The organism is Sulfitobacter sp. AS92 (genome assembly GCF_038900015.1).
Lineage (GTDB): Bacteria > Pseudomonadota > Alphaproteobacteria > Rhodobacterales > Rhodobacteraceae > Sulfitobacter.
Genome location: NZ_JBBMQL010000007.1, coordinates 57,672 through 173,014, shown reverse-complemented (window position 1 = coordinate 173,014; position 115,343 = coordinate 57,672). Strand labels below are relative to the sequence as shown.

Sequence of the window (115,343 nt, the reverse complement as noted above, 5' to 3'; positions counted from 1 at the left end):
TTTAGGCCGCAGCTAGTCCTTGGGTGCAGACTGTACAGGATGAATATCCTGACTGTCCTGCGGAGCCTCGGCGCGGTCGAACATGCCATAGTCACGGATCACATGGGCAATGCGGAGGTGGTAGTCGGTAAAGATCCCCTCACGCCCCGCTGCCTGCGCGCCGCGATGCGCGGTCAGCTTACGCCAATTCTGCACCGCCTCTTCATCGCGAAAGAAGGAGAGCGACAGCAGCTTTTCAGGGTTGGTCAGGCTTTGGAAGCGCTCGACTGAAATGAAGCCGTCGATTTCATCCAGAAGCGGGCGCATCTTGGCTGCGATGTCGAGGTATTCCTCGCGGCGGTCGGGGTGGGGGAAGACTTCGAAGATGACAGCGATCATGGTGGCTCCGCGCGGTTGCTGCCCTATGCTAGCCCGAGTTTTCGGATAAAGAAAAGGCCCGGAGATCACCCTCCGGGCCTTTCATTGTCAAATCTATCGCGGCTTAGCGCACAACGTCGACGATCAGGTTTGTCTCATTGTCGACCAGCACAGTTGCGCCGTTAATGTTGACATAACGGTAGTCCGATTCCGGCACTTCGAATGTTGTTACGGTCTTTGGGATGCCTGCGCCGACCACAACTTCGCCGTCAAGGTAGACGGTCTCAACTGGGTTCTCGCGGACATAAGTGATGGTTTTCTCTTCCGGCTCGGCTGCGGCGGAACCCGCTGCGCCACCGATAATGCCACCGGCAATGATGCCACCGATCGGGCCGCCAACGGCATAGGCTGTCAGGGCACCCAGTGTGGCGCCAGCAGTCGCGCCTGCGGTCTCATTTTCAGCGGTACCTTCGGGGTTTTCGTAGGTCACGGTGCCGACTTCGACACTTGCAGGGCGGGTGGTCAAGGCCACGGCCTGCTCTTCGACGCCAACGGCGAGGTAATCAGAAGAGGACCAGCCCATTGCGTCGCCGAATTTCACCTGGCACCAAGATTGGCCGTCAAGGCAGCCTTCGACCATTGCGGCTTCGCCACCGGGGATGACACCGACAATGTCGAACTGCGGGCCGGGGCCCGAACGGATGTTAAGATCGGTTGCGGCATAGGCCTCGGCCGATTGTGCATAGACAGGTGCAGCAGCACTCAAAGCGATGGCAGATACCATTCCAAGTTTAACGATATTCATCTCATAACCCTTTCTGTTCGGCGGGGAGTGCCCTGCGGGAAATCCGGCGCCGTTGTTGGTCGTGTCTGGACAACTGTGGAGGGACGAGTTCGTTCCGGGCTATTTGTATGGTGCGCAGATTTTTTAACATAACTTCAACTGTTTAGGCAACACTCCGCCTGCAGGTGGCGGAGAGGCGCTCGCTCGTACGACCCGTGTAAGTAGTCGGAAACCCAAGTGATAGGTTGTGAGTTATGAGGCATCGCGCCAGCGGGCGGCTGTGGGGTAAGGAGCGCGCATGGAGGTAAGTTGCGGGCCGGGAGCGGATCGGTGATTTTGAGGTTGGCTGACCGAGATCTGTTCCGCTACCTCTCGTGCGGTCCGCTGGTCATAGCCAGCCGCGACACAATCCCCGACGGTGCCATTCTCGTCGAGCAGGATACGCAGGATGCCGTCCAAAGCGCTATCTTCTGGAGAATATTTCGCCGGGGCAGGCGTCACATCTCCAGGCCCCAGCATCCAATTCCGGCGGGCATCGTTTCGCCAGCGGCAGAGATCACCAACCTCAGTCTGATAAAGGTCTTTAATGGGATTGAAGTCACCCGGTATCGCCGCCTGCCCAACCGCAGCGGCGGATTTGTTCTGCGCAGTAAGCAACATCTCTCCCGCGGCATCTGCTGAGACGCGCAGCATCAGGCCGCGCAGATGGGGGGCAAGGCTATCGTCACTCACCCGTGTGCCCAGCTCCGCCAGACTGTCGCGCAGTGCGGAATGTGCCGCGCCTTTCGCAGGGGGCGCAATCTGACGGACATTCTCAGGCCCCAAGGCATCCAGCGCAAGCGCCGCTGTCAGGGCGGTATCATTTCCCTCGGCTTGTTCGATAAGCACCTGAGTGAACCCCATCTTGGTCACATAGTCCCGCAGCCCCACGACCATGGCGCGGTAGTCCCGCTCAAGGGCGTCTGGTTGTGGCGCGAGGTCTCCGGCCACGATCTGCCAGCCCTCAGCCCCACGCGCCAGATCCATATGGGCGATGGCATCGTCGAAGGCAGGCAGATGCAGCGCCAGCTTGCCTCCGGGGTTCAGCGCGAAAGAGCCGCCGTCGTATACCCTTTCGTCCTGCCCACCGGTCATGTTGAGGTAAATCAGCGGCAGTTCCGTCTCAATCACCCGCGCGACCATATGGTTTAGCCGCCGATCCATCGCCCCTCGCTGGTGCGCCGCGGCATTGGGTACGAGCAGAAGTTCAGCCCCAGTCTCGGCCTGTGTTTCGGCGACATCGCCTGTCCAACCATCGGCACCGATAGGCGCGCCGATGCGCAGCCCTGCGACCGCAAAGGGGCCGCTGATTGGGGCAGCATCAAAGTCAGAGCCCCGTTCGAGGCTGTGTTGGAGCACCCGATGGGCGATCTTTCCCTCGATAAGGACCAGATAGGCGTTATAGACCTGCGTGCCTTCGACCCACGGTGCGCCAAGCGCCAGTGCGGGGCCATCGGCACAATGGGCGGCGAGCGCCTCCAGATGGGTCAAGACATCGCGTTGGAACGCAGGCTTTCGCAGCAACGCTTTCGCATCATGACCGGTAAGAAACATCTCAGGTAGGGCGACCATCTGCGCCCCGGCGTCGCGGCCAGCTTCCCATGCCTTGCGCGCCTGTGCGGCATTGCCGGGCAGATCGCCGACCGTGGGGTTCAACTGCCCGAGGGTGAGGCGAAAGCGGTCTGACATGGCAAGGCTCCGGGCTGGCTGGCGTTTGTTCGATGTAGCAGATCAAAGCCATAGCGAAACCCCACAGGCCTGCGGTCCGAAGTGCCGCGCTGCGCTGCATCGGCCGAAACCGGCGTGCGTTACCTGCAAACACGTTGCCTCTGCTGTCTATCGCCCTTAACCTCAGGCCGAATGACACTTAACGAGATCGGGAATTTCCGCCCATGTTGCACCGCAGCCTGCCCCTCTGTCTGATTGCCCTTCTTGCCACCCCGCTCGCGGCGCAAGACGGACAGGTGCTGACCAAGGAATACGACGACGGCGGCATCTATGAAGGCACCTTTCAGGGCGGTCTTCAGCATGGCACCGGCACCTATAAGTTGCCCAATGGCTATGAGTATTCCGGTGAATGGGTCGAGGGTGAGATCAAGGGCGAGGGTGTCGCGCGTTTCCCCAATGGTTCGGTCTATGAGGGCAATTTCGCCAAGGGCAAGCCCGAAGGTTTGGGCAAGATCACCTTTGCTGATGGCGGCACCTATGAGGGTGAATGGGAAGCTGGCGCGATCATGGGCCAAGGCGTCGCGATCTATGCCAATGGCGTGCGGTATGAGGGCGCGTTTCGCAATGCCAAGCACCACGGCAAGGGCGTGATGCAAAGCCCCGGCGGTTATGAGTACAAAGGCGACTGGGTCGATGGCGTCAAACAGGGCGTCGGCACGATCACCTACCCCGATGGGGCCGTCTATGAAGGCGAGATCCAAGGCGGCAAGCGCAGCGGCCAAGGCACGCTGACCATGCCCGATGGGTTGGTCTATGTGGGGCTGTGGAAAGACGGCCAGATCGACGGGACCGGCACGCTGACCCAGCCCAACGGCGATGTCTACGAAGGCACGCTGGTGGCGGGCCGTCGCGAGGGCAAGGGCACGGTCACCTACGAGAATGGCGATACCTATGAGGGTGACTTCAAAGATGACCGCCGCGACGGGCAGGGGACGTTCACTGGCACCGATGGCTATGTCTATACCGGGTCATGGGTCGCAGGGCAGATTGAGGGCGAAGGTCAGGTGACCTACCCCGACGGGTCGGTCTATGTCGGCACGTTCCGCAGCGATCTGGCTGACGGCACGGGCAAGATCACCTACCCCGATGGATCGACCTATGAGGGCGCATGGGCCGCAGGCGTCATCGAAGGTGAAGGTGTTGCCACCTATACCAATGGCGTCGTTTATGAGGGCGAATTCAAGGACGCCCGCAACCACGGCCAGGGCGTGATGACCTATGCTGATGGCTACCGCTATGAAGGCGGCTGGCAAGACGGTCAGCGGGACGGGCAGGGCAAAGCGACCTATCCCGACGGCACGGTTTACGAGGGCGCATTCGCTGACGGCCAGCGCCACGGTCAGGGCAAGATCACCATGGCCAGCGGATTTGTCTATGAGGGCGACTGGACCGATGGCGAGATTGAGGGCCAAGGCGTGGCAACCTACGCCAATGGCGATGTCTATGAGGGCACCTTCAAAGCGGGCAAACGTCAGGGCAACGGTACGATGCGCTATGCCAGTGGCGAAGAAGCCACGGGCGATTGGGCGAATGGCGCTTTGAACGACGGCACCACTGCGGCGACACCCGAAGCCGAAGCCGAAGCCGAAGCGCCTGAGGGCGAGGCACTGCCTGCGGATCAGGCACCGCCAGCGGATGACGCAGAAGAGAATGCCGCCGAAGATGGCCCTGAAGAACAAAGCGTTGAAGAGGACACTTCAGAGGTTGTCCCAGCCCCGAGTGGCGCCACAGCAGACGGCGGCTGACCCCCGCCATTACTGGACAACGCCCGCGCCCTGTGGCAAGCCCGCGCGCAACAGGAGTACGCCAGATGTCCAACCCTACGATCACCCGTTTCGCCCCGTCCCCCACTGGCTATATCCACGTGGGCAACCTGCGCACCGCGCTGATGAACTACCTCATCGCGCGCAAGGCAGGCGGCACGTTCATTCTGCGCATCGACGACACTGACCCCGAGCGCAGCCGCGAAGAATATGTCGACGGCATCAAGCAAGACCTCGAATGGTTGGGCTTGGAATGGGACCGGGTTGAGCGCCAGTCCGAACGGTTGGACCGCTACCACGCCGCGGCCGAAGACCTGCGCGCCAAGGACCGTTTCTATGAAGCGTTCGAGACGCCGACGGAGCTGGACCTCAAGCGCAAGAAGCAGCTTAACATGGGCAAGCCGCCGGTCTATGACCGCGCCGCGCTGAACCTCAGCGACGACGAGAAAGCCGCCCTGCGCGCGGAGCGCGGCGAGGGTGTCTGGCGTTTCAAGCTGGATCAGCAGCGGATCGAATGGGACGACGGTATTCTGGGCGACATCTCTATCGACGCGGCATCGGTCAGTGACCCGGTGTTGATCCGCGGCGATGGGCAGATTTTGTATACGCTGGCGAGTGTTGTCGACGACACCGACATGGGCGTGACCCATGTGGTGCGCGGCTCGGACCATGTGACCAATACCGCGACGCAGATCCAGATCATGCAGGCGCTGGGCAACGGCGCTGTTCCGTCCTTTGCGCATCACTCGCTGTTGACCGGCCCGCAGGGCGAAGCACTGAGCAAACGCTTGGGCACATTGGCCCTACGTGATCTGCGTGAGCAGGGGGTTCAGCCTTTTGCGCTGCTAAGCCTCATGGCGCGGTTGGGATCGTCCGATCCGGTGGAGCTGCGTACGGAGATGGCGCAGTTGATCGACGGGTTCGACATCAACCGCTTTGGGTCGGCCCCTACGAAGTTTGACGTTCAAGATCTTTTCCCACTGACAGGGCGCTATTTGCAGCAGCTGCCCCTTGAGGCCGTGAAGGACGACATCACAGCCATTGGCGTGCCTGAAGATCAGGCGGGGCAGTTCTGGGCCGTCACGCGAGAAAATATCTCGACGTTGAAAGATTTGGGTCCTTGGTGGACCATGTTCCGCGACGGTGCCGAGCCGGTCATCGCCGAGGAAGACCGCGAGTTTGTGGCCCAGGCCATGCTGCTGCTGCCCGACATGCCCTTTGACGAGAGCACATGGTCAAGCTGGACCGCGCAGGTCAAGGAAGCCACGGGCCGCAAAGGGCGCGGGTTGTTCCGGCCTTTGCGTTTGGCGCTGACGGGGCAAGAACACGGGCCGGAGATGGCGCAGGTTATGCCGCTCTTGCAGACCGTCAAAGCACGCGGCTGAGGCGGGCCGAGTGCAGGCGGGGGCGCTGCCCCCGGACCCCCGCGGGTATTTGAAAAAGGATGAATGAAGCGGTTAGAAGTTCTTCTTTGTGAAGGGGACTTCGTCGCGTGATTTCACCTGTAGCGACAAGCGGTCTATGTGGTGATCGACCACCCCTGTTTCTTCTGGCGTTAGGGTCTGGTGGCGCGGATAAAGGGGCGCTGCGCGGTCGTCCAAAATGGGCGTGTCCCAGCCTTCGGTAGTGTCAAAGAAGCGTGTGGCGCCATCGGTGCCGAACTCGCGCAAGAAGCCTTGGACCACGACATCGAGATAGCTGAGCAGGATCACGTGATCGCCGTGGTCGACCGCGATTTCAAGCGGGATCGCGTAATGGGCGATGTCGGGCGCGGGGACGATATCATGGACCACGGCACCGCCTGAGGCATGGCGTTCGTAGCTATACTCACGCCGGTCCAGCGCCGCCCAATCCGCGCCCGGCACGGCGGCGATAAGCCCGTCGATGCGGGTGCTTTGATCCTGAACAACGCTGAGATATACGATGTCGCGCCCTTCGGCGCGGACCCATTTGCGCCGCCATCCGTCGAGGCGCGCGGGCCGGGCGTCGGGGTAGGTGTGGGTATTGCGGTTCACAAGGCTGCCGTAGCCGAAAAAATAGGGTGTCATGCGCGAAGGGTCCTGTATTTGTCGCGCGCACCAAAACATGTGTCGTATCCGGCTACAAGCATGCTTGACGCAGAGGTATGCCGCAGCATACGAAAGGCGCAATCGTCACGGGAGAATCGGTTAATACCGATGCCGAAGGAGCAACCGCCCCGGAAACTCTCAGGCCCCAGGACCGTGACGTGACCAAAAACTCTGGAGAGATGCGCGGATGCGCACGCCGAAGGGATAACGATCTCAGGCGGAAGGACAGAGGGGGCATCATGCGCGGCAGACGCTGCGCAGAGGTGCCGGCATGGTCAAAAGGTCATCCGGAAGCGACAGGAAAGGCGAACCGGATGAGCGATCTCAAGCAGACGGCATTGCATGATTTGCATGTGGAACTGGGGGCCAAGATGGTGCCCTTTGCGGGCTATGCGATGCCCGTGCAATATCCCCTCGGCGTGATGAAAGAACATCTGCACACCCGCGCCGCCGCCGGGTTGTTTGATGTGAGCCACATGGGGCAGGTCGTCGTGCGTGCGACGTCGGGCAGCTATGAGGATGCAGCCTTGGCGATGGAGACGCTGGTGCCGGTTGATGTGCTGGGTCTGGGTGAAATGCGCCAGCGCTATGCGATGTTCACCGATCCCAACGGTGGTATTTTGGATGATTTGATGCTGGCCAATCTGGGCGATCATCTGTTTGTCGTCGTGAATGCTGGTTGTAAGGATGATGACATCGCTCTGATGAAAGAGGCGCTGTCGGATCGTTGTGAGATCGAAGTCTTGGATGACCGTGCGCTGCTGGCCCTTCAGGGACCGAAAGCCGAAGCGGCGCTGGCGCGGTTGCAGCCCTCGGTTGCGGATATGAAGTTTATGGACGTGGCCAAAGATATCGACATCGACGGGATCACCGTCACCCTGTCGCGCTCGGGTTATACCGGCGAAGACGGCTATGAGATTTCGGTCGCCAATGCCGACGCCGAAGCGCTGGCGCGCAAGTTTCTGGCGTTGGAGGAGGTCGAACCGATTGGTCTTGGCGCGCGCGACAGCTTGCGGCTTGAGGGCGGGCTTTGTCTGTATGGCCATGACATCGACACCACCACTACGCCTGTTGAGGCGGCGCTGAACTGGGCGATCCAGAAGGTACGCCGCAACGATGGTGAGCGGGCGGGCGGTTTTCCCGGAGCCGGGGTGATCTTGCAACAACTGGCCGATGGTGCGCCGCGCAAACGCGTGGGGCTGCTGCCCGAAGGCCGTGCGCCGATGCGCGAAGGCGTGGCGATCTTTGATGCCGCTGAGGCGGGCAATGAAGTCGGCACCGTGACCTCTGGCGGCTTTGGTCCGACGGTTGGCGGCCCGGTTGCCATGGGCTATGTCACTGCCGAGCATGCGAAGGTCGATACGCCGCTTTGGGGCGAGGTACGCGGCAAGCGCTTGCCACTGACTGTCACGAAAATGCCGTTCGTCGCGGCGAACTTCAAACGCTGAATCTATACAGGGATATCCAAAATGAAATTTACCGAAGAGCATGAATGGCTGCGCGTCGAGGGTGACGAAGTGGTTGTGGGCATTACCAGTCACGCGGCTGAGCAGCTGGGCGACGTGGTCTTTGTCGAACTGCCCGATGAAGGCACCACCGTCAGCAAGGATGACGAAGTCGTCGTGATCGAATCTGTCAAGGCGGCGTCGGACATCCTTGCGCCCATCGACGGAGAAATCACCGAGGTGAACAGCACGCTGACCGACAACCCCAGCATGGTCAACGACGACCCGCAGGGCGAGGCGTGGTTCTTTAAGATAAAGTTCACTGACGCTAGCCAGATGGACGACTTCATGGACGAAGCCGCTTACCAGAAATTCATCGGCTAAACCGCCGCGCGTGCCGGGGGACCGGCATGATGCTGATCATCTGCGTCGCCCGCTTTGGGCGGCGCGCCACAAACAGGGGGCGCCGCCGCCGCGCCGTGACGAGGAACCTGACATGAGCTTTAAGCCCACCGACTATTTGCCTTATGATTTCGCCAACCGGCGTCACATTGGCCCGTCCCCTTCCGAGATGTCGCAGATGCTTAAAACAGTGGGGGCCGGAAGCCTCGACGCGTTGATTGACGACACGATGCCGAAGGCGATCCGCGCCAAAGAGCCGCTCGATTTCGGCAAAGCGATGAGCGAGCGCGAAGTTCTGGAGCACATGCGCACCATCGCGGGCAAGAACAAGGTGCTTACCAGCCTGATCGGGCAGGGCTACCACGGAACGGTGACGCCCCCGGCGATCCAACGCAACATTCTTGAAAACCCGGCGTGGTACACGGCCTATACGCCCTACCAGCCTGAGATTTCGCAGGGCCGTTTGGAAGCGCTGTTGAACTTCCAGACAATGGTGAGCGACCTGACCGGGTTGGAGATTGCCAACGCCTCGCTGCTCGATGAAGCGACGGCTTGTGCGGAAGCGATGACCATGGCGCTGCGCGGCTCAAAGTCCAAGGCGATGGCCTTCTTCGTGGACCGCGACTGTCATCCGCAGAACATCGCCGTGATGAAGACCCGCGCCGAGCCACTGGGCATTGAGGTGATCGTTGGTGACCCCGATAAGATGGAGGCCGACAAGGTCTTTGGCGCGATCTTCCAATACCCCGGCACCTATGGCCATGTGCGCGACTTCACCGACCACATGACCGCGCTGCATGAGGCCAAGGCCATCGGCATTGTTACTGCCGACCCGCTGGCGCTGACGCTGTTGAAAGAGCCGGGCGCGATGGGCGCTGACATTGCTGTCGGTTCGACCCAGCGGTTCGGCGTGCCCGAAGGCTACGGTGGCCCGCATGCCGCTTATATGGCCTGCCGCGACGCGATGAAACGCACCATGCCGGGTCGGATTGTCGGCGTGTCGATCGACACGCACGGCAACCGCGCCTACCGCCTGTCCCTGCAAACCCGCGAGCAGCACATCCGCCGCGAGAAGGCCACGTCGAACGTTTGCACCGCGCAGGCTTTGCTGGCGGTTATGGCGTCGATGTATGCCGTGTTCCACGGTCCCGAAGGGCTGAAGGCCATCGCGCAGCGCATCCACCGTAAAACCGTGCGTCTTGCTAAGGGGTTGGAAGCGGCGGGTTTTAAGGTAGATCCCAAAGCCTATTTCGACACGATCACCGTTGACGTTGGCCCGTTGCAGGCTGCGGTGATGAAATCTGCCGTAGACGAGGGGATCAACCTGCGCCGCGTCGGTGAAACCCGCGTCGGCATCTCGCTGGACGAGCGCACGCGCCCCGATACCATCGAAGCCGTTTGGCGCGCATTCGGCATCCGTCAGGCCGATGACAATTTCGAGCCGGAGTACCGCTTGCCCGACGCCATGGTCCGCACCAGCGCGTACCTGACCCACCCGATCTTCCACATGAACCGGGCCGAGACTGAAATGATGCGCTACATGCGCCGCCTTGCGGACCGTGATCTGGCGCTTGACCGGGCGATGATCCCGCTCGGCTCCTGTACCATGAAGCTGAACTCGGCGGCGGAAATGATGCCGGTGACGTGGCGGGAGTTTTCGCTCATTCACCCCTTCGTCCCCGCCGATCAGGCGCTTGGGTATCAGGAAATGATCGACGATCTAAGCGTCAAGCTCTGCGATATCACCGGCTATGACGCGATCTCAATGCAGCCGAACTCTGGCGCGCAGGGGGAATATGCGGGGCTGCTGACCATCGCCGCGTACCACCGCGAGCAGGGGCAGGGGCATCGCAACATCTGCCTCATCCCGATGAGCGCGCATGGCACCAACCCGGCCTCGGCGCAGATGGTGGGATGGAAGGTTGTGGTCATCAAGACCGCCTCCAACGGTGACATCGACCTCGACGATTTCCGCGCCAAGGCGGAGCAGCACAGCGAGAACCTCGCCGGTTGTATGATCACCTATCCCTCGACGCACGGGGTGTTTGAGGAAACCGTGCATGAGGTCACCAAAATCACCCATGATCACGGCGGTCAGGTCTATATCGACGGCGCAAACATGAACGCCATGGTGGGCCTGTCGCGCCCCGGTGATCTGGGCGGCGACGTGAGCCACCTGAACCTGCACAAGACCTTCTGCATCCCGCATGGCGGGGGTGGCCCCGGCATGGGCCCCATCGGCGTCAAGTCGCACTTGATCCCGCATCTGCCGGGGCACCCGAATGAGGAAGGCACAGCAGTGTCGGCGGCGCCCTATGGCTCGCCCTCCTTGCTGCCGATCTCTTGGTCCTACTGCCTAATGATGGGTGGCGACGGGCTGACACAGGCCACACGGGTTGCGATCCTGAATGCCAATTACATCGCCAAGCGCCTCGAGGGGGCTTACGACGTGCTCTACAAAGGCCCCACAGGCCGGGTGGCGCATGAGTGCATCATCGACGTGCGCCCCTATGAGGAGACCGCAGGCGTGACCAACGAAGATGTGGCCAAACGTCTGGTCGATTGCGGCTTCCACGCGCCGACGATGTCATGGCCGGTGGCGGGTACGCTGATGGTTGAGCCGACTGAGTCTGAGACCAAGGCTGAGTTGGACCGCTTCTGTGACGCGATGCTGGCGATCCGCGAAGAGATCCGCGAGATCGAGGAAGGCCGGATGGACCGCGCCAACAACCCGCTCAAGAACGCGCCGCATACAGTGGAAGACCTGGTCGTGGAATGGGGCGACCGCCCCTACAGCCGCGAGCAGGGCTGCTTCCCTCCGGGTGCTTTCCGCGTCGACAAATACTGGCCGCCGGTCAACCGCGTCGACAACGTGCATGGCGATCGTAACCTGATCTGCACCTGCCCACCGCTGGAAGACTACGCCGAAGCGGCTGAGTAATCAGGACCGAGCATAGACGGCCAAAGGGCGCGGGATTATTCCTGCGCCCTTAGCATATCCGCAGGCCGTGCGTTTAGCGCTTTAACGGCAAAGGCCAAACCCGCCATAACCGTGGCCACCACCCCGCCCGCGATAATCATCAGCGCATTCGTCCAGACCACGGCGAAATCGGTTTCCATGACATAATGACTGACCGCCCAGCCCCCAGTGATCCCCGCAAGCAGCGCCACGGCTCCGGCAAAGAGGCCGAGCAAGGCGGCGCGCAGAACAAAGCTGGTGGCGATGGCCCGGCGCGAGGCGCCCATGGTTTTCAGCAGCGCCGCCTCATAGCTGCGCGCCCCGGTGCCTGCCGCTGCCGCGCCGATCAGCACCATGAAGCCGGTTGCCAGCGTGGCCAATGCGCCGAACGAAATCGCCGACGCCAGCCCCGCCAGCACCGCCGCCACACGGTCGATGGCGTCCCGCACGCGGATTGCGGTGATGTTGGGGTACTCTCCGGCAAGGTCGCGCAGGATCGCGGATTCGGCTTCGGGCTCGGCATAGACGGTTGAGATGAAACTATGCGGCGCGCCCGACAGGGCGGCGGGGTTCATCGTGAGGACAAAGCCGATCCCGGCGGTGGAAAAATCAACTTCCCGGAAGCTGGTGATCGTACCAGTGATGTCACGCCCCAAGATGTTGACGCTGAGCGTATCGCCTAGTTCGAGCCCGATCTCTTCGGCCTCTTCGGCGGCAAAGCTGATTTGTGGATCGCCGCTGTAGTTTTCGGGCCACCATTCGCCTGCGGTGATCCGGGTGTCTTCGCCCGGCGAGGCGGCATAGGTGACGCCCCTGTCCCCGCGTACCACCCAATGATCGCCTGCAACTTCACGGGCGGGGCGGCCATTGATCTCGGTAATCACGCCGCGCAGCATCGGCGCGCTTTCGATGCGAGACACAGCCGGATCGCTTTCCAGCCGCGCGGTATAGCCCGGCATCTGATCCTTTTGGATATCGACGAAAAAGTAAGATGGCGCGACATCTGGCAGGTTGCCCGAAATCGCGCGGCGCAGGTTGCCGTCGATCTGGCCTACGGCGGCGAGCACTGACAGCCCCAGCCCAAGCGCCAGCACCACTGCCGTAGCGCCTTCGCCCGGTCCGCCGATGGCGGCAAGTGCCCACCTTAGACGCGGATGTCCCCGCGCGCGCCGTGCCGCCGCGCGAGCGATTAAGCGCAGAAAGGTCGCTGCCAACGCCAGAACGCCCAAAGTCGCGGCCAGCCCGCCCAGCGTCCAGAGGGTGAGCGACCACGAACCGTTGAACCAGCCCGCAAGCGCCAGCAAGACTGCCAACAACAGCGCCATCGCGACGACATAGGGCGCAGCAGGCCAAGGGGATTGGCGCTGCCAGTCATCGCGAAACAGGGTCGCCGCACGCACATCGGCGCAACGCGCCAGCGGCCAAAGAGTGAAGAGCGCGGCGGTTAGCAGACCGTAAAGCGCGGCCTCGAACAGGGGCATAGGGTAGACGGCAAAGCGGGCGGGCAGGGGCAAGCTGGCCTCGATCAACGGCGACAGCAGCAGCGGCAGTCCTGCGCCGATAAGCAAGCCAAGCGCCACGCCCATGACGGCCAGTATGCCCACTTGGATAAAATAGGTTTGAAAGATCGTCGCCCGCGAAGCTCCCATCGCGCGGAAAGTGGCGATCACGGCGGTTTTCCGTTGCAGATAGGCGCGCACGGCAGCCGCCACACCGACTCCGCCAACCGCCAGCCCCGAAAGCCCCACAAGTACCAAAAACGCGCTGAGCCGTTCGACGAAACGCGCCACACCGGGCGCGCCGTTGCGGGCATCGGTCCAGCGCATCCCGGCATCGGAAAAACGCTCTTTCGCCTCGGCTTCAAGCGGATCAAGGGCGGTGCCCTCGGGCAATTCTAGCCGGTATTTGCTGTTGAACAGCGTGCCAGAGGCCAGCAGGCCTGAGCCTTCTAGCGCTTCGCGCAAAACCAGCGTGCGCGGACCGAGAGAAAAGCCGCTCGCGGCGGAATCCGGTTCGCGTTGGATCAGGGCAGAGAGGGTGAATTCAGCCTCACCAAGGGCAAAGGTATCACCGGGGGTGAGCGCGAGACGATCCGCCAAAGCACGCTCCATCACCGCGCCGGGCTGGCCTGTGGTGTCAGGCACAAGGGCGTCGGCCAGCGGCATGGCGGGGTCCAGTACCATCTGCCCGATCAGCGGATAGAGATCATCAACCGCTTTGACCTGCGTCAGCGCGCGCTCGGATGTATCGCCTTGGCCTGTCACAGCCATAGAGCGGAATTCGACGATCTCTGAGACCCGCGTCGCGCGGGCGGTCATCCAATCACGTTCATCCGCGTTTGCGAAACGATAGGTGAAATCAAGCTCGGCATCGCCGCCCAAAAGCGCTGCACCTTCGGATTCCAACCCTGCTTCAATCGCCGCGCGGACAGAGCCGACAGCGGCCAAGGCCGCGACGCCAAGCGAGAGGCAGGCCAGCAGCAGGCGGAAACTACGCAGGCCACCGCGCATTTCGCGGCGGGCGAAGCGGGCCGCGAGGGTCAAGCTCATGCGAGACGTCCGTCGCGAAGTTCGACTACCCGGTCGCAGCGTTGGGCCAGCTCATCGGCATGGGTGACCAGCACCAGCGTCGCACCATGGCGGTCGCGCAACTCAAACAGCAGATCCATGATCGCGGCCCCGTTGCGGCTGTCGAGGCTCCCTGTCGGCTCATCCGCCAGCAGGATCGCCGGACGCGGTGCAGCGGCGCGGGCGAGGGCCACACGCTGCTGTTCTCCACCCGACATTTGCGCAGGATATTGGTTAATGCGATGGCCAAGGCCCACGGCCTCCAGCTCGGCCCGCGCGCGGTCAAAGGCGTCATCGGCCCCCGAAAGTTCCAACGGCGTGGCGACATTTTCGAGCGCGGTCATCGTGGGGATGAGGTGGAAGGATTGAAAGACGATGCCCATGCGCCCCTGCCGAAACTGTGCCAGCCCGTCTTCGCGCAGCGCACTTAGATCATGGCCAAGCGCCATCACCGTGCCGCCTGTCGCACGCTCTAGCCCGCCCATGACCATCAGGAGAGACGATTTGCCCGATCCTGACGCCCCGGTCAGCGCGATGCTCTCCCCCTGCTGGACCTGCAGCGAAATGCCGCGCAGAATATCGACGGTTCCGGCATTGCCCTTGAGGCTTAGCGTGACATCTTGAAGGTCATAGACAGGGTCGCTCATCGGGCCGCCTTTGTTCAGGGTATCAGTTGGATATGGAGGTCCGTGAAGGATGCGCAAGGTATTGATCTGTTTTGCCTTTATTTTAGGCAGCACCGCACAGGCCGAAGAGGTGGTGATCGCGGCTTTGGGCGACAGCCTGACCCAAGGCTACGGCTTGCCCGCTGAAGAAGGTTTCGTACCGCAGTTGCAGGCATGGCTGGACGCCGAAGGTGTCGAAGCAACGGTCGTGAACGCGGGTGTTTCGGGTGACACGACTGCGGGTGGTCTCGCGCGGGTCGATTGGACGCTGACGCCTGAGGTGGACGCGATGATCGTAACGCTGGGCGGCAATGACATGCTGCGCGGGCTGGACCCGGCGCAGGCGCGGGGCAACATTGATGGTATTTTGGCGGCGTCAAAGCAGGCCAAGGTGGATGTACTGCTGGTCGGCATGTCGGCACCGGGCAATTACGGAGCCAGCTACAAGGCTGATTTTGAAGGGCTCTATCCTGCTTTGGCAGAGCAATATGAAACGCTTTTCTACCCCGACTTCTTCACCGGTCTGCTGGCCGAGGAAGAGGGCGCGGCCACGGCGCGGAGCGAGACGATACAGCGCTATTTTCAGGGCGATGGCATTCATCCGAATGCGGAAGGAGTGTCGTTGATTGTTGGGGATATCGGCCCCTCGGTGGCCGCATTGGCGGCGCAGGTCAAAGACCAAGGCCGCTAAACGAAAACGGACGCCGCAGCGTCCGTTTCAAACCTATGAATTGGCCAGATCAGGCTAGCGCGATGTTGCTCGCGCTTTCGCGGCCATCGCGGCCCGCTTCGACATCGAACGTCACTTTCTGATTATCGGCCAGCCCGGTCAGGCCGGCGCGCTCTACCGCAGAAATATGAACAAAGATGTCCTTGCCGCCGGTGTCCGGCGCGATGAACCCGAAGCCTTTAGTCGTGTTGAACCATTTTACAGTGCCAGTAGCCATGACCCCTGTCTCCCTTTTGTCAGATCTGCCCGCAACATGCGGCAGCGTGGCTCGGTCGAATTCGTGATCGCTGGAGCCTTGGGGCAGCCGGGTCGAAAAGTATTCGCGTCGCAGTTGCGATATTGGAATCTCTAATCTTAAAATCAAGGATTTTTCCTGCTGCAAGGCCAGCAGGCAAGGATACGCCCATGATTATAACCTCCCTGTTACAAAACTGGCAGGTGCCACGGGTTTTTCCAGCATTGAGGTATTTCAAAAATTTACCAGTTGATAAAAAAATGATTCCGTGTGAGCATTTTCAAAACACCAAGAAAACGACAGGGATTTTGATATGGCACGTGATGTCTTTGAGCCGGGGATCGTACCGGGGCGGCTGGCGCCGCAGAACTACGATGAGGGGTTTTCGGATTTGCATCCGCCCTTGGATGAGCATGAGGCATTGGTTGCGGCGGACCGCTGTTACTTCTGCCACGATGCGCCTTGCATGACGGCCTGTCCGACCGACATCGACATTCCGCTGTTCATCCGCCAGATCGCCACCGGCACGCCGGATGCTGCGGCCAAGACGATCCTAAGCCAGAACATTCTGGGCGGCATGTGCGCCCGTGTTTGTCCGACAGAGACGCTTTGCGAAGAGGTCTGCGTGCGGGAGGTTGCCGAGGGCAAGCCAGTGCTGATCGGTCAGTTGCAGCGTTATGCGACGGACCACTTGCAGGCGAAGGGTGTGCATCCATTTGAGCGTGCTGCCGTGACCGGCAAACGTGTTGCTGTCGTTGGCGCGGGCCCGGCGGGTCTGTCCTGTGCGCACCGTTTGGCGATGCTGGGCCATGACGTTGAAATCCTCGATGCGCGGCCCAAGCCCGGCGGGCTGAACGAATATGGCATTGCTGCCTATAAGACACCCAACGGTTTTGCGCAGGCTGAAGTGGATTGGCTGATGCAGATCGGCGGCATCACGTTCCGCCATGAAACAGCCGTGGGTCGCGATGTCACTTTGGCCGAGCTGAAGGACGACTATGACGCGGTCTTCCTCGGCATGGGGCTGGTGGGCGTGAACGCTCTGGGTGCCGATGGCGAGGACAAGGCAGGGATCGCCAATGCGGTCGATTTCATCTCGGAACTGCGCCAGTCGGGGGACATGTCCAGCGTGCCGATTGGCCGCGACGTAGTGGTGATCGGTGGTGGCATGACGGCGGTGGATGCTGCGGTTCAGGCTAAGCTTTTGGGCGCGCTGAACGTGACGCTGGTTTATCGCCGTGGACGGGATCGGATGAACGCGAGTGTGTTTGAGCAGGATCTTGCGGCCTCCAAGGGCGTGCGGATCGTGACCCATGCGGTGCCGATTGCGGTGCATGGCAACGGGTCGGTGCGGGAGATTGAGTTTGAATATGTCGATGAGGCCATGAAAGGCACCGGGCAGACCCTGCGTTTGCAGGCCGACCAAGTGTTTAAGGCCATCGGTCAGACGCTATTAGGCGACGGGCTACCGGAACTCGACGGGCGCAAGATCAAGGTGGATGGCACAGGACGCACCAGCCTTGACCGGGTCTGGGCCGGGGGCGATTGCGCCAGCGGCGGCGATGACCTGACCGTGACTGCCGTGGCCGAGGGCCGCGATGCGGCGATCGACATTCACACCACATTGATGGGGGCGGCGGGCTAAGGCTGCGCTGAGAGGGAGACACAACATGGCTGATCTGAGAAGCGAATTCATCGGGATCAAATCCCCCAACCCGTTCTGGCTGGCCTCCGCACCGCCGACGGACAAGGAATACAATGTGCGCCGCGCCTATGAAGCGGGCTGGGGCGGAGTGGTCTGGAAGACCCTCGGCATGGAAGGCCCGCCGGTGGTGAACGTAAACGGCCCGCGGTATGGCGCGATCTATGGCGCGGACCGACGGTTGCTGGGGCTTAACAACATCGAGTTGATCACAGACCGCCCGCTGGAGGTGAACCTGCGCGAGATGAAGGCGGTCAAACGTGATTACCCTGACCGCGCGCTGATCGCGTCGATCATGGTGCCCTGTGAGGAGGAAGCTTGGAAAGCGATCCTGCCGCATGTGGAGGAAACTGGTGCCGACGGGATCGAGCTGAACTTCGGCTGCCCGCATGGGATGGCCGAGCGTGGCATGGGCTCTGCCGTGGGGCAGGTGCCGGAATATATCGAAATGGTCACCCGCTGGTGCAAGATGTACACCCGCATGCCGGTGATCGTGAAACTGACGCCGAACATCACGAATGTGCTCTACCCCGCAGAGGCCGCCAAACGCGGTGGCGCGGATGCGGTGAGCCTGATCAACACAATCAACTCCATCACCTCGGTCGATCTGGACCTTTTTGCGCCCGAGCCGATGATCGACGGCAAAGGCACCCACGGCGGCTATTGCGGCCCTGCGGTGAAGCCGATTGCGCTGAACATGGTGGCCGAGATTGCCCGCAATCCTGAAACCCACGGCCTGCCAATCAGTGGCATTGGCGGCGTCACCACATGGCGCGACGCGGCGGAGTTTCTGGCCCTTGGCGCGGGCAATGTGCAGGTCTGCACGGCGGCCATGACCTATGGCTTCAAGGTTGTCCAAGAGATGATCTCGGGCCTGTCGGAGTATATGGACGAGAAGGGCATGACCTCGGTCGAAGAGCTTGTGGGGCGCGCGGTGCCGAATGTTACCGACTGGAACCAGCTGAACCTGAACTACGTCGCCAAGGCGAAGATCGATCAGGATCTTTGCATCTCTTGTGGCCGCTGTTTTGCCGCCTGCGAAGACACCAGCCACCAAGCGATTGCCATGTCCGAAGACCGCACATTCACGGTGATCGACGAAGAATGCGTGGCTTGTAACCTCTGCGTCAATGTCTGCCCGGTCGAGGATTGTATCTCGATGGAGCCACTGGCCGCGGGCGCGACTGACCTGCGCACTGGCAAGACAGTCACGCCCGACTACGCCAACTGGACCACGCACCCCAATAACCCTTCTGCCAAAACAGTTGAGCCAGCGGAGTAAGGCGAGAGCCGTCGCCCCGCGTTCAGGATTTCCTGAGCGTCGGGGCGGTGGTGTGCGTGGCCGGTGGCAGGCTTATCTCTCCCACATTACGCCGCGCGGCAAGCAGTGCCATGGCCGCATCGAGTGCCATCTGGTCGTGCTTTCTGGTTCTGTCAATAGCCGCCTCATCAGACCCCTTAGTTTGTTGCGCAGCCTTTGCGCCGTTCAAAAAACCTACATTCATCACTGCCCCTTTTCATCTTAAGGAGCCCACACCCACGGGCAGACTGCGCGAAACGCGCTAACAAGCCGTTAAGCGGCGCCCGTTTCGGAGGTTAAGGTTAACGGCCCGTTTACTGCGCCGGAAGGTCCAAAAGCGCGCCAAACATCGCTTGAAGATGCGCCTGCGCGCGGGGGCGGGGATCGGTCTCAGGCCCGAGCAGGACTTGCGCCTGCGCCTCGAAATCCGCGTAGTGCTGCGTCGTGGCCCAGATCGAGAAAATCAGATGTTGCGGGTCCAGCGGGGGCAGCTTCCCCTCGCTCACCCAGCCCGCGATCACGGCGCATTTTTCGTCGAATAGGGGTTTGAGGTGGCGGTGCAGCTCTGGCTCAATCCGCGGGGCGCCCTGCAGAATTTCGTTGGCGAACAGCCGACTTTCGCGCGGCAATTCGCGCGACATGGTTAGCTTGCGTTCGACATAGTCCAAAATCTCGCGCCGCGGATCGCCGTCGGGGTCGAGTTCCACCAAGGGGTCGAGCCATGTCTCCATAAGCTGCGACAACAAAGTGACGTGAATGTCTTCTTTGCCATTGAAGTAATAAAGAATATTCGGTTTGCTCAGCCCAGCTTCGGCCGCGATTTGATCCAACGTGGCGCCGCGGTAGCCGTGCTTTGAGAAGACTTCGAGCGCGGCATCTAGAATCACCCGGCGGTTGCGCTGCTGGATGCGGCTGGGTTTTTTGGCGGTACTTTCGGGCAAGGCAATGATCCTTGGTGCTGCTTAAAAAGGCGTTTGCCGGATCGGCGGCGGGTTGTTTCAAACCAGTTCTTGACAGAGCCTAACCTAATCGCAATCGTGGATTTACCAAATGGTAAAAAAACAACACGGCCAAAGCCGATGACAGAGGAGTGACCTATGCCCGCGCCCGGAGAGAACCTCAAGATTGATCCTGACCGTCTGTGGGATTCCTTGATGGAAATGGCCAAGATCGGCCCCGGCGTCGCGGGGGGGAATAACCGTCAGACGCTGACCGACGAAGATGCCGAAGGCCGCGCGCTGTTCCAGAAGTGGTGCGAAGAGGCGGGCTGCACCATGGGTCTTGATCAGATGGGCAATATGTTTGCCCACCGCGAGGGCACCGACCCTGAGGCGCTGCCGGTCTATGTGGGCAGCCACCTCGACACTCAGCCGACGGGCGGGAAATACGATGGCATCCTTGGCGTGCTGGGAGGGCTTGAGATCCTGCGCACCATGAATGATCTCGGCATCAAGACCAAACACCCGATTGTTGTGACCAACTTCACCAACGAAGAAGGCACCCGTTACGCCCCCGCGATGCTGTCGTCGGGGGTTTTTGCTGGCATCCACACGCAAGAATGGGCTTACGAGCGCACCGATGCGGAAGGCAAAAGCTTTGGCGATGAGCTAAAGCGGATCGGCTGGCGCGGCGAAGAAGAGGTCGGCGCACGCAAGATGCATGCCTTCTTTGAATTGCACATCGAACAGGGGCCGATTCTGGAGGCCGAGGGCAAGGACATCGGCGTGGTTACCCACGGGCAGGGCCTCAGCTGGACGCAAGTAACGATCACCGGCAAGGACAGCCACACCGGCTCAACCCCCATGCCAATGCGCCGCGATGCGGGGCTGGGCATGGCTCGGGTGCTGGAAAAAGTTAGCGAGATCGCCTGGTGCCATGCGCCGCATGCGGTGGGTGCTGCGGGCCATATCGAAGTCTATCCGAACAGCCGCAACGTGATTCCGGGCAAGACGGTCTTTACCGTTGATTTCCGTTCGCCCGACTTGTCGGTGATCGAGGGTATGGAAAAGCGTCTGCGCGATGAGGGCCAGAAGATCGCCGATGATATGGAGTTGCAGATCGAGTTTGAAAAGGTCGGCGGCTTTGACCCCGTGGCCTTCGACGAGGGCTGTGTCACGGCAGTGCGCAACGCAGCCGAACGGCTCGGCTATAGCCATATGAACCTGATCTCTGGTGCCGGACATGACGCCTGTTGGATTAACGCCGTGGCGCCGACTGCAATGGTGATGTGCCCCTGTGTCGATGGGCTAAGCCATAACGAGGCGGAAGAGATCACCAAAGATTGGGCCAAAGCCGGGGCTGATGTGCTGCTGCATGCGGTGCTGGAAACGGCAGAAATCGAAAGCTGAGCGTTCGGGCGGCGGTGTGGGGCTAAGCCCCAGACCCCCGGATATGATCAGCCAAAGAAGGATGGGGAGAATAAGATGAGCAAGGTAATCAAAGGCGGTACAGTCTGCACGGCGGATCGCACATGGAAAGCCGATGTGTTGATCGAGGGAGAGAAGATCAAGCAGATCGGCGAAAACCTGAAAGGCGACGAGTATATCGACGCGGAAGGCGCCTATGTGATCCCCGGCGGGATCGATCCGCATACGCATCTTGAGATGCCTTTCATGGGCACCACGGCGGCGGAGACATTTGAGACGGGCACCTGGGCGGCGGCCTGTGGCGGCACCACGATGGTGGTGGATTTCTGTCTGCCGGGTGCGGATGGCTCGATCAAGAACGCGATCAACGAGTGGCACCGCAAGTCCGCGCCGCAGATTTGCAGTGACATCGGCTATCACATGGCGATCACCGGCTGGGATGAGACCGTCTTTAACGAGATGAAAGACGCCGTCGACATGGGGGTGAACAGCTTCAAGCACTTCATGGCCTACAAGGGCGCGTTAATGATTGAAGACGACGAGATGTTCGCGTCGTTCAAACGCTGTGCCGAGTTGGGCGCGCTGCCGATGGTCCATGCCGAGAATGGCGATCTGGTTGCCGAGTTGCAGCAGAAGTATTTCGATCAGGGGATCACCGGGCCTGAGGGCCACGCCTATTCGCGCCCGCCGGAGTTGGAAGGTGAGGCGGCAAACCGTGCGATCACCATCGCTGATACCGCCGGCGTGCCCCTGTATATCGTGCATGTCTCCTGCGAGCAGACCCATGAGGCGATCCGCCGGGCGCGGCAAAAGGGGATGCGGATTTACGGCGAGCCGCTGATCCAATTCCTGACGCTGGATGAGTCCGAGTATTTCAACAAGGATTGGGACCATGCCGCCCGCCGCGTGATGTCGCCGCCCTTCCGCAGTAAAGACCATCAGGACAGCCTCTGGGCTGGGTTGCAGGCGGGCAGCTTGCAGGTGGTGGCGACGGACCACGCGGCCTTCAGCACTGAGCAGAAGCGCGCGGGGCGCGATGATTTCCGGATCATTCCCAACGGCTCGAACGGGTTGGAGGAACGGCTTGCCGTGCTTTGGACCGAAGGGGTGGAGACGGGGCGGCTTACGCCCAATGAGTTCGTCGCCGCGACCTCGACCAATATCGCTAAAATCCTCAACATCTACCCACAGAAGGGCGCGATAGTCGAAGGGGCGGACGCCGACATCGTGGTTTGGGATCCCAAGATCACCAAGACGATCAGTACGGCGAACCACCATTCGATCCTTGATTACAACGTCTTTGAAGGGTTCGAGGTCACGGCGCAAAGCCGCTATACGCTCAGCCGCGGTGAGGTAATCTGGGCCTGGGGTCAGAACAGCCAGCCGCAACCGGGACGCGGGCGTTTCGTGCCGCGCCCAGCCTTCCCCAGTGGCAATGTCGCGCTCAGCAAGTGGAAGGAGCTCAACAGCCCCAAGATGATCAAGCGCGATCCGCTGAACATTCCGGCAGGGATCTGAAGGATGTAGAACGACGCCGACAATCAGGTAAAGCGCCGCGCTAAAAGCGGCCGACCAACAGGGAAGTTAAATTAGTGAATGACAGCCAGAGCGTGATCAGCGCCAGCAATCTAGATCTGACCTTTCAAACCAACGACGGGCCGGTTCATGCGTTGAAAGACGTGAACCTTGATATCCATAAAGGGGATTTCGTCAGCTTTATCGGCCCGTCGGGCTGTGGCAAGACGACCTTTCTGCGGGTGATGGCCGACCTTGAACAGCCCACCGGCGGGCGGGTCACTATCAACGGTGTCTCGCCGGAAGAAGCGCGCAAATCGCGGGCTTACGGCTATGTGTTTCAAGCCGCAGGTCTGTACCCGTGGCGCACCATCGGCGGCAACATCCGTCTGCCGCTTGAGATCATGGGCATCCCCCGCGCTGAGCAGGCCGAACGGGTGCAGCGGGTACTGGAACTGGTTGAGCTCAGCGGGTTTGAAAAGAAATTCCCTTGGCAGCTTTCGGGCGGGATGCAGCAGCGCGCATCTATCGCCCGGGCGCTGTCTTTTGATGCCGATATCCTGCTGATGGACGAACCCTTTGGCGCGCTGGACGAAATCGTGCGCGACCACTTGAATGAGCAGCTTTTGAAGCTTTGGGCGCGGACGGAAAAGACCATCGCTTTCGTCACGCACTCGATCCCTGAGGCGGTGTATCTGTCGACCAAGATCGTTGTGATGAGCCCGCGCCCCGGCAGGATCGCCGATGTGATCGAAAGCCCGCTGCCACGCGAACGGCCTTTGGAAATACGCGAAAGCCCGGAGTTTCTTGAGATCGCGCATCGCGTCCGTGAAGGGCTCCGCGCCGGGCATGGGGACGATTAATGCGTAACATTCTCCCCATTCTAACGGTCGTGGGTCTGTTGATTGTCGTTTGGTATGGCGCAGCCGTCGGGCTGAACGCGCAATGGGCGCGGGATGTGGCGGCGCGGGCGGACAAAACGCTGACATTCTCGGAACTGGTGGCCGACACCTGGTCGCAAGATAAACCCAAATTGCCCGCACCGCATCAGGTGGGGGCCGAACTGTGGGAGACCACGGTGATGAAGAAGGTCACGTCGAAACGTTCGCTGGTCTATCACACCTGGGTCACCTTCAGCGCGACCTTCCTTGGCTTTGTCATGGGCACTGCGCTTGGCACGCTGCTGGCGGTGGGGATCGTGTTCAACCGCACAATGGACATGTCCGTGATGCCTTGGGTGATCGCCAGCCAGACCATCCCAATCTTGGCCATCGCGCCGATGATCATCGTGGTTTTGAATGCTGTGGGCCTGTCGGGCCTGCTGCCCAAGGCGATCATCAGCATGTATCTGTCGTTTTTCCCGGTGGTCGTGGGCATGGTAAAAGGGCTGCGCAGCCCGGATCAGATGCAGCTAGACCAGATGCGCACGTGGCACGCGAGCGGGTGGCAGACGTTTTGGAAACTGCGGTTGCCCTCGTCGATGCCGTATTTCTTTACCTCGCTAAAGGTCGGGGTCGCGGCCTCGCTGGTGGGGGCCATTGTGGGTGAAATGCCGACCGGAGCGGTTGCGGGCCTTGGCGCGCGTCTGTTGGCGGGAAGCTACTATGGGCAAACGGTCCAGATTTGGAGCGCGCTTCTCATGGCGGCGGCATTGGCAGCAGCAATGGTGGGGCTGATCGGGTTGATCCAACGGGTCACGCTGAAACGGATGGGGATGGCATGATGGGCTGGGTAGTTTTCGCCATCGTCGCTTGGCTGGTCGGGCTGTCGATTAACGTCTGGCTGGCGCGGCAAAAGCCGTCCGGCTGGGCGTCGCTCGCTTCGCCGATTGTCTTCGGTCTGACGCTCATCGCCGTTTGGGAAGGGGTGGTGCGCGGTTTCGACATCAACCAAGTGCTGCTGCCCGCGCCATCGGTGATTGCTGCGCGGTTTGCGACCTCGCTGGACATTCTCTGGGTCGACTTTGTGCAGACCGTCATCAAGGGCGCGCTGAGCGGGTATATCATCGGCTGTGGCGCAGCGTTCCTGACGGCGCTGGCGATTGACCGTTTTCCGTTTCTGCAACGGGGGCTGCTGCCGGTGGGCAACTTCGTGGCCGCGCTGCCGATCATCGGCATGGCGCCGATCATGGTGATGTGGTTCGGCTTTGGCTGGCAGTCCAAGGCGGCGATTGTGGTGGTGATGGTGTTTTTCCCGATGCTGGTGAACACGGTGCAGGGGTTGCAAGCCAGCGATTCCATGCAACGCGACCTTATGCGGACCTATGCGGCGGGCTATTGGCGGACGTTGCTGAAACTGCGTCTGCCTGCAGCAATGCCATTTGTCTTCAACGGGTTGAAGATTGGCACCACCTTGGCCCTCATTGGCGCCATCGTTGCTGAATTCTTTGGCTCTCCGGTGCTTGGCATGGGGTTCCGCATCTCTACTTCGGTGGGACAGCTTGCCCTAGACCTCGTCTGGGCCGAGATTGTCGTGGCGGCGATCGCCGGATCGGCGTTCTATGGTATTATGGCCCTGGTCGAGGGCCGGGTGACCTTCTGGCACCCCAGTCAACGAAACTGAACAACGACCAACCAACAGGGAGAACAATAATGAAAAATATCACGAAGATCACCGCAGGGGTCGCCTTGGGCCTTTGGGGCGGCATGGCGCAGGCGGCAGATGACCTGACCTTGCAGCTTAAATGGGTGACCCAAGCCCAGTTCGGCGGCTATTACGTCGCCAAGGATAAAGGGTTTTACGAAGAAGAAGGGCTGAACGTCACAATCAAGCCAGGCGGGCCCGATATCGCGCCGGTGCAGGTGCTGCTCGGCGGCGGTGCTGACGTAATGGTCGATTGGCTGCCCTCGGCGCTGGCTGCGCGGGAAAAGGGCGCGGCGATTGTGAACATCGCGCAGCCTTTCGCGAAATCCGGGCTGATGCTGACCTGCCTTAAAGAGCACGGTATCGAGAGCCCCGAAGACTTCCCCGGCAACACGCTGGGCACATGGTTCTTTGGTAATGAAATTCCGCTGCTAAGCTGGATGGGCAAGTTGGGCTATGCCACGGACGGCTCAGAAGGCGGCGTGACGATCCAAAAGATCAACTTCAACGTTGATCCGCTGCTGCAAAAGCAGGTCGAATGCGCCACCACCATGACCTACAATGAATACTGGCAGGTAATCGACGCCGGGCTGACGCCTGAGAACCTGGTGGTCTTCAAATATGAGGACGAGGGCATCTCGACGCTAGAAGATGGTCTTTATACCACCGAAGAGAACCTTGAAGACCCAGAGATGGTCGACAAGCTGGCACGTTTCGTGCGGGCCTCGATGAAGGGCTGGAAATACGCCGAGGAAAACGTCGAGGAAGCCGCTGAGATCGTGCTGGAGAATGACCAGACCGGTGCGCAGACAGAAAAGCACCAGACCCGGATGATGGGCGAGATTGCCAAACTGACGATGGGCAGCGATGGCCGTTTGGATGAGGCCGCGTTTGACCGTAGCGCGGAAATCACCATGGAAGGTGGGATGATCACCAAAGCGCCCGAGGGCGCGTGGACCCACGACATCACGGATAAAGCGCTTCAGTAAGGTTTGAGGACGATGAAAGGGGAGGGGCCGGTGCTTTGCGCTGGCCCCTTTTTATTTGTGCTAGGTCGAGATAGTCGCTTGGCCCGGAATCAAGCCGCAGGCGCCGGGCCATCGCCTGCCCGTCCCGGTGGGGAGGCGATTTGGTGAGGCTGGCTTTGCTTTTGCTAGCGCACAACAAAGCTGCGCCATAAAGTGGCAATGCACTCTGTTGTAATCGCCACCCCACGGGCAGGCGCTGCCCCTCTCATCTGGAGCTGATGTAGACGCTTAGTGGGTTGATCAAAGAAGGCCGGGTTTAAACCTCGCTTTTGCTCACCCTTAGATGGGTGCTTAAAGCACCGTAACCTTTGTCCCAATCGGCACGCGTTGGTACAGATCGACGACATGTTCGTTCAGCATGCGGATGCACCCGTTAGAGACCGAGCGCCCGATGGAGTTCGGCTGGGTCGTGCCATGAATGCGGAAATACGTGTCGCGCCCGTTTTGGAACAGGTAAAGCGCCCGCGCGCCAAGGGGATTGCCGGGACCGCCGGGCTGGGCGTCGGTATTGCCGATGAAGCGTTGGTACGCCTGCGGCTCACGTTCAATCATCTCATTGGTCGGGCGCCATGTGGGCCATTCTTTTTTGACGTCGATGGTCGCGGTGCCGGTGAACTCCAGCCCCGCTTTGCCGACGCCGACGCCGTAGCGCATCGCTTGGCCCGGGGCGGTCACCAGATAGAGGTAGTGACTGCGCGGCAGGATGAGCAATTGACCGGGCGCATATTGTGCTTTCACCGGCACGGCCTGCGGTTTGGGGTCATAAGCAGCGGTGCGGGCTTGCGCCATTAGGGGGAGGGCGGCGGCTGCCACGGTGCTGGTCAGAAAGGTACGGCGGCGCATGGCGAGCTCCATCTTGATGTCGGTGTTCTGCCGCGCATTGTGCCACGGCGGCACATTTTAGCAAGGCTGGACATAAAAAAACCGACCTGCCGTTGCCAGCAGGTCGGTTAAAATTCTTGGGTCAGGGCCGAAGCCCCCGGCCATTAGGCCAGCGCGATGTTGGTCGCGGACTCGCGGCCGTCACGGCCTGCTTCGATGTCGAAGGTCACTTTCTGGTTGTCGGCCAGGCCGGTCAGGCCAGCGCGCTCAACAGCGGAAATGTGAACGAAAACGTCTTTGCTGCCGCCATCGGGAGCAATGAAGCCGAAGCCTTTAGTTGTGTTGAACCATTTTACGGTGCCAGTGGCCATATCCGTAGTCTCCATATTTATGCCATCCGCTTAAGTGCGATGGCCCGGCGTTGTTGGTCTGGATCGATAGACTGAGCGCCGTATGAGGGAGACAGTGGGTCGAAAAAGATAACGTCTGCAGCGCCTATATTGCATTGGGAGGGGATTCGTTCAAGGGGCAACGCATATTAGGCCGCAACGACCGTGCCGCTACTCTGATTATCGGCAAATTACTGCCATAAAATTCTCAAAAACCTCTGATTCATAGGGAATACCATCAAATTGGCTGTCTCAAGTTTGTCTAAAACCTGTCTCATTGCTGCCCGGCATAGGTGGTTTCTTGCCAGAAAGCCCCAAGTGCGCCTGCCAGCGCGCCCCTCATGCGGAGAAATGAGACATGATGCGTATCCTTGCTGTAGACGATGACCCGGTCATCCTCGACCTTCTTACCGGCTGTCTGACCGAAAATGACAATTACGAGCTGACCTGCTGTGAAAGTTCGGAGGAGGCGCTTGATATCATGCAAGAGTCGAACCAGCCTTTTGATTCATTCCTACTGGATATCATGATGCCGGGCATCAACGGGATCAGCCTATGTGAGATGATCCGTGATGTGCCTTACTACCGGGCGGTGCCGATCATTATGATCACCGCCAGCAAAGAGCCTGCAATGATGCAGCGGGCCTTTGATGCGGGGGCGACTGATTTCTTGTGCAAGCCTTTGGACGGCGTCGAGCTCAGCGCGCGGATCAATGCCGCTAGCATGCTCAACGCCTCCCTCCTGCGGGAACGTGAGGCGCAGCATACGCTGGCTGAGATGACGCAGATGATGCAAATCCGCTTTGATGAGGATTTCGACCTCGATGTGTCGGCCTGTAGCGACGTGTCAGCGTTGGAGAATTACCTGCTGCGCTTGCCGAGCGGTTGTTTCTCGATGAGCCTTTTTTCGATCTCGGTCGACGGTGCCCGCGGCATCTATCGCGCGGTCAAGGCGCCAGCCTTCCGCCGTCAGATGGAACAAGTGGCCCGTGCTTCCGTGCATTCGCTGGAGGGGATGCGCTTTCATCTGGCCTATGCAGGCAGTGGCCGTTTTATCGGTGTGGTCATGAGCCGCGCGCGGCTGAACACGGCGTCGATGGCCGAGCGAATGCGCGCGCATCTGCAAGAGAACTGGGACGGAAAAGGCATGAACGGCGGGCTGGCGCCGTCTTTGCAGGTCCATTCGGTGACCGAGCAGCGCCTCTGGTCGGGGCTTTCTGCCAGCAATAAGCTGCGCGAATATCTGCAGGGCTGGGATCCGCTGCACGGTTTGGCCCGGCATGACGAAGACAACCTGTTTGCCCAATTAGAGACCGCAATCGACGAAGAACGCTGAGGGCTCTGCTCGTTCTCAGGGGGTGCGAGGCGTCCGTCCTACCGAAAGGTAGGCGGACGTTTTGTTTTGCGGATTGCGATTGGCCGGAAGGGCTACAAAAAAAGGGCGACGGAAATCCGCCGCCCTCTATTTGCTGGGTACTAAGAAAGCTTACCGTGCGAATTTCTTGTGCTTCAGGCGCTTTGGTTCCAGCGCATCGGCACCCAGACGGCGCTTCTTGTCTTCTTCGTAGTCTTCAAAGTTGCCCTCGAACCACTCCACATGCGCTTCGCCTTCAAAGGCCATGATGTGCGTACAGATACGGTCGAGGAAGAAACGGTCGTGCGAGATGACCACGGCGCAGCCTGCGAAATCGACCAGCGCGTCTTCGAGCGCGCGGAGGGTTTCGACGTCGAGATCGTTGGTCGGTTCATCGAGCAGCAGCACGTTGCCGCCTTCTTTGAGCAGACGCGCCATGTGTACGCGGTTGCGTTCACCGCCCGACAGCAGGCCGACTTTCTTCTGCTGGTCGCCGCCCTTGAAGTTAAACGATGAGCAATAGGCGCGGCTGTTCACCTCGGCATCACCCAGCTTGATGATCTCGGCCCCGCCGGTGATCGCCTGCCAGACAGTGTCGTCATGGTTCAGATCATCGCGGGACTGATCGACATAGGACAAATCAACCGTGTCGCCGTATTCGATGGTGCCTTCATCGGGCGTTTCATGTCCGGTGAGCATCTTGAACAGCGTCGATTTACCCGCGCCGTTGGGGCCGATCACACCGACGATACCACCGGGTGGCAGGCTGAAATTCAGCCCATCAATCAGCTGCTTGTCGCCCATGTGCTTTTTCAGGCCTTCGACCTCGATCACCTTGTTGCCAAGGCGCGGGCCGTTGGGGATGACGATCTGGGCGCGGGCAAGTTTTTCGCGCTCGGAGGTTTCGGCCATCTCGTTATAGGCCGCAATACGCGCCTTGGATTTGGCCTGACGTGCCTTGGCACCCTGACGCATCCACTCAAGTTCGCGCTCAAGCGTCTTTTGCTTGGATTTGTCCTCGCGGGCCTCTTGGCTCAGGCGCTTGGCTTTTTGCTCCAGCCAATCCGAGTAGTTGCCCTCGTAAGGGATGCCGCGACCACGGTCCAACTCAAGAATCCAGCTGGTGATGTCATCAAGGAAATAACGGTCGTGGGTGACGGCAAGGATCGTGCCTTTGTAGTCGATCAAGTGCTGTTGCAGCCAAGCGATGGTTTCCGCGTCGAGGTGGTTGGTCGGTTCATCGAGCAGCAGCATATCGGGCGCTTCGAGCAGCAGTTTGCACAGCGCCACGCGGCGCGCTTCACCGCCCGAGAGGTTTTCCGGCATCGCGTCATCGGGCGGGCAGCGCAGCGCTTCCATCGATACGTCGATCTGGCTGTCGAGATCCCAAAGGTCTTGGGCGTCGATGTCGTCTTGCAGCTTGGCCATCTCATCGGCGGTCTCGTCGGAGTAGTTCATCGCCAGTTCGTTATAGCGATCAAGGATAGCCTTTTTCCCGGCCACGCCTTCCATGACGTTTTCGCGCACTGTCTTGGTCGGGTCGAGTTTGGGCTCCTGCGGCAGGTAGCCGACTTTGGCCCCCTCAGCGGCCCATGCTTCGCCGGTGAAATCCTTGTCGAGCCCGGCCATGATCTTGAGCAGGGTGGATTTACCCGCGCCGTTGACGCCGACGACACCGATCTTCACGCCGGGCAGGAAGTTCAGGTGGATGTTTTCGAATGTCTTCTTGCCCCCGGGGTAGGTCTTGGAGACGCCGGACATGTGATAGACGTATTGATAGGCAGCCATTTGGAGAATCCTCGAAACGCGATTTGGGGTTTGCAGTGCCATATCGCCCGGGCGGGGCAATATCAAACACTCTGTATATCTTGGGCCAGTCGCCCGGCGGAGCCTTGCGGAATCTGCCCAGTGGGTGCGCCCATGAAGCAGGACAGCGGGCGATTGTGCGGTTTTACAATGGTTTGGCAGGCGATCTGCACAGCCAGCAAGTTAAATTCAGTCGACTTTTCTGCGGTTTTCGCGCTAGGATTCTTTCAATCTACGATTGGGCGGCGATTTTCGGCCATCGTGGAGTAGGCAGGCTGAAAGCGGTGCTCACCCTTAGCGGTGCATCGACTGGCAGTCATAAAAACAGGGAAATACTCATGTCAAAATCCACAATCGTTGTGGGTCTGGACGGATCGGAGGCCGGCGCGCGTGCTTTGGCCTTCGCTCAGGCTCAGGCCAAACAGATCGGGGATTGTTCGATCACGGTTTGCTTTGTGATCGAATGGTCGCCTTTCACCTTTCAGACCAAGGAAGAGAACGAGCAGCGCCATATGCGGCGCGAGCAGGAGTTGCAGCGCGCCCATGACGTGGTGCTTGATCCGGCGGTGGCAGAGGCCAAAGCCTCGGGCGTGGAGGTCGAGGGGATCGTGCGGCACGGTGATGTGGCTGATATCCTTGAAGGTGTCGCCAAAAAGCGCGGTGCGATCCAGATCGTTGTCGGTCGGGTCGGTGAGCGCGGGCTTAAGCGGCTTTTTGGTGGGGTGACGGGCCGGTTGGTCGCAGGCTCCAGCGTGCCGGTCACGATTATTCCCTGAAAGGATAAGCCATGAATAAGTTATTTACCTTTGCGATGGCCATTTTTGCGTCATTGCTGCCGGGTCTTGCCGCTGCGCAAGAGGCTGTCGGCGTCGACCAGCGTATCAACCAGATTTTTGCCGATTACACCGGTTGGTATGTTTCCTTCATTTTCGCGCCGCTGCCCGGCACGGATTTCTCATGGATCGCGCTGTGGCTGGTCGTGGGGGCGGTGGTCTTTACCGTCTATTTCGGTGCCATTCAGGTCAAAGGGTTTTGGCATTCGATCCAACTGGTGCGAGGCGATTATTCTGACCCGGACGATGCGGGCGAAGTGAGCCACTTTCAGGCGCTGGCGACGGCGCTGTCGGGCACCGTGGGTCTGGGCAACATCGCGGGCGTGGCCGTGGCCGTCAGCATCGGCGGGCCGGGTGCGACATTCTGGATGGTGGTCGCAGGTCTGTTCGGCATGGCGACCAAGTTCACCGAATGTACGCTGGGCGTGAAATACCGCAATGAGTTCCCCGACGGCCACGTCTCAGGCGGGCCGATGTATTACATCGTTAAGGGCTTTGCCGAACGCGGACTGCCGCTGGGCGGGTTCATGGCGGTGCTGTTTTCGATCTTCACCATTCTGGGCGCACTTGGCGGCGGCAACATGTTCCAAGCCAACCAAGCGCATGCGCAGCTTGCGGGCGTGCTGGGGGATTATCCGGGCTGGATCACAGGCGTCGTTCTTGCGGGTGTTACCTTTGCGGTGATCGCGGGTGGCCTGAAATCCATTGCGCGGGTGACTGAAAAGGTCGTGCCGTTCATGGGTGTTTTCTATGTGCTCGTGTCGCTGCTGATCCTGATCATTAACTGGGATATGATCGGCTGGGCCTTTGGGCAGATCTTCATGGGGGCCTTCACCGGTCTGGGTGTCGTTGGCGGCTTTACCGGGGCGTTGATCCAAGGCTTCCGCCGGGCGGCATTCTCCAACGAGGCGGGCATCGGTTCGGCTGCGATTGCCCACTCTGCGGTGCGGACAAAAGAGCCGGTGACCGAAGGCTATGTCGCACTTCTGGAGCCGTTCATCGATACGGTGGTGATCTGCACGATGACCGCGCTTGTGATCGTCATCAGCGGTGTGTTGAACCAAGATCCAGAAACCGGTCTGTATATCTGGAACGCCGAAGCGGGCCGGATCGCGACCGAAGGTGGTGTGAGCGGCGTGGCACTGACCTCGGCGGCCTACGCGCGGGCTTTCTCTTGGTTCCCGATCTTGCTGATGATCGCAGTGGTGCTCTTTGCCTTCTCGACGATGATCAGCTGGTCCTACTACGGCCTGAAGGCTTGGACCTACCTGTTCGGCGAAGGGGCGGTGAAGGAGTTGATCTTTAAGATCATCTTCTGCGTCTTCATCGTGATTGGTGCGGCAGCAAGCCTTGGTCCGGTGATCGACTTCAGCGATGCGATGCTGTTCTCGATGGCGATTGTGAACATCATCGCGCTCTACTTCTTGATGCCGATCGTGAAACGCGAGCTGAACAGCTATGTTGCACGGCTGCGTTCGGGCGAGATCGTGAAGCACAAGTAAGCGCCTTGCATTGACAAAGGGCTGCAATGCCCCTCCTTTGGCCCCTGATTTCGGATCGGGGGCCATTTTTTTGCGTAATACCATGCCATTCGCCACAAGTGGGCAGGTTATCGGCCTGCTGGGCGGGTCGTTTGACCCGGCGCATGAGGGGCATGCGCATATCACCCGCGAGGCGTTGAAACGGTTCGGGCTGGATCGCGTCTGGTGGCTGCTGAGCCCCGGCAACCCGCTTAAAGAGCACGGACCAGCCCCGATGGCGCAGCGCAAAGCGCGGGCGCGGGCGGTGATGGATCACCCGCGGGTTGAGATCACCGACATCGAGGCGCAGCTTGGCACGCGCTATACGGCAGAGACGCTTGCGGCCCTGCGGCGGCATTATCCTGGTGTGCGGTTTGTCTGGCTGATGGGGGCCGATAACCTTGCGCAGTTTCATCTGTGGCAAGACTGGCGGCAGATCATGGAGACGGTGCCGGTGGGGGTGCTCGCGCGGCCCGGGCAGCGTATCTCGGCCCGGATGAGCCGGGCGGCGGCGCTGTATGCGCCCTACCGGATTGCGGGGCGGAACAGTCAACTACTGTCCCATGCCACAGCGCCTGCGTGGTGTTTTGTTAATGTGCCGATGGTCGATGTGTCGTCAACCGCGCTTCGAGCGGCGGGGGGCTGGCGCTCAGCGTAGCCGGGCTGAGGTGATGCCAGCGGCGATGATCACCGCAAGCCCCGCCCATGTCAGCGCATCGGGCAGGGTGCTGAAGAGGAAGAGCCCCAGCAGCACCGCCGCGATCAGTTGGAAGTAGACCAGCGGCGCCAGTCGTGTGGCGGGCGCACGGCGATAGGCGTAGAGTAGCAGCAGATTGCCCAGCATGGAAAACAGCGCGCTGGCGGTGGCAAGCCCGGCCACGGCCAGAGTTGCGTCTGGCAGGTTCATTAGGCCCAAGGGCAGCAGCATCACCGCGCTCATCGCCAGTTGGGTGAAGGTCAGCGCCAAGGGGGCAGCCAAATCCGACAGCCAGCGGGACATGGTAAGAAAAACCCCATAGAAGAGACCCGCCGCTACAGCAAAGAGCAGACCCGGCCCGCCTGTGCCACCGCCCATGCCAGGACGCACGACCAGCAACACGCCGCAGAACCCCAGCAGGATCAGCGCGCTGCGCAGCAGGGTGATCCGCTCTCGTAGGAAAAGCGCGGCCAACAGGTAGCTGATCATCGGCCCGATAAAGAAGGCGGCAAAGACGTTAGCGATGGCTTCTGTCTGGAGCGCGGTTTGAATGCAGGTGATCCCCGACGCCAGCGTGGCCGCGCGCAGCCAAAGCCGCCAGTCGCGCATCAATGCCCATGTTCCGCGCGGCAGGAACGGCAGGACCATCAGCGCGCCGATGGCAAATCGCGACCACGCAACGAAGACTGGTGCCACGCCCATTCCGGTGGTCAAAATCTTGCCCGCGCTGTCCCCGGCGGGGATCAGTGACATGGCAATAAACATGATGGGAATAGCGCGTTGCATGACGACGGGTTAGCAGGTCGGCGGTTTTGTGCAACTGCGAAAGGGGGGAGGGCGTCAGACAGGTTGTGGCCGAACGCCGCATGCGGTTTATATCAGCCCTATGAGCCAGAGATTTACACGACGCATATTCCTTGGAACGGCTGCTGCTGCGATGGCAGCGGTCTCCGCTTGGGCCGAGGCACCGACAACTTCGTTGCGCCCGATTGGGCGCGATGCCGATTTATATAAACAGGCCATTCCGAATGTGTCCGAGATCATCGCGGATAGCGGGATCACCGGCACGGTCGCCTTTGCCGTGATCGATGTCGAAAGCGGCATCTGGCTGGAGGCGTCCAACGCCACCGATGGCATTCCCCCTGCGAGCAGTATCAAGGCGATCACCGCGCTTTATGCGTTGGATCAACTTGGGCCGGATCATGTGTTTAAAACGCGGCTGCTGGCGACCGGCGGCGTGGTCAATGGAGAAGTGCAGGGCGATCTGATCCTTGTCGGTGGGGGCGATCCGACGCTCGACAGTGATGATCTAGGCCAGATGGCCGAAGACCTCAAAGCGGCGGGCATCATTGGGGTGAAGGGCAAATTCAAAGTCTATGAAGGGTCTTTGCCTTCGACCTTTGCGATTGATCCTGAACAGCCAGATCATGTGGGATATAACCCCGGCGTTTCGGGGATCGCGCTGAACTACAACCGGGTGCATTTCGAATGGAAGCGCGACGGTAACGGCTATGACGTGACAATGGAGGGCCGCGCGGGGCGGTATGCGCCAGCGGTGCGCGCCGCCACGATGGAAGTGGTGGACCGCAGCGGGCCAGTCTACACGTATGAAAACCAATCGGACCGTGATGTATGGACCGTGGCCAAGGGTGCCTTGGGCACCGGTGGCGCGCGTTGGTTGCCAATCCGGCGGCCCGGCGTTTACGCGGGCGACCTTTTCGCGACGATTGCCCGCAGCCACGGCATTAAACTGGGCGATGCAGAGTTGGCCGAAGCGCTGCCCGAGGGCGAGACCCTCGTTACCCATCGCAGCGCGAAACTGCAGCCGATCCTGAAAGATATGCTGGAATATTCTACGAACCTTACGGCAGAGATGGTCGGTATGGCGGCCAGCTCTAAGCGGCTAGGGACGGTGGCAAGTCTACGCGCGTCGGCGGCCGAAATGAACAAATGGGCAGTCGAAGAACTGGGCATGGAAAACCCGGCGATGGTTGACCACTCTGGCCTTGGCGATGACAGCAAGATGACCGTTCATGACATGGCCGGGGGGCTGGCGCGCATCCACGGCACGGGGCTGCGGCCAATCTTAAAGCCTGTGTATCTGCGTGATGACCGTGGCCGACCTCAGACCAACGGTCCGATAAAGATTGACGCAAAAACCGGGACGCTGAACTTTGTTTCTGCGCTGGCGGGATTCCTCACCACGCCTGAAAACCGTGTGCTGGCCTTTGCGATTTTGACTGCAAATATGGACCAGCGGGCCAAGATCCCCCGTGCGGAGCGTGAGCGTCCGCCGGGTGCCCGGACGTGGAATGGGCGGGCCAAACGTGTGCAGCGTGGCCTGCTGGAGCGTTGGGGGCTGCTTTATAATGCGGCGGTCGAACCAGAGCCAGAAGCTGCGGCAGCGCCTGAGGCTGACACCACGCCCGAAGCCCAGCCGGAAGCGGAAGCTGTTATGGAAGAATCCTAAAGCCGGTTTAGGTCAGATGCCGCGCCCGCGCGCCGCGCTCGATCGCGGCGGCGTGGAGCCGGTCGATGTTAAGCTCATAGCGGATTTCTTCGAGCAGGCGCAGTTCGGCTTCGTCGAGCGTGCCATCGGCGGCGGCCACGTCACAGGCCAGCGCGTAGGCCGTTTCATTCAAACGCTCGGGCAGGGCTTCGCGGATCAGGCCAAAGAGGGCATCAAGCCCGTCTTCTTGTTCGAACAGGTCGAAGACCGTTTTGCTGATCGTCGCGACGCGGTCGTTGTCGTAGCCTGAAAATACTGGAAGCAGGTTCAGCGCGGATTCGATTTTCACCAGTTCGGCGGTGCGAATGTCTTCGTCCGAGGCCGAGACCGCGATCATAAGCGCGACAAGGCTGTCTTGGGCGCTGAGCGAGAGAGAAGATGTGTCGGGCATCGGGAAATCCTTTGAACAGGTATGTTGCGGCGCAGAATATTGACCCTCAGGGTCCGAAGCAATAGGAACGGACGACCCCGTGCGCATTGGGCGCAGGGGCGCCAAAAGATGGATGATCCGACATGTCCGAGACCCGAGACGCGGCACTTAGCAGCAAAGCATGGCCCTTTGAAGAAGCGCGCCGGGTGCTCAAACGTTATGCCAAGAAACCGCCAGAGAAGGGCTATGTGCTGTTTGAGACGGGCTATGGCCCCTCTGGATTGCCGCATATTGGCACCTTTGGCGAGGTGCTGCGCACCACGATGATCAAGCGCGCCTTTGAGGAGATCAGTGACATTCCCACTAAGCTGGTCTGTTTCTCGGACGATCTTGATGGCATGCGCAAAGTGCCGGGCAATGTGCCGCAGCAGGAGATGCTGGCTGAGCATATGCACCGCCCGCTGACTTCGGTGCCGGACCCGTTCGGCACGCATGAAAGCTTTGGTCACCACAACAACGCCATGCTGCGCCGCTTCCTTGATACCTTTGGCTTTGAGTATGAATTCTACTCGGCCCGCGAGTTCTACCGCTCGGGCCAGTTCGACGAGGTGCTGCTGCGCGCCTGCGAAAAGTATGATGAGATCATGGCGGTGATGCTGAAGTCTCTGCGCGAAGAGCGGGCGCAGACCTATTCGATCTTCCTGCCGATCCACCCTGAAACCGGTCGCGTGATGTATGTGCCGATGAAGGAGGTCAACGCCAAAGACGGCACGATCACCTTTGACGATAAAGACGGCACAGAGATGACGCTCCCGGTGACTGGCGGCAATGTAAAGCTACAGTGGAAGCCTGACTTTGGCGCGCGTTGGGCCGCGTTGGATGTCGATTTCGAGATGTACGGCAAGGAGCACGCGACGAACACGGCGATCTATGATCGTATTTGTGAGATTCTTGGCGGCAAGAAGCCCGAGCATTTCAGCTATGAACTGTTCCTCGACGAAAACGGGCAGAAGATTTCGAAATCCAGCGGCAACGGTATCTCGATCGATCAGTGGTTGACCTATGCCAGCACCGAGAGCCTGTCGTATTTCATGTTCCTTAAGCCCAAGACGGCCAAGCGCATGCATTTTGACGTGATCCCCAAGGCGGTTGATGAGTACCACCAGCAGTTGCGGGCCTATGAGACGCAGGACGCTAAGGGGCGACTGAACAACCCGGTTTGGCATATTCACGGTGGCGATGTGCCCAAATCGGATATGGTTGTGCCGTTCTCGATGCTGCTGAACCTCGCGAGCGTGTCGAGCGCCGAAGATAAATCGCAGCTTTGGGGCTTTATCCAGCGCTATGCCCCTGAGGCCACGCCAGAGACCAACCCCGGGATGGATCAAGCCGCAGGCCATGCGGTGCATTATTTCAATGACTTCGTGAAACCGCAAAAGGTGTTCCGCGCGCCGACTGAGTTGGAGCGTGAAGCACTGGAAGACCTGCGCGATCGGTTGAAGGTTTGGGATGGAGGCTTGGATGCCGAAGCCTTGCAAAGCATGGTTTTTGCGGTCGGCAAAGAGCGTTTCGATCCGCTGCGCGACTGGTTTACTGCGCTTTACGAAGTGCTGCTGGGTGCCAGCCAAGGGCCGCGTTTCGGCGGGTTCATCGCGCTTTACGGCGTGGATGAGACCGTGGCGCTGATTGATGATGCGCTTGCGGGCAAGCTGACCGCCGCGTGAAACTTTTGCCTCTTGCCCTGCGTGACTTAGATCATTCAGCAAGGGTAAGGGGGAAAGGTGATGCGCAACGCGGTACTTACATTTTTCGGAGGGCTGGTGCTTTCGGCCCTCCTGAGTTTTGGCGCAGCGGCGCAGCAGGCTGAGATCGAAGAGACGATCAACAGCCAGTTTGACGCCTTTCGCGCGGATGATTTCGCCGCTGCTTTGGAGTTCGCCACGCCGAACTTGCAGCGCTTTTTCCAGACCCCCGAAAATTTTCGCAGCATGGTCAGCAATGGCTACCCAATGGTGCAGAACCCCGCCGAGGTGCGGTTTCTGGATCGCCGCGCGGATGGCACGCGGTTTTTCCAAGTGGTGCAGGTCGTTGATCCCAAGGGCTTCACGCATCTGCTGGGGTATCTGATGGAGCAGACCGAGGACGGCTGGCGCATTGGCGCGGTGCAAATCCTCGATGCGCCGGGGGCGAATGTGTGACGTCTGTTGCAGCCCATACGCGCGGTGATCACAGTCGCGATTAACACATCGTTGATATTTCCCTGACCTCGCGGTTCGGCATCTCCGAGCCAGAGCAGTTGAGCGGCGCGCCTTGGTGAGAGGTGCGGGCCGGGGAAAGGAAATGCGATGAACAAGGCGATTACCGACGGTTTGGTGCTTATGCCGACGCCCTTTGCGGCGGGGCTGGATGTCTGGTCTAGCGGCGATGGCACGCCGGGGTCCGATACCTACGAAAACGCGGCCAATGCGGCCTTTGTCCCGGCGGATCAAGATTTCGGCGGGGCGCTGGAGTTGCTCAAGACACAGTCCACGCAGCAGCTGCGCTATATGGGGCAGACCACGCTGTTGCCGGGGTGTTACCTGCGCGTTACGGCGCGAGTGAAGGCCATCAGCGGCAATCTACCAACGGTGCGCATCGCGGGGTATCCGGCGCAATCAGGCGGGGGCAGGGTAGGCGGCGTGACTGAGTTCGGTCCAGCCACAACCCTTACCGCTTATGGCGACGTGGTCGAGGTCAGCGCGATCATCGGCAGTGGCGCCCGCGGCGGGGTCGATATGGTTTGGGGCGCGGGGGCGGCTTACGGGCATCTGGGGCTTGATCTGACTGGGCCGACGGGCGGCATGGTGCGGATTGACGATATTGAGGTCGAAGATGTCACGGCGGTGTTCCTGCGGGACATGTTGGCGCAGGTTGATGTGCGCGACTTTGGCGCGGTGGGCAATGGCGTGACCGACGACACCGCCGCGTTCGAGGCTGCAAATACTGCCGCCGATGGGCGCACGGTACTGGTGCCTGCGGGGAACTACCTGTTGAACGGTGATGTCACTTTTGACACGCCGGTTAAGTTTGAGGGCCATGTGACCATGCCTGTGGCGGCGGTCCTGCTGCTGCGCCGTAATTTCGACCTGCCCAGCTATATTGAGGCGTTTGAAAATGAAGAGACTGCTTTCCTTAAGGCCTTTCAGGCGCTGCTGAACAACGCGGACCACGACTCGCTTGATATGGGTGGGCGCAAGGTGAATGTGACCGAACCACTGGATATGCAGGCGGCGGTGCCGGATAAATCCAGCTATGCCACGCGCCGGGTGATCCGCAATGGCCAGCTTGAAGCGGCATCGAGCAGTAGCTGGGACACGGTGGTGGTGACTTCACAGGCGAGCTATGCCACCTCGGATAGTCGCAAGCTGACCAATGTGACCAATATCGCCAATGTGCCCGTGGGCGCGCTGGTTGAAGGCACTGGGGTGGGGCGCGAGATTTATGTGCGCTCCAAGAACGTGGCCACGCAAGAGATTACCCTGAATGCACCGCTATATGACGCGGCGGGGACGCAGAATTTTACCTTCCGTAAGTTTCAGTACATGGTGGACTTCAGCGGTTTCGCCTCGCTGTCAAAATTCGTAATGGCGGACGTCGAATTTCAGTGCAACGACCGGTGCAGCGCGATCAATCTTGCGCCTGCGGGGCTGATCTTTCACCTACGCGATTGTTTTGTCAGCCGCCCCAAGGACCGAGGCATTACCTCAATCGGTGGGGGCTGTCAGGGCATGTTGATTGACCGCTGTCAGTTCCTGTCGGCTGAAGATGCGCTGACCGTGCCGAACCGCAGCAGTATCGCGCTGAACACCAACGCCAACGACGTGAAGCTGCGCGATTGCCGTGCGACGAAGTTCCGCCATTTCGCGCTGCTGGCGGGCGGCAATAGCATCGTGACGGGCAATCACTTCTTCCAAGGGGATGAGGTCGACAACGGCGTGCGTTCGGCGGGTCTGATCCTCGCCTCGGCCCATACCAGCGCGGTGGTGACGGGCAATTACGTCGACAATTGCTTTATCGAATGGACGAATGAGCAAGACCCGACACCGGCTTTCACCTCGGGCTATTCGTTCAGCGCGCTCAGCATTAGCGACAATATCTTCCTATCAGGAGAGGTTGCGCCATGGTTCAGTTATATCGTGGTGAAGCCGCATGGGGCGGGGCATTTCCTGAGCGGGGTAAGCATTACCAGCAACCGTTTCCGCAGTTTGAACGGCAGTATCGACCGGGCAGAGCGGGTGGACACGACTTTTGCTGACCTCGATATGTCGCGCTGCAAGAACGTGGTGATGAAAGGCAATTCTTTTCACGCTGTTACGACGCAAGTGGAAAATATGGCCGAGATTGAGTTCAATCAGTCCACGCCTTCAGAGACTTGGGTCATTGATACTTCCGGGCACCTACCGTTTGAGGGGCAGGCGCTGAATACCGATGCCGTGGTGGCCCACGGCGCGATCCGCAACAGCAACAATGTGGCGCAGTTTGACATGCCTTACGTGACACATGCTGAAGGGGCTGCTCGGGATCAGATCCATTTGGTTTGGCCCACGCCGGTGAAGGGGAAAGTCTCGGTCATGGTGCGGATGGACAGCCGGTAGTCCCTCCACTCATTGATGTGGCAATGAACGGCCCCGCCGATGATCCGGTGGGGCTGTTTGCATTAGAACTCCCGCCAAAGGCTGAGGGTAAGGGCAGTGTTTTCAGGCGCGTCGAAGGGAACTTCGCTGCCGAGCTGCACACGGTATTTACTGAAGCGGGGCGAGAGAACGATGGAGGGCGCAAAATTAGCGTAGGTTTCGCCCTCGGTGTAGGTGATGAAAATCTGCGCCATGCCGGTGGCAGCTTCGGTAAAGTCGAATCCGGCAGTGGCATCAAGCTTGATAACCTCCTGCGACAATCCAAACTCCCATCGCGCAGCGGCATCGACGGTCAGCCACCCGTTCCGCGCGCCAAGGGTAAAGCCACGGCCCCATGACAGCCCGGCCCTGACATGGGGGGAGATGAACGCATCTGTCCAGCTTGCCCCGGCACCAAGATCATAGGCCCAGCGGCCCCAATCGGTTGGGTCTCCCAACGGGAAACGCAGAAACGCGGTTGCGCTGCCGCTTTGCAGGCCAAACCGGCTTTGCGCTGTGTTGAGGTCAACTCCTAAGGTGAGCTTCTCGCGCAGGCCATACTCAATGTACGTGCTTTGAGTGAGGTCGTAAAAGTAGGTGGCAGAGAAGGACGAGGAGACGAAGCTGGTCCCTTTGTCACGTAGCCACGGCCCGGCTTGGCCAGTTGTTGCGCAGAGCTGGCAGGCTAGTAGGGTAAGAAAAAATGCAGATCGCATGGCAGGCTCCTGCCGCGATCTTGGTTAATTTGGGTTAACAAATCGTTTCGTCGGAAGGATGGTAAATAAAAACCCGGCACCAAGGGCACCGGGTTTTTGTCTTCGTCTAGGTCAGTCTGTTTATACGTGAGCTTTGTTGCCACGCGGGCCCGCGATCAGCCAGACGATGAAGCCCAAGACCGGCAGGATGATAATGCCCAAAATCCAAGCAATCTTGGCCGCGCCAGAGGCGCTGGAGGTGAAAACCTGATAGATGGCATAGATGTCGGCGATGAGGACGATAAGCCCGAAAAGTCCATATTCCATTGTGTGTCTCCTTTAAGGTGCGTGCATTTCCTATTGGATGCTCAACCCCACGACGATCCGTTTGGTTCCCCGTGGCTGTGTCGCGATATGGATAAGCCAGAACTTGCCATCCTGCCCGTCATACGGGAACCGGCAACCCTTGCTTCGGGTTCTACCGTCACAGCACTTACAAGAGGAACAGGCCATGACAGACCAAACAACACCCGCATCGCTGGTTTCTTCTGACAATGTGAACGGCACTGCCGTTTTCAGCGCGGATGGGACCGAAATCGGCCATATCGACCACCTGATGATCGACAAGAAATCCGGCAAAGTTGCCTATGCCGTTATGGGTTTCGGAGGTTTTTTAGGCATAGGTGAGGAACACTACCCCGTGCCGTGGAACGCGCTCGACTATGATCCGGCCCGCGATGGTTTCATGACAAACATTGATGAAGCCACGGTGAAAGGTGCACCGGAGCGGACCGACCGCTGGGACAGCGACCGCGCGTGGCAAGAGCGTACCTTTGACCACTACGGGGTGCCTTACTACTGGCTGTGACGGATATTCTAAGAATTCGCGAGGGGAGGCGGCAGCGCCTCCCCTTTTTGACGGGCGATATCCTGCGCAGCCCATTGTTTTTGCGGCGCGGATCGGGTCTCTTAGAAGGCGCGGCGATTGGGCCGTGACTGGAAAGGAAACTTCCGATGTACCGTTTGATCGCTTTTGGCCTGCTGCTTACCCTTGCGGGTTGTGACGTGCCGTTTGTGCCATTCATCTGATTAATCTAGGAGACCCGTTTGATGGAAGCCTTTCTCGATACGCTTGGAGCAGTGGCGCTGATTGCGCTTGTGGTGGTCGGGCTTGTTGCCGGGGCAATTGCCGGGGCCGTAGCAGGCCGAAACAAGCTGCTCTACCTCATTCTGGGGGTGGTCGGCGCTGTGGCCCTGCCGTTTATCCTCGCCGCGCTTGGTGTTACGGTTGTAGCCGCCGGAGGGTTGCTTTTGCTGCTGGTTGTGGCCGCCATTGGTGCGGGGCTGGTACTGGCCCTTGTCGCCGCGCTGCGACGATAGTTTGGGTTAGTTCCCTATACCGAATGCAAGGGCCACCCCCTAAGGGGCGGCCCTTTCTCATTCAGCGCTTGCGGCGCTTCACATTGCCGCCGCGCATCCCGCCACGACCAGAGGTGCTGCGCCCCGACGCTTTCTGCGCCGCATCGACCGCCCGATCCACAGCCTGCTGCCGGGCCATCGGGTCATCGGCCACCGCCAAGTCAACAGCTTCCAACCGCTTAACCTCATCTCGCAGCCTCGCGGCCTCCTCAAACTCGAGGTTTTCCGCCGCTTTGCGCATGTCCGTGCGAAGTCCGTCCAACACGGTTTGAAGGTTGCCCCCGGCCAGCGGATTATCGACCTTGGCAGTCACGCGGTTCATATCGACATCGCCTTTATAAAGCCCGGCCAGAATGTCATCGACGTTCTTCTTGACCGTTGCAGGCGTGATACCGTGTTCCTCGTTATAGGCCATCTGCTTGACGCGGCGGCGGTCGGTTTCGCCCATCGCCCGTTCCATGCTGCCGGTGATGCGGTCGGCATACATGATGACGCGCCCATCGGCGTTACGCGCCGCACGACCAATGGTCTGGATCAGCGAAGTTTCCGAGCGCAGGAAGCCTTCTTTATCCGCATCCAGAATGGCGACCAGCCCGCATTCGGGGATGTCGAGCCCCTCGCGCAGGAGGTTAATCCCGATCAGCACGTCGAATGCACCCAGCCGGAGATCGCGCAGAATTTCGATCCGCTCGATCGTGTCAATGTCCGAGTGCATGTAGCGCACGCGGATGCCCTGTTCGTGCATGTATTCGGTGAGGTCTTCGGCCATGCGCTTGGTCAGCACGGTGCAAAGGGTGCGGTAGCCGTCAGCGGCGACTTTGCGCACCTCATCAAGCAGGTCGTCGACCTGCATTTCCACGGGGCGAATTTCTATATGAGGGTCGATCAGACCGGTCGGGCGAATGATCTGTTCGGTGAACACACCCCCCGTCTGTTCGATTTCCCACGCCGCGGGCGTGGCCGAAACAAAGACCGATTGCGGGCGCATGGCGTCCCATTCCTCGAACTTCAGCGGGCGGTTGTCCATGCAGGACGGCAGGCGGAAGCCGTGTTCGGCCAGCGTGAACTTGCGCCGATAGTCGCCCTTGTACATGCCGCCGATCTGCGGGACCGAAACGTGGGATTCATCCGCGAAAACGATGGCGTTGTCCGGGATGAATTCGAACAGGGTGGGGGGCGGCTCACCGGGTGCGCGGCCCGTGAGGTAGCGCGAATAGTTCTCGATCCCGTTGCAGACGCCGGTGGCCTCCAACATCTCGATATCGAAGTTGGTACGCTGTTCCAGCCGCTGCGCTTCCAGCAGTTTGCCGTCTGCAACCAGTTGATCAAGCCGCGTGCGCAGCTCTTTCTTGATGCCGATGATCGCCTGAGACATCGTCGGCTTGGGCGTCACATAGTGGCTGTTCGCATAGACGCGGATTTGGTCGAAAGTGTCGGTCTTTTCGCCCGTGAGCGGGTCGAACTCGGTGATGCTCTCCAACTCTTCGCCAAAGAAGGACAGCCGCCACGCGCGGTCATCAAGGTGGGCGGGGAAGATTTCGAGACTGTCGCCGCGTACCCGGAAGGAGCCGCGCTGGAAGGCGGCATCGTTGCGCTTGTACTGCTGTGCGACAAGATCGGCGATGACTTTGCGCTGGTCGTAGCTCTCGCCGGCTTTCAGATCTTGGGTCATCGCGCCGTAGGTCTCGACGCTACCGATACCATAGATACACGACACCGAGGCCACGATGATCACGTCGTCACGCTCCAAAAGCGCGCGTGTGGCGGAGTGGCGCATCCGGTCGATCTGTTCGTTGATCTGCGATTCCTTCTCGATAAAGGTATCGGACCGCGCCACATAGGCCTCGGGCTGGTAGTAGTCGTAGTAGGAGACGAAATATTCCACGGCGTTGTCGGGGAAGAAGCCTTTGAACTCACCGTAAAGCTGGGCCGCGAGCGTCTTGTTCGGCGCAAGGATGATCGCCGGGCGCTGCGTCTCTTCGATGACCTTGGCCATGGTAAAGGTCTTACCTGTCCCGGTCGCGCCCAAAAGCACCTGATCGCGTTCGCCCGAGTTCACGCCCTCGGTCAGTTCCTTGATCGCTGTCGGCTGATCGCCTGCCGGGGCAAACTCAGTGACCAATTTAAAGCTATGCCCGCCCTCCAGCTTGGGGCGGGTGCGGACATCGGGGGCGGGGTTTGCCAAAAGCGGCATACCTTCCGATTTATCGGTCTGGGCATAGGGCATCGCAGGTATCCTTCGTCGGGCTCCCCATAGGTGCCCTCTTTCACGCTCGGTTCAAGGGGCAGGGGGCCGCGAAGGTCGCTTTTGCCTCTACTTCATCAGCCGTTTGCGGTTCTGGCGTACTTTTCGGGCCAAGGGCGCGAGCGAGGCGTTCATGATTTGGTCAGGGCTTTTGCCCGACATCGCCGCCTGCGTACCAGCGTGGAAAGCCTTGGCCATGGCGGGGCCTTTTTCGGCGACCATGCGGTTATTCTCGCCGGGGCGTGCGGGGAGCGCACCGGCCATGGCCAGAATGCGCAATGACATGACGATCTGGGTTTCAACTGCCAGCGAGGTAAGCTGGCTTTGCATGGCGAATAGGGCGAAGGGGTTCATGTGGAGTGCTCCAATGGGGTTATCCTCATGTAGTCTCTGCACTGCAGCATGGTAGAGTTTATTTGCATTATCTTGCATTCCCTTGCCCCTTGGCGCGGAATATTAGATAAAGCGCGAGGTTCCTGAAGTGAGAGTCCCGAAATGCGCGCACGTATCTTCCAACCCGCCCGTACAGCGATGTCCTCCGGCACGGCCAAGACCCGTGTCTGGCTGCTTGAGTTTTCGCCAGCGGAAGCGCGCAGCGTTGATCCTCTCATGGGTTGGACCTCGTCGGACGATACGCAAAGCCAAGTGCGCTTGGAGTTCGACACCCGTGAAGCCGCCGAAGAATACGCCCGCGATCATGGCATCGATGCGCAGGTGCAGTTGCCGAACAAGCGCAAGCCAAACATCCGCGCCGGCGGCTATGGTGAGAATTTTGCGACCGGGCGACGTGGGGCTTGGACGCACTGAGGGTGTAAGGCATACCTAAGTTTTTCCAGTGGAAGGCTAAGTTTTCCAGCACGTCCCGGGTAACCTCGACGCTTCGAATAATTGAAGCGCCTCCCCAGAGCGCCGTAAACGCGGCTGACCGTTATGCGCCCGCGCCTTCCAAAAAATTGAACTCCTGCCAGGGCGCACTTTCCGCTATGCCCTGACGCATACGGATATTGATGCTGTCGGTCATGCTGTAAAGGACGGTGGCAAAGGTACTGGACCCCCCATGGGTTTTCGCACGCATACAGATCGGCGCGTCCGCGTCGTCAAATAGTGTCCTAACCTCCTCTGCGGTTGACAGCCCGTCTTGCCGGGTCTTCAACCAACTCAGGCGATTGGCCGAGCTTTTTGTAAAGCCGGTCGCACCTAGGCGCGCCAGTGCGGTTGTGTCGATGTCCGAACTGATCAGGGGGTGATTGGTATGCAATAGCCTGCCGTTGTCCGGTATGGGCAGCGCCGAACAGGTTCTTGCGGAACATTCGAGCGATGTGATCCCCTCCCGAGTGGCGATCGCGTAATGCTGTCCGCTGGCGTGGCCCACCTCGGCCAAGCGTCTTTGTGCCGTTGCCCTGTTGCGTGCGCCGAGAGCATGTCGGACGGCGAAGGCCACCGGCAGGCCGTCAGGGGCATGTTCCAACATCAGCAGGGTGTTCACGCCAATCGCCAACCCGGCGGAATTAACACCTGTCAGCCCGATCATCCCGGCGGCGCTTAACATCACGGTCTCCGGCATGTCCGGCCCGCCAAGGCGCAGGGCCACCTGTGAGCCCTCCATATGCGCGGGGAGGTCCATATTTTGAGCCAGCACATGCCCACCCGGCACGCGCTGCGCGATGAGGCTGCAGCCCGGCGGCGGTGCCTTCGGTGCCGCGTCATACCACCATTGCTCATCCATTAGGTTATAGACCGCCATCCGAGCAAAGCTTTGGCCAGCGCCGATCGCGATGCCGCGCAACTCAGCCATCAAATCGGGTGTCACCGCCTCAGCGCGTTGCAGCAAGGCGGTGCCGGAGAGGAAGTCGTCGCAGTAGCCATCAAAATCCGCAGGCGCGCGCGGCCCCAGCCCCGCCATTGTCGCAGCCTCCCAATTCTCCAGCGCCGAGGCGATCCGTTTGCGCAACGCCTCGCCGTGGACTTCGCCGCGGGTTCGCGGACTGCCGATGCAATCGATGATCTCCATGGAAGTTCCTTTCAAATGCCCCGCGCGGCGACCATGACAGCGCGCAGCCTCTCATGGTCGATAGCGCGCACAAGTTTGCCCGCAGGCTTCACCGCCACACGGTCCTCGGCGGCGACCATCGCGTTCAGCACGGCTTCCTCAGTCGCCTGCACTGCGGCGGTATAGAAGTAATCAAGATGACTGTCCTTCAACGCCGCCAACGTCATTACATCCGGCGTGTGCCAAGGGTTTTCTTGGGGATTGGCAGTGCTGAAGGCGAGAAAGATATCGCCCGAGTTATGCCCGCCCGCGGTCCCGTTGCGTCCAATCCCGATGCCACCGCGCCGGGCGAGCCGGTTCAGTTGATGCGGGAGCAACGGCGCGTCGGTGGCAATTACCACGATGATCGAGCCCATCTCGGACGGGTAGACCAAATCTTCGGTCATCTCCCGTCCCACTGGCACGCCTGCCACCTCAAAGGCCGCGCGCGTGCCGTGATTGGCTTGCACCATTACACCAAGCGTATACGCCGCCCCGGCCACTGTGATGCGGCGCGAGGCGGTGCCAGTCCCGCCCTTAAACTCATAGGCGATCATCCCCGCCCCGCCGCCGACGTTGCCCTCGGCCACAGGGCCGGGCGCGGCATGATCAAGCGCGGCCCGCGCGTGAGCTTCGGTTACGCCCCGTGCGTTGATATCATTAAGCACCCCGTCATAGGTCTCCCCCACCACGGGCAGACACCACATGTGATCGCGCTCAAACACCTGCGGATAGCGGTCAATTATCCAGCCCACCGTGGCATGGCTGACCATGCCGACACTGTGGCTGTTGGTCAGCATCACCGGCCCCATGAACCACCCTAGATCGGCGATGTGATGGCCGCCGGTCAATTCGCCGTTGCCGTTGAACGAATGGACCCCCGCCCAGACCGGCGTGATCTCTCCGCTGGCCCCGCGCGGGAGGATCGCGCTGACCCCGGTGCAGAGCCCGCGATGCCGCCCCGGTACCGCCTCTTCAATTACAGTGGAGAAGCCCACGGTGACACCGGGCACATCAGTGATTGCGTTGTAAGTTCCGGACGTGCCGCTAAACGGCAGGCCTAGATCGCGGGCGCGAGGAGGGTGGGGCATCAGCTTTGATCCTTCCTGTCACTGGGCAAGATCGGGCGCATTTGGCTGCCCGGCTCATAAGAGAATGGATCAAAATGCGCCGCCAATTCGCGCATTTCGCGCAGACGGTCCTGTGCTGGTGCGCCCACGCGGGCGGTAATCCCACTTAGAAACAGGCCCAATAGCGCCGCGATCCCGGCGGTGCTGTCTAGAAACGTCCGGGTCGAGGTGGCGACTGAGAGCACATGCGGCGTGTATTTGCGGGGCCAAGCGCTGTATTGATCTGTGACCATAATCAGCGGCACATCACGGCGCAGACAAAGCTCGGCCACTTTTACTGCTTCATGCGCATAGGGTACCACTTCGACCATTATCACACAGGACGTCTGGGGCTCTTCAATGAACAGCTCCGACCAATTGCCGCTGCGCCCATCGGCAAAACGCACACCGGGGCGAGCGTATTTTAGCCGGGTGGCGAAATCCATCGCCGTGCCCTTCACCCCCTGAAAGCCGGTGATATTGACGTGCTGCGCCTTCTGCACCACGTCGAGCGCCGCGTCCCACTGCGGGGTGGCCGCCATGCGGTAGACTTCGACGATGGCATCAAGTTCCAACTGCAACTGGGCATCGAGTTCTGAGCCGGTGCCGTCGGGAATGGCAATGCGGCGCGAACGTAGGCTGCCCTCTTCGCTGTCGCTATTGCGGAACTCGGCGTTCACCGCGGCCTTGAAGGCCTTGAAATTTTCGTAGCCCAAGCGCCGCACAAAACGGCTCACTGTCATCTCGCTTACGCCTGCACCGACGGCGAGATCGGCGGCGGTTTCGAACGGCAGATTGTCGAAGTTACGCTCGACCCAAAGTGCCACTTCGCTTTCCGCCTTGGACAGGTTGCGCGCATTCGTGACGCGCTCGCGGGCGGGGCCGGAGGGGCTATGGCTCAGTTTCTTCATGCAGCCCCCACGTGCAAATGCGGAATAGCTTCGATCAACTTCCGGGTATAAGCCTCTTTTGGGTTATCAAAAACCGCCCCCGTTGGCCCGCTTTCGACGATCTGCCCGCGCCGCATCACGATCACCGAATTGCACAGCCGCCGGATCACGGCGAGGTCATGGCTGATAAAAATCATCGAAAGCCCTCTTTCCTTTTGCAGCTTCAGCAGCAGGTCCATGACCTGGGCTTGCAGGGTCACATCCAGTGCCGATGTCACCTCATCCGCGATCAATACGCGCGGATCAAAGGCAAGCGCGCGGGCGATGGCAACTCTCTGACATTCGCCCCCTGACAATTGCCGCGGATAGCGGTCGGCCAGCTTGTCGGGGATCCCGACCTGTTCCATCAGGTCCGCGACCTTTGCTTTCACCTCGCCCGGCGGGCAGAGCTTGTGTCGGCGTAGCGGTTCGGCAATGGCGCGTGCCACCGTCATCCGCGGGCTAAGCGCCTCATAGGGATGTTGGTAGATCAACTGAACCTCGCGCAGATAGGCCACCCGGTCCCGACCCGTGGGATCGACAGACTTTCCGTCGAAATGCACCGTTCCGCGCTGCGGTTTGACCAGCCCCACGAGCGACCGCGCCAGCGTGCTCTTGCCCGAGCCGCTCTCGCCAACGATGCCCAAAGTCTCCCCCGGCCGCACCGAAAGGTTGGCGTTCTGAACTGCAACAAACCCACCCTCGCGCCGCGCGATCAGGTCAGCCAGACTGCGCCCGCCATAACGGATGCGTAGCCCTTTCCCTTCGATCAACGGCGCGCCAGCGCTGGCTTCAGCGACCGGGCGCAGGGTCAGACGATCGGGGTGCGAGGCAATTAGCTTGCGCGTATAATCATGTTGCGGCGTGTCAATCACCCGCGATACCGGGCCGCTTTCCACCATTTTCGAGCGCCGCATCACCAGCAAATCATCACAGACCCGCGCCACCGCCCCAAGGTCGTGACTGACAAAGATCATCGACAGGTTCTGCTCGCGTCTGAGCTGGGCCAGTAGGTCGAGCACGCTTTTCTGCACCGTGGCATCCAGCGCGGTGGTCGGTTCATCCGCCAGCAGCAAATCCGGCTGGCAGGCCAGCGCGCCTGCAATCATCGCGCGCTGCTTCATGCCGCCAGACAGTTGATGCGGATAGGCCCGCGCCCAGCGGGCTGGCTCGGGGATTTGCACCAAATCAAGCAGGCGCAACACCTCGTCGCGCACCGCTTGGCCGCGCATCTGGGTATGCTTGTGCAAGGTCTCGGCCACCTGATCGCCAATTTGCATCAGCGGATCAAGGTGCGAGGCCGGGCTTTGAAATATCATCGCGATGCGCTTGCCCCGGATCTGGTTCAACGCGGGCAGCGGCATCTTTAGCAGGTCTTGCCCATCATATTGAGCTGTCCCGCTGATATTGGCCGCCGGTGGCAGAAGCCGCATCAGCGCACGGCAGGTCACAGATTTACCCGAACCGCTCTCGCCAACGATGCCGAGCGACGCGCCTTTCTCGAGGTCAAAGGAGATGCCATCCACCGCCGTGGTCTGGCCAAAGCGCACCGAAAGGTCGCGCACTGTCAGCAAAGTGCTCATCGCTCAATCCTCAACATCCGGGCCAGCCCGTCGCCGATCAGCGCAAAGCCTACGCCGATCAACACCATCGCTAGGCCGGGGAAAAAGCTGATCCACCAAGCGCTAGAAATATAGGTCTGCCCCTCAGCGATCATCATGCCCCATTCAGCAGCGGGCGGCGACACCCCCATGCCCAGAAAGCCAAGCGCCGCACCAAAAAGGATCACCAGCGTCACATCCGTCATCAGGTAGACAACGACGGGCGACAGCGCGTTCGGCAGCACATGGCGCAGCAGGATGTAACCGTGGGAAAACCCCATAGTACGCGCCGCCAGCACGAACTCAGATTGCCGCAGGACCAGCGCCTCGGCCCGCGCCAGCCGCGCATAGCCCACCCAGCCGACCAGCGCCAAGGCGATAAAGTAATTCTCAATACCCGGGCCCAGCACTGCCACGATCGACAGCACCAGCACGAAGAACGGAAATGGCACCGTGATGTCCACCACCCGCATCGCCACAGTATCGACCCAACCACCGAAATAACCCGCCACCAGCCCGATTGTCATGCCAATGACCAAAGGCGCAATCACGCCCAGCAGACCGATATAGAGCGCTAACCGCGCGCCATAAACCACCCGGCTGTAGGTGTCGCGGCCGACATTATCGGTACCGAACCAATGCGCCTCTCCCGGCGGTTTGAGGAGCGCGCCGAAGTCGATGGCGTAGGGGTCATGGGTCGCCAACAGCGGGGCGGCGGCGGCAATCAGCCCCCAGATCAGCACGAGCATCACGCCAGTTACAAACATCGGAGAGAGTCTCATGGTGTCACCCGCGGATCGATCAGCGCCGACAGCAGATCAACCGCCAGCATCACTAGGATCGTGGTCAGGGCAAAAACGAGCGTTGCCCCCTGCACCACAAAGTAGTCCCGCGCCAGAATGCTATCGACCATCAGTTTGCCCATGCCCGGCACGGCATAGACCGTCTCAACAATGACCGAGCCGCCCAAGAGATAGGCCACGATCACGGCAAAAAGGTTCAGCGTTGGCAGCACGGAGTTGGGGAAGACATGGGTGCGGAAAATCTGCCGATCCCCCAAGCCTTTGGATTGGCCAGTCACCACATAATCGCGGTTCATCTCCTCAAGCAGCGCCGCGCGCAGGGTCCGCACGAGGATCGGCACCACCCAGATCGCCGTGGACAGCGCGGGCAGGAAGAGATGTCGGAAATGATCGGGGATCGTCTCGCCAAAGCCGCTCACGGGGAACCAGCCCAGCGTCACGCCAAAGAAGCGCGCGAAAAGCAGTGCCAGCCAGAACACCGGCACCGCCAATCCAAGCACACCCAACATGCGGATCACCTGATCCGCCGGGCCGTTTTGGCGCTTGGCCGACCAGACCGCCAGCACGATCACCGGCGGCAGGGTCAGCACGATGGTATAGATGACCAGAAATAGCGTCACCGGGTAATGCTGCGTGATGAGTTGCGACACCGGCACGCGGTAGCGCAAGGACGCGCCCAGATCGCCGACGACGAGATTCTTCAAATAGGTGAAGTATTGCATCAAGATTGGTTCATCGAGCCCATAGCGGTCGCGGACCAGAGCGATGGTCTCGGGGCTGGCACGGTCGCCCACCAGCAAGCGCACCGGATCGCCGGGGGTGGCGGCCATCAGCGTGAAGGTGATGATGCTGACGCCCAGCAGAACGGGGATCGCCTGCAACAGTCGAAAGGCGATATAGCGCAGAGTGTTCACAGGCTATCCTAAGTCGAAAATTTGAGGTGCCAAGGGGCAGGCGATTGGTCCGGGCGGCCTGCGTTATGCAAGCCGCCCGGAATGGCCCCGCTCAGTTGGCGGTCAGTTCTGCGTCTTCCAGCGTCCACTGCAGCGCCGGGGTCAGGGTCAGCCCCTTCACACGGTCCGCATAGGCGATGGAGAACGGCGCGTAGTAGAGCGGAATTTGCGCAAGTTCCTCGAGCGAGATCTGCTGGATCTTGCTGTAAAGCGCGGCGCGCTTGGTCTCATCGCGTTCGCGCAGCGCCTCATCGGTCAGCTTGTTCAGCTCTTCATTATGGTAGTTGGTATAGTAGGATTGGCTGCCACAGGTGTCGCAAAGCGCCCAACGGACTGCCAAATCGGGGTCTTCGGTCTCGTTGTAATACCAGTTCACCGTGACCTGATACTCCCCCTTAGCCATGTTCGACCACCACAGGCCGGCATCGACCCGCTCTACTGTGGTTTTGAATCCAACCGCATCCCACTGCGCTTTCAGCAAGGTGGCAAGCTGTTCAAAAGTAGGCGTGATCATCATGGTGATCTCGGCACCGACAAGACCCTCCTCCTCAAGCAGTTTGCGGGCCGCAGCGGGGTCGTATGCGGGGGGCTGCAGCGAGGCATCGTGAAAGTTCAGCGCGTTGGAGAAGGTGCTGTTGGCCACTTCCGCATTGCCCAGTGTTACCGCATCGGTGATCGCGGCCCGGTCCAGCGCCATAGCGGCGGCCTTGCGGACGTTCAGATTGTCGAAGGGTGCCTTGTCGTGGTTTGGCAACACCAGATAGAGCACGGTAGACGGCTCCAGCGCGACCGACACACCGTCGGAGTTGTTGACCTCTTCCACCTGCGCCCAAGGCACGGAACGGTTCACGTCGATCTCTCCGGCCATTGCCATGGTGGCGCGAGCATTGTCGTCGCTGACCTCGATCAGCTCAACGGTCTTAATTTTAGGCAGCCCCTCGCGCCAATAATGCGGGTTGGCGGTCAGCGTGATGCGGTCGTTCGGCTTCCACTCTTTGACCATATAGGGGCCAGAGGCGACAGGATCAGAGGCAAAGGCCCCTTCTTCGCCACGTTCCTCGACATCGTCCTTACTGACGATGCCCGCGTTAAAGATCTCGAGGTTGGACAACATCGGCGCGCTGGCATGTTCCAGTGTGATCTGCAGCGTGTCTTCGTCAACGGCGGTAACTTCCTTGATCGGCGCGAAACCAGCTGGATAGGCAGACTTCTCATCCTTGGCGACCCGCGTCAGGCTAAAGGCTGCGTCCTCTGCGGTGATGGGGCTGCCGTCCGAAAATTTCGCATCGCGCATCTCGAAGGTATATGTCAGCCCGTCTTCAGAGACTTCCCAGCTTTCGGCCAGACCCGGCTCAAGCGCGCCATCCGCGCCCTTACGCAGCAGGCGCGCATAAAGCTGGCCATAAGCTTCGATATTGCCACCGGCAGCCGAAACGATCGGATCAAGCACAGTGACCTTGTTAGGCGAGGCAATTCGGATCGCGTCCTGAGCAGACAGGACCGTGGCCGAAAGCATCAGCGCCAAAGCGGCGGGGATGATCTTGTCGGTGGTCATTTGTTCTCTCCTGTTGGGTTCCCTGTCGCTTTGGTAGCAAAATATCACATCACATGTGAAGTGGTATTTTTATATCTGAACTTTTGGAATGCTAAATCTGTAGAAGTCACACGCTGCAGGATTTTTGCCTGAGCGGTCCATTCTACTACCGAGCGGTAGATGCGGGCCTCAGCAATATCTCAGCGGTGTCGGCAAGGCGATGGAACAGGTCGCAGTGACCAAGATGACCAAGCACGATATGGAGCCAACCAGCAAAAGCGCATGTTTATCTACGGACGTCTGGATGTTAGACGGACGATCTTGTCGCCCTTCAAGCATCCATTTGATGCGGGGGGGGGTACGTATCTCAACACGCCGCATAATGTTTAATCTCAGGCCGTGGCTGAACGTGATTTCTAACGCTGGTCTCTTGCCCGTCCTGCAATCCCGACGCAGGCTGTGCGGAGACCTGTCTGGAGGGACCTGATGCCTGTCATAAACCGCTTCGCCGAAATGCTGCCGGAAATTTCCGCGTGGCGGCGCGATATCCATGCCCATCCCGAATTGCGTTTTGAGGAGCATCGCACTGCTGCGTTTGTTGCGGCAAAACTGGAAGAATTTGGCTGCGACGAGGTACTTACCGGGTTTGGCGGCACTGGCGTGGTTGGTGTGATCAACGGCAAGTCCGGGACCGCGGGCAAGACCATCGGATTTCGTGCGGATATGGATGCACTGCCGATCCAAGAGGCGACTGGTCTGCCGCATGCCTCAACCATTCCCGGAAAAATGCATGCCTGCGGCCACGATGGACACACATCGATGCTTCTGGGCGCGGCAAAATACCTCGCTGAGACGCGCAATTTTGACGGGAGGATCGTAGTGGCCTTCCAGCCAGCCGAGGAGGGCGGTGGCGGCGCACGTGCGATGATAGAGGCGGGCCTGATGGATCGCTGGGCCATTGAGGAAATCTATGGGATGCACAACATGCCGGGGATAGCGGTCGGGGAGTTCGCGGTGCGCACCGGGCCGCAGATGGCTTCGCCGGATAAGTTCGAGATCACCGTGCGCGGCACAGGGGGCCATGGCGCGATGCCCCACAAGGGGGTCGATACGACATTGGTCGCCGCACAGATCGTTGTCGCGCTGCAATCCATCGTATCACGGAACATAGACCCAATGGACAGGGTGGTCGTGTCAGTCTGCGGATTTCGCACCGAAACCGCCACCTACAATGTGATCCCTGACTCGGCAAAGTTACTCGGCACAGTTCGGACGTTCGACCCGAACGTTCAGCAACAGGTGCGTGCGCGTATCGACGCACTGGCAACCGCAACAGCCCTTGGTTATGGCGCGGTCGCAGAAGTCACCCACATTTCGGGGCCACCCCCGCTGGTCAACCACGCCCGGGAAGCAGACTTGGCGGCCGAGGTAGCCGAGGTGATCGCGGGCGTAGCGCACCGTGATCTGGATCCGATAATGGCCGGAGAGGATTTCTCAGAGATGTTGTTGGAGCGCCCCGGCGCTTATCTTTTCATTGGCAACGGCGATAGCGCGGACCTTCATAATCCGCACTATGAGTTCAACGACGAGGTCATACCCGTAGGTTGCAGCTGGTTCGTCACAATGGCTGAGCGGCGCTTGTCGCTCGCGTGAGTTCTGACCGAACGCCGTCAATCTTCGTTTTCTGCGAAGTTACCCTTAGCAGGCGTCAAGGCTCGCCAAGGTTTGCGGCCGCTATCCACAGAGGCCAGTCGTGTAATCCGCAGAAACCTCAAAAGAGCCTTTGACCGGGTTGCGGACACAGCGCCATTTCGCTGCAACTGCACCAGTTTCGACTTCAGGAAATTCATTCAGCAATCGGCGGTTGTGGGCGGGTAGCGCGGATGCAGAGAAAGACTTGAACAAGCCCAAATTGACCAATCGCTGCACGTTATTTATCAATTGGGGATACATGCGCGCATTGCAACGCGCCAGCGGGATCAACTGAACGGTTGATCTGGACGAAAGGACAACCTTTGCAGCGTCGTCAAGCAACAGATGAACATGCGCATCACCGCAAGACCAGCGCGCAACTTGATCTAGGTCGCAGCGTCTGGCGCGCCTTTCTGCTCATTGGGCTTGGTATATGCGCCAGCGTTGCCGGTCTTGGCCATGCCGAAGAGGCCTCTCCATTCAGCATCCGCGCGATCGACACCCCAGTAGGGCCGAACGCCCGAGAACCGTCGCTGGCCGCTCTTGGGAATGACCGTATCGTGATGAGTTGGACGGAAGTTGACGGTGCCGATGCGGCGGTGCGGATGGCGGTGCTGGAAAACTCGGAGTGGTCGCCTGCACGTACAGTTCACCAATCAAAGAAGATGTTCGTGAACTGGGCGGATTTCTCTTCTGTGGTGGCGCTCTCTGATGGCACTTTGGCGGCGCATTGGCTCGAACTTAATGGACCAGGCAGCTATCAATACGACGTCAATATTGCATTCTCGTCTGATGAAGGGCGAAGCTGGACCGCGCCAATCCTCCCTCACGATGACCGATCACAGCGCGAGCATGGTTTCGTATCTCTTATTCCTGATGCAATCGGTGGCCTGACAGCGCTATGGCTTGATGGGCGGGCGTATGACGATCAGGCAGATGACGACAGTTTTGAGAACGCGATGCAGGTCCGTGCCCGTCGCATAACACCTGATGGAACAATGGGCCCCGAAAGCCTGCTTGATGAGCGTGCTTGTACCTGTTGCCAGACATCTGCGGTCCGCATCGATACCGACGATATCATTGCAGTCTACCGAGATCGAACTGCAGAAGAAATCCGTGATATCTCCGTCGTAAGGATGAACGGAGAGGTCTGGAGCAAGGCTGAGAATATCCATGCGGATGGGTGGGAATTAGCCGGTTGCCCGGTCAATGGTCCAGCAATTGATGCATTAGAAATGGACGTGGCCGTTATCTGGTTTACCGCTGCCGAAGGTGACCCAAACGTTAAAATTGCCTTTTCCGGTGATGGCGGTGCCCAGTTTGATGAACCACTGCCACTTGATCTTGGCGCACCCGGAGGGCGCGTTGACGTCATGCAATTGTTGGATGGAACCGCACTTGCACTGTGGATGGAATACGCGCAGGGCGGGGAGGCGATCATCATGTGCCGCGTTTCACCTAAGACGGGATGCACATCTCCAAAGACGTTACACATCAATTTAGGTCGGGAATCTATCGGATTTCCCCGGATGGCCCGAAAGGCAGAGGGGGCTTATGTTGCATGGACCGGATCAACTGATAATTTAAACGGAAGCACGACTATCCGATTGGTTGAAGTGGCGATCGTACCGTAATCGCGCTAGCCCGTGCCAGGTGGTAATCTGGCGACCCGAAGAGCGGATCGGAGTGACGCGCCAAGCCTTCGAGCAAGATGCCGAGTTGAACCGGTAGGCACGGGAACATTCAATCCGCAGGCCTCCGACAAGGATATCATGGAAAGGTTATGGGTCGTTTCCGAAGAGACGGCTTCAGCGGGGGATATCTGGCCAAGATACGAACGCCGGGGTGCTGTATCTCGCGCATCAAGACAGGCATTCGTACGGCTTGCGGCACCGCTCAAAGGGCGCGGCGACAATCGGTGCCGCAGCTTGTTCGCCCGCAGCGTCATGTCACTGCGTCTTGCGGGCGACCTTATTCTGAGCTTCGGCTGTGCTAAGAACCTCGCGCAGTTCGGCCTCGTTGCGGTAGCCAATCAGAATGCCCGCCTTGGCTTCGCCGAGGGTGGCATCCCGCGCGGCGATCCATTCATCCGACTTGGTCGTGCGCTGCGCCATGCGGCGGGTCCAGTCAAAGAACTGTCTTTCCAGCCGCACGATCTCATCGACATAGGCCGGATCGGCACCCAGATCGGTCAGTTCGTCGGGATCAGCTTCGAGATCATAGAGCATCGGGCGAAAACCCTCTGCAAAGATGTACTTCCAGCGCCCGTCGAACAGCATTGTGAGCCTCGCGTCCTTCACCGCAACCCCGAGCCGCCGCCGGACTTCGCGCATCGAATAATCATACTCAGAAATAGCCACCTCGCGAACCGCATCGGTTTTGCCGTGCAAGATTGGCTGCAAAGCACGGCCTTCGATAATATGCGGTACGGCTTGGCCGCCGAAATACTCAAGGATCGTGGGAACAACGTCGATCGCCTCAGCAAGAGCATCCGACCGCAGGCCCCGCGTTGCATCGGCTTCGGGTCCGGGGTCGACCACGATCAGCGGAACGCGGGCAGAGGCGTCATGGAACAACTCCTTCTCACCCATCCAGTGATCGCCTAGATAATCACCGTGATCCGAGGTGAAGACGATCATCGTGTCGTCGGTTAGCCCCTCAGCGTCAAGAAACGCCATCAGACGCCCAAGCTGGTCGTCGATCTGTTTAATGAGGCCCATGTAGGCGGTCAGAACCTTGCCCCTCATGGCGTCGTCACGGAAGGCTTTCGATACGCGTTCTTCCATGAAGGCGCCATAGACCGGATGCGGATCGGCGCGCTCGGCTTCGCTGCGGACTGGGTCAAGATGTGTCTCGCTGCCATACATGTTGTGGTAGGGTGCTGAGACGATATAGGGCCAATGCGGTTTGATATAGCTCAGGTGCAGGCACCACGGCGTGTCGCCAGCTTCGCGGATGAAATCCATTGCACGGCTGGTGATATAGGGGGTTTCGCTTTCTTCATCTGCGGCGCGGGCGGGCTTGTCGGCATTGTCCATGAACCAGCCGCTTAGGATATTGCCATCGTCGTCTTCGGCGCTGTTGGCGACGCTCTGCCAAGGGTTTTCGTCCTGCCAGCCGCGGTCTTTCATAAAGCTGTCATAGGCGCTGTTGCGGGGATAGCGCGGCCCGTCAGGATGCAGCCCGTCTTCACGCTCGTAAGGCTCAAACCCACATTGAGAGACCAGCACGCCGATCTCGCTATCGGGTGCGAGGCCAAGCCTGCGCATGCCCTCGACATCGGCGGTCATATGGGTCTTGCCGCAAAGGGCCGTGCGCACGCCTAAGGGGCGCAGGTGATCGCCCAGGGTCATCTCTCCCACCTTGAGCGGGATATTGTTCCAGGTCGATCCATGTGCGCTGACATAGCGCCCGGTATAGAACGACATGCGTGATGGTCCGCAAATTGGCGACTGAACATAGGTGCGGTCAAACAACACGCCTCGTTTGGCAAGCTGATCAATGTGCGGGGTATCCAGATGCGGATGCCCGGTGCAGGACAGATAGTCCCAGCGGAGTTGGTCGCACATGATGAAAAGTACGTTCTTTGCCATAATCGAGACTACCTGCAAGTTGTGGCCGGGACGGTGATGTCCCGGCCGGTTTTCGTTCAGCCGCGCCCGACGGCGGGTATCGTGACGCCCAGTTCTTCAAGCGCGCGCAAAGCGCCGGGGTGCAGCGCCATGTTAAGGTCAGCCACAGCGCCTTCGGGATTGACCGCTTTAAGCCAGGGTGCGCTGTCCTGCATCTCTGCCACGCCTTCGAAGAAGGTCTTGGTCATGTCGTAGATCATCTGTTCTTCGGCGTCTTCGTTGGTGACGATCCCGACAGTGACACGCAGCGTGGTGGTATCGCTATCGTTCATCTGATTGTCGCCATAGGCACCAGCGGGCAGGGTGCCGGGGCCAAAACCGGGGCGGCTGGTCAGAGCCTTGACGCCTTCGGTTTCCATCTTGTCCTCGGGTATCCCCAAGAAACGGATCGGGTTGGTCACCGCGATCTGCGTCAGCACCGGGCTTGGTGCGTTGGTGGGGTTGCAGTAGATGTCGAGGTTTCCATCTTGGAATGACGCCGCTGCCGCATCCCAGCCGAGTTTCACCGCCTCATAGTCAGTGCCTGCTTCAAGACCAGTCACGGATTTGAACAAGCTCTCCATCGTGGCATAGGCGGCACCACCCGGGGGGCCAAGGAAAACGCGTTTGCCAGCAATCTGGTCAAGCGACGTGATGCCAGACGACTCGTAGACGGCAATGTGATAGACGCCCATTGGAAAGTTCAACACTGCGCGCAGTTTCTTGGCCAGTTCCGGGGCTTGATCCATCTTCTCATACATGGCCTTTTGATTGGTCATCAGGGCATTCACCGACGGCGAAGACATGCAAAACGCGGTTTTTCCCATCGCAACTTCAAGCACGTGGCGGGTAGCGGCACCGGTGGCATTGACCTGAATTTCATAGTCCGGCAATGCGCGGTTTATGATGCTGGCGAAGGTTGTCATCACAAGGTTCGGGCTGGTACCGGGGCCAAGTGTCGACATCCGCAGAAGCTCCTTTGCGAATGCGGCACGCGGCAGCATTGTCGCCGACACGGCGGCAGCGGCGCCCGCCAGAACGGTACGGCGGTTGAGATCAGTGGCTTTCATGATTTGATCCTCCCTATGGTCATGAAATTTGGGTCTTGGACGTTAAGTTCAGCCGGTCAACATACATCACCCCAAGGCCTGCAAAGGCGGCAATCCATGAAACGACCGGCCCGAAAAAGATCAGCGCGACGGCAAGGCCCAGTCCTACCGGCACCATGTAAGCCTTGCCGCGACGCGGGTAGCAGGCCCGCGAAATCAGGATCGTCGCAAGCAGAACAAACAGGATCGCCTGGGCGGACTCGGTCCAGCCAAACCCGGTTCCAAGCAGCAGTGCCGGTTTGTAGATGAAGGCAAAGGGGATCACGAAACCCGGCAGCGCAAGACGCGATGCTTCGAGCGCCGTACCCATCGGCCCTGAGCCTGCGATTGGCGCGGCTGCAAAGGCGGCCAGTGCCACGGGTGGTGTGATTGCCGACAGGACGCCGAAATAGAGCACGAACATATGGGTGTGAACAATCGGCACGCCCAGCTTTTGCAACGACGGTCCCATCACCAAGACGATGATAAGATAGGCGGGCACGGTCGGCATGCCCATGCCCAAGAGCAGACAGGCAAAGGCCATAAGGATCAGCGACAGGATCAACTGCTCATCAGCAAGGCTCGACAGAAGTGAGGCAAAGCGCAGCCCGACGCCGGTGAGGTTCAGCACGCCGATCACGATGCCGACAGCGCCGACGATGACCACAAGCTGCGCCGAGATGAGCCCCGCCGAACGGGCAAACTTGAGCCACGCAGCCCCGTTGAGCAACAAGTCCGGGCGAATTGCAAATCCCATGAGGGCAGCGAGTGCTACACCCACAAACCCAGCATAGGCGGGTGACGCGCCGCCCACCATGGTCACAACGATGCCAGCAAGCGAGAGGACGAATACCCCCATCTGCGCCATCTCGCGCCAGTTGAAAGAGACTTTCGGGCGGACTTCGTCGGTCAGCTCCATGTTTCGCGCAGCGCTAGATATCGCGACAAAAAGACCGGCGTAATATAGCAGTGCGGGAACGGTGGCAGCGGCGCAGATGGTCAGGTAGGGCACATTGGTGACGTCCGCCATGATAAAGGCCACGGCACCCATGATCGGTGGTGTGATCTGGCCCCCGCTAGATGCCGCTGATTCAACAGCGGCTGCGAAACGCGGCGAAAATCCGCGTTTCTTGATCAGCGGTATCGTTATGACCCCCGTGCCGACGACATTTGCCACAGCACTGCCCGAAATGGTCCCGAACAGGCCGCTTGCCACGGTGGCAGCCGCTGCCGGGCCAGAGCGCATGCGCCCAGTAGCCGCCATGGCAAGCCGCACAAGCACCAGATCGATTGCCAAAAGCTCAAGCAACGCGCCGAACAGAATGAAAATCAGAATGGTGGATACGACCGTGGCCATCGGGCGTCCGAAGACACCATCAAAGGAAAACCACAGAACCGTCATCAGTTCCTCGGTGGAAACCCCAGCATGGCGCAGAAAACCCGGTGCTAGATGCCCGAACGCGCCGTAGGCCAGTACGACCCCAGCCACCACGGCCATGACCAGACCGACCGAGCGCCGCGTCATCTCGATCACCGCGAATAGGCCCAGAAGGCCTATCCAGATGTCTGCGGAGCTTAGGAAATAAAGCCCTGTTTCGATTTCTTCGGCAGCTCGGAAATACTGGTAGACACCAAGGGCCAAGGCAATGCCCGTAACAGCCAGCAGAGCACGATCAGCCAGGCTGTCGGTGTGTCCAATCTTTGTAAGAATGATTAGCGAACCGCCCAAAAGCAGCATACCGACACGCAGGTAGGAGTCGGAAAAAACCCCGAAAACTGCCACCCAAAGCACAATGGAAATTATGGCTAGGGAAAGTGCTACAATTGTGTACGACAGATACACCTGTGGTTTGATTTGCAGCATGTTGTCCTCCCTGATGCGCCAACCCGCGGTTGCCTCGTCTCCCGTCCGAGGCAGGGGGCGCATGCATATTTTTATTGCGCCCGTCTGCGTCTGTCGAATAGGTATTTCACCAGGTGGAATGCACTGACATGACCAAACTTAACCGATCTATCGAACGCGGTCTCGCCGTTCTTGAGGTTGTCCATGCCTCGGGCGCGCTGTCCCTTGCGATGCTTGCCGAGCGCACCGATTTGCCCAAACCGACACTTTTGCGCATCTGCGCCACGCTGGAATCCCGGCGCTGGCTTATTCGCCGGAACAGCGACGGCTACTATCGGCTCGGGTCTGCCTTTCCGCGTGTTGACGGCAGGCCAAAACTGGTCGACCGTCTTGTTGCAGTCAGCAAAGAAGAGATTTTGCAGCTGTCCGAAAAGACGGGGCTGGCCGTTGATCTGGCTGCCAGCATAGGCGGAGGTCGCGTTGAAATCGTTGATACCACGCGATCCTTCCGTAAGCATGGCATTTACCCGGAAACAATCGGCTTTCGTCCTTCCCCGTTTCATTCGGCTCTGGGATTGGCCTATCTCCATGCCATGCCGAACGACAGCCGTTTACAGGCCGTAAAGGACTTGGCTGAGAGGTTGCCGCGCCAAGATGCGTTGGTTTCTGCGCAACTGCCGAAAATGATGAAGGCCATTTCCGCACATGGATTTGCCGTTAGGGCTGCCGGGCATTGGGGCAGGGCCGTTGATTACGGGGCTTTGCCGCATGCAATCGCCGTGCCGATTGTTGCAGGAACCGAGCCGCTCGGTGCGATTAATCTGGTCTGGAATGCCAGGGATTACCCAGTTGATACGGTCGTTCGCTGCCATCTCACACGCCTTTGCAAATACGCAAAGACCATCGGAGCGGCCTATCAAGCGTCCGCGTGAATGTTCGCGGTGAGCCCTATTTACTGGTTTACGCCATACCGCCCCTCGGCGGCCCCGAGACCGTGCGGGCTTGCTTGAGCCGCTATCCCCATCGGGTGGCGATCTAGAACCATCGCCTGGTCAGCGCCGATGCCCAAACCCATGCCTTCCGTTAGAAGGATTACCGCATCAAATCCGGCGACTGCCAAAGGGTCATGCGGCTGGCCACCCCCGAACTCATCCGCCGCTTCTTGACCCAGGTTCTGCCCGACGGGTGCCACCCGGCTGCCCTAAGGGTGCGCTGGCCAAAAATATTTCGAAAGCCAATCGACACACAGCATGTAAGTTAGAGAGACCGCGAAATCTCAACGCTTAGCCGTCGAGCCAACTCGGAAGGGGCAGTGGGTTTGGTGCATACCTGCAATTCAGGATGGGCCTCACGCAGTGCCTGCGGCAAGCCCACTCCGGTATGCACGACAACCGGCACTCGTGGACGAAGCACGGCAAGCACCGGGCCTATTTTTCCATCAGGTAGATCGACATCGACGATAGCTGCATCCGGCAACTCGTTCTCAATCAGCTTCAGGGCCTGAGCGACAGAAGAAGCCGGTCCCAAGGGGACCCCCCCCGCCTCCTCAACGCCGAAGGCAAGATCCAGCGCGATGAACGGTTCGTCCTCAACGATCAGAACCTTGAGGCCGGCGAGATACTGGTCAGTTCCGGGCATAACTTTGCTCCTCATTCTACTGTGCGAGGCGATCACACGCAGCGGTCAGGCGAACCTCGAGCCCGCTTTGATGCCAGACATGTTCAATCCCACCGCCCAATTGTCCGGTGGCGCTCAGCCGTGCGAGCTGGCTTCCAAAGCCAGTTTGCAGCGGGGGGCCTGCTAACTCCGGGCCACCCGTTTCTGTCCAATCCAGCGTCAACACGTCTTCCGCAAGGTCCCAGGCTACGCGCAGCTTCCCATTTGCAGCCGAAAGAGCACCATATTTCGCCGCGTTGGTTGCCATCTCGTGCAAGATAAGCGCGAAACCTGTTGTAGATGTGGGCCCAAGCTCCACTGGGGGGCCCGTGAGGTCAAGCACCCCAGGGCGCCCCTCGATATACGGCTCCAAGACCACCTCAATCAGACTATGGAGACTGCTGGGGGCCTCGTGGTTCTGGCGTGAGGTGATTGAGCTGCTGATCAACTCATGCGCGCGGGCGAGTGCCATCACGCGGCCAGTCAATGACGACGACATTTCCTCCACGTTGGTCGCGTGCCGGGCTGTCATCTTGATCATGCCCGCCGTAATTGAGAACAGGTTCTTCACCCGGTGGTTCAACTCGCGCATCAGCAGCTGCTGTGCCTCTTCGGCCTGCTTGCGTTCGCTGATATCAAGTATGTTGCAAACCGCGCCCTGCAGTTCCCCTTGCCAGATCACGGGGCGAACCCAGTATTCCACAGGGAAGGACGTGCCATCTGTCCGATAGAACACCTCGTCGTCGACATGAGCCATCTCACCGGTCGAGGCGACATGGTAGATCGGGCAATCTTTGTGGGGGTAGGGCGAGCCGTCTACGTGCGAGTGATGAATGATGTCGTGCAACTGTTTACCAATAACATCCTCTTCTTTGTCGAAACCCAGCATGCGGAGGAAGGCCGCGTTGCAGCGGGTCGTATACCCCCCCTTGTCGACCGCATAGAAGCCGTCGGCAGTGGCATCCAGCAAAAGCGCCAGATCGGCTTCGCGCCGCTTGAGATCGCTCTCAATCTGCCTGCGTTGTTGAATGTCGATCAGCACGCCAGGGAACCGAATTGCCTGACCCGCGCTATCATGTTCGCAATGTCCACTGGCCTCTACCCAGCGATAACATCCATCCGCATGCTTTGAACGGTATTCAGCTCTGTAGGTGCCCCCAACTCGAACAGATTCCTCGATCTTGGTTTGCACCTGCTCCCAATCTTCGGGGTGGACGGAGGCGGCCACATCGGCGATGGGCATCCCCTCACGGCAGCGGTCAACTGAAAGTCCAAAGGACTTTGCAAAACGCTCGTCAGCGGTGACGATATCCTCCGGGATATTCCATATCCAAGTGCCGATAATGGCACCGGCCTCCAAGGCCAAATCGATCCGTTCATGCGCCAGCTCCAAATCGCTCTTAATTTGGATCAGTTCTTCCTCAGCTCGGCGCCGCACTTCGATCTCGTTATGCGCTGAGCGGTAGAGACGCGCGTTGTCCAGCGCGATAGATGCCTGACCCGCGAGCCCATCCATGAGCCTTTCATGATGAACCGAGAACTGTCTGGATTTTTCATGGCCGAAGAACAAGCCACCCAGCACCTCACCCGACCGCGATACCACCGGAACGGCTAAGTAGCTGCGGACGGGCAGATGCCCTTCTGGCATGCCCCGATGCGGCGCATTCTGGCCATAGCGCAGGTCGGCTGTGATGTCGTCAGACCGAACAACGCCGTCCCCGGCGAAAGTTGGTGCGAAAATCTTTGTATTGCGCGGCATCGGGAACTTGCTGAAAGCCGACCTGTCGACGCCGGACAGAGAATAGAGCATGTAGCTTTCGCCCGACCCATCGGTGATATTGTAGAAGAAGGCACCGAACTGTGCGCCTGTGAGTTCGACGCCGGCATCGGTGACCATCTGCACCAGTGCTTCTTGGTCCAATTCGGCCGCAACACCAGCGCCGGTGCGGTTCAAGGTTTCAAGCAGCCGGCTCTGATCGTTTAGCGCTTCTTGGGCTGCATAGCGTTCAAGGACCAGAGCAGTGATCTGAGCCACCAGATCAAGAAAATCGTCTTGGGGCGCAGTTGGCAGTCCGGGTTCCCGTCTGTAAGTTGCAAATGTCCCCAGCAACTTGCCCCCGGTCCCGACCACGGGATGGGACCAACAAGCGCGCAGGTCGTAGGCGAGCGCCAAGTCCCGAAAATCCATCCATAAACTGTCTTGGGCAATGTCGGCCACGGCGACCGACGACTTGCGATGTGCCGCCGTCCCGCAAGATCCGGCCGCCGGTCCAATTTCCAACCCGTCAATGGCGACGGTATAGTCCTCAGCCAGCCCGATCGCAGCGCCGTGGAAAAGCCTAACGCCTTCCTTATCAGTCAAAAGGATCGAACAAGGAGAGTCTTCGCCGATAAACGTTTGAACCGCTCGCATCAACTCGTCGAGGATCACCTTTAGCGGCCGCTCCTGAAGGGTCAGCTCCAGTAGCCTGTGCTGCAATGTTTGCAGGTCGTCGGACCCATTCGCGCTGAAGGGTTCTGGTTGCGCGTCGAGGACAGTGCAAAGCACCGCCCTCGGCCGACCCTGATCATCTGCCAAGGGACTGAGAGACAGCGCACCCCCGGCGGACTGGTGATCGGAGGTGCAGGGCGTCGCCGTTGTCAGGCGGAGTACCTGACCCTGATCTACAACCTGTGCCAAGGCCGAAGGCAGGTCAGGCCACATGCCCTCCAAGCTCTGCATCGCAGGCTCCGCCAAAGCCTTCGGATGTGCCGCGCCTAATAGGGGGGCAAAGGCGTCGTTATAGAACAGGAACTGTTCAGGCCCCCAGCAAATAAAAGTTGGCGAGGGGGATGCCAATATGATCTGAAGCGCTGTCTTGAGGCTCTGTGACCAGTCCTGAGGCGCGCCCAGCGGATGCCCATGCCAAGCACGGGTCTCGATCAAAGATGCAACTTTGCCCCCGACCTTGAGAAACATCAGCCGTTCGTCCATATTTGAAAGCATTGATGCCCCTCCTCAGCGCGATATAACTTGCAAGCGGGCATAGGCAAGGTCGCGGCTCCTTGCAACGAGGTGCAACTCAAAGGCGGGATGCCATCATCACTCCCACCAACTCTCAATTATTCAAAGATTCAAAGTTGTTCGAGAATTGCCTCTACACTGTGGAGCGTGCCGCGGGCACGCACGACACACAGGCCTGACGCACAAGCTCCTTCAGCATCACCTCGATGCGTCCCGGGTTTACTGGCGGCTACTGAAGTTTCATCAGCATGTTTCGTTCTCCTGCTTCCACAGCGGTAAGCAGGTCAGCCGACCGCTTTACCGCTTCGGAGAGGATATTTGTTCGAAGAGAGACAGACAAAAATTCTGGGGCACCATTTTTTCACAATGGCGTCGTCCAGCGTCTTCGAAAGTAGAAAGCCCCGCTTTCGCGCACGAAATGAAGTTCCCACTTCCTTCGCGGGTCACTTGGCCTGCATCCCGGCCGATGTGAACCAGTTTGTGAGCCACCACGATGTGGAGACGGGAGGCTGTCCGCTTTATAAACGGCTATCCCGTTATGAACTATGCGCTTTTTCAGATGTGTTGGCTGGGATGGTAGGATTCGAACCTACGGTACACTGTACCAAAAACAGTTGCCTTACCACTTGGCTACATCCCAACACAGGGCGCTAATTAGAGTTCTCTGGCCCGGGGTGCAAGACCCGTTTTTGATAAATTGGCCTATTCTTCGGCTGCATCAACCGAGAGCAGGTCTTCACGGGGCAATTCGGCGCGTTCCTGCGCGACGATGCGGGTCAATTCACGGTCGGCCTGCGCTTCAACTGTCTGTACGGGGGCGGGGTTTGCGCTCTCCGTCGGCGCTTGGGGCGAATCTCTTTGCGCAGTGCCCGACGATTCGCTTTGCGTTATCAACCGGTAGGCCGGGGGCGGCGCGGTGAGGCCAGCGGCATCGAACGCCGATAATGTCAGGCGAATCGCCTCGCCGCGTGCGGCGGCCAGATCGGTGGTCTCTTGGTTGATCCAACCGGCGAATTGCATATTGATCCAGTGATCGGCCACCTCCTCCACCCAGGCGGCGGCTTCGGGGGAGGGGAGGACGAAATGCAGGTCATTCAGCACCTCTAGCGCCAGATCCCGGGCGCGGGCCAGATCGGCATCGCTGGCCACCGAGAGGGTAAAGGTGAACCGCCGCTCGGCGTTGCGAGAGTAGTTGATGATGCGGCTTTTAAAGACCGTAGAGTTCGGGATGCGCACATGGTTGCCGTCATAGCTGAGCAAAATCGTGGCGCGGCTGGTCAGGCGGATCACCTTGCCGGTGTCGCCGTCAATCTCGACAGTGTCGTGGGGGCGAAAGGGCTGGCGGATCGACAGCATGACGGAGGCGATGAAATTCTCCACAGTGTCACGCACCGCGAAACCGATGGCGAGGCCGACGATCCCCGCCGCCCCAAGAATGCCCGACAGCAGCGCCGTCGCCCCGAGGATATCAAGCGCCACGACCAGCGCTGCGATGATAAAGGCCAGCCGGATGATCTGGCGGTAAATGTCAGCGATAAAGGCGTTGGGGGCCAGCCGCTCCCACGGGTTGCGCAGCCGCGCCAGCGCCAGCCCGGCCACGACGATCAGGGCAAAGACACCAAGCGCCACCAAGGCCAGCGGCAGGAAGGCCACGGCCTGTTCCATCCGGTCGCGGAAGCGGTCCACTGCGGGATTGAGCCGCTCAGACACATCGGTGCTCTCGCGGACCTCGTTGCGGATCGCCACCACCCCTTCGACACGTCCCGCCAACTCGCTCAGCCGCTCGCCGCTGGCGGCGTCGAGTGTGGTGCCGCGCAGGGTGACGATGCCGGACGAGACGGAGACGCCGACCTTCTCAAACCCCTCAAGCTCGCGCAGGATGGTGCGGATGCGGTTGGCGATGGCGGCATCTGCGGTGGCGTCCCCTTCGACGGCGATGGTCCCTTCTGGCTGGTCGCTGGTTTGCGCCACGGCGGGGGCGTGCGGCAGGGCGATGAGCAGCAGCAGGCACAGGATCAGGCGGGGCAGGGCAGCAATCAGGCGCATGGGGGTCTCCGTCGACGGAAAGGGCCACCGCCCCTCCGTGAGGGCGGTGGCTTGGTCAATTAGCGCGCTACCCCTGACAATCGAGCAGCACCGCCCCGTTGCGGTGCCCGGCCTCGACCAACTCATGCGCTTTCGCGGCTTCAGCGAGCGGCAGGACCGTGTCGACTGGGCAGCGCAGCGCGCCGTCTTCCAGCACATGGTGCAGTCGGGTGATCGCCTGTTCGCGCGGGCCGGTGGGCAGCAGGTAGATCAGGATGATGTCGATGGTCACCGCTTTGAACAGCAGCGGGTAGAACGGCAGCGTGGGCGACATCTCCCCCGCCGAGCCATAGGCGGCGATGCGGCCATTGGGGGCGATGACCTCGGTGTCGGTGATGAGGTTCAGGCCAAACTCCGTCTCGACGATGGTCTCGACAGGCTTGCCGCCGTTGGCGTCCAGAACGGCACGGGCGAGATCGGGATCGGCGTAGTTCAGCACCGCATCGGCGCCAGCGTCACGGACCAGATCATTGTCGCGCGGGCTGCAGGTGGCGATCACTTTGGCCCCGCCCCATTTCGCCAGTTGCACGGCAAGGTAGCCCACCGTGCCTGCACCGCCTTGAATGAGCACCGTCTCCCCAGCCACCCCGCCGCCGCCGAAGACAGCGTGGCAGGCGGTCAGCCCCGGAATGCCAAGCTGCGCACCAACCTCGGTCGAAACACCTTTGGGCAGGGGCACGGCTTGATGTGCGGGCAGGGTGATCTGCTGAGCGGCGGTGCCAAAGGCGCGCTGCCACTGGGCGTTCCAGACCCAGACCTTTTGACCCACACGGGCAGAATCGACGCCCGCGCCGACGGCGATGATCTCTCCCGCGCCGTCGCTGTGGGGGATGACCTGTGGGAAGGGTGGTTTGGTGACACCGGGACGTGTGCCTGCGCGGGCCTTAACGTCGGAGGGGTTCACGCCCGAATGGCTCAGCGCCACGCAGACCTCTCCGGGTTGCGGCGTGGGGCTTTCGATATCCGTCAGCCGCAGCACATCTGCGGCGGCTCCGAATTCTTCATAGGTGATGGCTTGCATGGCGCTCTCTCCGGCTTGAATTTTGCCGGCAGAGTGGCGCAAGCGCCGGGATCATGCAATTGGCGTGAAAAGCAGACCTACTCGCGCAGTTCCTTGGGGCCAACACCCCAGAGCCGCACTTTCGGCGCCCAGCCGGTAAAGCCGCCCGAACGCAACTCGCACCATTCAAGCGTGCATTCGCCCAAACGGGCCACCACGCCCAGCTCCAACCGCGCCACGACGGCGGCCTTTGGGTCGGGGTTGACGTGAAGTTGCAGCATGTCTTGTTCAACCAGCACGGTACGCGTGCCCGACAGAAGCGAATAATGCACCCAGCCGCCCATGCCGTCGCGGTCTTCGATCCGGCGCCAGTGGCCGTGTTCGGCGGTGATCCTAAGCGGCAGGTCGCGGCGTTTGTATACCCAGTCGATGCGATGCGACAGGGACGGGCCACGGCGCACGTTGCCCTCGGAGGCTTTGAGCGAAACGAAACGGGGGAGAGGGAGGTTCGTAACCTGCCCGCGCGCCTCTTCTGTAGCGCCGGGGGACATCTGTGCCAAAAGCAGCGCGCCCACCAAAAGGGTGCTGCGAAGAAAAGCGGTTATCATGGAGTTGCCTGCTATGCGGTTCACTGCTGTGGGTCGGTGCTGTGCAAATCTGCGGTTTATTGTTGCTCTTTTTCCGGCGCGAGTTCTTGTGCCTCGTCGCTGCATGAGACACCATGCCTGTGAAACGAGGCGACGCCAAGACCGGGAGAGCAGGCATGTCAAAGAAGCGGTTGAGTGTTGTAGTGACGCGACGGTTGCCAGAGGCGGTGGAAACACGGCTGTCAGAGCTGTTTGACGTAACCTTACGCGAAGATGACAGGCCCATGACCCGCGAGGAATTGGGCGTGGCGATGCGCCATGCTGATGTGCTGGTGCCAACGATTACAGATGAAATCGACGCGCCGCTGATCACGCAGGCGGGCGAGCGGCTGAAACTGATCGCCAACTATGGCGCGGGAGTTGATCACATTGATGTGGCCACCGCGCGCCAACGCGGCGTGTTGGTGTCGAACACTCCCGGCGTGCTGACCGACGATACCGCTGATATGACAATGGCGCTGATCTTGGCCGTGACCCGCCGCATGCCTGAAGGCATGGCGGTGATGCAATCGGGCAATTGGGATGGCTGGGCTCCGACGGCCTTGATGGGCGGTCGGGTCGGCGGGCGGCGTCTGGGCATTTTGGGCATGGGCCGGATCGGTCAGGCCGTGGCGCGCCGCGCGCGGGCCTTTGGCATGCAGGTGCATTACCACAACCGCAAACGCCTGCGCGAAGAGGTCGAGAACGCGTTAGAGGCCACCTATTGGGACAGCCTTGATCAGATGGTCAGCCGGATGGACGTGATCAGCATCAACTGCCCCCATACGCCGAGCACCTTTCATCTGATGAACGCGCGCCGCTTGGGGCTGATGAAGCGTGACGCGGTGATCGTAAACACCTCCCGCGGGGAGGTGATCGACGAGAACGCCCTGACGCGGATGCTGCGCGCTGGCGATATCAAAGGCGCGGGGCTGGACGTCTACGAGCATGGCCGCGAGATCAATCCGCGCCTACGAGAGCTGAAGAACGTCGTGCTGTTGCCTCATATGGGGTCGGCCACGTTGGAAGGTCGGATCGAGATGGGCGAGAAAGTTTTGATCAATATTAAGACCTTTGATGATGGTCACCGTCCGCCTGATCAAGTTGTGCCCTCCATGCTATGAGCCCGCGGGCGGCGGCGATATGGCGGCTATTGGGTAAAAGTAATTTCGCAAGTTGCGCCCGCAGGGCTTCCTGCGGCGCACAGACGCTGTTTGGAGATGGAAATTGACGAAGATCGCAGAACTGCCGCGCAATGAGGCGGGCATTGCAGCCGCGCTAGAGGAATTGAGCCAAGCCTTTGGGCCCAATCTGCTGACCGGCCAAGCCATTCGCGAGCAGCACGGCCATACCACCACATGGATCAAAACGCAGGCACCCGACGGGGTGGTCATGGCGGCCTCCACCGACGATGTGGCGCAGGCGGTACGCATCTGTGCGGCGCATAAAGTGCCGGTCATTGCTTTCGGTACGGGCACCTCGCTGGAAGGTCATGTGAACGCCCCCGCTGGCGGCATCTGCATCGATGTGATGCAGATGGACCAAGTGCTAGAGGTCAACGCTGGCGATCTAGATTGTCGGGTGCAGCCGGGCGTGACCCGCGAGGCGCTCAATACCCATCTGCGCGATCAGGGGCTGTTTTTCCCGATTGATCCCGGTGCCAATGCCTCGCTCGGTGGGATGACCGCGACACGGGCCAGCGGCACCAATGCGGTGCGCTATGGCACGATGAAAGACAATGTGCTGAGCCTTGAGGTGGTCATGGCCGATGGCCGGGTGATCCGCACCGGGGGCCGGGCGCGGAAATCTTCGGCGGGGTATGATTTGACGCGGCTGATGGTGGGCTCGGAAGGGACGTTGGGGATCATCACTGAGATCACGCTGCGTTTGCAGGGCATTCCCGAGGCAATCTCCTCGGCGCGCTGTTCTTTCCCGACGGTGCAGACGGCCTGTGAGACCGTTATGGCGGTGATCCAATATGGGCTCCCCGTGGCCCGGATTGAGCTTTTGGACGCCGATGTGGTGAAGGCCGTGAACGCCTATTCCAAGCTGACCCTGCCCGAAACCCCGCTTTTGTTGTTGGAATTCCACGGCTCAGACGCCGGGGTTGTCGAACAGGCCGAGACCTTTGGCATGCTGGCCGAGGAATTCGGCGGCACCGGCTATGCGGCGACCACCACGCCCGAAGAACGCAACAAGCTTTGGCAGGCGCGGCATGATGGCTATTGGGCGGTGCTGGCGCTGCGTCCGGGGTGCAAGGCCGTCGCTACCGATGTCTGTGTGCCGATCTCGCGCCTCGCCGATGCCGTGGTGGCCGCGCAGGTCCGCGCCGAGGAGTTGAAGCTCATCGCGCCCATCGTGGGCCATGCGGGGGATGGGAACTTTCACGCGTCGCTACTGATCGACATGGACGACGCCGACGAAGTGGCGCGGGGCGAAGCCTTCGTGAGTTGGCTGGCAGAACTGGCGATTTCCATGGATGGCACATGTACCGGCGAACATGGGATCGGGCAGGGCAAACGGGCCTATTTGAGCAAGGAGTTGGGCGCTGCGGTGGATGTGATGGCGACGCTTAAGGCGGCGCTGGATCCGGATAATATTCTGAACCCGGGGAAGATCTTGCCGGGGTGAGATGGGGTAGCCTGCCCTGATGTTGTGCGGCGGGAAATACGGTGCACGGTATTTGGAAAAGGATGAAGATGTGATGGCGGCGCACTGACGCGGGGTTGGTGCGTTTGGTGAGGTGAGGTCGGTTTTTGGCCATGTTGGGTCGGCTGGTGCCTGCGGTCTCTTGCCTTGCTGCGTACAACGGGGAGGAGCCTAGGGCAGAGGGATTGGCACATGAAAACGCAAGTCAAAGCATTGGTTGTCGGTGGCGGCGCGGTTGGCACCTCGATTGCCTATCATTTGGCGAAGGCGGGCTGGGATGATGTGATGCTGTTGGAGCGGGACGAGTTGACTTCGGGCTCGACTTGGCATGCGGCGGGGCTGCTGCCGTTGTTCAACATGTCTTTTGCGACGACGCATATCCATCAGTACTCGGTCGAGTTTTATAAAACGTTAGAGGCTGAGACCGGGTTGAACGCCGGTTTTGCCGTGGTGGGTAATCTGCGGATGGCCCAGACGGACGCGCGGATGGATGAGTATATGCTCTATGCTTCGACCGCGGAGACCTGCGGTGTGCCGTATGAATGGCTTACCCCCGATGAGATCAAGGCGAAGTGGCCGCTGATCGAGACGACGGATTTGAAGGGCGCGCTTTATCATCAGACGGACGGCTATATTAACCCCGCCGATGTGACGATGGCGATGGCGAAGGGGGCGCGGCAGCGGGGCGTGGCGATTGAGCGCAAGTGGCAGGCGGATGCGTTTGAGTGGAATGGCACCCATTGGGAAGTGACCTGCACGAAGATGGTGGAGAAGGGCGGCAACCTTGTCGCCAGTGATGAGCAGATCGTCATTACCGCTGAGCATGTGGTGACCGCGAGCGGCAACCACGCGCAGCGCACGGCGCGGATGCTGGGGATCAAGATGCCTGCGATTCCCGTGGAACATCAGTTCATTGTCATGGACCGCGATCCGGCGCTGGTTGATTACCGCGCGGCGGGGAATGTTGAGCATCCGGTGATCCGCGATGCCGATGCGCAGAGCTATGTGCGCGAGGAACGGGGCGGCTGGATTCTTGGGGTCTATGAGAAGAACGCCCCGGCGCGGTTTGAATATGGGGTGCCGGACAGTTTCCGGGCCGATCTGTTCCAGCTCGATCTGGAGCGGATCGAAGATCAGTATATGGCGATGAACCACCGTATCCCCTCGGCTGAGAATTGCGGGTTGAAGGACGATTTTAACGGGCCGATTTGTTATACGCCGGATGGCAATCCGCTGGTGGGACCAGCGCCGGGGTTGCGGAATATGTGGTTGGCGGAAGGGTTTTCGTTCGGGATCACTGCGGCGGGGGGCACGGGGTATTATCTGGCGCAGATGATGGTTGAGGGCGAGGCCGAGATCGACATGGCGAGCCTTGACCCCAAGCGCTACGGCGATTGGATGACCACGGAATATGCCGCGCGGAAGAACGAAGAAGCTTACGATCACGTTTATATTTTGCACCACCCGGATGAGGAGCGCCCGGCGTGTCGGCCTCTGCGGACCTCTCCGGCCTACGATCGGCAGGCGGTGCGGGGGGCGCAGTTTGGACAGGTGAATGGTTGGGAGCGGCCGAATTATTACGCAACTGAGGGGTTTAGTGATCATGACAGCCGCTCGTTCCGGCGCGGGGGCTGGTGGCAGCACGCGGTGAAGGAAGCGCGGGCTATTCGTGAGGGGGTGGGGCTGATTGATGCGACGGCCTTTACCAAACATCTGGTACGCGGGCCGGGGGCGACGGCGTTTCTGGATTGGTTTACCTGCAACAAGCTGCCCTCGGTGGGGCGGATCAATCTGACATATGCCCTGACCGGGGCGGGGACGACGCGGACGGAATATACCATCGTGCGGTTGGCGCAGGATGAATATTATCTGGTCTCAGCCGGGGCGTGGACCGCCTATGACAGCGATTATCTGCGCAAGGCGATTGCCGACAAGATGCCCGAGGTGGGCTATGTTGAGTGCCATGACGTGACAACGCAGTGGGGCGTTTTTGCGATTGCTGGGCCAAAATCGCGTGATGTGCTGCGGGATTTGGTGCGCGATGCGGAGCCGGAAACGGTGCTGAGCAACAAGCGGTTCCCCTGGCTCACCATGCGCAACATTGAGTTGGGGATGGTGCCGGTGCGGGCGATCCGGGTGGCCTATACCGGGGAGTTGGGTTGGGAATTGCACCACCCGATTGAGATGCAGAACCATCTGTTTGATGCGCTGGAGAAGGCGGGGGCGCCGCATGGGATGAAGCTGGTGGGCGCACGGGCGCAGAACTGGCTCAGGCAGGAGAAAAGCTACCGCGCCTTTGGCAATGAGTTGGGCCGGGATGCGACCCCGTTGGAGGCTGATTTGCCGCGCTTCGTGGACCTGAGCAAAGAGTTTCACGGGAAGCAGGCGATGGTCGACCATGGCATCCGCGCGAAATGCGTGACGCTGCTGATTGATGGGCCAGAAGACGCAGATCCGTGGGGGCGTGAGGTGCTTTACAACGGCGAGCGTCGGACCGGGCGGCTGACTTCGGGTGGCTATTCCGTCGCATTCGGCAAGAGCATTGGCATAGGCTATGTGCAAGTTGAAGACGCGGTGGTAGGCACGAAGCTGAAGGTAAAGATGCTTGATCAACTGTGGGAGGCCGAGGTGGTCGAAGACAGCCCCTATGATCCGAAGAACCAGCGCATCCGGGCGGACGGTTGATCCGCCGGGCGCTGCTTGCTTTTTTCTGTGCGCTGGCGCTGACGGCAGCGTTGTTGCGGGACAATCCGGTTGTCAGCGCGGCGCAGGGCTATGCGGCGGATGTGGCGACGACGGCGGCGGCGTCTTATGTCACGCTGCGCACGTTGAATGCCTTTTTATCGACCGCGCAAGAGATCGAGGTGGGGCTGTCGTTCATTGCCTCCGGCTCGGCGCGGCCCCTGAAGGTGTTGGAGCCGATTGACGACACGGTTGAGCGGATCGCGGGGCTGGTTTTTGGCGTGATGGTGGCTACCGGAGTGATAGCCGTGGCCTTGGGGCCGGTAAGCGCCATCGGCATGGGGCTGCTGGCGGTTGCATTGGCTGTCTGGGCAGTCAGTAAACGCGGCCATGCGGGGCTGCCGCGGCGGTTGGCGTGGTATGGTGGATTTTTAGGGTTGGCTTTGCCTCTCGCGCTGGTGGTGTCGGAGCCGCTGGCAGGCCAGCTTACCGAGGCGGTCTATCTGCGCAATATGGAGGTGATCGAGGAGATCACCGCCCGTGTCGGCGGCAGTGGGGCTTTGGGCGAGGAAGAGCCGGGTCTGACCGAGTACCGGCAGCTTGCCAGCAATCTTTGGAGCCGGGCGGATGAGCTGATCGGCGCCTTGCTCGCGGTGTTGGGCGTGCATGTGTTTCGGATATTCTTGCTGCCGCTGTTGCTGGTGGGCGGGCTGTTTGTCGTCGCGCGGCATTACGCGCGAGATTGATTGCCAACAACTACGTTGCGGGCATTCCGGGTGGTGTGCAGCGGTATTTAAGAAAGGATGAATGAGGGGGGATGCGTTCCCCCCTTTGGCGTTAGCGCAGGGCGTGGGTGGCGACCCAGTTTTGCCACTCGACGCGGCTGCCGGAGAAGGCGTTGATGTCTACGTCACCGCCGATGCCGGGAACGATGCCGGTTGCGCTGTATTGCCAGAAGCGCCAGGTTTGGCCGGGGTAGGCCTCGGCGGGGGCTTTGGCGGTGGTGCGCAGCCAGAAGTCGTAGCCTGTAAAGCCGTTTAGGCCGTTTTGGCGGTAGAATTCTGGCGTGGTGTAGATGATGGGGCGTTGGCCGTAGTGACGCTCGACCACCGCGAGCCAGCGGCGCATCTGGTCGCGGACTTCGGCTGCTGGGGGTCGGATATGGGCGCAGGTGGGGGAGAAGGGGTTCCATTCCATGTCGAGCACCGGGGGCAGCATGCCGGGGGTGCGGGGGACGTTGCGGATGAACCAGCGGGCCTGATCCTCGGGCGAGGTGCAGAAGTAATAGAAGTGGTAGGCGCCGCGTTTGACGGCGGCTTGGCCTGCGCCTTGCCAGTGGGTGTCGAAGTTGATGTCTTTCAGGTCGCCGCCCTCGGTGGCTTTGATGAAGGCGAAGTTCACGCCGTTTTGCCGGGCGGTATTCCAGTCGATGTTGTTTTGAAAACGGGCCACGTCGATGCCGTGGACGGGATAGGATTGCGGGTTGCGACCGTTGAAATCCACCGAGTCGCTGTCGCCGAAACGCGCCGGGAAGAGCGTGCCGGGATCGGCGGGGGGCGGGGTGCTTGGGCTGCCACAGGCGGCGAGGGAAAGGAGCGACAGGATCAAGGCGCGGCGGAGGATCATGGGCTGGGCTTTCTGGCGATGAATGCGAGGTTGTTGGCGGGCATGTCCACTTCGTCGATCGGGCTAAGGCCCGCATCGCTAAGCCAGCGGGCCATGTCGATGTTGTCTTTGTAGCCGATCGTTGGGTCGGCGGCGCGGAGTTCGGCGTCAAAGCGGGTGTCGCCGGGGGAGGTGGTTTGGCCGTCGCGCTTGAAGGGGCCGTAGAGGATAAGTGTGCCGCCGGGGGCGAGGGCTGTGGCGGCTTCGGTGATCAGGCTCTGGGTGGCGGCGGTTGGGATGAGGTGCAGCAGGTTGGCCAGCATAATCAAATCGAAGGGGCCATGCTCGGCTGCCCAGCCGGGGCTGGTGGCGTCGAGCGGTAGGGCCGGGGCGATATTGGGCAGAACGGCCTCAGCCGCGTGGGCGTTGATGCTGGCGCGGCGGGCTGTGTCGATGTCGCTGGGCAGCCATGCGAGGCCCGGCAGGCGTTTGGCAAAGCCGACCACATGCTGGCCGGTGCCGCTGGCGACTTCCAGCGCGCGGCCTTTTTGTGGAGCGTGGGTTGCCAGCAGATCGCAAAGCGCGTCGAGATTGCGTGCGGCGGCGGGGGCGAAAAGACGGTCGCCGCCTGCGTCTTCGGCGACGCTGGCACTCGGGGGCAGTCGGCTCATGATTGCTCTTCCAGCCGATCGGTGGCCGGGGGTGGTGTGGGCGAGAGCGCGGCGATGGCGGCGTAGGTTTGCGGTGTCATCTGATAGGTCATCGCGGCCAGCGAGGGTTCAAGCTGCGCCAGAGAACGGGCGGAGATGATCGGTGTTGGTGCCGTTGGGTGCGCCGCCGCCCATGCCACGGCGAGGGTCGCAGGATGGGTGCCCAGATCGCGGGCGAGGGCGGCAAGGCCGGCAGCGGCGCCGTGCATCACCTCTTGTCCGTAGCGGGCGGCATAGCGGTCATCTTCGCTGAGGCGACCGGTGCCTCCGGTGGCATATTTCCCGGTGAGCAGCCCGCCGCCCAGGGGAGAGTAGGGCGCGACGAGGATGTCGAGGTCATGGGCCATGGGGAGGATTTCCACCTCGGCTTGGCGCTTGACGAGGTTGTACATCGGTTGGATCACGGCGATCTCTAGGCCGAAGTCGGCGGCGATATGGGCCGCTTTGACGACCTGCCATGCGGCGAAGTTGGACAGGCCCACTTGGCGGATGTGGCCCAGGTCTTTCAACTCGGCCAGCGTGGCGAAGCTTTCGGTCAGCGGCGTGTCTGGGTCGAAACGGTGCAGGTAAAGCACGTCGAGCGTATCAAGCTGCATCCGCTGGCGCGACGTCTCGGCAGAGGCGAGGATATTGGCGCGCCCTGCGCCGCCGATATAGGCGGCTTTGGTGGCCACGATCAGGCTGTCGCGGCGGTCTTGCACGAACTGGCCCAGCAGCGTCTCGGACGCCCCGTCGGTATAGACGTGGGCCGTGTCGAAATGGGTGATCCCCGCTTCAATACAGGCGTCGAACATCGCGCGAGAGGCTGCTGCATCGGCGCGGCCGCCAAACTGCATGGTGCCGAAGGCGAGGCGGCTGGCGGGGGTGCCATCAAGGCTGGTGAGCATCTGGTTCATGCACGATTGGTGGCATGGGCGCTGCCCGCGCGCAATGGGTTTGGCGCGGGGCAGGCGGTGGGGCGCTAGGCGTCCTGTGGCTCGCCCTTTTCTAGCGCGCGTTGGTAGGCGGGGCGGTTTTGGATCGTCTCGATGAAGCCCTTGAGGGCCGGATAATCCGCAGCCCGGCCTTGGCGCATGGCAACCTCGGCGGGGAAGCTCAGCATGATGTCGGCTGCCGAAAGCGTATCTTGTACGAAGTGGCCGGAGGGGCGCACGAGGCTGTTCATATAGCTGTAGTGGTTGTCCAATTCGGAACTGATACGCGGGTGCAGCGGCGCGGCGGCATCGCCCAAGCGCGAGACATAGAGGTTCAGCAGGATCGGCGTCATGGCAGAGCCTTCGGCGAAATGCATCAGCTCCATATGGCGCAGGAAGGCGGGGGTGTCGCGCTCGGGGATCATTTCGGGGGCGAAGCGGGTGCAGAGTAGATCGACGATGGCAGCGCTTTCGACAACCAACTGGCCGTCAATTTCGATCATCGGGGATTTGCCCAGAGGGTGCACTAATTTTAACTCAGGCGGGGCGAGGTTGGTCTTGGCATCGCGCTGGTAGCGGATGACGTCATAGGGCTGATCCAACTCCTCCAGCAGCCAAAGGATGCGCTGTGAGCGGGAGCGGTTGAGGTGGTGCACGGTGATCATGGCAGGGCCTTTCACGGAGTGGGAAAAGCGAGCCTAGCAACCCCGGCGCGGGCCGCAATGGAAAAGGGGCGCACGGTTGCCCGCACGCCCCTGTCATCTGTGAGCCGGTTCGGCTTACTGCGGGATCGTGCCTTCGATGCCTTCGACATAGAAGTTCATGCCCGCGAGCGTGCCGTCATCGGCGGTCTCGCCTTCGGCCAGCCAAGCGGAGCCGTCCTGCTTGTTGATCGGCCCGGTGAAGGGGTGGTATTCGCCGGATGCGATCTTGTCTTTCATTTCCAACGCTTCGGCTTTCACGTCGGCGGGAACGGCGTCAGAGATCTCGCCGATGCCGACCATGCCCGGCCCAATGCCGTCCCACGTGTCGGTGGATTCCCATGTGCCATCCATGACCGCTTTGACCCGCTCGATGTAGTAGGGTGCCCAGTCGTCGATGATCGAGGAGACGCGCGGCTTGGGGCCGTATTGCGCCATGTCAGAGGCCTGACCGAAGGTGATCACATTGCCCGCTTCCTGTGCCGCGGCTTGGGGTGCTGTGGAATCTGTGTGTTGCAGGACCACGTCGGCACCCTGTTCGATTAGAACCTTGGCGGCGTCGGCTTCTTTGGCCGGGTCAAACCATGTGTAGGCCCAGACGATTTTGAACTGAACGTCGGGGTTCACTTTCTTGGCGTGGATATAGGCAGAGTTGATGCCGCGGATCACTTCGGGGATCGGGAAAGAGCCGATGTAGCCGATGATGTTGCTTTCGGTCATCGAGCCCGCGATGTGGCCCTGAATGGCGCGGCCTTCGTAGAAACGCGCGGAATAGGTCGAGACGTTGTCGGCGCGTTTGTAGCCGGTGGCGTGCTCGAACTTCACGTCGGAGAATTTCTTGGCGACGTTGATCGTCGGGTCCATGTAGCCAAAGGAGGTGGTGAAGATCAGGTCAGCACCGTCGAGCGCCATCTGCGTCATCACACGCTCACTGTCGGGGCCTTCGGCAACGCTTTCGACGAAAACGGTTTCGACCTTGTCGCCGAACTCTTCTTCGACAGCCAAGCGGCCTTCGTTATGCTCGTAGGTCCAGCCGCCGTCGCCCACGGGGCCGACGAAGACAAAGCCGACCTTGGTCTTGTCTTGGGCAACAGCGCCCGAAGCAAGGCCGAGCGCAAGTGCCGCGCTGGTCATAAGGGTGGATAGTTTCATGAGGTTTCCCCTGTTTGCGTGCCCCTTGCCGGGGCTTGATGTGCGGCCGAGACCGCGAGATATGATGCCCCTAGTTTGAGGCGTGGAAGGTTCGGCCCAGTGAGGCCGGCGCGGCGCTTTTATCCGCCGACAGCACCACCAGAACGATGATGGTGATGATATACGGCGACATTGCCAGATACTCCACAGGAATGGCAACGCCCGCGCCCTGCAAGTTCAGTTGCAACTGGGTGATGCCGCCGAAAAGATAGGCACCCAGCAGCGCGCGCCATGGTTTCCAGCTGGCGAAGACGACGAGGGCGAGGGCGATCCAGCCGATCCCGGCGGTCATGCCTTCGGTCCATTGCGGCACACGGATCAGGCTGATGTAGGCGCCGCCAAGACCTGCGCAGGCGCCACCGAAGAGAATTGCCGCCGTGCGGATGCGCTTGACCTTGTAGCCAAGCGCATGGGCCGCATCGTGGCTTTCGCCCACGGCGCGTAGGATCAGCCCGGCGCGGGTGAATTTCAGCACCGCCCAGACAGCCGCGACCAGTGCGATGCCGAGATAGAGGATGATGTCATGGGTAAAGAGGATCGGCCCAATGACGGGGATATCGGCCAAGGGGCCAAAGTCGATATCGCCCAGCCGGGGCGGTTTGATCCCGACGTAGCTTTGCCCGATCAGCGCCGAAAGGCCGAGGCCGAAAAGCGTCAGTGACAGGCCCGAGGCGACTTGATTGGCCAGCGTGACTTGGGTGAGAAAGGCAAAGAGCAGGCTCAGCGCCGCGCCCCCGACAGCAGCGGCGGCAAAGCCCAAGAGGGGCGAGCCGGTCTCGACCGCCGTGGCAAAGCCACAGATCGCGCCGGTGATCATCATGCCCTCGACACCGAGGTTCAGCACCCCGGATTTTTCGACCACCAATTCACCGATGGCGGCAAAAATCAGCGGCGTGGCCGCGACCAGAAAGCCTGCGACGAACAAAAGCGGGTTGATTGCGGAAAGATCCATCAGACAGCCTCCGCCGCGCCAATGCGCAGCCGGTAATGGGTGAGAACGTCCAAGGCGAGCAGGAAGAACAGAAGCATCCCCTGAAACACTTGAATCGCGGCGGCGGGCAGGCCGAGGTTGGATTGCGCGATGTCACCGCCAATGTAGGTGAGAGCCATCAACCCACCTGCGAGCAGGATGCCGATGGGATGAAGGCGGCCAAGGAAAGCCACGATGATCGCGGTGAAGCCGTAGCCCACATTGAAGTCGATGGTGATCTGACCAGACGGCCCGGAGACTTCGAACATCCCCGCAAGCCCGGCTAGAAGGCCCGAAGTGCCAAGGCAAAACAGCACCAGCCGTGCCGGGTTCACGCCCGAAAAGCGCGCGGCGCGGGGCGCTTCGCCGGTGACGCGGATGGCAAAGCCGAGACGGTGTTTGGTTAACAGCACATAGGAAAAGATCACCGCGATCAGCGCCGCGACCACGCCCCAATGCATGCCGGACCCGGCGAAGAGTTCGGCGTTATGTGCGGGCGCATATTGTTGTAGGTTGCGCGACCCGGGAAAGCCGTAGCCTTCTGGGTTCTTAAGCAATCCCAATGACATAGAGGCGAGGAACTGTTCGGCGACATAGACCAACATCAGCGAGACGAGGATTTCATTCGTACCAAAACGCACCTTGAGAATGGCCGGGATCATCGCCCAAAGCCATCCGCCAAAGGCACCCGCGACCACCATCAGCGGGAAGATGTACCAGCCCTCTGCGGGGTAGAACGCCAGCCCCGCAGCCGCGCCAAAGATGGCGCCCATGATGTACTGCCCCTCGGCCCCGATGTTCCAGATGCCCGCTTTGAATCCAAGGCTGAGGCCGATGGCGATCAGTACCAAGGGTGCCCCTTTAATCAGCAGTTGCGGGCGGTAATAAAAGGCATATTCGCCAAAGATCGGCTGCCAAAAGATCGTTTGCAGCGCCACCACCGGGTCTTTGCCCAGCACGGCGAACAAGAGCCCGCCAAAGACGAAAGTGGCCAGTACCGCCATGATAGGCGTCGACAGGGAAAGGGCCCGACTGGGCTGCGGGCGCTTTTCAAGGCGGATCACAGATCACCCCCAATGGTCAAAGTGAAAGTTGCGAGGTCTGCGTCAAACATGCGCCACCTCCATGCCATGTGCGCCGCCCATCATCAGGCCAATCTCGTCGACCGTCAGCCCCTGCGCAGGGCGCGTCGGCGACAGGCGGCCTTCGTTCAGCGCGGCGAAATTGTCGGAAATCTCCATCAACTCATCAAGGTCTTGGCTGATGACGATGACAGCGGTGCCGCCGGAGGCGAGGTCCAAAAGCGCCTGCCGGATCGCGGCGGCAGCAGAGGCATCGACCCCCCATGTTGGCTGGTTCACCACCAGCAGTTCGGGCCGTTGCAGCACCTCGCGTCCGATGACGAATTTCTGCAGGTTCCCACCCGACAGCGAGCGCGCCGCATTGCCGGGGCCGGGGGTGCGCACGTCGAACGTCTTGATGATTTTCTCGGCAAAACTGCGGGCCTTGCCCCAATCGAGCATACCGCCGCGCTCCAGCCCTTCGCGGGCGGCACCGGTCAGCATCGCGTTTTCAGTTAGCGACATATCCGGCACGGCGGCGTGCCCGAGCCGTTCTTCGGGCGCGGTCAACACCCCAAGCGCGCGGCGGGCGGTGGGGCCCAGAAGGCCGATGTCGCGCCCGTCAAAGGTGATCATGCCCGCCCCGACCAGCGTTTCACCCGAGAGCGCGTTGAGCAATTCGTCCTGCCCATTCCCCGCGACCCCGCCGATGCCTAACACCTCGCCGCGTCGCACCTCAACCGAGATTTCGCGCAGCGGCATGCCGAAAGCATGGGGCGACCGCGCCGAGAGTTTGTTGAGCGTCAGCGTCACTTCGCCCGGCGCCTTGCTGTCGCGCGTGGGCGTTTTCAGCGCCGAGCCGACCATCATTTCAGCCATGTCGCGCGCCGAGGTCTCGCGCGGGGTGCAATGGCCGACGACCTTGCCCAAACGCAGGATCGTGGCGCTGTCGCAAAGGCTGCGGATTTCTTCGAGCTTGTGCGAGATATAAAGGATCGCGGTGCCCTCTGCGCTGAGTTTGCGCAGGGTTTTGAAAAGGATTTCAACCTCTTGCGGAGTCAGCACCGAGGTCGGCTCGTCCATGATCAGCAGCTTCGGCTCTTGCAGCAGGCAGCGGATGATCTCAACCCGCTGACGTTCCCCCGCCGACAGATCGCCGACGATACGGTCCGGGGCCAGCGGCAGGCCATAGGTGTCTGAGACATCGCGGATTTGCTGGCTGAGTTCGCGCATGCGCGGCGGGTTTTCCATGCCGAGGGCGATGTTCTCGGCCACGCTGAGCGCGTCGAAAAGCGAGAAATGTTGAAACACCATGCCGACGCCCGCCTGCCGTGCGGCATGGGGATCGGTGGGGGCGAAGTTTTCGCCCCGCATCCGCATCTGGCCCGCGTCAGGTTTGACCAGCCCGTAGATCATCTTGACCAGCGTAGACTTGCCCGCACCATTTTCGCCCAGCAGGGCGTGAACCTCGCCCGGGGCGATCCGCAAGGACACGTCATCGTTCGCGACGACGCCGGGGTAGGCCTTGGTCAACCCGGAGAGGTCGAGAAGTTTGTCAGTCATGCGGAAGCCTTTGTCTGGGTCCGGGCGATGAGAGCGATCAACGCGCCATGGGCAATTTGCATAGGCAGCTTGCCCAGCGATTTATCGCCAATAGGGCAGATGATGCCAGAGGGATCCAGCCCCATGTCGCGCAAGCGGCGGGAAAAGCGTGATTTTTTTGTGTCAGAGCCGATCAGGCCGACAGTTTCCGCCCCGCGTTTCAGCAAAGCCGCGCAGAGGGCGAGGTCGATGTCATGAGAATAGGTGAAGATCAGGTGATGCGCGTTTTGCGGGGCGTGTGCGGCAAGGCGCGGCATGTCAGCGGCGGGGGTGGCGGCGACATGGGGCGGCACGTCTTTGGGGAAACGGTCTGGCGCGCTGTCGATCCATGTGATGGCAAAAGCGTTGGCTGGGCAGGCGGCCACCACCGCGCGGCCCACATGCCCCGCCCCCCAGAGCCAAAGTGGCACGTCACTGTTCAAAGCGGTGTTCAGCGGCAGCGGGGTGGCGGTGTCGAGCGGGCGGGGCGCTGACGTGTAGCGCAAGCTCACCGCGCCGCCGCAGCATTGGCCCAGGCCGGGGCCGAGCGGTAGGGTCTGATTGTCCTCATACCGCCCTTCGGCCAGCAGGCGACGGGCATGGGCAATCGCCTGGTGCTCCAACGCGCCGCCGCCGATGGTCCCGTCTATGGTGTCGGGCGTGACCTTCATCGCCGTGCCCGCATCGCGCGGGGCCGAGCCGCGCGTGGCGGTGATCTCGACGAAGATCGCGGTCATTTCCGCGCCCGTCCCACGGCGGCAAGGACGGCCTCGGCGGTGGCGGGGGCTTGCAGGTCGCCGTAGCCGTCGCCGCAGGCCGATACCGCATCCGACAGCGCCATGAAGGCCGAGATGCTCAACATGAAGGGCGGCTCGCCCACGGCCTTGGAGCGGTAGACCGTCTGCGCCGGGTTTGGCTGGTCCCAGAGCGCCACGTTGAACACGGGCGGGCGGTCGGAGCAGGCGGGGATCTTGTAGGTCGATGGCGCGTGGGTGCGCAGGGTGCCGGTTTCGTCCCAGACCAGTTCCTCGGTCGTGAGCCAGCCCGCGCCTTGCACGTATCCTCCCTCAATCTGGCCGATGTCCAGCGCGGGGTTCAGCGAGGCGCCCGCGTCATGCAGGATGTCAGTGCGCAGAATGCGGTTTTCGCCGGTCAGCGTGTCGATCACCACTTCGGTGCAGGCGGTACCATAGGCGAAGTAGTAGAATGGCCGCCCGCGCCCGGCGATGCGGTCCCATTCGATGTCGGGCGTTTTGTAGTAGCCAGTGGACGAGAGGCTGACCCGGTTTTCATAGGCCGAGGCGGCGGCAGCGGCGAAGGTGATCTCTTCCCCGCCGATGCGCACCATGCCGTCGGTGAACCGCACCTGATCTGGCGTCGTCTGGTAGCGTTCAGCCAGATGCTCGGCCATGCGGACGCGGATCGTGTCGCAGGCGTTTTGCGCCGCCATGCCGTTGAGGTCCGAGCCGGAAGAAGCCGCCGTGGCCGAGGTGTTGGGCACTTTGGCGGTGTCCGTTGCAGTGATCTTGACCAGTTCCGGCGAAACGCCGAAGCGCGAAGCGGCGACTTGCGCGACCTTCTGGAACAGCCCCTGCCCCATCTCGGTCCCGCCGTGGTTCAGGTGGATTGAGCCATCCTGATAGACATGGACCAGCGCCCCGGCTTGGTTGAGGTGCGTGAGCGTGAAGGAGATGCCGAATTTCACCGGCGTGATCGCAATGCCGCGTTTCAGAAGCGGGTTTGTAGCGTTCCATTCGGCGATGGCGGCGCGACGGGTCTCGTAATCGCAGCTTTCGACCAGTCGGTCGGTCAGGGCATTGATGATGCAATCGGTGACCGGCTGCTGGTAGGGCGTCGTTTGCACATCCGACGGTGTGGCCGGGATCGCAGGTTTGTCGGTGGGCGCAGGGGGCGCGCCGCGTGATGATAGATCGGCCTCGGCCTCCGGCGGGGTGCGATTGTCGATGGCGGTGCCGGTGGCCTCTACCTCGGTTGGGCGGTGGGCGTTATCGGTGTAGTAATTCGCCCGGCGCACGGCGAGCGGGTCAAGGCTCAGCTCATATGCGATATGGTCCATGACGCGCTCGATGCCGACGATCCCCTGCGGGCCGCCAAAACCGCGAAACGCTGTGGCGCTGGCGGTATTGGTGCGCAGGCGGTGCGAGGTGATGCGGATGTCGTGCAGATGGTAGGCGTTGTCGGCATGCAGCATGGCGCGATCGGCCACGGGCAAGCTGAGGTCCATCGACCAGCCGCAGCGGGTGTAATGGGTCACGTCCAGCGCGGTGATGCGCCCCGCCTCGTCAAAGCCCACGTCATAACTGATGCGGAAATCATGCCGCTTGCCGGTGATGATCATATCGTCATCCCGGTCATAGCGCATCTTGCAAGGCTTCCCGGTCAGCGATGCCGCAACCGAACAGGCAATCGCCAGCGCGTTGCCTTGGCTTTCCTTGCCACCGAAACCACCGCCCATGCGCCGGGTTTCCACCCGGACGGCATGCATCGGGCGGCCAATGGCATGGGCCACCTTATGCTGAATTTCGGTCGGGTGCTGGGTTGAGGAATGCACCAGCATGTCGCCATTGTCTTGCGGCAGAGCGAGGGCGGCTTGGCCTTCGAGGTAGAAGTGCTCTTGTCCGCCGAGCTCCATCTGACCAGACAGGCGGCGCGAGGCTTTGTCGAGCGCGGTGGCGGCGTCGCCCTTTTGATAGATGCGCGGTCCGTCTTCAAAGCGGCTGTTGGCAGCGAGCGCCTCTTCAACCGTCAGGATCGGGTCGCGTGGGGTGATCTGCGGCTTGCCAAGCTGTGCGGCACGGCGTGCGGCGAGGTGGCTGGTGGCGATAACTAGAAAGAGCGGCTGGCCTGCGAAGTGAACTTCGCCCGTCGCTAAGAGCGGCTCATCATGGTTCGACGGCGAGGTGTCGCAGTCATGGACGAGATCATCGGCGCTCAGCACTTTGACCACGCCGGGCGCAGACCGCACGGCATCAAGGTCAAGCGCCGTCAATTCGCCCGCCGCGACGGGGCTCAGGCCAAAGGCCAGATGCAGCGTGCCGCGCGGGGTGGGGATGTCATCGACATAGCGCGCGGCGCCTGTGACATGCAGTTTTGCGGCATCATGGGGAAGGGGTTTTGCAACGCTCATGCCGAGACCTCCTGTACATTGGTGGTCTGCCCGTTGGCGTCATGGAAGTAACGCAGCAGCATGTTTTGGGCCGACTCCATTCGGTAGGCGGCAGAGGCGCGCATGTCTGAGAGAGGGGTGAAGTCGTCTTGCATGGCGGTCATGGCGCGGCGGATGGTGTTTTCGTGCCACGGTTGGCCGACCAGGGCGGCTTCGGCCGCCGCGGCGCGTTTGGGGGTGGCGGCCATGCCGCCAAAGGCGATGCGGGCGGTGAGGATTTCGGACCCGTTGCCGGTGATCGAGATACAGCCGCAGACCGCAGAGATGTCTTGGTCAAAGCGCTTCGACAGTTTGTAGCAGCGCAGCGTGTCGTGCTGGCGCGGCACGGTGATGGCTTCGACAAATTCGCCCGGCGCCCGGTCTTGTTTGCCGTAGTCGAGGAAGAAATCTTCCAGCGCAATCTCACGCCGCGTATCACCGCGCCGCAGTTGCAGCGTGGCCCCAAGGGCGATCAGCGCGGGTGGGCCGTCTCCGATGGGGGAGCCATTGGCGATATTGCCGCCCAAAGTCGCGGCATTGCGGACCTGTGTAGAGCCATAGCGCCGCAGCATGGTGCCGAGGCTTGGATGCAGCGGGGAGAGCTTCGCTTCAACCTCCGTAAGCGTGGTCATCGCGCCAATGCGCAGGCCGGTTTCGTCCTCGGTGATTCCACGCAGATCGGCGCAGCGGTTGAGGAAGGCGACTGCGCCGAGATCGCGGAAGCCTTTGGTGACCCAGAGGCCCACATCGGTGGCCCCGGCGATCAGCGTGGCGTCTGGATTATCGAGATACCAAGCGGCGAGGGCGTCGCTGCTTTCGGGCTGCACATGGGGTGCGCCCTCGGCCTTGGCGACGGCAGGGATGTCTTTGGCCAATTTGCCCGATAGGTTGCGCAGATGCTCCGGCACCGGCGTGCCTTCGGCAGCCTCGGCGGCACGGATGATAGGGGCGTAGCCGGTACAGCGGCAGAGGTTGCCCGCGAGTTGCACGTCGTGGTCCGTAGCGCCGTTCAGATGTGCCGTGGCCATCGAAACGATGAAGCCCGGCGTACAGAACCCGCATTGGCTGCCGTGATGTTCGACCATCGTCTCTTGCACCGGGTGCAGCGTGCCATCGGGGTTTGCGATGCCCTCGACCGTGGTGATCGCCTTGCCGTTCACCTGCGGTAGGAACAGGATGCAACCATTGAGCGCCCGGCTGCCCTGCGCGTCCGTAATCATGACCGAGCAAGCCCCGCAGTCGCCCTCATTGCAGCCCTCTTTGGTCCCCGTCAGGCCACGGTCTTCGCGCAGCCAGTCCAGCAGTGTCGTCGTCGGGGAAACGTTGGAGAGCGACACGACTTCTCCGTTGAGAAGAAAAGTGATGTCCATTGGTTCACATCCGCCGCGGTACAAAGTGGCCCATAGCATTGCGCGGGTTCGATGCGGCGTAGAACCGGGCGCGGGCGAGGTAGAGGTTAGGCTAGCGGGGCCGGGTGCGTTTTGGCAAGGAAAAATGCGCTGGGCGCGATCGGGTGCTGGTGCCTGCGGGGCGCGTCGCGTAAATTGCGGGCATGTCAAATGATCCCCGATTCATTCACCTGCGTAGCCATTCCGAATATTCCTTGTTGGAAGGCGCGCTGCGGTTGAAAAAGCTGCCGGGCATGTGCCGTGACGCGGGCATGCCCGCGCTGGCGCTGACCGACACAAACAACATGTTCGCAGCACTTGAGTTCTCTGTCGCCATGGCGGGCGCGGGGGTACAGCCGATCATCGGCTGTCAGGTTGATCTGGCCTATGTCGAGGTGCAGCCGGGTGAAAAGCCGCGCCCGCCCGCGCCGGTGGTCCTGCTGGCACAGAGCGAATTGGGCTATGAAAACCTGATGAAGCTGAATTCTTGCCTTTACCTTGATAAGGGCGGGGCGGTGGCCGAGGTGACACTGGATGAGTTAGAGGCGCTGAGCGCGGATATCATCTGCCTGACCGGTGGCCCGATGGGGCCGGTGGGCATGCTGTTGCAAGGCGGCCAGCGTCCGGCGGCAGAGGCGCTGATGGCGCGGCTGAAGAACGCCTTTGGCGACCGGCTCTATGTTGAGTTGCAACGCCACCCCGTGGACGGTGGCCAGCCAGAGCCTGAACGGCTGACCGAGCGTGGCTTTGTCGAGATGGCCTATGCGATGGACATCCCGCTGGTCGCGACGAACGACGTTTATTTCCCAAAAACTGACATGTATGAGGCGCATGATGCGCTGATCTGTATCTCGGAAGGCGCATATGTTGACCAGCAGCAGCCGCGCCGCCGTCTGACCGCGCAGCATTACTTCAAATCGCAGGCCGAGATGGCGACGCTGTTCGCCGATCTGCCCGAAGCGCTGAGCAACACGGTCGAGATCGCCAAACGCTGCGCCTTTATGGCTTATCGCCGCGACCCGATCCTGCCGAAGTTTGCGGATGATGAGGTTGCTGAACTACGCCGCATGGCCAATGAGGGCTTGCAAGCCCGCCTTGCCGTGATCCCCCATGCGGTCAGCGTTGAGGACTACCAAAAGCGGCTCGATTTCGAGCTGGGCATCATCGAAGGCATGGGATTCCCCGGCTACTTCCTGATCGTTGCCGACTTTATCCAATGGGCCAAGGATAATAATATTCCGGTCGGGCCGGGCCGGGGCTCGGGTGCGGGCTCGCTCGTGGCCTATGCGCTGACCGTGACGGACCTTGATCCGCTGCGCTATTCGCTGCTGTTTGAGCGCTTCCTCAATCCCGAACGTGTTTCGATGCCCGACTTCGACATCGACTTTTGCATGGACCGCCGTGAAGAGGTGATCCGATATGTGCAGGAGAAATATGGCCGCGACAAAGTGGGGCAGATCATCACCTTCGGTGCGCTGCTGTCTAAAGCTGCGGTGCGCGATATCGGGCGCGTGTTGCAGATGCCCTACGGGCAGGTGGACCGCCTGTCCAAGATGATCCCGGTCGAAGGCGTGAAGCCCGTCAGCATCGAAAAGGCGCTGGCGGATGAGCCGCGCCTGCGCGAAGAGGCGAAGAACGAAGAGGTCGTGGCGCGGCTGCTGAACTACGGCCAGCAGGTCGAGGGCTTGCTGAGAAACGCATCGACCCACGCGGCGGGGGTGGTGATCGGGGATCGACCGCTCGATCAGCTGGTGCCGCTCTACCAAGATCCGCGCTCCGATATGCCTGCGACGCAGTTCAACATGAAATGGGTTGAACAGGCGGGGCTGGTGAAGTTCGACTTTCTGGGTCTGAAAACGCTGACCGTGATCCAAAACGCGGTGGACCAGATCAAAGCGGGCGGGCGGCATCTACATATTGCCGCTGATGGTTCTGAAATCTACCAGCCGCCAGAGGGGCATATCGACGATATCGCCACCATCCCGCTTGATGATAAAGCCACCTACAAGCTCTATTCCGGCGCCAAGACTGTCGCGGTCTTTCAGGTGGAATCCAGCGGCATGATGGATGCGCTCAAGCGCATGAAGCCGACTTGTATCGAAGACATCGTGGCGCTTGTGGCGCTCTACCGTCCCGGCCCGATGGAGAATATTCCGACCTACTGTGAGGTGAAAAACGGCCAGCGCGAATTGGAGTCGGTCCATCCGTCAATCGACTACATCCTTGAAGAGACCCAAGGCATCATCGTCTATCAGGAACAGGTGATGCAGATCGCGCAGGTCATGGCGGGCTACTCGCTTGGCGGCGCTGACCTGCTGCGCCGTGCGATGGGTAAAAAGATCGCCGAAGAAATGGCCAAGGAACGCCCCAAGTTCGAAAAGGGCGCGATGGCTAATGGGGTCGATAAGAAGAAGGCGGCGGAGGTTTTCGACCTTCTGGAGAAATTCGCCAACTACGGTTTCAACAAATCCCACGCGGCGGCCTATGCGGTGGTCAGCTACCAGACGGCTTGGCTGAAAGCGAACCACCCGGTCGAGTTCATGGCCGGGGTCATGAACTGCGATATCCACCTGACCGACAAGCTGGCGGTCTACTTCGAGGAAGTGCGCAAGCGGCTAGAACTGCCTTGGGTGCCGCCTTGTGTGAACCGCTCGGATGCGACGTTCAAAGTGGTCGATGGGGCGCTGGTATATGCGCTCGGTGCTCTAAAGAACGTCGGTCTGGAAGCGATGAAGCTGGTGACCGAGGGGCGCAAAGTGGATGGGGTCGATCGGCCTTTTGCCACGCTTTATGACCTCGCGCGGCGGGTGGACCTGAAGCGCGTCGGCAAGCGACCCTTGGAGATGCTGGTGCGCTCGGGCGCTTTCGATCAGCTCGACAGCAACCGGCGGCGGGTATTTCAATCGCTCGACGGGTTGGTCAGCTATTCGGCGGCGATTCATGAGCAGAAGGCCAGCAATCAGGTCTCGCTCTTTGGGGAGGCGGGCGACGATCTGCCCGAGCCGCGCATGTTGCCCTGTGATGACTGGCAATCGGCAGAGCGGCTGGCCGAGGAGTTCAAGGCGGTGGGCTTCTATCTGTCCGGTCACCCGCTGGACGACTATATGGTGCCGCTCCGGCGCAAATGGGCGCGGGAAACTGGGCTGCCTTTCCTGACGCTGGATGAGTTGACCGAGAAGGTCAGCACCCGTGGCGCGATGAACGCGCGGCTGGCGGGGGTGGTCGCGGGGCGGCAGGAGCGGAAATCGGCGCGGGGCAACCGCTTTGCCTTTGCGCAGCTGTCGGACACCACGGGCGGCTATGAGGTGACGCTGTTTTCCGACACGCTGGAATTGGCGCGTGAGCATCTTGAGGTCGGCTCAAAGATCGTGATCACGGTTGAGGCGACGATGGAGAGCGACCAGCTCAAGCTGCTGGGCCGTTCGGTCGCGCCGATTGATGCGGCAGTGGCGGATGCGGGCAGCATGGGGTTGCGGGTGTTCATCGATGGGCCGGGGGCGATTCAGGCGGTGGCCGATGTGCTCGACGGCGCACGTCAAGCGGTCAAGGCGGCGGGCAAGGGGCCGGTGCAGTTCTGCCTCATGGACCCAAGCCTGCCTGGCGAGGTTGAGGTCGATCTGGGCCGGGAGTTCCCCGTGACACCGCAGATCAAAGGCGCGATCCGCTCGCTAGACGGTGTAATGGAAGTCGAAGAAATCTAACCCCGGATCTTGCGGAGCTCCGGCTCTTTTTCCGCCCGTCAGTGGACGGCAAGCCATGGCTGCGCTAATTCCCTGACAACCAAAGGGGAGCAGACCATGAACCGACGCATCAGCCTTTTATTCATGGCAGCGCTTCTCTCCGCCTGCGGCATGGCGCCCCCCGCACCATCGCCTCAGGTCGCGGAGGTCGGCTTTGGCACCGCCTTGCCGTTTGGCGAGGTCGCCCGCGTCTGTGATGTGCGCGAGCAGGATTTGGGGAAGATGGTCGAAGAACCCGTGGCGCGGGGCTATCGGCTGTTCGATTCGCAACCCGGCAGCGCGGGGCCGCGCAGTTTCTACATCACCGGTTTTGCGGATGACTGCGCGCGCCAGTTGACGGCGGCCAATGTGCTGTTCGGCACGCCGTCGGTCTACGAACAGTTGCACTATGGCCCGGCTGGGGAAAACCTGCCCATTGCTGAGACCGACGCGGCCTATGAGGCAATCAAGGCCAGCGTCTGCGGCGCGGGCAAGGGCAAACCCTGCGGCAAGCGGATTGGCACGCTCGATGATACGGCGTTTTTCGTTAGTGCTTATGAGCGGTTGGGCCAGACCGCGCGTTGGTCTGAGGTGCTGGTGCATGACGGGGCCGTGGCCGCCGTGGCAATGAAATCAGCGGATTGAGCGGGACCGCCGCTTAGTAATGGGGGGGCCGCTCATCGCCCATGACGACAGCACCGCCGCCTGAGGCATCCCGTTCCCCTTCGCGCTGCATCAACATATGCACGCGGCGGTTCAAGGTGACGATCTCATCCTCCTGACGGGTGACGATCTCTGACATATCGTCGACCGCACGGGTCAGATGGGCGATCTGCTCTTCAAGTTGATTGATCCGGTCTGCGGTTTCGTCTGGTGTCTGATCTGCGGCTTGATCTGTCATGGGGGCGCGTCCTTTTTGCGCGATTTAGCATGGGCGGGCGGCACAGGACAGGGGCAACACGCGGCGTTGCTTGCTCTTGCGGGGGGCTTGGGCTAGACGCGAGGCCAATTGATGCACCGAGGATCCTTGCCATGGCAAAGCCCAAGAAAACCCCCCGTCCCAAGGCGCAGACCCCGAAAGGGTTCCGCGATTATTTCGGGACCGAGGTGACCCATCGGGCCGAGATGCTCAGCAAGATCGCCGCCGTCTATCACCGCTATGGGTTCGACGCGCTAGAGAGCTCGGGCGTGGAGACGGTTGAGGCGCTTGGCAAATTCCTCCCCGATGTGGACCGCCCGAACGAAGGTGTTTTCGCGTGGCAGGAAGATTCCGAAGGCGACAAGCCCGGCGATTGGCTGGCGCTGCGCTATGATCTGACGGCCCCCTTGGCGCGGGTCTATGCTCAGCACCGCAACGATCTGCCGATGCCCTACCGCCGTTATGCGATGGGGCCGGTCTGGCGCAACGAAAAGCCGGGGCCGGGGCGGTTTCGCCAATTTTATCAGTGTGATGCGGATACCGTGGGCGCGCCATCGGTGGCGGCAGATGCCGAGATTTGCGCTATGCTGGCCGATTGTCTTGAGGAAGTCGGGATCGCACGCGGCGACTATGTGGTGCGGGTGAACAACCGCAAGGTGCTGAACGGTGTGCTGGAAGTTGCGGGCCTTGCCGGAGACGACAAAGACACCGAACGCGGCATCGTGCTGCGGGCCATCGACAAGTTGGACCGGCTGGGGCCAGAGGGCGTGCGGGCCCTGCTGGGCGAAGGCCGCAAAGACGACAGCGGCGATTTCACCAAGGGCGCCGGGTTGGAAGACGCGCAGGCCGATGTGGTCATGGGCTTCATGCAGGCCAAACGCGATACAGGTGCCGAGACTGTCGCGCGGCTGCGCGAGTTGGTCGCTGGCTCCGATGTCGGTGTGCAAGGTGTGGATGAGCTTGAGTTGATCTCTGACCTTCTGGCGGCGGGTGGCTATGGCCCTGACCGGGTTGAGATTGATCCGTCGGTGGTCCGCGGCCTTGGCTATTACACCGGCCCGGTGTTCGAGGCCGAACTCACCTTCGAGATCAAAGACGAAAAAGGCCGCGCGCGCAACTTCGGCTCGGTCGCGGGCGGTGGGCGCTATGATGATCTGGTCAAGCGGTTTACCGGGCAAGAAGTGCCTGCCACGGGCGTCTCCATCGGCGTTGACCGGCTGCTGGCCGCGCTTGCTGCGAAGGGGCGGCTTGAGGCCGAGGCGACTGGCCCCGTCGTTGTCACCGTGATGGACCGCGACCGCATGGCCGATTATCAGGCAATGGTCGCGGAACTGCGGCAGGCGGGCATCCGGGCGGAGGTCTATCTGGGCAACCCAAAGAACTTTGGCAACCAGATGAAATACGCCGACAAGCGGCAGAGCCCGGTCGTCGTCATCGAAGGCGGCGACGAACAGGCGCGCGGCGTGGTGCAGATCAAGGACATGGTGCTGGGCGCGCAACTGGCGCAAGAGGCCAGCCATGATGAGTGGAAAGAGCGCCCCAACCAATATGAGGTGCCCCGCCCCGATCTGATCAAAGCGGTCTGCGATATTCTGGATCGGGCAAGCTGATGCCCACACGTTCCGAAACGCTGGCGCGCGCGGCTTCCCTGCGCGCGATTTTCGAGGCGCAGGGCGCCGTGCTAGTCGAGCCGCCGATCTTGCAACCGGCCGACACGCTGCTGGACCTTTACGGCGAGGATATCCGCGCGCGCGCCTATGTGACTTCGGACGCGCTGCGCGGTGAGCAGATGCTGCGCCCCGATTTCACGGTACCGGTGGTGCAGATGCATATGGCCCATGGGGCTGAGCCCGCGCGCTACACCTATTCCGGCGAGGTTTTCCGCCGTCAGGAACACGACCCGAACCGTGCCAATGAATACATTCAGGTGGGTTTCGAGGTTTTCGACCGCGCCGACCCGGCGGCGGCAGATGCTGAGGTTTTTGCTCTGATCGCCGAGGCGATGCAGGGGCTGCCGATGCGCCCCGTGACGGGCGATATCGGCGTGCTGATGGCGGCGGTGCAGGGGCTCGATACTTCGCCCGCGCGTAAACAGGCGTTGATGCGGCACATCTGGCGCCCGCGCCGCTTTCGCGCATTGCTTGACCGCTATGCCGGGCGTACCCCGGTGCCTGCCGGGCGCAAGGCGTTGCTCGCCAATGCCGACGCGGTCTGCGATGCCCCCAAGGTCGGTCTGCGGTCGCAGGCAGAGATCGAAGCGCGTGTTGCGGCGCTGCGTGAAGATGCCACAACAGCCCCGATTTCCGCCCAGCAAGTCGATCTATTTGAAGCGCTGCTAGAGATCAAAGAAACCCTGCCCAATGCGCTCAGCCGTCTGCGTGATCTGGCTGTCGACATGCCTGCCATCGGCGATGCAGTGGCCCGCGTTGCCGCCCGCGCCGAAGCGATGCGCGCGCGCGGGATCGACACCGATGCGCTGCTGTTCGAGGCCAGCCACGGGCGGTCTTCGATGGAATATTACGACGGTTTTGTCTTTGCCTTTAAGGCCGAGGCGCGCCCTGATCTGCCCAGTATCGCGAGCGGTGGGCGCTATGACGCGCTGACCCGGCGGCTGGGGCAGGGTGGTGAAATCCCGGCGGTGGGCGGTGTGATGCGCCCCGGTCTGATGCTGGAACTGGAGGCCGGGCAATGACGCTGAAACTTGGCGTGCCGTCCAAGGGGCGGCTGATGGAAAAGACCTTTGAGTGGTTCGGCGCGCGCGGCGTGCGCCTGCAGCGCACCGGGTCTGACCGCGAGTATGCGGGTAAGGTTGAGGGCATCGAGGATGTCTCGCTGGTGCTGCTCTCTGCCGGAGAAATCCCCCGCGAACTGTCGGCGGGGCGCATCCACCTTGGCGTGACCGGCACCGATCTGGTGCAAGAGAAGCTGGCACTGTGGGATCAACTGGTCGAGCCGCTGGAGGAACTGAACTTTGGTCATGCCGACCTGATCATCGCTGTGCCGCAGTCTTGGGTCGATGTCGATACACTTGATGACCTTGACGCAGCCGCAGCAGCGTTCCGCACCGAACACGGCTTCCGGCTGCGCATCGCTACGAAATATCACCGGCTGGTGCGGGAATTCCTGCGTACCCACGGTGTTGCCGACTACGCGCTGGTCGACAGCCAAGGCGCGACCGAAGGCACGGTGCTAAATGAAACCGCCGAGGCGATTGCCGATATCACCTCCAGCGGTGAGACCCTGCGCGCCAACCACCTGAAGATCCTCAGCGACGGGTTGATCTTGCAGTCGCAGGCGACGCTCTGGCGCTCACGCATGGCGCCACTGGAAGACCACAGCCGCAAAGCGCTGAAATCCCTGATCGCACAACTGACCTGACGTAGCGTCACAACTGCGCGATTTTCCTTTGGTTTCCAGATCATTGCACCCTCTGGGCCAGTTCGGCTCAGGGGCACTTCGCTGTGCATATCATCAAGACCCTTGCGGGATGGCGGGACTTGGATAGGGTGAAAGGGTCAACAGGCCCGATGCCGAAAGCGCCGCCAAAAGGAGCAGGGATCGGGACATAGGGAGGATCCGTCGATGATCGGATGTCACGCGCCCCTCGCGAGGGGCCGCAGCTGTCGCCGCATGGGAGTGGGCGATTGCTGAAGATTGAGGATTTGCATCTGTCCTTTGGCGGCATCAAGGCGCTGCAGGGGGTGAATTTCGAAGCCGGGGCCGGAGAGATCACCGGTGTCATTGGCCCCAACGGCGCGGGCAAGACCTCACTTTTCAACGCGATTTCAGGGTTTTACAAACCTGACCGGGGGCGTGTTTCCTTCGAGGGGGAAGATATCACCACGCTCAGCCCCGACAAACGGGCGGGGCTTGGGCTGGCGCGGACTTTCCAGAATATCGCGCTGTTTCGCGGCATGACTGTGCTCGATAACATCAAGCTGGGCGGCCACACGCGGTTGAATACCAGTGTCTGGCAGGCGCTGCGCTATTTCGGCGCCGCGCAGAAAGCCGAGTTGGAGCTGCGCCGCGAGATCGAAGAGCAGGTGATCGACTTTCTTGAGATCGACCACATCCGCAAATACCCGATCACCATGTTGCCCTACGGTCTGCAAAAGCGGGTCGAGCTGGGCCGGGCGCTGGCGATGCGGCCGAAGGTCTTGCTGCTGGATGAGCCGGTGGCGGGCATGAATCGCGAAGAAACAGCGGATATGGCGCGTTTTATCCTCGACGTGCAGGAGCAGTTCGGCACCACGATCCTACTGGTCGAACATGACATGCATATGGTGATGGATATCTGCTCGCGCATCGTGGTGCTGAACTTCGGTCAGCAGATCGCCAGTGGCACGCCAGAAGAGGTTTCCAAAGACCCGGCAGTGATCGAAGCCTATCTGGGGGCAGCGGCATGACGATTTCTTTCAAAGAAATCGGGCCGGAATTTTTTGAAAATTCCGGAGTCCGGCACGGGGAGGCGTTCTAATGGGGCAGTTTGTTCAATTTGCGATCAACGGGCTGATGGCAGGGGCGATATATGCGCTGATCGCCGTCGGGATCGTCAGCGTTTACAAGGCCACAAAGGTGGTCAACTTCGCCCACGGCTACCTGATCATGTTCGGGGCCTATTTCTATTTCACCTTTGCGGTGATTGTGCCGGGACAGCCTTGGGCGCCTGCATGGCTGGCCTCGTGGCAACCGGGCTGGATGGTCGAGATGCGGGGCGAATTGCCGATGTTCTCGCCCGTGGCGGCGGTGCTGGACTGGGTGGCGAACCTCCCGCGTATCGTGCTGGGATTGCTGGGCGCGCTGATCTGCAACGCCATTCTGGGGCGGATCATTGAGCGGGTGTTGATGCGCCCGCTGATGGGGCAGTCGATCTTTGCGATGATTATGGTGACGGTGGGGCTGATTTCGATCCTTTCGGGTGCTGCGCAGTTAATCTGGACGGCGGATGCGGCGAGCGTGCCCTATATTGCGCCCAATATGCCGATCCGGTTTGAACTTTTTGGGACGATGATCTTCCTCTTTGGGACCGACTTGGTAAACATGTTTGTGGCACTGCTGCTGTTCGGCGGCATCGTGGCTTTCGTAAAATTCACCAAAGGCGGCATCGCCATTCGCGCCACGGCAGAGGATCAGTCGACCGCCTATTCGATGGGCATTTCGGTGCCCAAAGTCTTCTCGCGGGCGTGGGTTCTTGCCAGCACGACAGGCGCTATCGCTGGAGCGATTTTGGCCACGCGCAACGGCATTTCTCCCAGCCTCGGGCTTTTTGGTTTTTCGGTGCTGGCGATCGTGTTGATGGGCGGGCTTGATAGCTATGTGGGCGTGCTGATCGCCGCGATGGTTGTCGGCGTGCTTGAGGCGATGACCCAGTGGAAGATGGGCGGAGGCTGGGCCGAGATCGTGCCTTATGTCACCGTGCTGGTGGTGCTGGTTTGGCGGCCGCATGGGTTAATGGGCCAAAAAGAGGTTGAGCGGATATGATTAACGCGAACCTCAAATCAACTTACGCTGCCGATGAGCGTGTGTTGAACAACCGCTACAAGCAGGCATTTGTCTATGCGACGATTGTGGCGCTGGCGCTGTTTACAGCCTTTGGCAACGACTACTTAATCCTGATCGCCAGCCAGATGGGCATCCTGCTGATCGCGGTGGTGGGGATTAATATTCTGACCGGCTATACCGGGCTGGTCTCTCTTGGCCACGGCGCTTTCGTCGCGATCGGTGCCTATGCGGTGACGATCTTTGGCAACCTCGGGGCCGGAGTTATCCCTGCGGGGCTGATGCCCTTTATTTCAGTGCCACTGGCTGTGGCACTGGCCGCTGCGGTGGGGGTGTTGGTCGGGCTGCCGAGCTTGCGGGTCAAAGGGCTCTACCTCGCCGTGGCAACGCTGGCGGCGAACTTCATCGTGATTTTCCTGATCGAAGAAGACCTCTTTGCGCCTTGGACGGGCGGCATGGTCGGGATCAATACCAATGTGCCGAACTTGCTGGGCTGGGAGTTGGACACCAAGCGCGAGATGTTCGGGCTGATCGCCGTCGTGGGACTGGTGTCGTTGTTAGCGGCGCAGAACCTGATCCGCACCCGCATCGGGCGCGCCTTCATCGCCATCCGTGACCGGGATTACTCCGCCGAAATCCTCGGCATTTCGCTGTTGCGCTACAAGTTGATGAGCTTTGCCCTCTCGGCCGCCTATTGCGGGCTGGCAGGGGCGCTATTCGCTTACTTCTACGCGCGCATTCTGCCTGAACAGTTTGAACTTGCGCTGTCGCTCAACCTTGTCGCTGCACTGATTATCGGCGGCATGGGGCGCACGATGGGGCCGGTCTTTGGCGTAATCATCGTGGTTATGGTGCCAGAACTGATCAAGGTGCTCTTTGGTGCGCTGGCCGGCGACAGCGCCGGGGCCGGGCAACTGCGCGCCCCATTGCAGCAAATCGCCTTTGGCGTGCTGCTTGTGCTGTTCCTGCTGAAAGAACCGCTCGGCATTAACCAGATCGTAGACCGCATATTACGCGCCGCAAACAGATGGCCCTTTGCGCGCGGATAACAACAACAGGCCACTTTAGGGAGAAGACAGATGACAATGAACCGCCGATCCTTCCTCGCTACCACTGCTGCTGCCACAGCGGGCATTGGCATGCCGATGATCCTGCGTGCGCAGCCGAAAGAATATGTGTTGGGGGCGTCGCTGCCGCTCACCGGCCCCTTTGCCACAGCAGGCCAGTTGGTTGCGCCCGCCTTTGCCATGGCCGCGAAGCTCTTTAACGACGAGGGCGGCATCGCGGGGACGCCCATTCGTTTCGTGACCGAAGATTCCGGCTATGTACCGCAGAACGCGCTGAACAACTATCAGCGCGCACTGGCGTCTGAAGGTAAAAACATGATCGGCTATTTCGCCGACAGCACCGGCGCGATGAAGCTGATTGCGCCTGAGTTGAAGGGCGAGAACGCGCGGATCATGGGGTCGACTTCTTTTGCCTCCGAGTTGGCCGATCCCGCGACGCATCCCTACCAGTATCTCAGCGGCCCGACCTATCAGAGCCAGTTTGATATCCTGCTGCAGAACATCAAGAACGAGGGCGGGCAGAAGGTCGCCTTCATCTTCTCCAACACAGAATTTGGCCGCGACCCGATCGAGCATGGCCGCAAACGGGCCGAAGAGCTGGGGCTGGAAGTCGTGTTGGAGGAAAGCACCAAGGCCGAGGGGGCCGATATTCCGACCCATGTGACCAAGCTGGCGCAGTCGGGGGCGGATCACTGCATCTTGCAGGGCTATGTGACCGGCGTCTGGCCACAACTTATCGGCGGCGCGCGGCAGTTTGGTCTGCCGGTGAAATTCAAAGGCACTTTCTGGGGCATGGAAAAGCTAATTGCCGACCGGATCACCGCCGAGGCGGGGCCGTTCCTTGCCGGTTACGAGGGTGTCATGCCCTACCGCTACTTTTATGACCGCGAAGAGGCGCCGCGCTACCAGCAGTACGCAGAGCTCAGCAAGACGATGTTCGCAGGCACGCCGCTTGAGAACTACATGTCGACTTGGGCGATCCAGACCATGTGCGGGCTAGAGATTGCCATGAAGGCTTTCCGCGATACCGCCGAAGCCGGCCAAGAACTGACGGCAGACAACATCGCTGAGAACCTCGCGAATATCTCTGATTGGGATTCAGGTGGCTTTTTCGGTGGGCCGGTGAGCATGGAGAACAACGCGATCGGGACGGGCCGGGTCTATGGCTACAACCCCGAGGATGGGCTTTTCACGCCCAAGTCGGATTGGTTCACCGTTTAAACAAACGTCCGGGGGTACGGCCCCCGGATTCCCCCGTTTTGGCCGGAAAAGGAAGCGCCCGTGCTGACCATCGAGAACATCGAAGTGACCTATCATCACACGGTGCAAGCGCTGCGCGGGCTGTCTTTGGAAGTGCCGGACGGCAAGATCGTCACGCTGTTGGGCACCAATGGCGCGGGTAAGACGACGACGCTTAAGGCGGCAAGCAACCTGCTGGCACTTGAGAATGGTGAGGTGGGCGAGGGACGAATTTCGTTCAAGGGTCAGTCGATCATGACGATCCAGCCTGACCGTCTGGTGCAGCAAGGGCTGTTCCATGTGCGCGAGGGGCGGCGGATTTTCAGCGAGATGACGGTTGAGGATAACCTGATCGCCGCGTCTTATGCGCTGGACCAGCGCAAGGCGAAGCCCGACTATGATAAGGTTTACGCGTTCTTTCCCCGGCTAAAAGAACGGCGGAAACAGATCGCGGGCTACCTGTCGGGCGGAGAGCAGCAGATGCTGGCCTTTGGCCGAGCGATGATTGCGCGGCCTGAATTGATCTTGATGGATGAGCCATCGCTGGGTCTTGCGCCCAAGGTGGTGGCCGAGATTTTCGACACGATTAAACGGCTGAACGTCGAAGATGGCACGGCGATCCTGTTGGTCGAACAGAACGCAGGCGTGGCCTTTTCCGTCGCGGACTACGGCTACATCATGGAAAGCGGTCAGATCGTCATGGAGGGCGATGTGGCCAAGCTGCGCGGCGACAAGGATATCCAGTCTTTCTACCTCGGAATGGGGGAGGAGGGCGGTGAGCGGCAGTCCTTCCGCGATGTGAAGCATTACAAACGCCGCAAACGCTGGCTCAGCTAAGGAGGCCGCAGATGGCATTTGATGAGTTCAAAGGCGATTTCGCACCGCTGGTGCGCATGGTGCACAACCATGCCAGCAATCGGCCCACGGGCGTGGCGATGCGGCAGAAAGAATTCGGCATCTGGAATGAGATCACCTGGGCGGGGCTGCAAGAGATCATGCAGGCCACAGCCGCCGGGCTGGTCGATCTGGGGCTGGCGCCGGGCGGCCATGTCGGCATCCTGAGCGAAAACCGCAGTGAATGGGTGCAGGCGCAGTTTGGCATCAATGCGGCGGCAGGGGTGGTCGTGGGCATGTATCCCACCAGTCCGGCGGCGGAACTGGAACATCTGGTGAATGCCTCGGATACCACTGTGTTGTTCATTGAGGATCAGGAGCAGCTCGACAAGATCAAGGAATTGCAGGGCCGCGTGCCGCAGTTGCGGCAGTTGGTGATCTTCAATCCTAAGGGTACGCGGGGCGAGGATCTGCTGGGGCTGATCAGCTTTGACGATTTGCTGGCGCGGGGGCGGGCACGGATTGCTGATCTGGCCGACGATCTGCGCGCACGTCAGGCCGGGATCGAGCCGGATGACACGGCGATGATGGTCTTTACCTCCGGCTCCACCGGACTGCCGAAAGCCGCCGAGATTTCTTATGGCAACATCCACGCAGGCGTTTCCGTAGCGCGGGATGTCTTTGGCGACTATCCCCCCGGCACTGATGTGCTGAGCTATCTGCCGCTGTGTCATATTGCCGAGCAGGCGGTCACTGTGATCAATGGGCTGGCGCAGCAGTTCGTGATGAATTTTGGCGAGAGCCTGCGCACCATCACGCTGGATTTGCGAGAGGTCGCGCCGCAGGTGTTCTTTGGTGTGCCGCGCATTTGGGAGAAGATGCAGGCGGGGGTCTTGGTGCAGGCGCAAACCGCCGGTCCTTTGCGGCGGCCCATGACGCTGCTGGCGCTGAAGGGCGCACAGCGGCGCGGGATGATCCGACGCGAAAAGTGGAGCGCAGGGGACCGGATGGCGCATGCCTTTTGGGATACGCTCGTCTATCGCCATATCCGCAGCTATCTGGGGCTGGGGCGCACAACTTTTGCCATTTCCGCCGCTGCCCCGATCAGCGCTGAATTGCTAGGCTTCCTGCGCGGGATCGGGGTGAACATCCGCGAGGCTTGGGGCATGTCCGAAACCTCGGGCGTGGGCACGATCCAGCGCGCGTGGGGGCAATGCGATGGGCGCATCGGCTTCCCGGTCAGCGGGGTGCGCACCAAGATCGCCGAGGATGGCGAGGTGCTTTTCGCGGGCGGGACTATCTTTAAAGGGTACTACGAGAACCCCAAGGCCACTGCGGAGGCCATTCAGGACGGCTGGCTGCACACCGGAGACGTGGGCCGGCAGGAGGCCGACGGGTCGATCACCTTGGTGGACCGCAAGAAGGACATCATGATCAACGCAGCGGGCAAGAACCTCAGCCCCGCGCATATTGAGAACGTGATCAAGGCCAGCCCCTTTATCAAGGAGGTAATCGCCGTTGCAGACAAACGGCCCTATGTCGGGGCGCTGGTGCAGATCGACATGGACACGGTGCGGCTCTGGGCCGAAGGGCAGGGGATCGCCTATACTACCTTCCGCTCGCTGGCAGAGCACCCGGAGGTGCAGGGTTTGATCGAAGCCGAAGTGGCCAAGCACAACCGTGATCTGGCGCGAGTTGAGCAGGTCAAGAAAATCTGGCTGATGCGAAAGGAATTGGACCACGACGACGGCGAGGTGACCGCGACGATGAAGGTGCGCCGGGCCAAGGTCTATGAGGTCTACGCCGGGGAGATTGAATCGCTGTACGGCTGAGCCGACTCAGAGCACACCGATCTCAGCCAGCGCCCGGTTCAACTCCACCGGCAGATCAGCCTCATCCTCGCGGCCCTCGGGCAGGTCGGGCGGGGCGTCATCGGGGTTGAGGTAGCGCCAGCCTTGGAAGGCGCGGCGGATGCTGTTCTGTGTGCGGACGATTTCGGGGTCGAGCACGATGGCGCAGCGGCGTATGCCGTCGGCGCGGGTGATTTCGTCGAGCCGGATGATCCGCTGGCGGCATTGGATCACGCCTTTGATCACCCAATAGATCGACCCACCCTTGAGAATCTCTGCTTCACGCTTGGGCCACATGCGGGTCACATGGCGCGGCAGACCGTCTTTGGTCCGCAGGTCTTTACGCGCCTGCCACTTGGCGAGGGTCTCGATGCCCTCGGTGCCGACCGAGAGTTTTATCAGGTTGATTTTATCGGTCACATCGCCCCCCAGCGATTCCATTCATCTACGCCATATAAGGTAGTTGGATTTCAATCACATGCAAATTCTTGTATGGTGGAAGGTGATTTTGCTATTTTCCTCCCGGCATACCCTAGTTAGAAAGACCCCCTGCCACTGACCTCAGGAGTTATCTCATGTCCCGCTTTACTGCCCCGATCGCCGAACAAATCTGGGATATGAAATACCGCTTTAAAGGGGCTGATGGCACCGCCAAAGACGCGACGGTGGAAGACACCTGGCGCCGCATCGCGCGTGACCTCGCGCAGGTCGAATCAAAGCCCGATGTTTGGGAAGACAAGTTCTTCGGTGCGCTGGAGGATTTCAAATATCTCCCCGCCGGTCGCATCACCGCAGGTGCGGGCACCGCGCGCCGTGTGACGCTGTTTAACTGCTTCGTCATGGGCACCGTGCCTGACAGCATGTCGGGCATCTTTGACATGCTGAAAGAGGCCGCGCTGACCATGCAGCAGGGCGGGGGGATCGGCTACGACTTCTCCACCATCCGGCCGCGCGGCGCGGATGTGCTGGGTGTCTCGGCAGATGCTTCTGGCCCGCTGTCCTTCATGGATGTCTGGGATGCGATGTGCCGCACGATCATGTCCGCCGGTTCGCGCCGCGGCGCGATGATGGCGACCATGCGCTGCGATCACCCCGATGTCGAAGACTTCATCACCGCCAAATCCGACCCGGCGCGCCTGCGCATGTTCAACATGTCCGTGCTGGTCACCGACCCCTTCATGGAAGCGGTGAAAGCGGACCGCTCGTGGGATCTGGTTTTCGGAGGCAAGGTCTACAAGACCGTGCAAGCGCGCGACCTGTGGAACAACATCATGCAGGCGACCTATTCCTACGCCGAGCCGGGTGTGATTTTCATTGACCGCATCAACGCGGCCAACAACCTGAACTATTGCGAGACCATCGCCGCGACCAACCCATGTGGCGAGCAGCCGCTGCCGCCTTATGGTGCGTGCCTCTTGGGCTCGATCAACCTCGCGCGTCTTGTGGCACAGCCTTTCGATGAGGCCGCCCATCTTGACCAAGACGCGATGAGCGAGCTTGTCGCCACCGCCGTGCGCATGATGGACAACGTCGTCGACGTGTCGAACTTCCCGCTGCCCGAACAGGCGAATGAGGCGCAGAACAAGCGTCGCATTGGCCTTGGTGTTACTGGCCTTGCCGACGCGCTGCTGATGGTCGGCCTACGCTATGGCAGCGATGAGGCTGCGGCGCAGACCGAAGCGTGGCTGAAGGCCATCGCGCGTGCTGCCTATCTGGCGTCGGTGGACCTCGCCAAAGAGAAAGGTGCTTTCCCGCTGTTTGACGCCGAGAAATTCCTCGCTTCCGGCACCATGCAGCAGATGGACGACGATGTGCGCGACGCGATCCGCGAGCACGGCATCCGCAACGCCCTGCTGACCTCCATCGCGCCCACCGGCACGATCAGCCTCTATGCGGGCAACGTGTCTTCAGGGATCGAGCCGGTCTTTGCCTATGCCTATACCCGCAAGGTGCTGCAAAAAGATGGCAGCCGGACCGAAGAAGAGGTCGTCGACTACGCCGTGCAAATGTGGCGTGAGCTGAAGGGCGACACACCGCTGCCCGACTACTTCGTCAACGCCCAGACCCTGCCGCCCGCCGACCACGTCAAGATGCAGGCCGCCGCGCAAAAATGGATCGACAGTTCGATCTCCAAGACCATCAACTGCCCCGAAGACATCTCCTTTGATGACTTCAAGGACGTCTACATGCAGGCGTGGGATATGGGCTGCAAAGGCTGCACCACCTACCGTCCGAACGACGTGACCGGGTCAGTCCTGAGCGTGACGTCGGAAAAGACCGACAAGGCCCCCGCCGACAGCCCCGATCAGGTCAGCGAAGGCGGCGAGATCGTCTATATGTCAGACCCGCTCGACCGTCCGGCAGATCTCGAGGGCAATACCTACAAGGTCAAATGGCCTGACAGTGAGCACGCGCTTTACATCACGGTGAACGACATCGTGTTGAACGGTCACCGTCGGCCTTTCGAGGTCTTCATCAACTCCAAGAACATGGAGCATTTCGCTTGGACCGTGGCGCTGACGCGGATGGTCTCTGCGGTGTTCCGGCGCGGAGGCGATGTCTCATTCGTGGTCGAGGAGCTGAAAGCCGTCTTCGACCCGCGCGGCGGGGCTTGGATGCAGGGCAAGTACATCCCGTCCATCCTCGCAGCCATTGGCGGCGTGATCGAGCAGCACATGATCGCCACCGGGTTTATCGCGGGCGAAGGCATGGGGCTGAAGACGGACCCGCAAGCGAAGGTTGTCGGCCTTGACGCGCCGCGCGGGAAGTCGTGCCCGTCCTGTGGACAGTTCGATCTGCGGATGGTTGAAGGCTGCATGACCTGTGGGAGCTGCGGTCATAGTAAGTGTGGCTGATTGGGGTGATGGTTTGAGAGGCTGATCTGACCACCAATAAATAGCCATCGGCCGGGCTGAAATGTCCATTTCGCAAGCAAAATAGGTCAATCGGGCGGAAACGCCCGATTTTCGCGTTTCAGGCCCCCTTATGGGCTAAATGGGGGTTCGAGCCTGTCAGGGAGGATATGGGGCGGGGTTGTGGCCACCAAAAACAAATTCTTGTTTTTCCGTCCACCAGAGCCATCCGAATGTGCAGCCGCAACGCCAGACCGATCAATCCTTGGGCTACCTTTGATAAAGTCTCCCGAGTATCCAGAGGCGTTTCAGCACATCACCCATATTCTGAGTTAAGACCTGAACCCAGTCCAGGTGTTGCAACGAGAAAAGGGCGGCTCGCGCCGCCCCTTCATATCGTTTTTCAGTGTTTCTATCGTGAACGCTGAGCGCGTAGCGCGCTTTCGATGCGTGCGAAGGCTTTGATTGCGTCATGCTTTGAATGACGCCCAAAACAAGAGGGGCATCGAAAGCTATCTCCGCTCCCCTTCTGGATCGAATATCCCAAAGCTAAGAAGGCCTCCAAAGCGATTGTAGTCACCGACAAGGACTGAGAGGTAATTCCGGTGACCGAAAGACCTACGATTTCGCGGCTGCGCTGAGTGTAAAGCCGATCAACCAGCAGCAGCGCTTTCGATTTTGGGAACTTTTGGTTCAGCCAGAGCGTGATATCGCAAATATCTTGCTCTGGCCCGAATGAGCCAGGGTGATCTTTCAGACGCTTTTCTTTGATGATCTGCAACACACAACGCAGATCATTCGGCATGGCGAAACCTCCCGCGGATTTCGCTGATCCGGGCTCCATGCCATCGCGCCATATCGGACGCGGGAAAGCTGCGCTCGGACCCAATGCGGTCGAGCGAGGATGGCGACTGATCCGCAAGAAAGCGGGTGATATCATGCACCGCGTCTTCGACTGCATCCGCGTCTGGAAAAGGATGGCTGAAGGCGCTATGCAGACGGCACAGCGCTTCGAAGCCCGCGGGATCGTCAAGCGCGTCGAGCAGATCGCACAGACTGGCACCATTTCGGCGCAGATGTCTTTCGGTCGCGGCGACCGCATCAAAGCGCGCTTGGCTGATATTCGTGGTGTGTGTGTTGAGCATGACTGTCTCCCTTGCATGCATGAAAGGTGCTGGTGGTGCCTATTCATCGGCGTCATGTGTGCTGCTTTCGGGAGATCCGGGGAGCATGTTCCTTTCAGTTGGTTGCGGATGCTGGTGCTGGTGCTGGTGAAGAGAACATTGGTTGTTCTTTCGAGAGACGAAGAAGAAATTTTCCGCGCGGAGCAATTTATTGTTCCTGCCCCCTCTTAAACGATGTTCTTTTCCGCTTGGGCGTCTTGCGCCGCGCCGCCAAAAGAGTGTCGCCGGTCGCACGCACTACGCGACCGGTTCCGCATGTCAGGCTGCCTTCTGCGCCGGGAGATCGAGCGCCATTCTCCTCCACTCCGCGTCCAGATCGCTGATGTCGATCAAAAGATCATAGAGCCGGTCGGTGAGCAGGCAGTGGTTTTCGACTTCCTCGCTGGCGGGATCGAGGAAGACCCAAGCCGAAAAATCGGGTTCGTATGCCTCAATGACAGGGTCCAAAGAAAGGAGGCGGTGGAGATCGACCAACATGAGGCGTATTGTGCGGTCAAGGCGTGGTGCCTCGCGCAGCATCGACATGAGGCGCAGAACGCGGGCTGTTCCAGCCTCGTCGGCGATCAGGCCCGCGGCGTTACACAGGGCGGTTCCGTGCTCGGCGAAAAATGTGCGGACGATGGCAATCTGGGGTTCTGTGGACAGGGTCTTCGTGGGGAGCGTGCGCAGCATGATGGTCCTCCTGTTTGTTGCGCGTCTGCCGTTCGAGGCAGCATCAAGCCTGTGGGTGGTCCTAAGGTTAGCGTTTGCGTGGAGGCCTCTTCGTTTCTGCTTCTTGACATGGAGATTGGCCAACCTTCCCCAGCACGAAGCAAAAACTTCGATCTTTCTGAAATTTCGCCGCCGAAGATTCCGAACCATGCCATCCCGATTTAAGCGGGCGTAGTGCTATCACTGTCGCCTGTCCCCAGAAGGTCATCCTCACCGACCTTATTTGGAACCCTCGCTTTAGGGGCTGAGGGGATCCAGCGATGCCCCGAGGCTGGAATGTTGAAGTTTTTCGGGTTTTGGCCAGAAAAATGCTTCCATCTAACCGCGACCATTCCAATTCCTCTGTATGACGGACGGGCATGGAGATGCCCTCGACGACCGCACGATGAGCGAAGAGAAAGGAGAAGGCACAAATTCCAGATGACCTGGGCGCTCATGAAATTTGTACATCACTGAAGACGCAGCGCGCTGCTGGGATCTGATCATTCCCCAGAGATGTTGGCATTCACTTGAGTGGAAGCCTTGACGTGCATCCGAGACGCCATCCCATTTCGTCTGTCAAGAAGGCTGACTTTGGCGGCCTTCGAATTCCCGGCCACCGACGGGAGACGACAACGAGCGCGGTGGCGCTCGTTCTAAATGCAGCGGAAAACCGATTACTTTGAGCTCCAGCTTACTATGACCGAGCGGCCTGGGTTGCCGATACGGACACGCGCGTGTCGCGCGGTGGTCGGAGGTTGCTTGGCGGGTTGCCTCGCGGCACCGCATGGTTCTGCATCAGGCGGCCAATGGGGCGGTTGTTGCTGCGTGCATTTTCAGCCAGCTTGTCTGATTTAAGTCACATTGGATTCAGCTGATTGATTACGTGCTACGAAACGTAGTGATCTCGCTCTCGAGAGTGTCCGCCCCCACCCCAAAAAACTGGCTACTGAGCAATTAAAACGTTCCTGCATGACACCGAACGGTAGGTGTAAGCTTTGGCCCGTTGAGCCCACCGTATCCCGCACGAATTCCAAGGTCTAAGGTTACGAGGCAAACGGCCCTTCGCGGCCATTCATACAACGCCCCAGATGCGGCTGCCCGGCCCGCCGAAGCAGTAATTCGCTGCGCGCGGAAAATTTGCAGCTTCCCGGAGGAGAAGCAATCGTGAAGTCAGTCATCAATTACGTCGCCAACTTGCTGACGGCCCCAGAACATCTGATAGTTCGGACCATGGCTTTCTGGTTGCTGACCTTTTTCGGGTTTGCTCATCATGATCGGCAAAGGTGCGGGCAGGTCGGGCCCAACGATGATCGCTTCGCCCTGTGACAGCGATGGGATGAAAGCAGCTGCGCTGCGATCCAGATCACCGCACGCTCTTTCGATGGTCTCGCGGTCTCGGTCATTGGTAAGCCTGTGAACAAACAAGGTTCCAAGCTGACTTAGAACATCTTGGGGTACATCTCTGGGCCGCTGAGTCGCAATCACTGTGGTAAGCCCATACTTTCGGCCTTCCTTTGCAATTAGACCAAATGCATCAAGGCTCACGCTATTGGAGTCATCGCCGACAGATCGACCGATAAATTGATGCGCTTCATCCAGACAACAAACGAGCGGGTTCTGGCGAAACTGGCCCCGCCGTGCAAGGCCGAGAAGGTATCGTCCCAGTGCATTCAAAAGCAATTCTCTGGTGTTGTGCTTGAAGCTCACCTTCTCGAAGGAAAGCACCATTGCTTTGGCATTTGCATCGGATAAGAAACGATCAATTTCTCGACAAATGTCCAGGCCATTATCTGAGAACAGGCAGGCCAATTCGGGGGAGGTTAGAAAGGTTTCAATGCGGATGATCAGTGAGTTACAGTATCCGACGGCATTGGTGTCGAGTTGACCATACCTCGATGCATCACTGTTATGCACTGGCCGCACGCACTCATTTCGCACCTGCCGAGATAGTGCGCTGAAACTAAATCGGCAGGTTTCAACTGCCAATTCGTCTGCAAGTATCAATTCAGCTTGGCTGTATGCGAGGCGACTCTGATTTGCTTTTTCAATGGTTCCTTGCCCATCCACAACGACATGCCCAACCGGAGCATCGCCCCTGCGAATTAACACATTTCGCCTTGAGCCGTTCTCCTCGACGGGGAAACGTTCTGCATCAGCCACCAACACCCGAGCCATTCGAAGGCTCTTCGTTGCACTCCGTAGGGCTGGACCCTGACTTTGACCGGTTGGAGTAAGAAGTGCGTGTAGGTCCAGTTCCGACAAGTTCTCACTCGGGAACCGCACCAAGGGCTGATCTTCATTGCCGGTTTCGCTGAACGAATACTGCCATGCGCCAGCCACCTTTCCTGTGAATTCTCCGGTAGGATCAAACAGAATGCATTTCCCACCGATACGCACGATCTCATTGACGAGACGGGAAACCGTCCAGCTCTTCCCACCGCCAGTAGCGCCAAATACTCCGCAATGACGCCCGAACAGTTTCTCAGGCGGAATGCTGAGTGAAGCATCGTCCAGCCCGGATAGGTGCCCCAGTTCGACGAGCAATGGCTCATTGTCTCCCCTTACATCCCCTTCTAAGGCATCCTTGATGGAATTGGACAGCGCCCCACCGTGCGCGAGATACACCCCATCACCGACCCTCGGTTGTGTACTAATGCCGCGCGTTACCTTCCGGGTTGTCTTGCTTACTGTCGCCAACAACTGGACGCGGCCCTGCGGCTCTACTGTAGGATCGGTTTCAATCTGGTGTTCAAGAACGTTTCGTTGCCGATCTGGAATACCCACCTCCGTAACGCGCCCTAAGATCGCTGACCGGTCGCAATCGACGAACACGAAATCGCCCACAGAGCCTTTTGCCAGCCCTCGCCTACCAAGGGCGGCAAGCGCATTTGGCAAGGTGAGTTCCACGAAACTTGCCGTCACTCTTGTAACCGTTCCAATGCGCTTGGACGGGTCGATTAGGGAGGCAAGCTCGCTCATACGCCGTCACCCTCGCGCAGCTTTTCAAGCCGATCCTGCAAGAGCTGGCGATCCGTCTTGCCCGATATCATCGGCAAGGCGTCGGCAAGGTCTTCGAAGCGGCCATTCAACATCGTGATGCGCGTATCGCCTTGCTGCACAAGTCGCGCGATCCTACTCTGGTAAGGACGCTGTTCCGACAGGTCGAGGTCGATCTCTTGTGCCCTTTCATCGAAGAGCTTGTGATGCTCCACGAACCCACGATCACAAAGGACAAGACGCAGCGACAGGTTCGTTTCTATAGCTGACCAGATAGGGGCGCTGATATGGTCGTCTGCGAAACCGAAGCCGGAGACGATCAACGTTGTATCCGGTTCCCGCAGGGCGGCCTGCAACGCGGCGAACATGTCGAGATAGGGGCTTTCGAACGCTTCTTGATATTTCGAAGATCGAGGATAGATCAGGACTGGCTCGCGGTCTTCGCCGGGATCATCCAGGCTTCGAATGACGACAGCATCCGACCTTCGCCGCCAGTCCACCGAACCGTGCAGCTTGTACAGGTGGAACACCCCGTCGAGGTAGTCGGCCTTCGTGCTGGAAGCGGCCCGCCTCACGATATCATGATCGAAGTGATCGCGGTTGAACCGCTGTTCCGCACTATGAGAAAATCCGTCGATCAGCACGACGCCAAGGCGGAGACCCGCGGTCTCAATGCACAGATCGTAATTCGTGGTGAACAGCTTGACCCTGGGCTTTTCTGGTGAGCGGCGGGCGAATTTGCGCAGAAACCCGGTGTGCGCAGGCAAATCCGTGTCGCTGCGTACGAAGCCGACCTGAGCCAGAATTTCGCGCTCTGCGGTGACCACAAAATCTTTCAGTTGCACCAATCTGGCACGATCTGGAAATGCTGCATCTTTTTCAGCTCGAACCTCCAGCAACTCGATGGACATCTTGCACAAACTCAGCAGGGCCTCAATGTTCTCTTCGCCCTCCGTGGGCACATGTCCAATTACAGATTGCGCCACGGCGTTGAAATTGGTTTCGCCGCAACCTTTCTTGACCGCCTCCCAAAGGTGCCACATTCCCGGTGCGTCTGGACCACCGTCGTTTGTCGCCGAGAAAGACGCCCCAGACCCCAAGAGCACGACGACATTAGTTGAGTGCAGCGCCGCCAACAGGGCCTCTTCGACCTGATCCTTGCATCCGGCCTTGGGTTTCTTGGTGGGATCGTCTTGGTCTTCTTTTTCACCTTCCCAGCGCAGCCACTTGCCATCCCGTGTCAACAAGCGCAGCAACTCCTTCTTGCCTACCGGCTCGCCATCCCAATAGTTTTTCACTTCTTACACCTGCGCATACAATCCTGAGGCGAAGTTAGTTTACTTAAGCAGACAGGTAAATTGTCCAAAAGGCAGATAACACCGGCGGAGGTGGCGTACTGAGACGGCAGTAAAATAGATGTCGGCTTCCGATGTGGAGCTTTTACAACTTGGTCTGGCAGGCAGGAACTGGAATTCGCCCTGGCTGTCGTTGTTGTGATCGGGCCTAACCGGACCTTTATGTCTCCTGATAAGCTACAGCGTAGCCTCATCAATACTCGAACTCACTTTCTGACAAGCCCGGTTACAGATGCGCCAAAAACAGCTGCGGAGAACCAACCCATGAGAATGTAGCCCCAATAAAATATTAGAAATGGGCGAATGGGCTCAGCGGTCCTTTCAAGCAAAGCCCAATCTGAAGCCTGCCGGAGATCGATGAGGGGAATAAACACATCAGCTGCGTACGCTATTGGGTAGAATCTTGGAGAATTCGCTCCATAGGTAGACGCCCCATTTATCGAATTTTGCGCTACCTGAACTATGTTCCCATTCTCGTACAATCCGGAAAATACCCAGCCACCTATTGCAATCATGATAATGGACCAAATGATACATCTCGCAGGCCGATATCCGTACCCTGCGAATGCCCAAAACATAGTTGAAACCAGCCAACTCCAGCCCGCAATCAAAAACAATGCGAAATTGTCGGGGCTCCATTTTCGCTCATTCTCAAGTTTCATCTTGAGCACGAACTGATCAAACGGATTCGAGGTCATTCTGATCTGGTGAGCCAGTTTTGTAACGTTTCGGCTTCGGCGCAAAAAATCGGCATCTCGCTGATAATTTAGCTTTCTAATCGCCACTTTCTTTGCTTCGTTCTCTCGGCCAGTAGCGTGCAGTACTTTCACCAACTGTTCGAACGGTTGCGGCCTAAAGTCGTCGGTCAAGTGGGGTTCGTACTGCCTCTCAAGCCAATCAAGTCTATCATAGTAGATAGTAGAGGTGTTGCTCTCAACAGAACCATACGTAAAGCCAGCAAGTCTGAGTTTGCCTTTTGATGGCCAGCTATCTGGATCGTCAACGAGGCACCCGACGCTTGTATTCGTGAGGTCCACGATCCCCCACAGATTTTGAACGTGACGCCAAAAGAATGCTTCTTGGATTTCTGCAGCTTCAAGAGAGATTGCCAGAGGATGGCCAAGGAATTCACCTCCAGAACATCCAAGTTGGCCGCCGATTTTTGCCCCCCTCGCCACTACGGGATAAAGTGTTCGAAAACCATAGCTAAGAATTATGCTTCCCTTACAATTAATCTCACTTAAGTGGATTCGCCCGACTAATGTTCCAGTAAGGACCAGTTCAATGATCGTAGCGCCAGTAAGATCCAAATCTCCGAAAATGTTGCATTTTCGAAGTGAAACCGGACAATCGACACTACAACCGCGTAAGTCGACGTTGCCATTGATTTGAACCCCTTCAACAAC

At 60.3% G+C, this 115,343-nt stretch carries 98 protein-coding genes, 1 tRNA gene and 1 riboswitch (2 of these 100 cut by a window edge); of the genes, 45 read left to right on the top strand and 54 right to left on the bottom strand.

Features of this window, described 5'->3' with window-relative positions:
- Nucleotides 1-5: the end of a cryptochrome/photolyase family protein gene (locus WNY61_RS13710; protein ID WP_342851980.1), read on the top strand. 1,525 nt of this gene lie to the left of the window's left edge; the window shows 5 of its 1,530 coding nt (coding positions 1,526-1,530); the start codon falls outside the window, past its left edge; it ends in the stop codon at nt 3-5.
- A 7-nt stretch (nt 6-12) separates the two neighbouring features.
- Here the strand turns inward: WNY61_RS13710 and WNY61_RS13705 are convergent, their stop codons facing one another.
- The 3 genes from WNY61_RS13705 to WNY61_RS13695 all read right to left on the bottom strand — a co-directional run bounded on the left by WNY61_RS13705 (nt 13) and on the right by WNY61_RS13695 (nt 2,869).
- Entirely contained in the window at nt 13-378 is a 366-nt protein-coding gene (locus WNY61_RS13705; RefSeq protein WP_342851979.1) for an antibiotic biosynthesis monooxygenase, read from the bottom strand.
- Between the two features lie 103 nt (nt 379-481).
- On the bottom strand, nt 482-1,162 hold the full coding sequence (locus tag WNY61_RS13700) for a DUF1236 domain-containing protein (protein ID WP_342851978.1): 681 nt from the start codon (nt 1,160-1,162) through the stop codon (nt 482-484).
- A gap of 231 nt (nt 1,163-1,393) precedes the next feature.
- Nucleotides 1,394-2,869 (bottom strand): nitrilase-related carbon-nitrogen hydrolase, encoded by a 1,476-nt coding sequence (locus WNY61_RS13695; RefSeq protein WP_342851977.1) that lies wholly within the window; start codon nt 2,867-2,869, stop codon nt 1,394-1,396.
- Between the two features lie 203 nt (nt 2,870-3,072).
- On the opposite strand from WNY61_RS13695, the gene WNY61_RS13690 reads away from it, so the two are divergent.
- A complete protein-coding gene (locus WNY61_RS13690; RefSeq protein ID WP_342851976.1) occupies nt 3,073-4,653 on the top strand; it encodes a 2-isopropylmalate synthase in 1,581 nt (526 codons plus the stop codon).
- 65 nt (nt 4,654-4,718) lie between these two features.
- Nucleotides 4,719-6,056, top strand: a complete 1,338-nt coding sequence (gene gltX / locus WNY61_RS13685) for a glutamate--tRNA ligase (protein ID WP_342851975.1) — start codon at nt 4,719-4,721, stop codon at nt 6,054-6,056.
- Between the two features lie 72 nt (nt 6,057-6,128).
- Here gltX and WNY61_RS13680 read toward each other — a convergent pair whose 3' ends face one another.
- Nucleotides 6,129-6,719, bottom strand: a complete 591-nt coding sequence (locus tag WNY61_RS13680; protein WP_342851974.1) for a gamma-glutamylcyclotransferase family protein — start codon at nt 6,717-6,719, stop codon at nt 6,129-6,131.
- Between the two features lie 98 nt (nt 6,720-6,817).
- Nucleotides 6,818-6,904: riboswitch (glycine riboswitch) on the top strand.
- Between the two features lie 150 nt (nt 6,905-7,054).
- On the opposite strand from WNY61_RS13680, the gene gcvT reads away from it, so the two are divergent.
- The 3 genes from gcvT (at nt 7,055) to gcvP (ending at nt 11,528) form a co-directional block, all read left to right on the top strand.
- A complete protein-coding gene (gene gcvT, locus WNY61_RS13675; protein ID WP_342851973.1) occupies nt 7,055-8,188 on the top strand; it encodes a glycine cleavage system aminomethyltransferase GcvT in 1,134 nt (377 codons plus the stop codon).
- Nucleotides 8,189-8,209: 21 nt separating this feature from the next.
- Nucleotides 8,210-8,569: a glycine cleavage system protein GcvH gene (gcvH, locus tag WNY61_RS13670; protein ID WP_342851972.1), complete on the top strand. Its 360-nt coding sequence runs from the start codon at nt 8,210-8,212 to the stop codon at nt 8,567-8,569.
- 112 nt (nt 8,570-8,681) lie between these two features.
- Nucleotides 8,682-11,528 carry an aminomethyl-transferring glycine dehydrogenase gene (gene gcvP / locus WNY61_RS13665; RefSeq protein ID WP_342851971.1) on the top strand — a complete coding sequence of 949 codons (2,847 nt, stop codon included), beginning with the start codon at nt 8,682-8,684 and terminating at the stop codon, nt 11,526-11,528.
- 35 nt (nt 11,529-11,563) lie between these two features.
- Here the strand turns inward: gcvP and WNY61_RS13660 are convergent, their stop codons facing one another.
- Nucleotides 11,564-14,095, bottom strand: coding sequence for an FtsX-like permease family protein (locus tag WNY61_RS13660; RefSeq protein WP_342851970.1), 2,532 nt, complete (start codon nt 14,093-14,095; stop codon nt 11,564-11,566).
- Entirely contained in the window at nt 14,092-14,760 is a 669-nt protein-coding gene (locus WNY61_RS13655) for an ATP-binding cassette domain-containing protein (protein WP_342851969.1), read from the bottom strand. The genes WNY61_RS13660 and WNY61_RS13655 overlap by 4 nt, the downstream gene beginning before the upstream one ends.
- 49 nt (nt 14,761-14,809) lie before the next feature.
- Here WNY61_RS13655 and WNY61_RS13650 point away from each other — a divergent pair, with 49 nt between their 5' ends.
- Nucleotides 14,810-15,469 (top strand): arylesterase, encoded by a 660-nt coding sequence (locus tag WNY61_RS13650; RefSeq protein ID WP_342851968.1) that lies wholly within the window; start codon nt 14,810-14,812, stop codon nt 15,467-15,469.
- A 49-nt stretch (nt 15,470-15,518) separates the two neighbouring features.
- Here WNY61_RS13650 and WNY61_RS13645 read toward each other — a convergent pair whose 3' ends face one another.
- Nucleotides 15,519-15,725 (bottom strand): cold-shock protein, encoded by a 207-nt coding sequence (locus tag WNY61_RS13645; RefSeq protein WP_007117962.1) that lies wholly within the window; start codon nt 15,723-15,725, stop codon nt 15,519-15,521.
- A 331-nt stretch (nt 15,726-16,056) separates the two neighbouring features.
- Between WNY61_RS13645 and WNY61_RS13640 the strand changes: the two genes are divergently transcribed.
- On the top strand, nt 16,057-17,388 hold the full coding sequence (locus WNY61_RS13640) for an NAD(P)-dependent oxidoreductase (protein WP_342851967.1): 1,332 nt from the start codon (nt 16,057-16,059) through the stop codon (nt 17,386-17,388).
- Between the two features lie 25 nt (nt 17,389-17,413).
- The gene (preA, locus tag WNY61_RS13635; protein ID WP_342851966.1) at nt 17,414-18,727 is read left to right on the top strand and encodes an NAD-dependent dihydropyrimidine dehydrogenase subunit PreA; all 1,314 of its coding nucleotides are present in this window, start codon (nt 17,414-17,416) and stop codon (nt 18,725-18,727) included.
- 22 nt (nt 18,728-18,749) lie between these two features.
- Here the strand turns inward: preA and WNY61_RS13630 are convergent, their stop codons facing one another.
- Both WNY61_RS13630 and WNY61_RS13625 read right to left on the bottom strand, forming a co-directional pair.
- On the bottom strand, nt 18,750-18,950 hold the full coding sequence (locus WNY61_RS13630; RefSeq protein WP_342851965.1) for a hypothetical protein: 201 nt from the start codon (nt 18,948-18,950) through the stop codon (nt 18,750-18,752).
- Nucleotides 18,951-19,059: 109 nt separating this feature from the next.
- Entirely contained in the window at nt 19,060-19,686 is a 627-nt protein-coding gene (locus WNY61_RS13625; RefSeq protein WP_342851964.1) for a TetR family transcriptional regulator C-terminal domain-containing protein, read from the bottom strand.
- 156 nt (nt 19,687-19,842) lie between these two features.
- Here WNY61_RS13625 and WNY61_RS13620 point away from each other — a divergent pair, with 156 nt between their 5' ends.
- The 6 genes from WNY61_RS13620 to WNY61_RS13595 all read left to right on the top strand — a co-directional run bounded on the left by WNY61_RS13620 (nt 19,843) and on the right by WNY61_RS13595 (nt 26,198).
- Nucleotides 19,843-21,093, top strand: coding sequence for a Zn-dependent hydrolase (locus WNY61_RS13620; protein WP_342851963.1), 1,251 nt, complete (start codon nt 19,843-19,845; stop codon nt 21,091-21,093).
- A 75-nt stretch (nt 21,094-21,168) separates the two neighbouring features.
- Nucleotides 21,169-22,629, top strand: a complete 1,461-nt coding sequence (hydA, locus tag WNY61_RS13615) for a dihydropyrimidinase (RefSeq protein WP_342851962.1) — start codon at nt 21,169-21,171, stop codon at nt 22,627-22,629.
- 74 nt (nt 22,630-22,703) lie between these two features.
- Entirely contained in the window at nt 22,704-23,489 is a 786-nt protein-coding gene (locus tag WNY61_RS13610; protein WP_342851961.1) for an ABC transporter ATP-binding protein, read from the top strand.
- On the top strand, nt 23,489-24,349 hold the full coding sequence (locus WNY61_RS13605) for an ABC transporter permease (protein ID WP_342851960.1): 861 nt from the start codon (nt 23,489-23,491) through the stop codon (nt 24,347-24,349). Before WNY61_RS13610 ends, WNY61_RS13605 begins: the two co-directional genes overlap by 1 nt.
- Complete coding sequence (locus tag WNY61_RS13600) at nt 24,349-25,188, top strand: ABC transporter permease (protein ID WP_342852018.1); 840 nt, start codon at nt 24,349-24,351, stop codon at nt 25,186-25,188. Before WNY61_RS13605 ends, WNY61_RS13600 begins: the two co-directional genes overlap by 1 nt.
- A 29-nt stretch (nt 25,189-25,217) precedes the next feature.
- The gene (locus tag WNY61_RS13595) at nt 25,218-26,198 is read left to right on the top strand and encodes an ABC transporter substrate-binding protein (protein WP_342851959.1); all 981 of its coding nucleotides are present in this window, start codon (nt 25,218-25,220) and stop codon (nt 26,196-26,198) included.
- A 330-nt stretch (nt 26,199-26,528) separates the two neighbouring features.
- On the opposite strand, the gene WNY61_RS13590 is transcribed toward WNY61_RS13595, so the two are convergent.
- On the bottom strand, nt 26,529-27,080 hold the full coding sequence (locus WNY61_RS13590) for a L,D-transpeptidase (protein WP_342851958.1): 552 nt from the start codon (nt 27,078-27,080) through the stop codon (nt 26,529-26,531).
- Nucleotides 27,081-27,223: 143 nt separating this feature from the next.
- Entirely contained in the window at nt 27,224-27,430 is a 207-nt protein-coding gene (locus tag WNY61_RS13585; RefSeq protein WP_007117950.1) for a cold-shock protein, read from the bottom strand.
- A 376-nt stretch (nt 27,431-27,806) separates the two neighbouring features.
- Between WNY61_RS13585 and WNY61_RS13580 the strand changes: the two genes are divergently transcribed.
- Nucleotides 27,807-28,784: a response regulator gene (locus WNY61_RS13580; RefSeq protein WP_342851957.1), complete on the top strand. Its 978-nt coding sequence runs from the start codon at nt 27,807-27,809 to the stop codon at nt 28,782-28,784.
- Between the two features lie 150 nt (nt 28,785-28,934).
- On the opposite strand, the gene ettA is transcribed toward WNY61_RS13580, so the two are convergent.
- On the bottom strand, nt 28,935-30,590 hold the full coding sequence (gene ettA / locus WNY61_RS13575) for an energy-dependent translational throttle protein EttA (protein ID WP_342851956.1): 1,656 nt from the start codon (nt 30,588-30,590) through the stop codon (nt 28,935-28,937).
- A 356-nt stretch (nt 30,591-30,946) separates the two neighbouring features.
- Here ettA and WNY61_RS13570 point away from each other — a divergent pair, with 356 nt between their 5' ends.
- The 3 genes from WNY61_RS13570 to WNY61_RS13560 all read left to right on the top strand — a co-directional run bounded on the left by WNY61_RS13570 (nt 30,947) and on the right by WNY61_RS13560 (nt 33,619).
- Nucleotides 30,947-31,384, top strand: a complete 438-nt coding sequence (locus WNY61_RS13570; protein WP_007117947.1) for a universal stress protein — start codon at nt 30,947-30,949, stop codon at nt 31,382-31,384.
- Between the two features lie 11 nt (nt 31,385-31,395).
- Nucleotides 31,396-32,943: an alanine/glycine:cation symporter family protein gene (locus tag WNY61_RS13565; protein ID WP_342851955.1), complete on the top strand. Its 1,548-nt coding sequence runs from the start codon at nt 31,396-31,398 to the stop codon at nt 32,941-32,943.
- An 82-nt stretch (nt 32,944-33,025) separates the two neighbouring features.
- Nucleotides 33,026-33,619 carry a nicotinate-nucleotide adenylyltransferase gene (locus tag WNY61_RS13560; RefSeq protein ID WP_342851954.1) on the top strand — a complete coding sequence of 198 codons (594 nt, stop codon included), beginning with the start codon at nt 33,026-33,028 and terminating at the stop codon, nt 33,617-33,619.
- Here the strand turns inward: WNY61_RS13560 and WNY61_RS13555 are convergent.
- Nucleotides 33,611-34,444 carry a DMT family transporter gene (locus tag WNY61_RS13555; protein WP_342851953.1) on the bottom strand — a complete coding sequence of 278 codons (834 nt, stop codon included), beginning with the start codon at nt 34,442-34,444 and terminating at the stop codon, nt 33,611-33,613. The genes WNY61_RS13560 and WNY61_RS13555 overlap by 9 nt on opposite strands.
- Nucleotides 34,445-34,595: 151 nt before the next feature.
- On the opposite strand from WNY61_RS13555, the gene dacB reads away from it, so the two are divergent.
- A complete protein-coding gene (gene dacB, locus WNY61_RS13550) occupies nt 34,596-36,128 on the top strand; it encodes a D-alanyl-D-alanine carboxypeptidase/D-alanyl-D-alanine-endopeptidase (protein WP_342851952.1) in 1,533 nt (510 codons plus the stop codon).
- Nucleotides 36,129-36,135: 7 nt separating this feature from the next.
- Here dacB and WNY61_RS13545 read toward each other — a convergent pair whose 3' ends face one another.
- The gene (locus WNY61_RS13545) at nt 36,136-36,558 is read right to left on the bottom strand and encodes a tellurite resistance TerB family protein (RefSeq protein ID WP_342851951.1); all 423 of its coding nucleotides are present in this window, start codon (nt 36,556-36,558) and stop codon (nt 36,136-36,138) included.
- A 122-nt stretch (nt 36,559-36,680) separates the two neighbouring features.
- Between WNY61_RS13545 and WNY61_RS13540 the strand changes: the two genes are divergently transcribed.
- The 3 genes from WNY61_RS13540 to WNY61_RS13530 all read left to right on the top strand — a co-directional run bounded on the left by WNY61_RS13540 (nt 36,681) and on the right by WNY61_RS13530 (nt 41,171).
- A complete protein-coding gene (locus tag WNY61_RS13540; RefSeq protein ID WP_342851950.1) occupies nt 36,681-38,261 on the top strand; it encodes a lysine--tRNA ligase in 1,581 nt (526 codons plus the stop codon).
- Between the two features lie 60 nt (nt 38,262-38,321).
- On the top strand, nt 38,322-38,735 hold the full coding sequence (locus WNY61_RS13535; RefSeq protein ID WP_342851949.1) for a DUF4864 domain-containing protein: 414 nt from the start codon (nt 38,322-38,324) through the stop codon (nt 38,733-38,735).
- 147 nt (nt 38,736-38,882) lie between these two features.
- Nucleotides 38,883-41,171 (top strand): glycosyl hydrolase family 28-related protein, encoded by a 2,289-nt coding sequence (locus WNY61_RS13530; RefSeq protein WP_342851948.1) that lies wholly within the window; start codon nt 38,883-38,885, stop codon nt 41,169-41,171.
- A gap of 62 nt (nt 41,172-41,233) precedes the next feature.
- Here WNY61_RS13530 and WNY61_RS13525 read toward each other — a convergent pair whose 3' ends face one another.
- Together WNY61_RS13525 and WNY61_RS13520 are read right to left on the bottom strand one after the other, a co-directional pair.
- Entirely contained in the window at nt 41,234-41,905 is a 672-nt protein-coding gene (locus tag WNY61_RS13525) for a hypothetical protein (RefSeq protein ID WP_342851947.1), read from the bottom strand.
- A 120-nt stretch (nt 41,906-42,025) separates the two neighbouring features.
- Nucleotides 42,026-42,211: a PLDc N-terminal domain-containing protein gene (locus WNY61_RS13520; RefSeq protein WP_342851946.1), complete on the bottom strand. Its 186-nt coding sequence runs from the start codon at nt 42,209-42,211 to the stop codon at nt 42,026-42,028.
- A 184-nt stretch (nt 42,212-42,395) separates the two neighbouring features.
- Here WNY61_RS13520 and WNY61_RS13515 point away from each other — a divergent pair, with 184 nt between their 5' ends.
- Nucleotides 42,396-42,752 (top strand): PRC-barrel domain-containing protein, encoded by a 357-nt coding sequence (locus WNY61_RS13515; protein WP_342851945.1) that lies wholly within the window; start codon nt 42,396-42,398, stop codon nt 42,750-42,752.
- 242 nt (nt 42,753-42,994) lie between these two features.
- Entirely contained in the window at nt 42,995-43,264 is a 270-nt protein-coding gene (locus WNY61_RS13510) for a hypothetical protein (RefSeq protein ID WP_007117934.1), read from the top strand.
- A gap of 61 nt (nt 43,265-43,325) precedes the next feature.
- Here the strand turns inward: WNY61_RS13510 and uvrB are convergent, their stop codons facing one another.
- Both uvrB and WNY61_RS13500 read right to left on the bottom strand, forming a co-directional pair.
- Nucleotides 43,326-45,530 carry an excinuclease ABC subunit UvrB gene (uvrB, locus tag WNY61_RS13505; protein WP_342851944.1) on the bottom strand — a complete coding sequence of 735 codons (2,205 nt, stop codon included), beginning with the start codon at nt 45,528-45,530 and terminating at the stop codon, nt 43,326-43,328.
- Between the two features lie 87 nt (nt 45,531-45,617).
- Nucleotides 45,618-45,902 carry an antifreeze protein gene (locus WNY61_RS13500; RefSeq protein ID WP_342851943.1) on the bottom strand — a complete coding sequence of 95 codons (285 nt, stop codon included), beginning with the start codon at nt 45,900-45,902 and terminating at the stop codon, nt 45,618-45,620.
- A gap of 141 nt (nt 45,903-46,043) precedes the next feature.
- Here WNY61_RS13500 and WNY61_RS13495 point away from each other — a divergent pair, with 141 nt between their 5' ends.
- The gene (locus WNY61_RS13495) at nt 46,044-46,355 is read left to right on the top strand and encodes an ETC complex I subunit (RefSeq protein WP_342851942.1); all 312 of its coding nucleotides are present in this window, start codon (nt 46,044-46,046) and stop codon (nt 46,353-46,355) included.
- 121 nt (nt 46,356-46,476) lie between these two features.
- Here the strand turns inward: WNY61_RS13495 and WNY61_RS13490 are convergent, their stop codons facing one another.
- The 7 genes from WNY61_RS13490 to WNY61_RS13460 form a co-directional block, all read right to left on the bottom strand.
- Nucleotides 46,477-47,559 (bottom strand): C45 family peptidase, encoded by a 1,083-nt coding sequence (locus tag WNY61_RS13490; RefSeq protein WP_342851941.1) that lies wholly within the window; start codon nt 47,557-47,559, stop codon nt 46,477-46,479.
- Nucleotides 47,560-47,570: 11 nt separating this feature from the next.
- On the bottom strand, nt 47,571-48,668 hold the full coding sequence (locus WNY61_RS13485; RefSeq protein ID WP_342851940.1) for a P1 family peptidase: 1,098 nt from the start codon (nt 48,666-48,668) through the stop codon (nt 47,571-47,573).
- Nucleotides 48,668-49,597, bottom strand: a complete 930-nt coding sequence (locus tag WNY61_RS13480) for a MurR/RpiR family transcriptional regulator (RefSeq protein WP_342851939.1) — start codon at nt 49,595-49,597, stop codon at nt 48,668-48,670. The genes WNY61_RS13485 and WNY61_RS13480 overlap by 1 nt, the downstream gene beginning before the upstream one ends.
- Complete coding sequence (locus WNY61_RS13475) at nt 49,594-51,198, bottom strand: ABC transporter ATP-binding protein (RefSeq protein WP_342851938.1); 1,605 nt, start codon at nt 51,196-51,198, stop codon at nt 49,594-49,596. Before WNY61_RS13475 ends, WNY61_RS13480 begins: the two co-directional genes overlap by 4 nt.
- The gene (locus tag WNY61_RS13470; protein ID WP_342851937.1) at nt 51,195-51,998 is read right to left on the bottom strand and encodes an ABC transporter permease; all 804 of its coding nucleotides are present in this window, start codon (nt 51,996-51,998) and stop codon (nt 51,195-51,197) included. Before WNY61_RS13470 ends, WNY61_RS13475 begins: the two co-directional genes overlap by 4 nt.
- On the bottom strand, nt 51,995-52,933 hold the full coding sequence (locus WNY61_RS13465; RefSeq protein ID WP_342851936.1) for an ABC transporter permease: 939 nt from the start codon (nt 52,931-52,933) through the stop codon (nt 51,995-51,997). Before WNY61_RS13465 ends, WNY61_RS13470 begins: the two co-directional genes overlap by 4 nt.
- Before the next feature lie 91 nt (nt 52,934-53,024).
- Nucleotides 53,025-54,527, bottom strand: a complete 1,503-nt coding sequence (locus tag WNY61_RS13460; protein WP_342851935.1) for an ABC transporter substrate-binding protein — start codon at nt 54,525-54,527, stop codon at nt 53,025-53,027.
- A gap of 465 nt (nt 54,528-54,992) precedes the next feature.
- On the opposite strand from WNY61_RS13460, the gene WNY61_RS13455 reads away from it, so the two are divergent.
- Both WNY61_RS13455 and WNY61_RS13450 read left to right on the top strand, forming a co-directional pair.
- Nucleotides 54,993-56,159 (top strand): M20 aminoacylase family protein, encoded by a 1,167-nt coding sequence (locus WNY61_RS13455; protein ID WP_342851934.1) that lies wholly within the window; start codon nt 54,993-54,995, stop codon nt 56,157-56,159.
- Nucleotides 56,160-56,761: 602 nt separating this feature from the next.
- Nucleotides 56,762-57,832, top strand: coding sequence for a sialidase family protein (locus tag WNY61_RS13450; protein WP_342851933.1), 1,071 nt, complete (start codon nt 56,762-56,764; stop codon nt 57,830-57,832).
- A gap of 315 nt (nt 57,833-58,147) precedes the next feature.
- Here the strand turns inward: WNY61_RS13450 and WNY61_RS13445 are convergent, their stop codons facing one another.
- Genes WNY61_RS13445 through WNY61_RS13435 form a run of 3 tightly spaced genes read right to left on the bottom strand, consistent with a single transcriptional unit; the run spans nt 58,148 to nt 62,761 of the window.
- On the bottom strand, nt 58,148-59,791 hold the full coding sequence (locus WNY61_RS13445) for an alkaline phosphatase family protein (RefSeq protein ID WP_342851932.1): 1,644 nt from the start codon (nt 59,789-59,791) through the stop codon (nt 58,148-58,150).
- Nucleotides 59,792-59,847: 56 nt separating this feature from the next.
- Nucleotides 59,848-60,879, bottom strand: a complete 1,032-nt coding sequence (locus tag WNY61_RS13440; protein ID WP_342851931.1) for a TAXI family TRAP transporter solute-binding subunit — start codon at nt 60,877-60,879, stop codon at nt 59,848-59,850.
- 19 nt (nt 60,880-60,898) lie between these two features.
- Nucleotides 60,899-62,761, bottom strand: coding sequence for a TRAP transporter fused permease subunit (locus tag WNY61_RS13435; RefSeq protein WP_342851930.1), 1,863 nt, complete (start codon nt 62,759-62,761; stop codon nt 60,899-60,901).
- A gap of 128 nt (nt 62,762-62,889) precedes the next feature.
- Here WNY61_RS13435 and WNY61_RS13430 point away from each other — a divergent pair, with 128 nt between their 5' ends.
- On the top strand, nt 62,890-63,672 hold the full coding sequence (locus WNY61_RS13430; RefSeq protein ID WP_342851929.1) for a helix-turn-helix domain-containing protein: 783 nt from the start codon (nt 62,890-62,892) through the stop codon (nt 63,670-63,672).
- Nucleotides 63,673-63,692: 20 nt separating this feature from the next.
- Here WNY61_RS13430 and WNY61_RS13425 read toward each other — a convergent pair whose 3' ends face one another.
- The 7 genes from WNY61_RS13425 to WNY61_RS13395 form a co-directional block, all read right to left on the bottom strand.
- Entirely contained in the window at nt 63,693-63,932 is a 240-nt protein-coding gene (locus WNY61_RS13425) for a hypothetical protein (RefSeq protein ID WP_342851928.1), read from the bottom strand.
- A gap of 65 nt (nt 63,933-63,997) precedes the next feature.
- Nucleotides 63,998-64,378 carry a response regulator gene (locus WNY61_RS13420; RefSeq protein WP_342851927.1) on the bottom strand — a complete coding sequence of 127 codons (381 nt, stop codon included), beginning with the start codon at nt 64,376-64,378 and terminating at the stop codon, nt 63,998-64,000.
- Between the two features lie 16 nt (nt 64,379-64,394).
- Complete coding sequence (locus tag WNY61_RS13415) at nt 64,395-67,382, bottom strand: GAF domain-containing protein (RefSeq protein WP_342851926.1); 2,988 nt, start codon at nt 67,380-67,382, stop codon at nt 64,395-64,397.
- Nucleotides 67,383-67,965: 583 nt separating this feature from the next.
- Nucleotides 67,966-68,040, bottom strand: a tRNA-Gln gene (locus WNY61_RS13410).
- A 62-nt stretch (nt 68,041-68,102) separates the two neighbouring features.
- The gene (locus WNY61_RS13405; protein ID WP_342851925.1) at nt 68,103-69,446 is read right to left on the bottom strand and encodes a mechanosensitive ion channel family protein; all 1,344 of its coding nucleotides are present in this window, start codon (nt 69,444-69,446) and stop codon (nt 68,103-68,105) included.
- A 67-nt stretch (nt 69,447-69,513) separates the two neighbouring features.
- On the bottom strand, nt 69,514-70,506 hold the full coding sequence (locus tag WNY61_RS13400; protein WP_342851924.1) for an NADPH:quinone reductase: 993 nt from the start codon (nt 70,504-70,506) through the stop codon (nt 69,514-69,516).
- A gap of 77 nt (nt 70,507-70,583) precedes the next feature.
- The gene (locus WNY61_RS13395) at nt 70,584-71,036 is read right to left on the bottom strand and encodes an SH3 domain-containing protein (protein WP_113075671.1); all 453 of its coding nucleotides are present in this window, start codon (nt 71,034-71,036) and stop codon (nt 70,584-70,586) included.
- Nucleotides 71,037-71,248: 212 nt separating this feature from the next.
- Between WNY61_RS13395 and WNY61_RS13390 the strand changes: the two genes are divergently transcribed.
- From WNY61_RS13390 to WNY61_RS13375, 4 genes are all read left to right on the top strand, one after another.
- A complete protein-coding gene (locus WNY61_RS13390) occupies nt 71,249-72,235 on the top strand; it encodes a D-glycerate dehydrogenase (RefSeq protein WP_342851923.1) in 987 nt (328 codons plus the stop codon).
- A gap of 103 nt (nt 72,236-72,338) precedes the next feature.
- Nucleotides 72,339-73,742, top strand: a complete 1,404-nt coding sequence (locus tag WNY61_RS13385) for an FAD-linked oxidase C-terminal domain-containing protein (RefSeq protein WP_342851922.1) — start codon at nt 72,339-72,341, stop codon at nt 73,740-73,742.
- Between the two features lie 210 nt (nt 73,743-73,952).
- Entirely contained in the window at nt 73,953-76,445 is a 2,493-nt protein-coding gene (locus WNY61_RS13380; RefSeq protein WP_342851921.1) for an FAD-dependent oxidoreductase, read from the top strand.
- A complete protein-coding gene (locus WNY61_RS13375) occupies nt 76,442-77,188 on the top strand; it encodes a hypothetical protein (protein WP_342851920.1) in 747 nt (248 codons plus the stop codon). The genes WNY61_RS13380 and WNY61_RS13375 overlap by 4 nt, the downstream gene beginning before the upstream one ends.
- 91 nt (nt 77,189-77,279) lie before the next feature.
- On the opposite strand, the gene WNY61_RS13370 is transcribed toward WNY61_RS13375, so the two are convergent.
- From WNY61_RS13370 to xdhA, 11 genes are all read right to left on the bottom strand, one after another.
- On the bottom strand, nt 77,280-78,068 hold the full coding sequence (locus tag WNY61_RS13370) for a GH25 family lysozyme (protein WP_342851919.1): 789 nt from the start codon (nt 78,066-78,068) through the stop codon (nt 77,280-77,282).
- A complete protein-coding gene (locus WNY61_RS13365) occupies nt 78,065-78,718 on the bottom strand; it encodes a DUF938 domain-containing protein (protein ID WP_342851918.1) in 654 nt (217 codons plus the stop codon). Before WNY61_RS13365 ends, WNY61_RS13370 begins: the two co-directional genes overlap by 4 nt.
- Nucleotides 78,715-79,653: an aldo/keto reductase gene (locus WNY61_RS13360; protein ID WP_342851917.1), complete on the bottom strand. Its 939-nt coding sequence runs from the start codon at nt 79,651-79,653 to the stop codon at nt 78,715-78,717. Before WNY61_RS13360 ends, WNY61_RS13365 begins: the two co-directional genes overlap by 4 nt.
- Nucleotides 79,654-79,718: 65 nt before the next feature.
- Complete coding sequence (locus WNY61_RS13355) at nt 79,719-80,336, bottom strand: glutathione S-transferase (protein ID WP_342851916.1); 618 nt, start codon at nt 80,334-80,336, stop codon at nt 79,719-79,721.
- A gap of 114 nt (nt 80,337-80,450) precedes the next feature.
- Nucleotides 80,451-81,524, bottom strand: a complete 1,074-nt coding sequence (locus tag WNY61_RS13350) for a BMP family ABC transporter substrate-binding protein (protein WP_342851915.1) — start codon at nt 81,522-81,524, stop codon at nt 80,451-80,453.
- 70 nt (nt 81,525-81,594) lie between these two features.
- Nucleotides 81,595-82,515, bottom strand: a complete 921-nt coding sequence (locus tag WNY61_RS13345) for an ABC transporter permease (protein ID WP_322344251.1) — start codon at nt 82,513-82,515, stop codon at nt 81,595-81,597.
- Nucleotides 82,515-83,597, bottom strand: a complete 1,083-nt coding sequence (locus WNY61_RS13340; protein ID WP_342851914.1) for an ABC transporter permease — start codon at nt 83,595-83,597, stop codon at nt 82,515-82,517. Before WNY61_RS13340 ends, WNY61_RS13345 begins: the two co-directional genes overlap by 1 nt.
- A 42-nt stretch (nt 83,598-83,639) precedes the next feature.
- Complete coding sequence (locus WNY61_RS13335) at nt 83,640-85,157, bottom strand: ABC transporter ATP-binding protein (protein ID WP_342851913.1); 1,518 nt, start codon at nt 85,155-85,157, stop codon at nt 83,640-83,642.
- A complete protein-coding gene (gene xdhC, locus WNY61_RS13330) occupies nt 85,154-85,912 on the bottom strand; it encodes a xanthine dehydrogenase accessory protein XdhC (protein ID WP_342851912.1) in 759 nt (252 codons plus the stop codon). Before xdhC ends, WNY61_RS13335 begins: the two co-directional genes overlap by 4 nt.
- Nucleotides 85,909-88,323 (bottom strand): xanthine dehydrogenase molybdopterin binding subunit, encoded by a 2,415-nt coding sequence (gene xdhB, locus WNY61_RS13325; protein WP_342851911.1) that lies wholly within the window; start codon nt 88,321-88,323, stop codon nt 85,909-85,911. Before xdhB ends, xdhC begins: the two co-directional genes overlap by 4 nt.
- Nucleotides 88,320-89,711 (bottom strand): xanthine dehydrogenase small subunit, encoded by a 1,392-nt coding sequence (gene xdhA, locus WNY61_RS13320; RefSeq protein WP_342851910.1) that lies wholly within the window; start codon nt 89,709-89,711, stop codon nt 88,320-88,322. The genes xdhB and xdhA overlap by 4 nt, the downstream gene beginning before the upstream one ends.
- A 182-nt stretch (nt 89,712-89,893) precedes the next feature.
- Here xdhA and dnaE point away from each other — a divergent pair, with 182 nt between their 5' ends.
- Together dnaE and WNY61_RS13310 are read left to right on the top strand one after the other, a co-directional pair.
- Nucleotides 89,894-93,430 carry a DNA polymerase III subunit alpha gene (gene dnaE / locus WNY61_RS13315; protein WP_342851909.1) on the top strand — a complete coding sequence of 1,179 codons (3,537 nt, stop codon included), beginning with the start codon at nt 89,894-89,896 and terminating at the stop codon, nt 93,428-93,430.
- A 96-nt stretch (nt 93,431-93,526) separates the two neighbouring features.
- The gene (locus WNY61_RS13310; RefSeq protein WP_342851908.1) at nt 93,527-94,093 is read left to right on the top strand and encodes a hypothetical protein; all 567 of its coding nucleotides are present in this window, start codon (nt 93,527-93,529) and stop codon (nt 94,091-94,093) included.
- 13 nt (nt 94,094-94,106) lie between these two features.
- On the opposite strand, the gene WNY61_RS13305 is transcribed toward WNY61_RS13310, so the two are convergent.
- Nucleotides 94,107-94,301, bottom strand: a complete 195-nt coding sequence (locus WNY61_RS13305) for a SlyX family protein (RefSeq protein ID WP_040700622.1) — start codon at nt 94,299-94,301, stop codon at nt 94,107-94,109.
- A 179-nt stretch (nt 94,302-94,480) separates the two neighbouring features.
- Between WNY61_RS13305 and hisS the strand changes: the two genes are divergently transcribed.
- From hisS to WNY61_RS13260, 9 genes are all read left to right on the top strand, one after another.
- Nucleotides 94,481-95,977, top strand: a complete 1,497-nt coding sequence (hisS, locus tag WNY61_RS13300; RefSeq protein ID WP_342851907.1) for a histidine--tRNA ligase — start codon at nt 94,481-94,483, stop codon at nt 95,975-95,977.
- Nucleotides 95,977-97,059: an ATP phosphoribosyltransferase regulatory subunit gene (locus tag WNY61_RS13295; RefSeq protein ID WP_342851906.1), complete on the top strand. Its 1,083-nt coding sequence runs from the start codon at nt 95,977-95,979 to the stop codon at nt 97,057-97,059. The genes hisS and WNY61_RS13295 overlap by 1 nt, the downstream gene beginning before the upstream one ends.
- Nucleotides 97,056-97,745 carry an ATP phosphoribosyltransferase gene (hisG, locus tag WNY61_RS13290; protein WP_342851905.1) on the top strand — a complete coding sequence of 230 codons (690 nt, stop codon included), beginning with the start codon at nt 97,056-97,058 and terminating at the stop codon, nt 97,743-97,745. The genes WNY61_RS13295 and hisG overlap by 4 nt, the downstream gene beginning before the upstream one ends.
- Nucleotides 97,746-97,957: 212 nt before the next feature.
- Nucleotides 97,958-98,773 carry an ABC transporter ATP-binding protein gene (locus WNY61_RS13285; RefSeq protein ID WP_342851904.1) on the top strand — a complete coding sequence of 272 codons (816 nt, stop codon included), beginning with the start codon at nt 97,958-97,960 and terminating at the stop codon, nt 98,771-98,773.
- Between the two features lie 70 nt (nt 98,774-98,843).
- Nucleotides 98,844-99,848 (top strand): branched-chain amino acid ABC transporter permease, encoded by a 1,005-nt coding sequence (locus tag WNY61_RS13280; protein ID WP_007117863.1) that lies wholly within the window; start codon nt 98,844-98,846, stop codon nt 99,846-99,848.
- Nucleotides 99,845-100,915: a branched-chain amino acid ABC transporter permease gene (locus WNY61_RS13275; protein WP_342851903.1), complete on the top strand. Its 1,071-nt coding sequence runs from the start codon at nt 99,845-99,847 to the stop codon at nt 100,913-100,915. The genes WNY61_RS13280 and WNY61_RS13275 overlap by 4 nt, the downstream gene beginning before the upstream one ends.
- Before the next feature lie 30 nt (nt 100,916-100,945).
- Nucleotides 100,946-102,154 (top strand): ABC transporter substrate-binding protein, encoded by a 1,209-nt coding sequence (locus WNY61_RS13270; protein WP_342851902.1) that lies wholly within the window; start codon nt 100,946-100,948, stop codon nt 102,152-102,154.
- 60 nt (nt 102,155-102,214) lie between these two features.
- Nucleotides 102,215-103,009: an ABC transporter ATP-binding protein gene (locus WNY61_RS13265; RefSeq protein WP_342851901.1), complete on the top strand. Its 795-nt coding sequence runs from the start codon at nt 102,215-102,217 to the stop codon at nt 103,007-103,009.
- Nucleotides 103,010-103,020: 11 nt separating this feature from the next.
- Nucleotides 103,021-104,838, top strand: a complete 1,818-nt coding sequence (locus tag WNY61_RS13260; protein ID WP_342851900.1) for an AMP-binding protein — start codon at nt 103,021-103,023, stop codon at nt 104,836-104,838.
- A gap of 6 nt (nt 104,839-104,844) precedes the next feature.
- Here WNY61_RS13260 and WNY61_RS13255 read toward each other — a convergent pair whose 3' ends face one another.
- On the bottom strand, nt 104,845-105,276 hold the full coding sequence (locus WNY61_RS13255; RefSeq protein WP_342852017.1) for a DUF1489 domain-containing protein: 432 nt from the start codon (nt 105,274-105,276) through the stop codon (nt 104,845-104,847).
- A 155-nt stretch (nt 105,277-105,431) separates the two neighbouring features.
- On the opposite strand from WNY61_RS13255, the gene WNY61_RS13250 reads away from it, so the two are divergent.
- Nucleotides 105,432-107,711, top strand: coding sequence for an adenosylcobalamin-dependent ribonucleoside-diphosphate reductase (locus WNY61_RS13250; protein ID WP_342851899.1), 2,280 nt, complete (start codon nt 105,432-105,434; stop codon nt 107,709-107,711).
- Between the two features lie 409 nt (nt 107,712-108,120).
- Here the strand turns inward: WNY61_RS13250 and WNY61_RS13245 are convergent, their stop codons facing one another.
- The 6 genes from WNY61_RS13245 to WNY61_RS13220 form a co-directional block, all read right to left on the bottom strand.
- Nucleotides 108,121-108,513 carry a hypothetical protein gene (locus WNY61_RS13245; protein WP_342851898.1) on the bottom strand — a complete coding sequence of 131 codons (393 nt, stop codon included), beginning with the start codon at nt 108,511-108,513 and terminating at the stop codon, nt 108,121-108,123.
- On the bottom strand, nt 108,503-108,853 hold the full coding sequence (locus tag WNY61_RS13240; protein ID WP_342851897.1) for a hypothetical protein: 351 nt from the start codon (nt 108,851-108,853) through the stop codon (nt 108,503-108,505). The genes WNY61_RS13245 and WNY61_RS13240 overlap by 11 nt, the downstream gene beginning before the upstream one ends.
- A 297-nt stretch (nt 108,854-109,150) precedes the next feature.
- Nucleotides 109,151-109,564, bottom strand: a complete 414-nt coding sequence (locus WNY61_RS13235) for a hypothetical protein (protein ID WP_342851896.1) — start codon at nt 109,562-109,564, stop codon at nt 109,151-109,153.
- 1,191 nt (nt 109,565-110,755) lie between these two features.
- The gene (locus WNY61_RS13230; protein ID WP_342851895.1) at nt 110,756-112,564 is read right to left on the bottom strand and encodes an ATP-binding protein; all 1,809 of its coding nucleotides are present in this window, start codon (nt 112,562-112,564) and stop codon (nt 110,756-110,758) included.
- On the bottom strand, nt 112,561-113,880 hold the full coding sequence (locus WNY61_RS13225; protein WP_342851894.1) for an SIR2 family protein: 1,320 nt from the start codon (nt 113,878-113,880) through the stop codon (nt 112,561-112,563). The genes WNY61_RS13230 and WNY61_RS13225 overlap by 4 nt, the downstream gene beginning before the upstream one ends.
- A gap of 263 nt (nt 113,881-114,143) precedes the next feature.
- A protein-coding gene (locus WNY61_RS13220) for a hypothetical protein (protein ID WP_342851893.1) crosses the window boundary here: on the bottom strand, nt 114,144-115,343 show its 3' portion. Its footprint extends 210 nt past the window's final position; the window shows 1,200 of its 1,410 coding nt (coding positions 211-1,410); its start codon lies beyond the right edge, outside the window; the stop codon is at nt 114,144-114,146.

Bases quoted from the DNA above. Each gene is read 5' to 3' on its own strand.
- WNY61_RS13705 (WP_342851979.1), bottom strand. From the start codon at position 378: ATGATCGCTGTCATCTTCGAAGTCTTCCCCCACCCCGACCGCCGCGAG.
- WNY61_RS13700 (WP_342851978.1), bottom strand. From the start codon at position 1,162: ATGAATATCGTTAAACTTGGAATGGTATCTGCCATCGCTTTGAGTGCT.
- WNY61_RS13695 (WP_342851977.1), bottom strand. From the start codon at position 2,869: ATGTCAGACCGCTTTCGCCTCACCCTCGGGCAGTTGAACCCCACGGTC.
- WNY61_RS13690 (WP_342851976.1), top strand. From the start codon at position 3,073: ATGTTGCACCGCAGCCTGCCCCTCTGTCTGATTGCCCTTCTTGCCACC.
- gltX (WP_342851975.1), top strand. From the start codon at position 4,719: ATGTCCAACCCTACGATCACCCGTTTCGCCCCGTCCCCCACTGGCTAT.
- WNY61_RS13680 (WP_342851974.1), bottom strand. From the start codon at position 6,719: ATGACACCCTATTTTTTCGGCTACGGCAGCCTTGTGAACCGCAATACC.
- gcvT (WP_342851973.1), top strand. From the start codon at position 7,055: ATGAGCGATCTCAAGCAGACGGCATTGCATGATTTGCATGTGGAACTG.
- gcvH (WP_342851972.1), top strand. From the start codon at position 8,210: ATGAAATTTACCGAAGAGCATGAATGGCTGCGCGTCGAGGGTGACGAA.
- gcvP (WP_342851971.1), top strand. From the start codon at position 8,682: ATGAGCTTTAAGCCCACCGACTATTTGCCTTATGATTTCGCCAACCGG.
- WNY61_RS13660 (WP_342851970.1), bottom strand. From the start codon at position 14,095: ATGAGCTTGACCCTCGCGGCCCGCTTCGCCCGCCGCGAAATGCGCGGT.
- WNY61_RS13655 (WP_342851969.1), bottom strand. From the start codon at position 14,760: ATGAGCGACCCTGTCTATGACCTTCAAGATGTCACGCTAAGCCTCAAG.
- WNY61_RS13650 (WP_342851968.1), top strand. From the start codon at position 14,810: ATGCGCAAGGTATTGATCTGTTTTGCCTTTATTTTAGGCAGCACCGCA.
- WNY61_RS13645 (WP_007117962.1), bottom strand. From the start codon at position 15,725: ATGGCTACTGGCACTGTAAAATGGTTCAACACGACTAAAGGCTTCGGG.
- WNY61_RS13640 (WP_342851967.1), top strand. From the start codon at position 16,057: ATGGCACGTGATGTCTTTGAGCCGGGGATCGTACCGGGGCGGCTGGCG.
- preA (WP_342851966.1), top strand. From the start codon at position 17,414: ATGGCTGATCTGAGAAGCGAATTCATCGGGATCAAATCCCCCAACCCG.
- WNY61_RS13630 (WP_342851965.1), bottom strand. From the start codon at position 18,950: ATGAATGTAGGTTTTTTGAACGGCGCAAAGGCTGCGCAACAAACTAAG.
- WNY61_RS13620 (WP_342851963.1), top strand. From the start codon at position 19,843: ATGCCCGCGCCCGGAGAGAACCTCAAGATTGATCCTGACCGTCTGTGG.
- hydA (WP_342851962.1), top strand. From the start codon at position 21,169: ATGAGCAAGGTAATCAAAGGCGGTACAGTCTGCACGGCGGATCGCACA.
- WNY61_RS13605 (WP_342851960.1), top strand. From the start codon at position 23,489: ATGCGTAACATTCTCCCCATTCTAACGGTCGTGGGTCTGTTGATTGTC.
- WNY61_RS13600 (WP_342852018.1), top strand. From the start codon at position 24,349: ATGGGCTGGGTAGTTTTCGCCATCGTCGCTTGGCTGGTCGGGCTGTCG.
- WNY61_RS13595 (WP_342851959.1), top strand. From the start codon at position 25,218: ATGAAAAATATCACGAAGATCACCGCAGGGGTCGCCTTGGGCCTTTGG.
- WNY61_RS13590 (WP_342851958.1), bottom strand. From the start codon at position 27,080: ATGCGCCGCCGTACCTTTCTGACCAGCACCGTGGCAGCCGCCGCCCTC.
- WNY61_RS13585 (WP_007117950.1), bottom strand. From the start codon at position 27,430: ATGGCCACTGGCACCGTAAAATGGTTCAACACAACTAAAGGCTTCGGC.
- WNY61_RS13580 (WP_342851957.1), top strand. From the start codon at position 27,807: ATGATGCGTATCCTTGCTGTAGACGATGACCCGGTCATCCTCGACCTT.
- ettA (WP_342851956.1), bottom strand. From the start codon at position 30,590: ATGGCTGCCTATCAATACGTCTATCACATGTCCGGCGTCTCCAAGACC.
- WNY61_RS13570 (WP_007117947.1), top strand. From the start codon at position 30,947: ATGTCAAAATCCACAATCGTTGTGGGTCTGGACGGATCGGAGGCCGGC.
- WNY61_RS13565 (WP_342851955.1), top strand. From the start codon at position 31,396: ATGAATAAGTTATTTACCTTTGCGATGGCCATTTTTGCGTCATTGCTG.
- WNY61_RS13560 (WP_342851954.1), top strand. From the start codon at position 33,026: ATGCCATTCGCCACAAGTGGGCAGGTTATCGGCCTGCTGGGCGGGTCG.
- WNY61_RS13555 (WP_342851953.1), bottom strand. From the start codon at position 34,444: ATGCAACGCGCTATTCCCATCATGTTTATTGCCATGTCACTGATCCCC.
- dacB (WP_342851952.1), top strand. From the start codon at position 34,596: ATGGCAGCGGTCTCCGCTTGGGCCGAGGCACCGACAACTTCGTTGCGC.
- WNY61_RS13545 (WP_342851951.1), bottom strand. From the start codon at position 36,558: ATGCCCGACACATCTTCTCTCTCGCTCAGCGCCCAAGACAGCCTTGTC.
- WNY61_RS13540 (WP_342851950.1), top strand. From the start codon at position 36,681: ATGTCCGAGACCCGAGACGCGGCACTTAGCAGCAAAGCATGGCCCTTT.
- WNY61_RS13535 (WP_342851949.1), top strand. From the start codon at position 38,322: ATGCGCAACGCGGTACTTACATTTTTCGGAGGGCTGGTGCTTTCGGCC.
- WNY61_RS13530 (WP_342851948.1), top strand. From the start codon at position 38,883: ATGAACAAGGCGATTACCGACGGTTTGGTGCTTATGCCGACGCCCTTT.
- WNY61_RS13525 (WP_342851947.1), bottom strand. From the start codon at position 41,905: ATGCGATCTGCATTTTTTCTTACCCTACTAGCCTGCCAGCTCTGCGCA.
- WNY61_RS13520 (WP_342851946.1), bottom strand. From the start codon at position 42,211: ATGGAATATGGACTTTTCGGGCTTATCGTCCTCATCGCCGACATCTAT.
- WNY61_RS13515 (WP_342851945.1), top strand. From the start codon at position 42,396: ATGACAGACCAAACAACACCCGCATCGCTGGTTTCTTCTGACAATGTG.
- WNY61_RS13510 (WP_007117934.1), top strand. From the start codon at position 42,995: ATGGAAGCCTTTCTCGATACGCTTGGAGCAGTGGCGCTGATTGCGCTT.
- uvrB (WP_342851944.1), bottom strand. From the start codon at position 45,530: ATGCCCTATGCCCAGACCGATAAATCGGAAGGTATGCCGCTTTTGGCA.
- WNY61_RS13500 (WP_342851943.1), bottom strand. From the start codon at position 45,902: ATGAACCCCTTCGCCCTATTCGCCATGCAAAGCCAGCTTACCTCGCTG.
- WNY61_RS13495 (WP_342851942.1), top strand. From the start codon at position 46,044: ATGCGCGCACGTATCTTCCAACCCGCCCGTACAGCGATGTCCTCCGGC.
- WNY61_RS13490 (WP_342851941.1), bottom strand. From the start codon at position 47,559: ATGGAGATCATCGATTGCATCGGCAGTCCGCGAACCCGCGGCGAAGTC.
- WNY61_RS13485 (WP_342851940.1), bottom strand. From the start codon at position 48,668: ATGCCCCACCCTCCTCGCGCCCGCGATCTAGGCCTGCCGTTTAGCGGC.
- WNY61_RS13480 (WP_342851939.1), bottom strand. From the start codon at position 49,597: ATGAAGAAACTGAGCCATAGCCCCTCCGGCCCCGCCCGCGAGCGCGTC.
- WNY61_RS13475 (WP_342851938.1), bottom strand. From the start codon at position 51,198: ATGAGCACTTTGCTGACAGTGCGCGACCTTTCGGTGCGCTTTGGCCAG.
- WNY61_RS13470 (WP_342851937.1), bottom strand. From the start codon at position 51,998: ATGAGACTCTCTCCGATGTTTGTAACTGGCGTGATGCTCGTGCTGATC.
- WNY61_RS13460 (WP_342851935.1), bottom strand. From the start codon at position 54,527: ATGACCACCGACAAGATCATCCCCGCCGCTTTGGCGCTGATGCTTTCG.
- WNY61_RS13455 (WP_342851934.1), top strand. From the start codon at position 54,993: ATGCCTGTCATAAACCGCTTCGCCGAAATGCTGCCGGAAATTTCCGCG.
- WNY61_RS13450 (WP_342851933.1), top strand. From the start codon at position 56,762: ATGAGTTGGACGGAAGTTGACGGTGCCGATGCGGCGGTGCGGATGGCG.
- WNY61_RS13445 (WP_342851932.1), bottom strand. From the start codon at position 59,791: ATGGCAAAGAACGTACTTTTCATCATGTGCGACCAACTCCGCTGGGAC.
- WNY61_RS13440 (WP_342851931.1), bottom strand. From the start codon at position 60,879: ATGAAAGCCACTGATCTCAACCGCCGTACCGTTCTGGCGGGCGCCGCT.
- WNY61_RS13435 (WP_342851930.1), bottom strand. From the start codon at position 62,761: ATGCTGCAAATCAAACCACAGGTGTATCTGTCGTACACAATTGTAGCA.
- WNY61_RS13430 (WP_342851929.1), top strand. From the start codon at position 62,890: ATGACCAAACTTAACCGATCTATCGAACGCGGTCTCGCCGTTCTTGAG.
- WNY61_RS13420 (WP_342851927.1), bottom strand. From the start codon at position 64,378: ATGCCCGGAACTGACCAGTATCTCGCCGGCCTCAAGGTTCTGATCGTT.
- WNY61_RS13415 (WP_342851926.1), bottom strand. From the start codon at position 67,382: ATGCTTTCAAATATGGACGAACGGCTGATGTTTCTCAAGGTCGGGGGC.
- WNY61_RS13405 (WP_342851925.1), bottom strand. From the start codon at position 69,446: ATGCGCCTGATTGCTGCCCTGCCCCGCCTGATCCTGTGCCTGCTGCTG.
- WNY61_RS13400 (WP_342851924.1), bottom strand. From the start codon at position 70,506: ATGCAAGCCATCACCTATGAAGAATTCGGAGCCGCCGCAGATGTGCTG.
- WNY61_RS13395 (WP_113075671.1), bottom strand. From the start codon at position 71,036: ATGTCCCCCGGCGCTACAGAAGAGGCGCGCGGGCAGGTTACGAACCTC.
- WNY61_RS13390 (WP_342851923.1), top strand. From the start codon at position 71,249: ATGTCAAAGAAGCGGTTGAGTGTTGTAGTGACGCGACGGTTGCCAGAG.
- WNY61_RS13380 (WP_342851921.1), top strand. From the start codon at position 73,953: ATGAAAACGCAAGTCAAAGCATTGGTTGTCGGTGGCGGCGCGGTTGGC.
- WNY61_RS13370 (WP_342851919.1), bottom strand. From the start codon at position 78,068: ATGATCCTCCGCCGCGCCTTGATCCTGTCGCTCCTTTCCCTCGCCGCC.
- WNY61_RS13365 (WP_342851918.1), bottom strand. From the start codon at position 78,718: ATGAGCCGACTGCCCCCGAGTGCCAGCGTCGCCGAAGACGCAGGCGGC.
- WNY61_RS13360 (WP_342851917.1), bottom strand. From the start codon at position 79,653: ATGAACCAGATGCTCACCAGCCTTGATGGCACCCCCGCCAGCCGCCTC.
- WNY61_RS13355 (WP_342851916.1), bottom strand. From the start codon at position 80,336: ATGATCACCGTGCACCACCTCAACCGCTCCCGCTCACAGCGCATCCTT.
- WNY61_RS13350 (WP_342851915.1), bottom strand. From the start codon at position 81,524: ATGAAACTATCCACCCTTATGACCAGCGCGGCACTTGCGCTCGGCCTT.
- WNY61_RS13345 (WP_322344251.1), bottom strand. From the start codon at position 82,515: ATGGATCTTTCCGCAATCAACCCGCTTTTGTTCGTCGCAGGCTTTCTG.
- WNY61_RS13335 (WP_342851913.1), bottom strand. From the start codon at position 85,157: ATGACTGACAAACTTCTCGACCTCTCCGGGTTGACCAAGGCCTACCCC.
- xdhC (WP_342851912.1), bottom strand. From the start codon at position 85,912: ATGACCGCGATCTTCGTCGAGATCACCGCCACGCGCGGCTCGGCCCCG.
- xdhB (WP_342851911.1), bottom strand. From the start codon at position 88,323: ATGAGCGTTGCAAAACCCCTTCCCCATGATGCCGCAAAACTGCATGTC.
- xdhA (WP_342851910.1), bottom strand. From the start codon at position 89,711: ATGGACATCACTTTTCTTCTCAACGGAGAAGTCGTGTCGCTCTCCAAC.
- dnaE (WP_342851909.1), top strand. From the start codon at position 89,894: ATGTCAAATGATCCCCGATTCATTCACCTGCGTAGCCATTCCGAATAT.
- WNY61_RS13310 (WP_342851908.1), top strand. From the start codon at position 93,527: ATGAACCGACGCATCAGCCTTTTATTCATGGCAGCGCTTCTCTCCGCC.
- hisS (WP_342851907.1), top strand. From the start codon at position 94,481: ATGGCAAAGCCCAAGAAAACCCCCCGTCCCAAGGCGCAGACCCCGAAA.
- WNY61_RS13295 (WP_342851906.1), top strand. From the start codon at position 95,977: ATGCCCACACGTTCCGAAACGCTGGCGCGCGCGGCTTCCCTGCGCGCG.
- hisG (WP_342851905.1), top strand. From the start codon at position 97,056: ATGACGCTGAAACTTGGCGTGCCGTCCAAGGGGCGGCTGATGGAAAAG.
- WNY61_RS13285 (WP_342851904.1), top strand. From the start codon at position 97,958: ATGTCACGCGCCCCTCGCGAGGGGCCGCAGCTGTCGCCGCATGGGAGT.
- WNY61_RS13280 (WP_007117863.1), top strand. From the start codon at position 98,844: ATGGGGCAGTTTGTTCAATTTGCGATCAACGGGCTGATGGCAGGGGCG.
- WNY61_RS13275 (WP_342851903.1), top strand. From the start codon at position 99,845: ATGATTAACGCGAACCTCAAATCAACTTACGCTGCCGATGAGCGTGTG.
- WNY61_RS13270 (WP_342851902.1), top strand. From the start codon at position 100,946: ATGACAATGAACCGCCGATCCTTCCTCGCTACCACTGCTGCTGCCACA.
- WNY61_RS13260 (WP_342851900.1), top strand. From the start codon at position 103,021: ATGGCATTTGATGAGTTCAAAGGCGATTTCGCACCGCTGGTGCGCATG.
- WNY61_RS13250 (WP_342851899.1), top strand. From the start codon at position 105,432: ATGTCCCGCTTTACTGCCCCGATCGCCGAACAAATCTGGGATATGAAA.
- WNY61_RS13245 (WP_342851898.1), bottom strand. From the start codon at position 108,513: ATGCCGAATGATCTGCGTTGTGTGTTGCAGATCATCAAAGAAAAGCGT.
- WNY61_RS13240 (WP_342851897.1), bottom strand. From the start codon at position 108,853: ATGCTCAACACACACACCACGAATATCAGCCAAGCGCGCTTTGATGCG.
- WNY61_RS13235 (WP_342851896.1), bottom strand. From the start codon at position 109,564: ATGCTGCGCACGCTCCCCACGAAGACCCTGTCCACAGAACCCCAGATT.
- WNY61_RS13230 (WP_342851895.1), bottom strand. From the start codon at position 112,564: ATGAGCGAGCTTGCCTCCCTAATCGACCCGTCCAAGCGCATTGGAACG.